The organism is Streptomyces sp. NBC_00683 (genome assembly GCF_036226745.1).
Classification (GTDB): Bacteria; Actinomycetota; Actinomycetes; order Streptomycetales; family Streptomycetaceae; genus Streptomyces.
The window spans coordinates 3443691-3559033 of record NZ_CP109013.1 but is presented as its reverse complement, the minus strand read 5'-3'; the positions used below and the strand labels follow the sequence as shown (position 1 = coordinate 3559033).

100 protein-coding genes, 1 pseudogene and 1 riboswitch (1 of these 102 only partly in view) are annotated in these 115343 nt (G+C 71.2%); of the genes and pseudogenes, 61 read left to right on the top strand and 40 right to left on the bottom strand.

The window, feature by feature from the left end; genetic code table 11:
• Positions 1-22 precede the first annotated feature (22 nt).
• The 4 genes from alr to OG257_RS15595 all read left to right on the top strand — a co-directional run bounded on the left by alr (position 23) and on the right by OG257_RS15595 (position 3308).
• Positions 23-1189 (top strand): alanine racemase, encoded by a 1167-nt coding sequence (gene alr / locus OG257_RS15610; protein WP_329208257.1) that lies wholly within the window; start codon positions 23-25, stop codon positions 1187-1189.
• Entirely contained in the window at positions 1186-2463 is a 1278-nt protein-coding gene (locus tag OG257_RS15605; RefSeq protein ID WP_329208256.1) for an alpha/beta fold hydrolase, read from the top strand. Before alr ends, OG257_RS15605 begins: the two co-directional genes overlap by 4 nt.
• Positions 2432-2965: a tRNA (adenosine(37)-N6)-threonylcarbamoyltransferase complex ATPase subunit type 1 TsaE gene (gene tsaE / locus OG257_RS15600; protein ID WP_329208255.1), complete on the top strand. Its 534-nt coding sequence runs from the start codon at positions 2432-2434 to the stop codon at positions 2963-2965. Before OG257_RS15605 ends, tsaE begins: the two co-directional genes overlap by 32 nt.
• Before the next feature lie 154 nt (positions 2966-3119).
• Positions 3120-3308 carry a hypothetical protein gene (locus OG257_RS15595; RefSeq protein ID WP_329208253.1) on the top strand — a complete coding sequence of 63 codons (189 nt, stop codon included), beginning with the start codon at positions 3120-3122 and terminating at the stop codon, positions 3306-3308.
• Positions 3309-3372: 64 nt separating this feature from the next.
• Here the strand turns inward: OG257_RS15595 and OG257_RS15590 are convergent, their stop codons facing one another.
• Positions 3373-3933 carry a hypothetical protein gene (locus OG257_RS15590; protein ID WP_329208251.1) on the bottom strand — a complete coding sequence of 187 codons (561 nt, stop codon included), beginning with the start codon at positions 3931-3933 and terminating at the stop codon, positions 3373-3375.
• A 155-nt stretch (positions 3934-4088) separates the two neighbouring features.
• Here OG257_RS15590 and tsaB point away from each other — a divergent pair, with 155 nt between their 5' ends.
• The 8 genes and pseudogenes from tsaB to OG257_RS15550 all read left to right on the top strand — a co-directional run bounded on the left by tsaB (position 4089) and on the right by OG257_RS15550 (position 9333).
• Positions 4089-4751, top strand: coding sequence for a tRNA (adenosine(37)-N6)-threonylcarbamoyltransferase complex dimerization subunit type 1 TsaB (gene tsaB / locus OG257_RS15585; RefSeq protein WP_329208250.1), 663 nt, complete (start codon positions 4089-4091; stop codon positions 4749-4751).
• Positions 4748-5239, top strand: coding sequence for a ribosomal protein S18-alanine N-acetyltransferase (rimI, locus tag OG257_RS15580; protein ID WP_329208249.1), 492 nt, complete (start codon positions 4748-4750; stop codon positions 5237-5239). The genes tsaB and rimI overlap by 4 nt, the downstream gene beginning before the upstream one ends.
• The gene (gene tsaD / locus OG257_RS15575) at positions 5239-6345 is read left to right on the top strand and encodes a tRNA (adenosine(37)-N6)-threonylcarbamoyltransferase complex transferase subunit TsaD (RefSeq protein ID WP_329208247.1); all 1107 of its coding nucleotides are present in this window, start codon (positions 5239-5241) and stop codon (positions 6343-6345) included. Before rimI ends, tsaD begins: the two co-directional genes overlap by 1 nt.
• Positions 6342-6611 carry a hypothetical protein gene (locus OG257_RS15570; RefSeq protein ID WP_329208245.1) on the top strand — a complete coding sequence of 90 codons (270 nt, stop codon included), beginning with the start codon at positions 6342-6344 and terminating at the stop codon, positions 6609-6611. Before tsaD ends, OG257_RS15570 begins: the two co-directional genes overlap by 4 nt.
• Positions 6612-6753: 142 nt before the next feature.
• A complete protein-coding gene (locus OG257_RS15565) occupies positions 6754-7110 on the top strand; it encodes a YciI family protein (protein ID WP_329208244.1) in 357 nt (118 codons plus the stop codon).
• Between the two features lie 82 nt (positions 7111-7192).
• Positions 7193-8439: pseudogene (locus OG257_RS15560) on the top strand (RNA polymerase sigma factor).
• A 69-nt stretch (positions 8440-8508) separates the two neighbouring features.
• Positions 8509-8973, top strand: coding sequence for a VOC family protein (locus tag OG257_RS15555; protein WP_329208242.1), 465 nt, complete (start codon positions 8509-8511; stop codon positions 8971-8973).
• Positions 8974-9060: 87 nt separating this feature from the next.
• Positions 9061-9333 carry a DUF1876 domain-containing protein gene (locus OG257_RS15550; RefSeq protein ID WP_329208240.1) on the top strand — a complete coding sequence of 91 codons (273 nt, stop codon included), beginning with the start codon at positions 9061-9063 and terminating at the stop codon, positions 9331-9333.
• 25 nt (positions 9334-9358) lie between these two features.
• Here OG257_RS15550 and OG257_RS15545 read toward each other — a convergent pair whose 3' ends face one another.
• On the bottom strand, positions 9359-11215 hold the full coding sequence (locus OG257_RS15545; protein ID WP_329208238.1) for a serine/threonine-protein kinase: 1857 nt from the start codon (positions 11213-11215) through the stop codon (positions 9359-9361).
• A gap of 180 nt (positions 11216-11395) precedes the next feature.
• Here OG257_RS15545 and OG257_RS15540 point away from each other — a divergent pair, with 180 nt between their 5' ends.
• A complete protein-coding gene (locus OG257_RS15540) occupies positions 11396-12058 on the top strand; it encodes a hypothetical protein (protein WP_329208236.1) in 663 nt (220 codons plus the stop codon).
• Here the strand turns inward: OG257_RS15540 and OG257_RS15535 are convergent, their stop codons facing one another.
• The gene (locus OG257_RS15535; protein ID WP_329215117.1) at positions 12059-13222 is read right to left on the bottom strand and encodes a THUMP-like domain-containing protein; all 1164 of its coding nucleotides are present in this window, start codon (positions 13220-13222) and stop codon (positions 12059-12061) included.
• Between the two features lie 192 nt (positions 13223-13414).
• Here OG257_RS15535 and OG257_RS15530 point away from each other — a divergent pair, with 192 nt between their 5' ends.
• From OG257_RS15530 to groL, 3 genes are all read left to right on the top strand, one after another.
• Positions 13415-14344 (top strand): polysaccharide deacetylase family protein, encoded by a 930-nt coding sequence (locus tag OG257_RS15530; protein WP_329215115.1) that lies wholly within the window; start codon positions 13415-13417, stop codon positions 14342-14344.
• Between the two features lie 374 nt (positions 14345-14718).
• A complete protein-coding gene (groES, locus tag OG257_RS15525; RefSeq protein WP_028439209.1) occupies positions 14719-15027 on the top strand; it encodes a co-chaperone GroES in 309 nt (102 codons plus the stop codon).
• Positions 15028-15130: 103 nt separating this feature from the next.
• Positions 15131-16753, top strand: a complete 1623-nt coding sequence (gene groL, locus OG257_RS15520; protein WP_329208234.1) for a chaperonin GroEL — start codon at positions 15131-15133, stop codon at positions 16751-16753.
• 104 nt (positions 16754-16857) lie between these two features.
• Here the strand turns inward: groL and OG257_RS15515 are convergent, their stop codons facing one another.
• Positions 16858-17631, bottom strand: a complete 774-nt coding sequence (locus OG257_RS15515) for an SDR family NAD(P)-dependent oxidoreductase (protein ID WP_329208232.1) — start codon at positions 17629-17631, stop codon at positions 16858-16860.
• A gap of 54 nt (positions 17632-17685) precedes the next feature.
• Entirely contained in the window at positions 17686-18354 is a 669-nt protein-coding gene (locus tag OG257_RS15510; protein WP_329208230.1) for an MOSC domain-containing protein, read from the bottom strand.
• 80 nt (positions 18355-18434) lie between these two features.
• Between OG257_RS15510 and OG257_RS15505 the strand changes: the two genes are divergently transcribed.
• Complete coding sequence (locus OG257_RS15505) at positions 18435-19325, top strand: LysR family transcriptional regulator (protein ID WP_329208228.1); 891 nt, start codon at positions 18435-18437, stop codon at positions 19323-19325.
• A gap of 113 nt (positions 19326-19438) precedes the next feature.
• On the opposite strand, the gene OG257_RS15500 is transcribed toward OG257_RS15505, so the two are convergent.
• Positions 19439-19768 (bottom strand): WhiB family transcriptional regulator, encoded by a 330-nt coding sequence (locus OG257_RS15500; protein WP_329208227.1) that lies wholly within the window; start codon positions 19766-19768, stop codon positions 19439-19441.
• Positions 19769-20191: 423 nt separating this feature from the next.
• Between OG257_RS15500 and OG257_RS15495 the strand changes: the two genes are divergently transcribed.
• The 4 genes from OG257_RS15495 (at position 20192) to OG257_RS15480 (ending at position 24531) form a co-directional block, all read left to right on the top strand.
• The gene (locus tag OG257_RS15495; protein ID WP_003948568.1) at positions 20192-20803 is read left to right on the top strand and encodes a response regulator transcription factor; all 612 of its coding nucleotides are present in this window, start codon (positions 20192-20194) and stop codon (positions 20801-20803) included.
• Between the two features lie 278 nt (positions 20804-21081).
• On the top strand, positions 21082-21657 hold the full coding sequence (locus OG257_RS15490; protein ID WP_056796454.1) for a sigma-70 family RNA polymerase sigma factor: 576 nt from the start codon (positions 21082-21084) through the stop codon (positions 21655-21657).
• 139 nt (positions 21658-21796) lie between these two features.
• A complete protein-coding gene (gene guaB / locus OG257_RS15485) occupies positions 21797-23302 on the top strand; it encodes an IMP dehydrogenase (protein WP_329208225.1) in 1506 nt (501 codons plus the stop codon).
• 104 nt (positions 23303-23406) lie between these two features.
• Complete coding sequence (locus OG257_RS15480; RefSeq protein ID WP_329208224.1) at positions 23407-24531, top strand: GuaB3 family IMP dehydrogenase-related protein; 1125 nt, start codon at positions 23407-23409, stop codon at positions 24529-24531.
• A 76-nt stretch (positions 24532-24607) separates the two neighbouring features.
• On the opposite strand, the gene OG257_RS15475 is transcribed toward OG257_RS15480, so the two are convergent.
• Positions 24608-25183 carry a hypothetical protein gene (locus tag OG257_RS15475; protein WP_329208222.1) on the bottom strand — a complete coding sequence of 192 codons (576 nt, stop codon included), beginning with the start codon at positions 25181-25183 and terminating at the stop codon, positions 24608-24610.
• Between the two features lie 120 nt (positions 25184-25303).
• Complete coding sequence (locus OG257_RS15470) at positions 25304-26566, bottom strand: nucleotide sugar dehydrogenase (protein ID WP_329208220.1); 1263 nt, start codon at positions 26564-26566, stop codon at positions 25304-25306.
• A 248-nt stretch (positions 26567-26814) separates the two neighbouring features.
• On the opposite strand from OG257_RS15470, the gene OG257_RS15465 reads away from it, so the two are divergent.
• Positions 26815-28521: a glycerol-3-phosphate dehydrogenase/oxidase gene (locus tag OG257_RS15465; RefSeq protein ID WP_329208219.1), complete on the top strand. Its 1707-nt coding sequence runs from the start codon at positions 26815-26817 to the stop codon at positions 28519-28521.
• A 17-nt stretch (positions 28522-28538) separates the two neighbouring features.
• Here OG257_RS15465 and OG257_RS15460 read toward each other — a convergent pair whose 3' ends face one another.
• Positions 28539-29660, bottom strand: coding sequence for a serine hydrolase domain-containing protein (locus OG257_RS15460; RefSeq protein ID WP_329208217.1), 1122 nt, complete (start codon positions 29658-29660; stop codon positions 28539-28541).
• 119 nt (positions 29661-29779) lie between these two features.
• On the opposite strand from OG257_RS15460, the gene OG257_RS15455 reads away from it, so the two are divergent.
• The 6 genes from OG257_RS15455 (at position 29780) to OG257_RS15430 (ending at position 42026) form a co-directional block, all read left to right on the top strand.
• Positions 29780-31807 carry a serine/threonine-protein kinase gene (locus OG257_RS15455; RefSeq protein ID WP_329208215.1) on the top strand — a complete coding sequence of 676 codons (2028 nt, stop codon included), beginning with the start codon at positions 29780-29782 and terminating at the stop codon, positions 31805-31807.
• A 187-nt stretch (positions 31808-31994) separates the two neighbouring features.
• Positions 31995-34772: a protein kinase gene (locus OG257_RS15450; RefSeq protein ID WP_329208214.1), complete on the top strand. Its 2778-nt coding sequence runs from the start codon at positions 31995-31997 to the stop codon at positions 34770-34772.
• Between the two features lie 115 nt (positions 34773-34887).
• Entirely contained in the window at positions 34888-36570 is a 1683-nt protein-coding gene (locus OG257_RS15445; protein ID WP_329208212.1) for a serine/threonine-protein kinase, read from the top strand.
• A gap of 91 nt (positions 36571-36661) precedes the next feature.
• Complete coding sequence (locus OG257_RS15440) at positions 36662-38347, top strand: serine/threonine-protein kinase (RefSeq protein ID WP_329208209.1); 1686 nt, start codon at positions 36662-36664, stop codon at positions 38345-38347.
• A 152-nt stretch (positions 38348-38499) separates the two neighbouring features.
• Positions 38500-40137, top strand: coding sequence for a succinic semialdehyde dehydrogenase (locus OG257_RS15435; RefSeq protein ID WP_329208208.1), 1638 nt, complete (start codon positions 38500-38502; stop codon positions 40135-40137).
• A gap of 50 nt (positions 40138-40187) precedes the next feature.
• Positions 40188-42026, top strand: a complete 1839-nt coding sequence (locus OG257_RS15430) for a GMC family oxidoreductase (RefSeq protein WP_329208207.1) — start codon at positions 40188-40190, stop codon at positions 42024-42026.
• Between the two features lie 100 nt (positions 42027-42126).
• On the opposite strand, the gene OG257_RS15425 is transcribed toward OG257_RS15430, so the two are convergent.
• Positions 42127-43116 carry an LAETG motif-containing sortase-dependent surface protein gene (locus OG257_RS15425; RefSeq protein WP_329208205.1) on the bottom strand — a complete coding sequence of 330 codons (990 nt, stop codon included), beginning with the start codon at positions 43114-43116 and terminating at the stop codon, positions 42127-42129.
• Between the two features lie 299 nt (positions 43117-43415).
• On the opposite strand from OG257_RS15425, the gene OG257_RS15420 reads away from it, so the two are divergent.
• Entirely contained in the window at positions 43416-45149 is a 1734-nt protein-coding gene (locus OG257_RS15420; protein ID WP_329208203.1) for a peptidase, read from the top strand.
• Positions 45150-45457: 308 nt separating this feature from the next.
• Here the strand turns inward: OG257_RS15420 and OG257_RS15415 are convergent, their stop codons facing one another.
• On the bottom strand, positions 45458-45760 hold the full coding sequence (locus OG257_RS15415; RefSeq protein ID WP_329208201.1) for a chorismate mutase: 303 nt from the start codon (positions 45758-45760) through the stop codon (positions 45458-45460).
• A 315-nt stretch (positions 45761-46075) separates the two neighbouring features.
• Here OG257_RS15415 and guaA point away from each other — a divergent pair, with 315 nt between their 5' ends.
• From guaA to OG257_RS15395, 4 genes are all read left to right on the top strand, one after another.
• Complete coding sequence (gene guaA, locus OG257_RS15410; protein WP_329208199.1) at positions 46076-47662, top strand: glutamine-hydrolyzing GMP synthase; 1587 nt, start codon at positions 46076-46078, stop codon at positions 47660-47662.
• 121 nt (positions 47663-47783) lie between these two features.
• Positions 47784-48539 carry an SAM-dependent methyltransferase gene (locus OG257_RS15405; RefSeq protein ID WP_329208198.1) on the top strand — a complete coding sequence of 252 codons (756 nt, stop codon included), beginning with the start codon at positions 47784-47786 and terminating at the stop codon, positions 48537-48539.
• A 129-nt stretch (positions 48540-48668) separates the two neighbouring features.
• On the top strand, positions 48669-49937 hold the full coding sequence (locus tag OG257_RS15400; protein WP_329208196.1) for a hypothetical protein: 1269 nt from the start codon (positions 48669-48671) through the stop codon (positions 49935-49937).
• 76 nt (positions 49938-50013) lie between these two features.
• Positions 50014-50523, top strand: coding sequence for a DoxX family protein (locus tag OG257_RS15395; protein ID WP_329208194.1), 510 nt, complete (start codon positions 50014-50016; stop codon positions 50521-50523).
• Between the two features lie 156 nt (positions 50524-50679).
• Here the strand turns inward: OG257_RS15395 and OG257_RS15385 are convergent, their stop codons facing one another.
• Positions 50680-52017 carry a PspC domain-containing protein gene (locus OG257_RS15385; RefSeq protein WP_329208191.1) on the bottom strand — a complete coding sequence of 446 codons (1338 nt, stop codon included), beginning with the start codon at positions 52015-52017 and terminating at the stop codon, positions 50680-50682.
• Between the two features lie 181 nt (positions 52018-52198).
• On the opposite strand from OG257_RS15385, the gene OG257_RS15380 reads away from it, so the two are divergent.
• Together OG257_RS15380 and OG257_RS15375 are read left to right on the top strand one after the other, a co-directional pair.
• The gene (locus tag OG257_RS15380; protein WP_329208189.1) at positions 52199-53485 is read left to right on the top strand and encodes a PspC domain-containing protein; all 1287 of its coding nucleotides are present in this window, start codon (positions 52199-52201) and stop codon (positions 53483-53485) included.
• Positions 53482-54177 carry a LuxR C-terminal-related transcriptional regulator gene (locus tag OG257_RS15375; RefSeq protein WP_073744370.1) on the top strand — a complete coding sequence of 232 codons (696 nt, stop codon included), beginning with the start codon at positions 53482-53484 and terminating at the stop codon, positions 54175-54177. Before OG257_RS15380 ends, OG257_RS15375 begins: the two co-directional genes overlap by 4 nt.
• A gap of 15 nt (positions 54178-54192) precedes the next feature.
• Here OG257_RS15375 and OG257_RS15370 read toward each other — a convergent pair whose 3' ends face one another.
• Both OG257_RS15370 and OG257_RS15365 read right to left on the bottom strand, forming a co-directional pair.
• The gene (locus tag OG257_RS15370) at positions 54193-54954 is read right to left on the bottom strand and encodes a GNAT family N-acetyltransferase (RefSeq protein ID WP_329215113.1); all 762 of its coding nucleotides are present in this window, start codon (positions 54952-54954) and stop codon (positions 54193-54195) included.
• Between the two features lie 47 nt (positions 54955-55001).
• The gene (locus OG257_RS15365) at positions 55002-56072 is read right to left on the bottom strand and encodes a C40 family peptidase (protein ID WP_329208187.1); all 1071 of its coding nucleotides are present in this window, start codon (positions 56070-56072) and stop codon (positions 55002-55004) included.
• 355 nt (positions 56073-56427) lie between these two features.
• Between OG257_RS15365 and OG257_RS15360 the strand changes: the two genes are divergently transcribed.
• Complete coding sequence (locus OG257_RS15360) at positions 56428-56781, top strand: hypothetical protein (protein ID WP_329208186.1); 354 nt, start codon at positions 56428-56430, stop codon at positions 56779-56781.
• Between the two features lie 64 nt (positions 56782-56845).
• On the opposite strand, the gene OG257_RS15355 is transcribed toward OG257_RS15360, so the two are convergent.
• On the bottom strand, positions 56846-58000 hold the full coding sequence (locus tag OG257_RS15355; RefSeq protein ID WP_329208184.1) for a C40 family peptidase: 1155 nt from the start codon (positions 57998-58000) through the stop codon (positions 56846-56848).
• Positions 57999-58159, bottom strand: a riboswitch (cyclic di-AMP (ydaO/yuaA leader). Its footprint overlaps the gene before it by 2 nt.
• Before the next feature lie 257 nt (positions 58160-58416).
• Between OG257_RS15355 and pcrA the strand changes: the two genes are divergently transcribed.
• Positions 58417-60855 (top strand): DNA helicase PcrA, encoded by a 2439-nt coding sequence (gene pcrA, locus OG257_RS15350; protein ID WP_329208182.1) that lies wholly within the window; start codon positions 58417-58419, stop codon positions 60853-60855.
• On the opposite strand, the gene OG257_RS15345 is transcribed toward pcrA, so the two are convergent.
• Positions 60856-62592, bottom strand: a complete 1737-nt coding sequence (locus OG257_RS15345; protein WP_329208180.1) for a M23 family metallopeptidase — start codon at positions 62590-62592, stop codon at positions 60856-60858.
• 206 nt (positions 62593-62798) lie between these two features.
• The gene (locus tag OG257_RS15340) at positions 62799-63758 is read right to left on the bottom strand and encodes an esterase/lipase family protein (RefSeq protein WP_329208179.1); all 960 of its coding nucleotides are present in this window, start codon (positions 63756-63758) and stop codon (positions 62799-62801) included.
• A gap of 346 nt (positions 63759-64104) precedes the next feature.
• On the opposite strand from OG257_RS15340, the gene OG257_RS15335 reads away from it, so the two are divergent.
• Positions 64105-64518 carry a cobalamin B12-binding domain-containing protein gene (locus tag OG257_RS15335; RefSeq protein ID WP_329208178.1) on the top strand — a complete coding sequence of 138 codons (414 nt, stop codon included), beginning with the start codon at positions 64105-64107 and terminating at the stop codon, positions 64516-64518.
• 222 nt (positions 64519-64740) lie between these two features.
• On the opposite strand, the gene OG257_RS15330 is transcribed toward OG257_RS15335, so the two are convergent.
• Together OG257_RS15330 and OG257_RS15325 are read right to left on the bottom strand one after the other, a co-directional pair.
• Complete coding sequence (locus OG257_RS15330) at positions 64741-66360, bottom strand: DUF5691 domain-containing protein (RefSeq protein ID WP_329208176.1); 1620 nt, start codon at positions 66358-66360, stop codon at positions 64741-64743.
• A 42-nt stretch (positions 66361-66402) separates the two neighbouring features.
• Positions 66403-67803 (bottom strand): SWIM zinc finger family protein, encoded by a 1401-nt coding sequence (locus OG257_RS15325; protein ID WP_329208175.1) that lies wholly within the window; start codon positions 67801-67803, stop codon positions 66403-66405.
• 198 nt (positions 67804-68001) lie between these two features.
• Between OG257_RS15325 and OG257_RS15320 the strand changes: the two genes are divergently transcribed.
• From OG257_RS15320 to sucD, 5 genes are all read left to right on the top strand, one after another.
• Complete coding sequence (locus tag OG257_RS15320; protein ID WP_329208173.1) at positions 68002-69126, top strand: ATP-binding protein; 1125 nt, start codon at positions 68002-68004, stop codon at positions 69124-69126.
• Entirely contained in the window at positions 69123-71519 is a 2397-nt protein-coding gene (locus tag OG257_RS15315) for a DUF5682 family protein (RefSeq protein ID WP_329208171.1), read from the top strand. The genes OG257_RS15320 and OG257_RS15315 overlap by 4 nt, the downstream gene beginning before the upstream one ends.
• Before the next feature lie 38 nt (positions 71520-71557).
• Positions 71558-72733 carry a VWA domain-containing protein gene (locus tag OG257_RS15310; protein ID WP_329208170.1) on the top strand — a complete coding sequence of 392 codons (1176 nt, stop codon included), beginning with the start codon at positions 71558-71560 and terminating at the stop codon, positions 72731-72733.
• Positions 72734-73104: 371 nt separating this feature from the next.
• A complete protein-coding gene (gene sucC / locus OG257_RS15305; protein WP_329208169.1) occupies positions 73105-74286 on the top strand; it encodes an ADP-forming succinate--CoA ligase subunit beta in 1182 nt (393 codons plus the stop codon).
• A 21-nt stretch (positions 74287-74307) separates the two neighbouring features.
• Positions 74308-75192, top strand: a complete 885-nt coding sequence (gene sucD / locus OG257_RS15300) for a succinate--CoA ligase subunit alpha (protein ID WP_329208168.1) — start codon at positions 74308-74310, stop codon at positions 75190-75192.
• Positions 75193-75300: 108 nt separating this feature from the next.
• On the opposite strand, the gene OG257_RS15295 is transcribed toward sucD, so the two are convergent.
• Positions 75301-76494, bottom strand: a complete 1194-nt coding sequence (locus OG257_RS15295; protein WP_329208166.1) for an RNA polymerase sigma factor — start codon at positions 76492-76494, stop codon at positions 75301-75303.
• 143 nt (positions 76495-76637) lie between these two features.
• On the opposite strand from OG257_RS15295, the gene OG257_RS15290 reads away from it, so the two are divergent.
• Positions 76638-78233, top strand: coding sequence for a cell division protein PerM (locus tag OG257_RS15290; protein WP_443054563.1), 1596 nt, complete (start codon positions 76638-76640; stop codon positions 78231-78233).
• A gap of 19 nt (positions 78234-78252) precedes the next feature.
• Here OG257_RS15290 and OG257_RS15285 read toward each other — a convergent pair whose 3' ends face one another.
• Positions 78253-79182 (bottom strand): hypothetical protein, encoded by a 930-nt coding sequence (locus tag OG257_RS15285; protein WP_329208162.1) that lies wholly within the window; start codon positions 79180-79182, stop codon positions 78253-78255.
• Positions 79183-79420: 238 nt separating this feature from the next.
• Between OG257_RS15285 and purN the strand changes: the two genes are divergently transcribed.
• From purN to OG257_RS15270, 3 genes are all read left to right on the top strand, one after another.
• Positions 79421-80077, top strand: coding sequence for a phosphoribosylglycinamide formyltransferase (gene purN / locus OG257_RS15280; RefSeq protein WP_329208160.1), 657 nt, complete (start codon positions 79421-79423; stop codon positions 80075-80077).
• The gene (gene purH, locus OG257_RS15275; RefSeq protein ID WP_329208159.1) at positions 80064-81617 is read left to right on the top strand and encodes a bifunctional phosphoribosylaminoimidazolecarboxamide formyltransferase/IMP cyclohydrolase; all 1554 of its coding nucleotides are present in this window, start codon (positions 80064-80066) and stop codon (positions 81615-81617) included. Before purN ends, purH begins: the two co-directional genes overlap by 14 nt.
• A 173-nt stretch (positions 81618-81790) precedes the next feature.
• Entirely contained in the window at positions 81791-83272 is a 1482-nt protein-coding gene (locus OG257_RS15270; RefSeq protein WP_329208157.1) for a DUF2079 domain-containing protein, read from the top strand.
• 97 nt (positions 83273-83369) lie between these two features.
• Here the strand turns inward: OG257_RS15270 and OG257_RS15265 are convergent, their stop codons facing one another.
• Entirely contained in the window at positions 83370-83978 is a 609-nt protein-coding gene (locus OG257_RS15265) for a hypothetical protein (protein ID WP_329208155.1), read from the bottom strand.
• 237 nt (positions 83979-84215) lie between these two features.
• Here OG257_RS15265 and OG257_RS15260 point away from each other — a divergent pair, with 237 nt between their 5' ends.
• From OG257_RS15260 to OG257_RS15245, 4 genes are all read left to right on the top strand, one after another.
• Positions 84216-85094 carry a bifunctional methylenetetrahydrofolate dehydrogenase/methenyltetrahydrofolate cyclohydrolase gene (locus OG257_RS15260; protein ID WP_329208154.1) on the top strand — a complete coding sequence of 293 codons (879 nt, stop codon included), beginning with the start codon at positions 84216-84218 and terminating at the stop codon, positions 85092-85094.
• Positions 85095-85114: 20 nt separating this feature from the next.
• Positions 85115-85843 carry a DUF3017 domain-containing protein gene (locus OG257_RS15255; RefSeq protein WP_329208152.1) on the top strand — a complete coding sequence of 243 codons (729 nt, stop codon included), beginning with the start codon at positions 85115-85117 and terminating at the stop codon, positions 85841-85843.
• 432 nt (positions 85844-86275) lie between these two features.
• Positions 86276-87406: an XRE family transcriptional regulator gene (locus tag OG257_RS15250; protein ID WP_329208150.1), complete on the top strand. Its 1131-nt coding sequence runs from the start codon at positions 86276-86278 to the stop codon at positions 87404-87406.
• A 184-nt stretch (positions 87407-87590) separates the two neighbouring features.
• Entirely contained in the window at positions 87591-88580 is a 990-nt protein-coding gene (locus OG257_RS15245; RefSeq protein ID WP_329208148.1) for a malate dehydrogenase, read from the top strand.
• Positions 88581-88689: 109 nt separating this feature from the next.
• Here the strand turns inward: OG257_RS15245 and OG257_RS15240 are convergent, their stop codons facing one another.
• Both OG257_RS15240 and OG257_RS15235 read right to left on the bottom strand, forming a co-directional pair.
• Positions 88690-89427 carry an isocitrate lyase/PEP mutase family protein gene (locus OG257_RS15240; RefSeq protein ID WP_329208147.1) on the bottom strand — a complete coding sequence of 246 codons (738 nt, stop codon included), beginning with the start codon at positions 89425-89427 and terminating at the stop codon, positions 88690-88692.
• A gap of 16 nt (positions 89428-89443) precedes the next feature.
• Positions 89444-89941, bottom strand: a complete 498-nt coding sequence (locus OG257_RS15235; protein ID WP_329208145.1) for a carboxymuconolactone decarboxylase family protein — start codon at positions 89939-89941, stop codon at positions 89444-89446.
• 47 nt (positions 89942-89988) lie between these two features.
• On the opposite strand from OG257_RS15235, the gene pdxR reads away from it, so the two are divergent.
• The 3 genes from pdxR to OG257_RS15220 all read left to right on the top strand — a co-directional run bounded on the left by pdxR (position 89989) and on the right by OG257_RS15220 (position 92973).
• Positions 89989-91389: a MocR-like pyridoxine biosynthesis transcription factor PdxR gene (gene pdxR, locus OG257_RS15230; RefSeq protein ID WP_329208144.1), complete on the top strand. Its 1401-nt coding sequence runs from the start codon at positions 89989-89991 to the stop codon at positions 91387-91389.
• 114 nt (positions 91390-91503) lie between these two features.
• Positions 91504-91779 (top strand): hypothetical protein, encoded by a 276-nt coding sequence (locus OG257_RS15225; RefSeq protein ID WP_329208143.1) that lies wholly within the window; start codon positions 91504-91506, stop codon positions 91777-91779.
• Between the two features lie 6 nt (positions 91780-91785).
• Positions 91786-92973: a glutathionylspermidine synthase family protein gene (locus OG257_RS15220; RefSeq protein ID WP_329208142.1), complete on the top strand. Its 1188-nt coding sequence runs from the start codon at positions 91786-91788 to the stop codon at positions 92971-92973.
• Positions 92974-93269: 296 nt separating this feature from the next.
• Here OG257_RS15220 and rocD read toward each other — a convergent pair whose 3' ends face one another.
• The 4 genes from rocD to OG257_RS15200 all read right to left on the bottom strand — a co-directional run bounded on the left by rocD (position 93270) and on the right by OG257_RS15200 (position 97198).
• Positions 93270-94475, bottom strand: coding sequence for an ornithine--oxo-acid transaminase (gene rocD, locus OG257_RS15215; protein WP_329208140.1), 1206 nt, complete (start codon positions 94473-94475; stop codon positions 93270-93272).
• 138 nt (positions 94476-94613) lie between these two features.
• Positions 94614-95369 carry a hypothetical protein gene (locus tag OG257_RS15210; protein WP_329208138.1) on the bottom strand — a complete coding sequence of 252 codons (756 nt, stop codon included), beginning with the start codon at positions 95367-95369 and terminating at the stop codon, positions 94614-94616.
• Between the two features lie 313 nt (positions 95370-95682).
• The gene (locus OG257_RS15205) at positions 95683-96603 is read right to left on the bottom strand and encodes a hypothetical protein (protein ID WP_329208136.1); all 921 of its coding nucleotides are present in this window, start codon (positions 96601-96603) and stop codon (positions 95683-95685) included.
• A complete protein-coding gene (locus OG257_RS15200) occupies positions 96596-97198 on the bottom strand; it encodes an RNA polymerase sigma factor (protein WP_329208134.1) in 603 nt (200 codons plus the stop codon). Before OG257_RS15200 ends, OG257_RS15205 begins: the two co-directional genes overlap by 8 nt.
• Before the next feature lie 165 nt (positions 97199-97363).
• On the opposite strand from OG257_RS15200, the gene trpS reads away from it, so the two are divergent.
• Both trpS and OG257_RS15190 read left to right on the top strand, forming a co-directional pair.
• A complete protein-coding gene (gene trpS, locus OG257_RS15195) occupies positions 97364-98377 on the top strand; it encodes a tryptophan--tRNA ligase (protein WP_329208132.1) in 1014 nt (337 codons plus the stop codon).
• A gap of 90 nt (positions 98378-98467) precedes the next feature.
• The gene (locus OG257_RS15190) at positions 98468-99058 is read left to right on the top strand and encodes a 2'-5' RNA ligase family protein (protein ID WP_329208130.1); all 591 of its coding nucleotides are present in this window, start codon (positions 98468-98470) and stop codon (positions 99056-99058) included.
• A gap of 163 nt (positions 99059-99221) precedes the next feature.
• On the opposite strand, the gene OG257_RS15185 is transcribed toward OG257_RS15190, so the two are convergent.
• Positions 99222-99977: a decaprenylphospho-beta-D-erythro-pentofuranosid-2-ulose 2-reductase gene (locus OG257_RS15185; protein WP_329208128.1), complete on the bottom strand. Its 756-nt coding sequence runs from the start codon at positions 99975-99977 to the stop codon at positions 99222-99224.
• A 139-nt stretch (positions 99978-100116) separates the two neighbouring features.
• A complete protein-coding gene (locus tag OG257_RS15180) occupies positions 100117-101469 on the bottom strand; it encodes an FAD-binding oxidoreductase (protein WP_329208127.1) in 1353 nt (450 codons plus the stop codon).
• Positions 101470-101597: 128 nt separating this feature from the next.
• Here OG257_RS15180 and OG257_RS15175 point away from each other — a divergent pair, with 128 nt between their 5' ends.
• Positions 101598-102521 (top strand): YihY/virulence factor BrkB family protein, encoded by a 924-nt coding sequence (locus tag OG257_RS15175; protein WP_329208125.1) that lies wholly within the window; start codon positions 101598-101600, stop codon positions 102519-102521.
• Here the strand turns inward: OG257_RS15175 and OG257_RS15170 are convergent.
• Positions 102469-103740, bottom strand: a complete 1272-nt coding sequence (locus tag OG257_RS15170; RefSeq protein ID WP_329208123.1) for a D-alanyl-D-alanine carboxypeptidase family protein — start codon at positions 103738-103740, stop codon at positions 102469-102471. The two genes, OG257_RS15175 and OG257_RS15170, sit on opposite strands and share 53 nt — an antisense overlap.
• Before the next feature lie 121 nt (positions 103741-103861).
• Between OG257_RS15170 and OG257_RS15165 the strand changes: the two genes are divergently transcribed.
• From OG257_RS15165 to OG257_RS15155, 3 genes are all read left to right on the top strand, one after another.
• Positions 103862-104107: an SCO4848 family membrane protein gene (locus OG257_RS15165; RefSeq protein ID WP_329208122.1), complete on the top strand. Its 246-nt coding sequence runs from the start codon at positions 103862-103864 to the stop codon at positions 104105-104107.
• 74 nt (positions 104108-104181) lie between these two features.
• Positions 104182-105534, top strand: coding sequence for a metallophosphoesterase (locus OG257_RS15160; RefSeq protein WP_329215111.1), 1353 nt, complete (start codon positions 104182-104184; stop codon positions 105532-105534).
• Between the two features lie 396 nt (positions 105535-105930).
• Positions 105931-107484, top strand: a complete 1554-nt coding sequence (locus OG257_RS15155; RefSeq protein WP_329208121.1) for an ABC transporter substrate-binding protein — start codon at positions 105931-105933, stop codon at positions 107482-107484.
• On the opposite strand, the gene OG257_RS15150 is transcribed toward OG257_RS15155, so the two are convergent.
• From OG257_RS15150 to OG257_RS15110, 9 genes are all read right to left on the bottom strand, one after another.
• A complete protein-coding gene (locus OG257_RS15150; protein ID WP_383809526.1) occupies positions 107471-108244 on the bottom strand; it encodes a TetR family transcriptional regulator in 774 nt (257 codons plus the stop codon). The two genes, OG257_RS15155 and OG257_RS15150, sit on opposite strands and share 14 nt — an antisense overlap.
• A gap of 10 nt (positions 108245-108254) precedes the next feature.
• Entirely contained in the window at positions 108255-108674 is a 420-nt protein-coding gene (locus OG257_RS15145) for a thiol-disulfide oxidoreductase DCC family protein (RefSeq protein WP_329215106.1), read from the bottom strand.
• Positions 108675-108744: 70 nt separating this feature from the next.
• On the bottom strand, positions 108745-109179 hold the full coding sequence (locus OG257_RS15140) for a hypothetical protein (protein ID WP_329208119.1): 435 nt from the start codon (positions 109177-109179) through the stop codon (positions 108745-108747).
• Positions 109180-109693: 514 nt separating this feature from the next.
• The gene (locus OG257_RS15135) at positions 109694-110299 is read right to left on the bottom strand and encodes a hypothetical protein (RefSeq protein WP_329208117.1); all 606 of its coding nucleotides are present in this window, start codon (positions 110297-110299) and stop codon (positions 109694-109696) included.
• 193 nt (positions 110300-110492) lie between these two features.
• The gene (locus OG257_RS15130; RefSeq protein WP_329208115.1) at positions 110493-111269 is read right to left on the bottom strand and encodes a succinate dehydrogenase iron-sulfur subunit; all 777 of its coding nucleotides are present in this window, start codon (positions 111267-111269) and stop codon (positions 110493-110495) included.
• The gene (sdhA, locus tag OG257_RS15125; RefSeq protein ID WP_329208114.1) at positions 111269-113023 is read right to left on the bottom strand and encodes a succinate dehydrogenase flavoprotein subunit; all 1755 of its coding nucleotides are present in this window, start codon (positions 113021-113023) and stop codon (positions 111269-111271) included. The genes OG257_RS15130 and sdhA overlap by 1 nt, the downstream gene beginning before the upstream one ends.
• Positions 113024-113052: 29 nt before the next feature.
• Entirely contained in the window at positions 113053-113532 is a 480-nt protein-coding gene (locus OG257_RS15120) for a succinate dehydrogenase hydrophobic membrane anchor subunit (protein WP_329208113.1), read from the bottom strand.
• A 5-nt stretch (positions 113533-113537) separates the two neighbouring features.
• Positions 113538-113918, bottom strand: coding sequence for a succinate dehydrogenase, cytochrome b556 subunit (sdhC, locus tag OG257_RS15115; RefSeq protein WP_329208111.1), 381 nt, complete (start codon positions 113916-113918; stop codon positions 113538-113540).
• Positions 113919-114108: 190 nt separating this feature from the next.
• The gene (locus OG257_RS15110; RefSeq protein WP_329215104.1) at positions 114109-114675 is read right to left on the bottom strand and encodes a 2-oxo-4-hydroxy-4-carboxy-5-ureidoimidazoline decarboxylase; all 567 of its coding nucleotides are present in this window, start codon (positions 114673-114675) and stop codon (positions 114109-114111) included.
• Between the two features lie 325 nt (positions 114676-115000).
• Here OG257_RS15110 and OG257_RS15105 point away from each other — a divergent pair, with 325 nt between their 5' ends.
• A protein-coding gene (locus OG257_RS15105; RefSeq protein ID WP_329208109.1) for a beta-N-acetylhexosaminidase crosses the window boundary here: on the top strand, positions 115001-115343 show its start. 1253 nt of this gene lie beyond the right edge of the window; 343 of the gene's 1596 nt are visible here — the first part of the coding sequence; it begins with the start codon at positions 115001-115003; the stop codon falls past the right edge of the window.

The window sequence follows — 115343 nt, the reverse complement described above, 5'->3', positions numbered from 1 at the left end:
CGGCTCTGAGAGACTGGGCGCGATGAACGAGACAGCGTCCCCGAGAGCCCGTGCCGAGATCGACCTCGCCGCGGTGCGCGCCAATGTGCGCGCCCTGCGTGCGCGGGCGTCCGGGGCGCAGCTCATGGCCGTCGTGAAGTCCGATGCGTACGGGCACGGCGCGGTGCCCTGTGCCCGGGCCGCGATCGAGGCCGGCGCGACCTGGCTGGGCACCGCGACCCCGCAGGAGGCTCTGGCCCTGCGGGCGGCCGGGATCGGCGGCCGGGTGATGTGCTGGCTGTGGACGCCCGGCGGCCCCTGGCGCGAGGCGATCGAGGCCGACATCGACGTCTCGGTGAGCGGCCTGTGGGCCCTCACCGAAGTCGTCGCCGCGGCCACGGAGGCCGGCATTCCGGCCCGGGTCCAGCTCAAGGCCGACACGGGCCTCGGCCGCAACGGCTGCCAGCCCGCCGACTGGCCGGAACTGATCTCCGCCGCCCGCGCCGCCGAGGCCGCGGGCACGCTGCGCATCACCGGCCTGTGGTCGCACTTCGCCTGCGCCGACGAGCCGGGACACCCGTCGATCGCCGCCCAGCTGAACGTGTTCCGCGACATGGTGGCGTACGCGGAGAAGGCGGGCGCCGAGCCCGAGGTGCGGCACATCGCCAACTCGCCGGCGACCCTCACGGTGCCCGAGTCACACTTCGATCTCGTACGCACCGGAATCGCCGTGTACGGCATCTCGCCGAGCCCGGAGCTGGGCACACCGGCCGACTTCGGCCTGCGTCCCGTGATGACGCTCGCCGCGTCGATCGCGCTGGTCAAGCAGGTGCCCCCGGGGCACGGCGTCAGCTACGGCCACCACTACACGACCTCCGCAGAGACGACGCTGGCCCTGATCCCCGTCGGTTACGCGGACGGCATCCCGCGCCACGCCTCCGGGCGGGGCCCCGTCCTCGTCGACGGCCGGATCCGGACCGTGGCGGGCCGGGTCGCGATGGACCAGTTCGTGGTCGACCTCGGGGGCGACACCCCGGAACCGGGCGCGGAGGCGGTGCTGTTCGGGCCGGGCGACCGGGGCGAGCCGAGCGCCGAGGACTGGGCGGTCGCGGCCGACACGATCGCGTACGAGATCGTCACACGCATCGGTGCACGCGTACCCCGCGTCTATCGAGACGCGGATACAACGACGAGGAGCACGGCACGGTGAGCGACACCAGCGCGGGGGACGTGGTGGCGACGGCGGCCGTTGCCGCGGCCGGCTGGCGCCGGGCGGGCATCGCCGGGGCGGCGATAGGCGTCATCGCTGCGGGTGCGGCGGCCGGTGTCGCGGTCGAGCGGCTGACGGTGGGCCGCGGCATGCGCAAGAAGGCACGGCTCGCGCTGGACGCGTCGGGACCGTACGGCTCGCTGCGCGGGGTGTCCGGCCGGGCCGTCGCCGACGACGGCACCGAGCTGTACTACGAGGTCGACGAGGTCGAACCGGACGGGACCACGGCCCGCGCGGGCACGAAGGCGGGCGCCGGATCCGGCACGGCCCCCGGCCCGCGACGGCGCAGGCTCTTCGGCCGCAAGGCCCCCGTGCCCGTCACCGTCGTCTTCAGCCACGGCTACTGCCTCAGCCAGGACTCGTGGCACTTCCAGCGGGCGGCCCTGCGCGGCCTGGTGCGCACGGTCCACTGGGACCAGCGCAGTCACGGCCGCTCCGAGCGCGGCCGCGCCCAGGCCGAGGGGGTGGCCGTCGGCATCGACCAGCTCGGCCGCGACCTGAAGGCGGTCATCGACGCCGCGGCCCCCGAGGGCCTGCTGGTGCTGGTCGGGCACTCGATGGGCGGCATGACGATGATGGCGCTCGCCGACCAGTACCCGGCACTGATCCGTGACCGGGTCGCCGCGGTCGCGTTCGTCGGTACGTCGAGCGGGAAGCTCGGCGAGGTGAACTTCGGGCTGCCGGTGGCGGGCGTGAACGCGGTGCGCCGGGTGCTGCCCGGGGTGCTCAAGGCGCTCGGTTCGCAGACGGAGCTCGTGGAGCGCGGACGCCGGGCGACCGCCGACCTCTTCGCGGGGCTGATCAAGCGGTACTCGTTCGGTTCGCGGGACGTGGACCCGGCGGTCGCGCGGTTCGCGGAGCGGCTCATCGAGTCCACCCCGATCGACGTGGTCGCCGAGTTCTATCCGGCGTTCACCGAGCACGACAAGAGCGGGGCGCTGCCGGCCTTCCTCGATCTTCCGGTGCTGATCCTGGCCGGCGACAAGGACCTGGTCACACCCAGTTCGCACAGCGAGGCCATCGCGGACGAGCTGCCGGACGCGGAGCTGGTCATCGTGCCGGACGCCGGTCACCTGGTGATGCTCGAGCACCCGGAGACGGTCACCGACCGGCTCGCGGACCTGCTGGTGCGGATCGGAGCGGTTCCGGGCGAGGCGCCCGGATCCTCTAACGTTGGCGAGCATGGAAGCAGCGCACAACGGCCCGGTGGCTGACACCGCCGTACCGGGCACCGTCACCGTCGACCTCGCCGTCGAGTCCCCCGAACAGATGCGGGACCTGGGCCGCCGTATCGCCGGTGTGCTGGCCCCCGGCGACCTGGTGATGCTCACCGGCGAGCTCGGCGCGGGCAAGACGACGCTCACCCGGGGGCTCGGCGAGGGCCTCGGGGTGCGCGGTGCCGTCACCTCGCCCACCTTCGTGATCGCCCGGGTGCACCCGTCCCTGGGCGACGGGCCCGCCCTGGTCCACGTCGACGCGTACCGCCTGGGCGGCGGGCTCGACGAGATGGAGGACCTGGACCTCGACGTGTCGCTGCCGGAGTCCGTGGTCGTCGTGGAATGGGGCGACGGCAAGGTCGAGGAGCTGTCGGACGACCGGCTGCAGGTGCTGATCCACCGTGCCGTCGGGGACACGGACGACGAGCGGCGCACGGTCACGCTGGTCGGCATCGGGGCGCGCTGGGTGGGTCTGGGGACGGATCTGGCGGGGGCGTGACCGGTCGGCGCCCCAACGGCCGACGTTCCCGACGGTGCTTTCCGACAAGCCGTCGGTAAAATGTTGCGCAGGGGGCTGCGGCCGTGGTCACATGGTTGCGAGATTGGTTAGGTCTACCTAACCAGATCTTTCACCGAAGCCCGAGGAGGCATGCATGCCGACACCCGAGCGTGAAGTGCAGCCGCAGTCGCCGCAGGCGGAGCCACCGTCGGCGTCCGCGGTGTCGATGAAGGACCTGCTGGCCTCCTGTGCGGCTGCGACGGCGGTCTCGACGCCGCCCCGCGAGGAGCACGAGGACGACGACGGGCAGGAACAGCTGTCGGCCGGACGCGACGCGGCCTGAGAGCCCCGGACCGCGTACTGCGTCACGGGCGGCAGCGCGGCACTGCGTTACGGGCGGTGCGGCTCTACGGGACGACGACGATCTTGACGCCGACCGTCGCGAACGTCCACATCGCGTTGCCGTCGGCGCGCTTCATCCGGACCCCGCCGGTCTTGATCGTGGGATCCGGGCTGTGCATCGAGTCGTCCTGCGCGGCGCTGAAGCCCACGGAGACGTCGTCGACGTTCGCGAAGCGCACCACGTGTTCGATGGGCACACCGTCCGAGCCCTTGATGCTGCCGGAGCGCGAGGTCACCCGGTAGACGCCGGGCAGCGGGTTGATGGAGCTCGGCATGACGGTGAACGTCCGGAGCGACTTCTCCTCGGCGTCCACGAGCCACACCCGCCGGTCCTTCAGCGCGTACACGACGCGCGCCCCGGTGTCGGAGTCCGCGGGGACCGCGAGCGGTTCCCGCGGCGCCTCGGGCTTCTCGGTGGGAGCGGCCGTAGAGCTGCCGGAGGACTGCGCCGTGGGGGCGGCGACGGAGTCGGGTGCGTTCGCCGATGCCTGGTAGGCGAGGAAACAGACCGCGGCCACTGCCGCCGCCGTGAGCCCGGCCACGATTCCCGAGCTGCCCCTAGCCACCGTGAGCTCCCCTTTCGCATGCCGTCCGTCGCATGTCGTACAAGCATTTACGTCGTACACACGTATACCCGGCGACGGTACCAGCAGCGGCAGGGCCGACCGGTACGACGTACGGGCGGGCCGTACCCGAGTCGGCGGAGCCGTAGGCTGTTTGTGTGCTCCTGCTCGCCGTTGATACCGCCACTCCCGCCGTCACCGTCGCCCTCCACGACGGGACCTCCGTCGTAGCCGAGACCGGCCAGGTCGACGCCCGAAGGCACGGGGAGCTCCTGCTCCCCGCCGTCGACAGGGTCCTCGCCGAGGCGGGGGTGAAACTCGACGCCGTGACGGACGTGGTCGTCGGGGTCGGCCCCGGCCCGTACACCGGGCTGCGCGTCGGCCTGGTGACCGCGGCGACGTTCGGCTCCGCCCTCTCCGTACCGGTGCACGGACTGTGCACGCTCGACGGCCTCGCGTACGCCGCCGGGCAGGCCGGCCTCGAAGGCCCGTTCGCCGTCGCGACGGACGCGCGGCGCAAGGAGGTCTACTGGGCGCGGTACGAGGACTCCCGCACCCGGTCCGGTGACCCCGCCGTCGACCGGCCGGCCGACCTCGCCGAGCAGCTCGCCGGGCTGCCCGTCGTCGGCGCGGGCGCCCTGCTCTACCCCGAGGCCTTCCCGGACGCGCGCAGTCCCGAACACGTCTCCGCCGGAGCGCTCGCCGCCCTCGCCGCCGAGCGCCTCGCCGCCGGGGCGGAACTGCTGCCCCCGCAGCCGCTCTACCTGCGCAGGCCCGACGCGCAGGTCCCGAAGAACTACAAGGTGGTCACCCCGAAGTGACGACCGTGACCGCAGTGCTCCGCGAGATGCGCTGGTGGGACATCGATCCGGTGCTGGACCTGGAGCACGAGCTGTTCCCCGAGGACGCCTGGTCGGCCGGGATGTTCTGGTCCGAGCTGGCCCACGCGCGCGGCCCGCAGGCCACCCGGCGCTACGTCGTCGCCGAGGACCCCGTCGACGGCCGGATCGTCGGCTACGCGGGTCTCGCCGCGGTCGGTGAGCTCGCCGACGTCCAGACGATCGGCGTCAGCCGCGGCCAGTGGGGCGGCGGCCTCGGCTCCGAGCTCCTGACCGACCTCCTCAGACACGCCACCGCCTTCGAGTGCACCGCGGTGCTCCTGGAGGTCCGTGTCGACAACACCCGCGCGCAGAAGCTGTACGAACGCTTCGGCTTCGAACCGATCGGTTTCCGCCGGGGTTACTACCAGCCCGGGAACATCGACGCACTCGTCATGCGCCTGACCGTACAAGGAACAGAGACTGACTGATGGCTGACGAACCGCTCGTACTCGGTATCGAGACCTCCTGCGACGAGACCGGCGTGGGCATCGTGCGCGGTACGACACTGCTGGCCGACGCCGTCGCCTCCAGCGTCGACACACACGCCCGCTTCGGCGGTGTCGTCCCGGAGATCGCCTCCCGCGCCCACCTGGAGTCGATGGTTCCCACCATCGAACGCGCGCTGAAGGAGGCCGGGATCAGCGCCCGCGACCTCGACGGCATCGCGGTCACCGCAGGTCCCGGACTCGCCGGCGCGCTCCTCGTCGGGGTGTCGGCGGCGAAGGCGTACGCGTACGCGCTGAACAAGCCGCTGTACGGGGTCAACCACCTCGCCTCGCACATCTGCGTGGACCAGCTAGAGCACGGCCCGCTGCCCGAGCCGACGATGGCACTGCTGGTCAGCGGCGGGCACTCCTCGCTGCTGCTGGCCCCCGACATCACCAACGACGTGCGGCCGCTGGGCGCGACGATCGACGACGCGGCGGGCGAGGCCTTCGACAAGATCGCCCGGGTGCTGCACCTCGGCTTCCCCGGCGGACCTGTCATCGACCGGCTGGCGAGGGAGGGCGACCCGAAGGCGATCGCGTTCCCGCGCGGGCTGAGCGGCTCGCGCGACCCCGCGTACGACTTCTCCTTCTCCGGCCTCAAGACGTCGGTCGCGCGCTGGATCGAGGCGAAGCGGGCGGCGGGCGAGGACGTTCCCGTACGGGACGTGGCGGCGTCCTTCCAGGAGGCCGTGGTGGACGTGCTCACCCGCAAGGCCGTGCGGGCCTGCAAGGACGAGGGCGTCGACCACCTCATGATCGGCGGCGGTGTCGCGGCCAACTCGCGGCTGCGGGCCCTGGCCGAGGAGCGGTGCGAGCGGGCCGGGATCCGGCTGCGGGTGCCCAGGCCCGGACTGTGCACGGACAACGGGGCCATGGTCGCCGCGCTGGGCGCGGAGATGGTGGCCCGCAACCGCCCCGCCTCGGACTGGGAGCTGTCGGCGGACTCCTCGCTGCCGGTCACCGAGACCCATGTGCCCGGTGCGCACAGCCACGACCACGACCACGACCACGTGCACGAGATCAGCAAGGACAACCTCTACTCATGACCGTCGCCCTGATGTGGGAGGCGCGCGCCACCGAGGGCCGGGGCGCGGAGCTGCTGGAGTGGGCACGGTCCAGGGCGGGCGAGCTGGCCCGGGAGCCGCTGCGCAGCGAGCTGCTGCGCGCCCCGCAGGACCGGGTGCTCGTCCTCACCTGGTGGGAGGCCGAGTACGACGACGAGCTGCCGGAGCTTCCCGAGCCGGAAGCCGCGCTGATCACCCGCCCGGTGCACCGCTGGCGCTTCGAGTCGCTGGGGCCGGCGGACGCCTGAGGCCGCCCGCCCCGGTGCTTCCGGTGGCCGTCGCGGAAAAATCTCAGAAGAATTCTGCCGGACGTGTCGATCCGGGTCCCTCCCGTTCGACGCAGGGGTGAGAGGCGGGGACGAGCCCCGCCGCCCGATCCGAGGAGTCACCATGCCGCGCTATCTGACGATGGTCCGCATCGACGAGAACAACGCTCCGGCCGAAGGCCCCAGCGAGGGGCTGATGGAGCGCATGGGCGCGCTCATCGAGGAGATGACCAAGGCCGGTGTCCTGCTCGACACGGCCGGGCTCACCCCGACCTCCGAGGGCACCCGGGTGACCTGGTCCGACGGGGAGTTCACCGTCACGGACGGGCCGTTCACCGAGACCAAGGAAGTCATCGGCGGCTACGCCATCATCCAGGCCAAGGACAAGGCCGAGATCCTGGAGTGGACCAAGCGCTTCCTCGCGGTCCACGAGACCTACTGGACCGTGACCTCCGAGATCCGCGAGATCGCCGAGGGCTGAGGACTGACGGCCGGCAGCGGTCTGCCGGAGCGGGGCGGGTGCGGCGGGTCCTTGCCGCACCCGCCCCCGGCTGCTCTGATGGGTGGCCGTGACAGAAGCGAGCAGTGCCGTCGAGGCCGTGTACCGGATCGAGTCGGCGCGGATCATCGCCGGAACCGTACGGATCGTGCGGGACGTGGGCATCGCCGAGGAGCTCGCGCAGGACGCGCTGGTCGCCGCGCTGGAGCAGTGGCCGCGGACAGGTGTCCCCGACCGGCCCGGCGCCTGGCTCATGGCCACCGCGAAGCACCGGGCGATCGACCTCGTACGCCGCAAGGAGACCTACGCGCGCAAGCTCGCGGAGGCCGGGCGGGCCCTGGAGGACGTACCGGCGCCCGACACCGCCGACCCGGACGGCATCGACGACGACCTGCTCCGGCTGATCTTCACGTCCTGCCACCCGGTCCTGTCCACCGAGGCCCGCATCGCCCTCACCCTGAGGCTGCTCGGCGGCCTGAGCACCGAGGAGATCGCCCGCGCCTTCCTGGCCACCGAGTCGGCCGTCGCCCAGCGCATCGTCCGCGCGAAACGGACCCTGGGCCGGGCGGGCGTCCCCTTCGAGGTGCCCTACGGCCCCGAGCGCGCCGCTCGTCTCGGCTCGGTGCTGGACGTCATCTACCTGATCTTCAACGAGGGGTACGCGGCGACCACGGGCGACGACTGGCTGCGCCCCGCACTGTGCGAGGACGCGCTGCGCCTGGCCCGCCTGCTGGCCGGGCTGATGGACCGGGAGCCCGAGGTCCACGGGCTGGCGGCGCTGCTCGAGCTCCAGGCCTCGCGGACCAGGGCCAGGACGGGTGCGGACGGCGAGCCCGTCCTGCTCGCCGACCAGAACCGCTCCCGCTGGGACCAGCTACTGATCCGGCGCGGATTCGCGTCCCTGGAGCGGGCCCACGCCGCGGGCGGCGCCCCGGGCCGTACGCCCTGCAGGGTGCGATCGCCGCCTGTCACGCCCGCGCGGTGCGGTACGCGGACACGGACTGGGCGACCATCGCCACCCTGTACGGCCATCTCGTGAAGGTCGCCCCGTCCCCGGTGGTGGAGCTGAACCGCGCGGTCGCCGTCTCCATGGCCGAGGGCCCGGCGGCCGGACTCGCCCTGGCCGACGCGCTCGCGCAGGACCCGGCGCTCGCCTCGTACCACCTGCTGCCCAGCGTGCGCGGCGACCTGCTGCGGCGGCTGGGGCGTACGGAGGAGGCGAGGGCCGCTTTCCTGCGGGCTGCCGGGCTGACCCGCAACGCCCGGGAGCGGGCGATGCTGCTGGCACGGGCGGAGGGCGTGTCCCGATGAGTTTCCGGACCCGCCACGGTCTACCTTGCACAGCGTTCCCGAGCAGCTCGACGCGGCAAGGAGAAGACCATGCAGAAGATCAGGCCCTGTCTGTGGTTCGACGACCAGGCGGAGGAGGCGGCGAACTTCTACGTCTCGGTCTTCGGCGGTGACTCCGCCGTCGTGGACATCACCCACTACACCGAGGCGTCACCGGGGGAGGCGGGCAAGGTCCTGACCGTCGACTTCCGGCTCGCGGGCCAGGAGTACATCGGCCTCAACGGAGGCCCGATGTTCCACTTCAGCGAGGCCGTCTCGCTCTCCGTCGACTGCGAGACGCAGGAGGAGGTGGACAGGTTCTGGGACAGGCTCACCGAGGGCGGCGAGGAGAGCATGTGCGGGTGGCTCAAGGACAGGTACGGGCTGTCCTGGCAGATCGTTCCCCGAGCCCTGCCCGAGTTGCTCGCCGACCCGGACAAGGACAGGGCGGAGCGGGTGATGAAGGCGATGCTCGGCATGCGCAAGCTGGACGTCCAGGCGCTGCGGGACGCCTGAGCTCTCTCCGCCTGACGTGCCGCACGCCGTGCGCGGCCGGGGAAACGGGCGCACCCTGGAAGCAGGGACTTCGGGAGGTGACCCGCCATGATGGAGACCACTGTCGGGTGGCATATCGAGCTGGAATTCGAAGAGGACACCCACCGCACCCGCGCCGCCGCTCTCGTACGTCTCAGCGACGGCACCGAGGTGCGGGCCCACGGCTACGCCAGCCGCCATCCCTCCGATGCGGAGCAGCCGAGAGTCGGCGAGGAGATCGCGGGTGCCCGTGCGCTCAACGAACTGGCGATGAAGCTGCTCACCAAGGCACACGACGAGATCGACGAGGCGTCCGGCAGGACGTCGTACCCGCTGACCTGATCCCCTCACCTGCTCCGGGCGGGGGTCAGGACTCGTCGACCTTCAGGGCGTTGCGCCACACCGTGACGTCCAGCGTCATGTAGTTGCTGGCCGCCGTCTCCGAGGGGAGGGCGCGGACGACGACGAGTCCGAGGTGGCCGGTGTCGGTGCGGACACAGATCTGGGTGCCCCGCACGAGCCGGGCCACGTCGAGCTCGGTGGAGTAACGGGTCTCCGACCGGCAGGTGTCGAGGCTGCCCTGCTGGCCGGGGTTCAACAGGATCATGGAATCGCTGGTGCGGACCACGCTGCTGATGGAGCTGTAGGCGAAGTCGCCCTCGGACCCGTCGAGAGGACTGTCCGTGGCATCGGCGAAGTTGATGTGGTAGCCGCCGGTGAGGTCGATGCCCTTGTAGACGACCGGCTCGGGGTCGGGCAGCGGCGCGGAGTCGTCCCCGCCGTCGTCCGCCGGTTCCCCGGAGCCCTCGGACGGGGCGTCCGACGAGGTGTTCGCTGCGGGGGCCTTCTCCTTGCCGTCCGCCTGGGTCTGCTTCCCCTTGTCCTCACTGCCGTTGCCGTCGAGCAGGTTGTAGGCGGCGAGGCCACCGCCGAGGCCGACGAGCAGCGCGACGGCCAGCCCGATCGCGACGAGCTTCCCGGTGCGCTTCTTGGGACGGGCGGGTCCGGCGGTCGTCACCTGCGCCGTCGGATATGTGTGGGGCCCGGTCGGGTAGCCGTACCCGCCGGGCTGCTGCGCGTGCTGCTGCTGGGTGGGGACGGGGTAGCCGTATCCCGGTACCGGCTGCTGCTGGTGCCCTGCGGACGGCGGGGGCGTCGGGTAGCCGTACGCGCCGGGCGCCGGTGCCGCCGTGACGGTCGGGGGCTGCGGCGTCACGTGGGCGGCCGGGGCGGTCGGCGGGTGCGTCGCGGGAGCCGTTGCCGGGGCGGTGGGCGCCACGGTCGGGGGCGGCGGGGTCCGGTCGGGTGCGGGCGCGGCGGTCCGGCCGCTGATGTCGGCGGCGACCGCGCGCGGCAGCCAGTCCTCCGGACGGCGCAGTTGCGTCTCACTGTTGGCGGTACGGCACAGCTCGATCACCTCGGTGACCGACGGCCTGTCCTCGGGCGCCTTGGCCAGGCACCGGGTCACGAGCTCCTTCAACTGCTCGGGGACCGCGGTCAGTTCCGGCTCCTCGTGCACGATCCGGTACAGCACGCCGTGTGAGGCGCCCTCACCGAAGGCGGGGGAGCCCGTGGCCGCGTAGGCCGCGACCAGTCCGAGCGCGAAGAGGTCGGTCGCCGCGGTCACCTGACGGCCCGAGGCCTGCTCGGGCGACATGAAGGCCGGGGTCCCGATCGTGACACCGCTGCCGGTCAGCGAGGTGGCGTCGGCGGCACGGGCGATGCCGAAGTCGATGACGCGCGGCCCGTCCGCGGCGAGCAGCACATTGGACGGCTTCAGGTCCCGGTGGACGATGCCCGCCCCGTGGATGACATGGAGCGCCTCGGCGATCCCGGCGACCAGCAGCAGCACGGCAGGCACGGGCAGCGGCCCGTGCTCGCCGACGGCCGCCGCGAGGGAGGGGCCGGGCACGTACGCGGTGGCGAGCCAGGGCTGTCCACCGTCGGTGTCACTGTCGATGACCGGCGCGGTGTACAGGCCCTGCACGCGCTGGGCGGCCTGCACCTCCTGCTGGAACCGCCGGCGGAACTCCGCGTCCTCGCTGAAGTCCGGCCGGATCACCTTGATCGCGACGGGCCGTCCGCCCGGCGTGTACGAAAGGTAGACCTTGCCCATCCCGCCGGAACCGAGCTTCGCGGTGAGCCGGTACCCGGCCACGGTCCGCGGATCGCTGTCCTCCAGCGGCTGGAAGACCCCGTCGCTTTCCTGGTGTTGCTGACTCATCGTGCTGCTGCCCCCGGCCGGCCTGGTTGGACTCGAAACGAGCCGTACTGTATCCGGAACCTGGGACGGCCGGGCGGGTGTGGCCGGTTGCGCGTCGGCTGTCGCGATTCCGTTTCCCGCCGCGGGAGTCGGTGCGGAGCGGGTCACGGGTCCGTTCACCGTCTGGGTAGTGTCTTGTCCATGCCACCCCGTTCCCCGCTGCCGCCTCCTCCGCCGCCCGTGGAGATGCGTTCCTGGCCCGACCGCGACGCCCTGCTGCGGGACAGGGCGCTGGTCCTCGGCGAGCTCGTCAGGATGCACATCGGGCCCGGCCGGCTCGGAATGCTGTTGCTGTGGGCGGGACTTGCCGCGCTCGGCTGGTCGTTCGTCGGCACCGCGATGCTCACCTTCGAGGAGTCCTACGACGTCATCAGCGCGTTCCTGGGCCTTGTCTGCATCATCGTCGGCGCCTGCCTGCTGGTTCCCTCGGCCGTCTTCGTCGCTCTCGGTGTGCGCAGGGACCGTCGGGTGCGCGGGCTCCTGGCGGAATGGGGCGGGCTCGACCGGGACCCGGTGGGGGACGTGCCGTTGCGCAGGCCCGCGGCCGGGCTCGTCTGGATGCTGACGTCGTACCTGCTGTGCGCGGTCGGCCTGTACACCTGTGTGATCGTCCCGGCCACGGCCAGGGCGGGCCAGGAGACGTACGGCATGGTGGCGTTCCTGATGGGGCTCGGGCTCGTCGCCTGGCTGACCGGGCTGATCGGCATCGTCAAGGCGTTCGCCCACCGCCGTTGGGTGGTGCGGGTGCTGATCGGGGCGCCGGCCGAGCCGCTGGTCCGGGTGGACGGCGGCGCCCGCCACTGATCAGGGCCGCTTCACCGGGTGTCCGATCAGCATCGTCGGGGCGCCGGCCACCCGGGTGAGGAACACGGTGGCCGAATGCGGCCCCTGGAGCTTCATCTTCCGGCGCAGCTCCTCGGGTTCGACCGCCGATCCGCGCTTCTTGACGGTCAGGACGCCGACCTTCCGCTCCCGCAGCAGTGCCTTCAGCTTCTTCATGTTGAAGGGCAGCTCATCGGTGATCTCGTACGCGGCCGTGTAGTCGGAGGCGTACGGCTGATCGCTCGTGACGTACGCGATCGTCTCGTCGACCAGCCTGCCACCGCACCGTTCCACGATGTCGGCGACCAGATGGGCGCGGATGACGGCGCCGTCGGGCTCGTACAGGAAGCGTCCGACGGGGCCGACGGGCGGTGCGGGGAGCGGGGCTGCGGCCACCAGGGTCGCGCGGGAGGGCAGCAGGGTGGCCCGGAAGGCACCCGGGGTGAAGCCCTCGCCGAACCACAGCACGGCCTCCTTCACATCACCGCCGTCCGAGATCCACTCGGCTTCCGCCTGCGGTCCGATCGCCTCGTGCGGGACACCGGGGGCGATCTTCAGCGCCGCGCGCGGGGCCTTCAGCGCCGCCGCGGTCGCCCAGGAGAGCGGCGGTGAGTACGCCTCGGGGTCGAAGATCCTGCCGCGCCCGCCGCGCCGGGCCGGGTCGACGAAGACCGCGTCGTAGGGAGAGGTGTCGATCTCCGTGACGTCGGCGCACCGCACCTCGATGAGGCCGTCGAGGCCGAGCGCCTCGGCGTTGGCGCGGGCGACCTCGGCGGTCAGCGGGTCGCGGTCCACGGCCAGGACGGAGATGCCCGCCCGGGCGAGGGCGATCGCGTCGCCGCCGATCCCGCAGCACAGGTCGGCGACGCTCCGCACGCCGCCGAGGCCCGCGAACCGTGCGGCGCGGTAGGTGGCGACGGAGGTCCGGGTGGCCTGTTCCACTCCGTTCGGGGTGAAGAACATCCGGTACGCGTCCTCGGCACCGAACTTCGCCGCGGCCCGCTGCCGCAGCCGCGCCTGGCCCAGCGCGGCCGACACCAGGCCGGCCGGGTGGGAGCGGCGCAGCCGGGTGGCTGTGGCCAGCTCCCCGGCGGGGTCGTAGTCGCGCAGTTCGTCCAGGAGCACCGTGCCCTCGGGGCTGCGCAGAGCGGCGAAGACAGCGAGCGGATCCGCGGGACCGGCGGGATCTGCGGGATCGGTGGGGCCTGCGGGATCGGCGGGACCGTCGGGGGAGAGGGCGGCGTTCACGAGTCCATTGTGAGCCAGGTGGGGGACGCGGCGGCTCCGGTGGAGGTGTCGCGGGAGGACGCCGGTGACCGGCTGGCAGGATGCGGCGCCATGCAGCTAGTACGACAAAACGAAAAACACATCACAAAGCGGCACAGGACGGTCTGTGCTGCTCTGGTCGCCCTGCTGGCCGCAGCCGTCGCCTCCGGGTGCGCGGCGGAGTCCGGCGGCGGGGCCGCGCAGGGGAAACCGGTCGCGGGGCAGCCCGGCGCGGCCGCCCAGGCGCCCGCGGCCGACACCCGTGCCGAGCGGCTGAAGCGGGAGCAGGCCGCCCGCGCGGCCGCCGCGAAGAAGTGGGGGCTGGCCAAGGTCCCGCTGGCCGCTCCGGCCCCGCCCGCCGTGAAGCCGCGCATCACCACCCGTGAGGGTTTCGAGGTCGAGGGCGGGGAAGAGCTGCCGCCGGTCTTCACCACCGTTCCGACCAAGGAACGGATCGTCTTCCTGACGATGGACGACGGTGCGGAGAAGGACCCCGAACTGCTGCGCATGATGACGGAGCTGAAGATCCCGTACAGCGCCTTCCTCAGCGACTACGTGGTGAGCGACAACTACGGCTACTTCAAGGAGATGCAGGCGCGCGGCGTCACCCTCAGCAACCACACGCTGAACCACCGCTATCTGCCGGGGCTCTCGAAGGCCGACCAGCGGCGGGAGATCTGCGGCGAACAGGACAAGATCGAGAAGTACTTCGGGACGCGGCCGACCCTCTTCCGGCCGCCGTACGGCAACTACAACCGCGACACCCTGCGCATCGCCAAGTCCTGCGGAGTCGAGGCCGTGCCCCTGTGGAACGCGGAGGCCTTCCCCGACCGCATGGAGTGGCGGCAGTGGGACCGGGACCTGCACCCCGGCGACATCATCCTCACCCACTTCCGCGGCCGCGTGGACTGGAAGGGGTCCATGGCGGACATGGTCCGCCAGGTCATGAAGACGGTCACCGACAAGGGGTACGCCGTGGCCAGGCTGGAGGACTACGTCTGAGAGGTTCGGGTCCCGCGCGTGCCTTCGGAGCGGCGTGCGCGTAGCCGCGGCTCCCCGCGCAAGCCGTCCAGGAGGTACGGAACGCCGCGGCGCGCCCCCGCGTTGTCCGTACGGTGCCCGTGCGGAATCCCGGTCGGCACCGGCCCCCGTACGGTCCGGGGGCCCGGTCGGCCCGCCACGCGCGGGTGGTGAATTGGCACTCCGCTTGACCGAGTGCTAATCGCGGTCATAGTCTCAGGTCTGGCACTCCCCACTGGAGAGTGCCAGCACCACTGCGCGACAGGGCAGGTCCGGCACCCGCGACGACGGATCGACCTGGTCGCCACCCACAGACTGTTAAACCCCGTGAGATCTCCGAAGGGGGAGACCGGATCGTGTCGACCACCAGCTCCAAGGTTGCGATCAAGCCGCTCGAGGACCGCATTGTGGTCCAGCCGCTCGACGCCGAGCAGACCACGGCTTCTGGCCTGGTCATTCCGGACACCGCCAAGGAGAAGCCCCAGGAGGGCGTCGTCCTGGCCGTGGGCCCGGGCCGCTTCGAGAACGGCGAGCGCCTTCCGCTCGACGTCAAGACCGGCGACGTCGTTCTGTACAGCAAGTACGGCGGCACCGAGGTGAAGTACAACGGCGAGGAGTACCTCGTCCTCTCGGCTCGCGACGTGCTCGCGATCATCGAGAAGTAATTCACCCACGTTTGTTTGCTTGTGTTCTGCGCCCCTGGCCCCCTGCGAAATACCTAGCCGGGCGGCGAGGGGCGCAGTTCGTTCGAGAGGGAAGTAACAGCCCATGGCGAAGATTCTGAAGTTCGACGAGGACGCCCGTCGCGCCCTTGAGCGCGGCGTCAACAAGCTTGCCGACACGGTCAAGGTGACGATCGGCCCCAAGGGCCGCAACGTCGTCATCGACAAGAAGTTCGGCGCTCCCACCATCACCAACGACGGTGTCACCATCGCGCGCGAGGTCGAGCTCGACGACCCGTACGAGAACCTCGGTGCCCAGCTGGTGAAGGAGGTGGCGACCAAGACCAACGACGTGGCCGGTGACGGCACCACCACCGCCACCGTGCTGGCCCAGGCACTCGTCCGCGAGGGTCTGCGCAACGTAGCCGCGGGCGCGTCCCCGGCAGCCCTGAAGAAGGGCATCGACGCCGCGGTCAAGGCCGTGTCCGAGGAGCTCCTCGCGACCGCCCGCCCGATCGACGACAAGTCCGACATCGCCGCCGTCGCCGCGCTCTCCGCGCAGGACACGCAGGTCGGCGAGCTCATCGCGGACGCGATGGACAAGGTCGGCAAGGACGGTGTCATCACCGTCGAGGAGTCCAACACCTTCGGTCTGGACCTCGAGTTCACCGAGGGCATGGCCTTCGACAAGGGCTACCTGTCCCCGTACATGGTGACCGACCAGGAGCGTATGGAGGCCGTCCTCGACGACCCGTACATCCTGATCCACCAGGGCAAGATCGGCTCCATCCAGGACCTGCTCCCCCTGCTGGAGAAGGTCATCCAGGCGGGTGGCTCCAAGCCGCTGCTGATCATCGCCGAGGACGTCGAGGGCGAGGCGCTCTCCACCCTCGTCGTCAACAAGATCCGTGGCACGTTCAACGCCGTCGCGGTGAAGGCCCCGGGCTTCGGTGACCGCCGCAAGGCCATGCTCGGCGACATCGCCACCCTCACCGGTGCGACCGTCATCGCCGAGGAGGTCGGCCTCAAGCTCGACCAGGCCGGTCTGGACGTGCTGGGCACCGCCCGCCGCGTCACCGTCTCCAAGGACGACACGACCATCGTCGACGGCGGCGGCGAGTCCGCCGACGTCAAGGGCCGCGTCAACCAGATCAAGGCCGAGATCGAGTCCACGGACTCCGACTGGGACCGCGAGAAGCTCCAGGAGCGCCTCGCGAAGCTGGCCGGCGGCGTGTGCGTGATCCGTGTCGGTGCTGCCACCGAGGTGGAGCTCAAGGAGAAGAAGCACCGTCTGGAGGACGCCATCTCCGCGACCCGCGCCGCGGTCGAGGAGGGCATCGTCTCCGGTGGTGGCTCCGCTCTGGTCCACGCCGTCAAGGTCCTCGAGGGCAACCTCGGCAAGACCGGCGACGAGGCCACGGGTGTCGCGGTCGTGCGCCGTGCCGCCGTCGAGCCGCTTCGCTGGATCGCGGAGAACGCGGGCCTCGAGGGCTACGTCATCACCGCGAAGGTCGCCGAGCTCGACAAGGGCCAGGGCTTCAACGCCTCGACCGGTGAGTACGGCGACCTGGTGAAGGCCGGCGTCATCGACCCGGTCAAGGTCACCCGCTCCGCCCTGGAGAACGCCGCGTCCATCGCGTCGCTGCTGCTCACGACCGAGACCCTGGTCGTCGAGAAGCCGGCCGAGGAAGAGTCCGACGCCGGTCACGGCCACGGACACTCCCACTAGTACGACCCGGTACGCAGCCGAGGCCCGGTACCCCCGTCGCGGGGGCACCGGGCCCCGGTCGTTCCCGCGCGGTCGCCGGGCCGGGAACTGCCCCGGGCCGCGCGCTACTTGGGGCCGTACGTGCGGCCCGCGCGGGACGTCACCCCGCCCAGCAGGCCCCGGGGTGCCACCTTCACCAGGCCCATCAGCGCCTTGTACCGCGGGTCGGGAATCGACACCGACTTGCCGCGGGCCAGATCGGCCAGGGCCGCCGCGACCAGCTTGTCCGCGTCGAGCCACATCCAGTCCGGGATGTTGCCCGTCCCCATGCCGGCCCGCTCGTGGAACTCCGTCCGTACGAAGCCGGGGCACAGGGCCATCAGCCGGACCCCCGACCCCGCGAGGTCCTTGGCCGCGCCCTGGGTGAACTGCACGACCCATGCCTTCGACGCCCCGTACGTCCCACGGGGCAGGAAGGCCGCCACGGAGGCCACGTTGACCACCCCGCCGCGCCCGCGCTCCTGCATCCCGGCGGCCGCTGCCGAGGTCAGCCGCAGCACGGCCTCGCAGTGCACCTTCAGCATGGTCAGCTCGTCCGCCATGGGAACGTCCAGATAGCGCCCCTTGTTGCCGAACCCGGCGTTGTTGACCAGCAGGTCCACGGAGTTCTGGCGGTCTCCCAGGCGCGCCTCGACCGCCTCGATCCCCGAGTCCGTGGACAGATCGGCCCTCAGGACCTCCGCCTCGATGCCGTGCCGGTCGTGCAGCTCCGTGGCCTGGACCCGCAGCCGTTCGGTGTCCCGCGCCACCAGCACCAGATTGTGCCCGTCACTCGCGAGCCGCCGTGCGAAGGCGGCCCCGATCCCCGCCGTCGCGCCCGTAATCAGTGCAGTCGTCATACGCGGCACGTTAGTGCCCGGTGAGCGCGGGCCGTTCATCCGCCCGGGGGATGGTCACGACCCGTGCTTCGCCGCGTACTCCCGCGCCTGGCGCAGCGCCTCCGGGTGCAGTGCGTCCCCGGCGGCCAACAGCTGCGGCAGCAGCCCCCGTTCGGTCGTGACCGCCCGGAACTGCAGGGCGGCGGTGACCTCGTGGTCCGGGCGGTGCACGATCGCGACCGGGTCCCCGGCACGGATCGTCCCCGGTTCGATCACACGCAGGTACGCGCCGGTGGCCGCCTCACGCGTGAACCGGCCGATCCAGCCCTTCTCGCCCAGGTGACCCGCGAACGTACGGCACGGAATGCGGCCCGAGGTCACCTCCAGCAGCAGCTCGCCGCCGACCCGCCAGCGCTCCCCGATCCTGGCGGTGCTCACCGGCAGGCCGACGGTCGTCAGGTTCTCGCCGAACGTGCCGTTGGGCAGGGTGCGGCCCAGCTCCTTCTCCCAGGTGTCCAGCTCCTCGCGGGCGAAGGCGTACACCGCCTGGTCGGAGCCGCCGTGGAACCGCAGATCGCAGACCGTGTCACCGGCCAGACCACTGCCGCCGGTCCCCCTGGGGCCCGGGTCGCAGACCCGTACGGGGCCGTCGGCCGGGCGCTTGTCGATTCCCGTGAGCCCGTCGGGGCCCTGGGTGTGCTCGGAGGCCGTGGGGCGTCCCAGATTCACAGTCAGCAGCTTCATGCGTACACGCTAACCACTCGACCCTCAAAGATGTTCATGATAAATCGGCTCATCCCTCAAGACTCGCTTATGGTTGAGGGGTGATCGAAGCCCGTCATCTCCGTGTCCTGCGCGCCGTGGCCACCACCGGTTCGTTCTCCGCCGCCGCGCGCGACCTGGGCTGCACCCAGCCCGCCGTCAGCCAGCAGATGAAGGCCCTGGAGTCCTCGGCGGGCACTCCGCTGCTGATCCGTACGGGGCGCGAGATGAGGCTCACCCAGGCCGGCGAGGCGCTGGTGCGCCACGCGTCCGGCATCCTCGCGGGCCTGACCGCGGCGGAGGAGGAGGTGGCCGCGATCGCCGGCCTGCGGGCCGGCCGGGTCCGGCTCGTCTCGTTCCCGAGCGGGAGCTCCACGCTCGTACCGGGCGCCCTCGCGGCCCTGCGCGCCGCGCACCCCGGCACCCGCGTCTCGCTCGTCGAGGCCGAGCCGCCGAGGTCGGTGGAGATGCTGCGCGACGGGGACTGCGACATCGCGCTGGCGTTCCGCTACGGGGTGCCCGGCGGTGAGTGGGACGACCTGGTGGTGCGCCCGCTGCTCGCGGACCGGCTGATCGGCCTGGTGCCCGAGGGGCACCGGCTGGCGGGGGCCGATTCGGTGGGCATCGGCGAGCTGGCCGACGAGCCGTGGATCGCGGGCTGCCCGCGCTGCCGGCGTCAGCTGGTGGAGGTCTGCGAGGCGTCCGGATTCACCCCCCGGATCGATTTCGCGACGGACGACTACCCGGCGGTGATCGGCCTGGTCGGGGCGGGGCTGGGTGTCGCGGTCCTGCCGGAGCTCGCGATCGAGTCGGTACGCCCCAAGGGGGCCCGCACCGTCATGGTGGAGCCCGCCGTGGAGCGGGAGATCGTCGCGCTGACCCTGCCCGACCTGGCCCGGGTCCCGGCGGTGGCGGCCACCCTGGATCAGCTGTCCCTGGCGGCCGCGCGCTGAGCGGGTCGGCGCCCCTGAGCTGCGGTCGGCGCGCGCGGCACCCGGTGCGCCGCGTCAGGCGGGTGCACCAGATGTGAAGAAACGTTTCTGCGCCGACCGGTCCGTAGAGGTGGTCAGGTGTGCCCGGGGCCCTGGGTGGCGACCGAGTGGGCCGAGATCAGACGGTTGCGGGCGCGGCCCATGAGCTCCTCGCGCTCGTCCTCGGTCAGGCCGCCCCATACGCCGTAGGGCTCCCGTACCGCCAGGGCGTGTGCCGCGCACTCGGCGCGCACCGGGCAGCGCATGCAGACCTCCTTCGCCGAGGTCTCGCGGGCGCTCCGTGCCGCCCCGCGTTCTCCTTCGGGGTGGAAGAACAGTGAGCTGTCGACCCCACGGCAGGCGGCCAGCAGCTGCCAGTCCCACAGATCCGCGTTGGGTCCGGGAAGGCGGGAGAAATCTGCCATTGCGTGTCCCCTCGAAACCTTGCTGAGTCGGAAACGGCATCCTCGACCGTCATGGATCGTCGGTGACCGGAGTCCCGACCGTACATCTACGGTGTTAGTAGATGTAAATATGACTGATTGCGAATCTAGCCACAGACGCCAGCAAAAGGGAAGAAAACCCGCTAAATGGGGCATGCCGAGGGGTGAGAGATCGGTTGACGGGTGAATGATTCCGCGCCGTTCTCCTCCGTACGCGGCCCCTCACTTAGAGTGCCGAACCGGTTCCCTCGACCCGTAACTCTTTCGAGTGACCATCGTTGGGAAGGCAGAGGCGGTTGACGGACAACGAGCTCGGGCAGATGTCCGAGGGGGTCAACCGCACAGGTGACGACTTGTATCAGCCTGGAGGCTCAAGGTGACGCGCATCAGCTGCGGAGGACGGTCATGACATCCGTCCTCGTCTGCGACGACTCCCCGCTTGCCCGAGAAGCGCTCCGTCGCGCGGTTGCGACCGTGCCCGGCGTCGAGCGTGTGACGACGGCGGCCAACGGCGAGGAAGTCCTCCGCCGCTGGGGAGCCGACCGTTCGGATTTGATTCTGATGGACGTACGCATGCCCGGTCTGGGGGGTGTGGAGACGGTCCGGCGGCTGCTCTCGGCGGACCCCGGGGCCAGGATCATCATGCTGACCGTCGCCGAGGACCTGGACGGGGTGGCTCTCGCGGTCGCCGCCGGGGCCCGCGGCTATCTGCACAAGGACGCCTCGCGCGCCGAGCTGCGGGCGACCGTGACCCAGGCGCTGGCCGATCCGACGTGGCGGCTCGCCCCGCGCCGGCTGCGGTCCGCCGAGATGGGTGCGGCGCCCACGCTCACCGCGCGGGAGATCCAGGTGCTCGAAGGCATGAGCCACGGCCGCTCCAACGCGGAGATCGGCCGTGAGCTGTTCCTCTCCGAGGACACCGTGAAGACCCACGCCAGGCGGCTGTTCAAGAAGCTCGGCGCCTCGGACCGTGCCCACGCCGTGGCGCTCGGCTTCCGCTGGGGTCTGGTCCGCTGATGCCGCGGCGCGGCCGGTAGCCGTGACGATCCCGTCCGCGTACCCGCGGACGGGACGACGGTGGCGGCGGACCTGCGGCCGGGCCCTCCCCACCAGCGGTGCGTGACGCTTCCCGGCCGATGACGCATCCTTGAGATGTGGAGTTCCTCGGGAACGATTCGGTCGAGCGGAAGGGGAGGGCGCAGGACATGACATCCGGCGCACCCGCTCATAACGCTTCGGTGCACAACTCAGGACGCGATGCCGCGGATCGGAAGGCGTCAGGGCACCATGGTCCGATGCGCGACGACGAGACGACGGTGATCGGTGCTCTGGTGCACCGTGCCGTCGACGGCGACGCACAGGCCACTCACGATCTGCTGGCCCATGTCCACCCCCTTGCCCTGCGGTACTGCAGGTCTCGGCTGAACCGGCTTCCCGGTGATGCTCGCCACTTCGTGGAGGACCTGGCGCAGGAGGTATGTGTCGCGGTGCTGATGGCGCTGCCGCGGTACAAGGACACCGGCAGACCCTTCGAAGCCTTCGTCTTCGCCATCGCGGGCCACAAGGTCGCCGACCTCCAGCGTGCCGCGATGCGGCACCCCGGATCGACGGCCGTGCCCTCCGACGAGATGCCGGAGCGGCCCGACGACTCGCTCGGCCCGGAGGAGCGTGCGCTGCTCAGCAGCGATGCCGCCTGGGCCAAGAAGCTTCTCGCCAACCTCCCGGAGAACCAGCGCGAGCTGCTGGTCCTGCGGGTCGCGGTCGGACTGACCGCGGAGGAGACCGGACAGATGCTCGGGATGTCCCCGGGTGCGGTGCGGGTCGCCCAGCACCGTGCGCTGAGCAGACTGAGGGCTCTCGCGGGGCAGTAGTCGAGGCGGGGCGGGACGGCACCTGCCGTTCTGTACGAAGCCACGAAACCGCCAGGTGATCTTGATCGTGGAATGAGACACCCTGCGAGCCCGTTAGCATGGACATCCGCACCGATCAAGGCCATTTGGGGAAGGTGTCATGACTGCAAACGTCGACGGAGTGCCCGAGAAATTCGCGACGCTCGGGCTGACATACGACGACGTGCTGCTGCTGCCCGGCGCGTCCGACATGGCGCCCGATCAGATCGATACCTCCTCGCACATCTCGAAGAACGTGCGGGTGAACATCCCGCTGCTCTCCGCCGCGATGGACAAGGTCACCGAGGCACGCATGGCGATCGCCATGGCCCGGCAGGGCGGCGCGGGTGTTCTGCACCGCAATCTCTCCATCGCCGACCAGGCCAACCAGGTCGACCTGGTGAAGCGCTCCGAGTCCGGCATGGTCACCGACCCGATCACGGTGCACCCGGACGCGACGCTGCGCGAGGCGGACCAGCTCTGCGCCAAGTTCCGCATCAGCGGTGTCCCGGTCACCGACGCGTCGGGCAAGCTGCTCGGCATCGTCACCAACCGCGACATGGCCTTCGAGTCCGACCGCGGACGCCAGGTGCGCGAGGTCATGACGCCGATGCCGCTGGTCACGGGCAAGGTGGGCATCTCCGGCGTGGACGCCATGGAGCTGCTCCGCCGCCACAAGATCGAGAAGCTTCCGCTGGTCGACGACGCCGGGGTCCTCAAGGGCCTCATCACCGTCAAGGACTTCGTCAAGGCCGAGAAGTACCCGAACGCCGCGAAGGACAAGGAGGGCCGGCTGCTCGTCGGCGCCGCCGTCGGTGTCGCGGGCGACGCCTTCGAGCGGGCGCAGGCGCTCGCCGAGGCCGGTGTCGACTTCATCGTCGTGGACACCGCGCACGGCCACTCCCGGCTCGTCGGCGACATGGTCGCCAAGATCAAGTCGAACGCGGCCGGTGTCGACGTCATCGGCGGCAACATCGCCACCCGCGACGGCGCCCAGGCGCTGATCGACGCGGGAGTCGACGGCATCAAGGTCGGCGTCGGACCCGGCTCCATCTGCACCACGCGTGTGGTCGCCGGTATCGGCGTCCCGCAGGTCACCGCGATCTACGAGGCCTCGCTCGCCGCCAAGGCGGCCGGCGTCCCGGTCATCGGCGACGGCGGCCTGCAGTACTCCGGCGACATCGCCAAGGCCCTGGTGGCCGGCGCGGACACCGTGATGCTGGGCTCGCTGCTCGCGGGCTGCGAGGAGTCCCCGGGCGAGCTGATGTTCATCAACGGCAAGCAGTTCAAGTCGTACCGCGGCATGGGTTCGCTCGCCGCGATGCAGACGCGGGGCGACCAGCGCTCGTACTCCAAGGACCGCTACTTCCAGGAGGGCGTCGCCTCCGACGAGAAGCTGGTCCCCGAGGGCATCGAGGGCCAGGTCCCGTACCGCGGCCCGCTGTCCGCGGTCGTCCACCAGCTCACCGGCGGTCTGCGCCAGTCGATGTTCTACGTCGGCGGCCGGACGGTCCCGGAGCTCCAGGCGAACGGCCGATTCGTACGGATCACCTCGGCGGGTCTCAAGGAGAGCCACCCGCACGACATCCAGATGACGGTCGAAGCGCCGAACTACAGCAGGAAGTAACGCATCAGCGCAGGTGAGGGGCGGTCCGGGGTTCCCGGAACCGCCCCTCATGTGTGTGTCGGGGATACTGGTCAGCGCAGACGTAGAGGAAAGGCCACACCATCGTGACTGAGATCGAGATCGGGCGCGGCAAGCGCGGTCGGCGGGCATACGCGTTCGACGACATCGCTGTCGTACCGAGCCGTCGTACCCGTGACCCGAAGGAGGTCTCGATCGCCTGGCAGATCGACGCCTACCGCTTCGAGCTGCCCTTCCTGGCCGCTCCCATGGACTCGGTGGTCTCCCCGCAGACCGCCATCCGCATCGGTGAGCTGGGCGGCCTCGGCGTCCTCAACCTCGAGGGGCTGTGGACCCGGCACGCCGACCCGCAGCCGCTCCTCGACGAGATCGCCGAGATGCCCGTCGAGACCGCCACCCCGCGGCTCCAGGAGATCTACTCCGCCCCCATCCAGGAGGAGCTGATCGGGCAGCGCATCAAGGAGGTGCGCGACTCCGGTGTCGTCACCGCCGCGGCGCTCTCGCCGCAGCGCACCGCGCAGTTCTCCAAGGCCGTGGTCGACGCGGGCGTGGACATCTTCGTCATCCGCGGTACGACGGTCTCCGCCGAGCACGTCTCCGGCGCGGCCGAGCCGCTCAACCTGAAGCAGTTCATCTACGAGCTGGACGTCCCGGTGATCGTCGGCGGCTGCGCCACGTACACCGCGGCCCTGCACCTGATGCGCACCGGCGCGGCCGGTGTCCTCGTCGGCTTCGGCGGCGGCGCCGCGCACACCACGCGCAACGTCTTCGGCATCCAGGTCCCGATGGCGACCGCGGTCGCCGACGTGGCCGGGGCCCGCCGCGACTACATGGACGAGTCCGGCGGCCGGTACGTGCACGTGATCGCGGACGGCGGTGTCGGCTGGTCCGGCGACCTGCCCAAGGCGATCGCCTGCGGTGCGGACGCCGTGATGATGGGCTCCCCGCTGGCCCGTGCGACGGACGCGCCCGGCCGCGGCCGGCACTGGGGCATGGAGGCCGTCCACGAGGACGTGCCGCGCGGCAAGCTGGTCGACCTGGGCTCCGTCGGCACGACGGAGGAGGTCCTGACCGGGCCCTCGCACAACCCCGACGGCTCGATGAACATCTTCGGCGCGCTGCGCCGGGCGATGGCCACCACGGGCTACAGCGACCTCAAGGAGTTCCAGCGCGTCGAGGTGACGGTGGCGGACTCGCAGCACCGCCGCTGACGCCCCTTCGGGTACACATACGGGAGGGCCCGGACCACCTCGGTGGTCCGGGCCCTCCCGTATGCCGTGCCGCTGGTCAGCCGGCCTTCCTGGCGCCACCGAAGGCGGCGACCGGACCCAGGGCGAGGAAGAGGTACGTCATGAAGTCGGCCTCCTCCTTCCAGATGTCCAGCACATCGCTGAAGTGCTCGAAGAAGACCTCGGAGAAGCCCACGCCGAGAGCGTCCGCCAGGACCACGGACATCCCGATGAGCTGGCCGAGGAACACGCCGCCGAGGGAGAAGACGGCACTGGAGACGAGGACGCCGGGGTTGGACCCGCCGACCTTGCTCGCCGCGAAGCCGACGATGAAGCCGACACCGACAGCCGCGTAACCGACCTCGCGCTCGATGGCACCGGCGATCACGCCGTAGAGGATCGCGGCGACGATCGCGGTGCCGAGGGCGGCCAGCACGCCGAGGCCGACGTTGTTGCGGAGCGGCGGGACGGGGGCGAACGGGGCGCCGCCGCCGAACTGGCCGGGCTGCTGGCCCCCGAACGGGTTGCCGGTCGGGGCGCCGGGCTGCTGGCCCGCGTACGGGTTGCCGTCGGCAGGCTGGCCGCCGCCGTAGGGCTGCTGCGGCGGGTTCGGCGGCTGCACGGGCTGGCTCATGATGGTTGTTCCCCCTGGGACGGATGCGCACGACTGTGCGAGATGTGACGCCGCAGGCTAGCAGTCCGCACCGACATGGCCCACCGGAATCCTTGCGGGGACTGGCCGGTGGACCATTTCCTAGAGCCGGTGTGCGGCTCCGGCCGGGGTGGCTCCCCGGGTGTCCAGGAGGAGTTGGGCCTTCACGGCGAGGCCCTGGAGGTCGTAGGTGCGGTGGTGCTGGAGCAGCACCGTCAGGTCGGCGCCCGCGGCTGCCTCGTACAGCGAGTCGGCGCGCGGAACAGGCAGTTCGCGCACGCGCCAGTCCAGGACGTGCGGGTCGTGGTAGCCGATCTGGGCGCCCATGTCCATCAGCCTGGTCGCGATCTCCCGGGCGGGGGAGGCCTCCTGGTCGGCGAGGTCCGGCTTGTACGTGACGCCGAGCAGCAGCACCCGCGCGCCCCGGACGGACTTGCCGTGCTCGTTCAGCAGGGTCGCGCAGCGCTGGATCACGTAACTCGGCATCCGGTCGTTGATCTCCTGGGCGAGCGAGACCATGCGCAGCGGGTGGCCCGGGGTGCGGCTGTTGTACGGGAGGTAGCCGGGGTCCACGGGGGCGCCGTGGCCGCCGACGCCGGGGCCGGGGCGGAACGGCTGGAAGCCGAAGGGCTTCGTCTCGGCGCACCGGATGACGTCCCAGAGGTCGACGCCGAGATCGTGGCAGAGCACCGCCATCTCGTTGACCAGGGCGATGTTGACGTGCCGGAAGTTGGTTTCGAGGACCTTCGTCATCTCGGCCTCGCGCGGCCCGCGGGCCCGGACGACCTTGTCGGTGAGCCGTCCGTAGAAGGCGGCGGCGGACTCCGTGCAGGCGGGGGTGAGGCCGCCGATGACCTTGGGGGTGTTGGCGAAGACATGGGTGCGGTTGCCGGGATCGAGACGGCCGGGGGAGTGCGCGAGGTGAAAATCGCGTCCGGCGCGCAGCCCCGATCCCTCCTCCAGGAGCGGCCGCACGACGTTCTCGGTGGTTCCGGGGGGCACGGCCGATTCCAGCAGCACGGTGGTGTGCGGGCGCAGCCGGGCGGCGAGGGCGCGGGCCGCGTCGGTCACGGCGCCGAGGTCGAGGGTGCGGTCGGGACCCAGCGGGGTGGGGGCGCAGATCGCGGCGGTACGGACCCGGCCCAGCTCGGCCGGGTCGGCGGTGGGCCGGAATCCCCCCGAGAGCATCCGCCGGATGTCGGAGGCGCTGAGGGATCCCTCGACCGGTGTACGGCCTGCGGAGAGTTCGGCGTAGGGGCGGGGGTCGGTGTCGTAGCCGACGGTGTGGATTCCGGCGGCGACGGCTGCTTGGGCGAGGGGCAGGCCTAGGTGACCGAGTCCGATGACAGCGAGGTCGGCGGGCATGTCGGGGGCCGTCCTTCCCTAAGACCAAGAAGACAGAAAGTGCAACTGCTGGGGACAGCGCAATGTCAGACTAGGCGTAAATATGACCTATATGTCGCATTCTGTGACTCTCGTCGACCGGGTGTTGTCCACAGGCGGTGGCTGAAGTCGTGGACCGCGGACAGAATCGAGTGGTGGGCACGGGTGCCCGGCCGCGCGGCCGGTCCCCGCTCCCGTGCCGGACCACCCCGATCTACCGGGAGGCAGCAGTGAGGACAGCGACACTGGGACCCGCGGAGCGCACCGCCGCGCTCGCCGCGATGGCCGAGCGCGAACTGGACGTACTGGTCGTGGGAGCGGGCGTGGTCGGCGCCGGGACCGTGCTGGACGCGGCCACCAGAGGACTTTCGACCGGGCTCGTCGAAGCGCGTGACTGGGCGTCCGGGACCTCCAGCAGGTCGAGCAAGCTGATCCACGGCGGGCTGCGTTATCTGGAGATGCTGGACTTCGCGCTCGTACGGGAGGCGCTGAAGGAGCGAGGGCTGCTCCTGGAGCGGCTGGCCCCTCACCTGGTGAAGCCCGTTCCGTTCCTCTATCCGTTGCAGCACAAGGGGTGGGAGCGGCTGTACGCCGGCTCGGGCGTCGCGCTCTACGACGCGATGTCGGTGTCCTCCGGACACGGCAGGGGCCTGCCCGTGCACCGGCATCTCTCGCGCCGCCGTGCCCTGCGGGTCGCGCCCGCGCTGAAGAAGGACGCCCTCGTCGGCGCCCTGCAGTACTACGACGCCCAGATGGACGACGCCCGCTTCGTGGCCACCCTGGTGCGCACGGCCGCGGGCTACGGGTCGCACGTGGCGAACAGGGCGCGGGTGATCGGCTTCCTCCGCGAGGGCGAGCGGGTGGTCGGCGCGCGGGTGCAGGACGTCGAGGGCGGCGGGGAGTACGAGGTCAGGGCCAAACAGGTGGTCAACGCGACCGGTGTGTGGACGGACGACACCCAGGCGCTCATCGGTGAGCGCGGACAGTTCCACGTCCGGGCGTCGAAGGGCATCCATCTGGTCGTACCCAAGGACCGCATCCACTCCTCGACCGGGCTGATCCTGCGGACCGAGAAGTCCGTGCTGTTCGTGATCCCGTGGGGGCGGCACTGGATCATCGGCACGACGGACACCGACTGGGACCTGGACAAGGCGCACCCGGCCGCGTCCAGCGCCGACATCGACTATCTGCTCGAACACGTCAACTCCGTCCTGAACACCCCTCTGACCAGGGACGACGTCCAGGGCGTCTATGCGGGGCTGCGGCCCCTGCTGGCCGGTGAGTCCGACGCGACGAGCAAGCTGTCGCGCGAGCACACGGTGGCGCACCCCGTGCCGGGGCTCGTCGTCGTCGCGGGAGGCAAGTACACGACCTACCGGGTGATGGCGAAGGACGCGGTGGACGAGGCGGTGCACGGACTGGACCAGCGGGTCGCCGACTGCGTCACGGAGGACATCCCGCTGCTGGGAGCCGAGGGCTACCGGGCCCTGTGGAACGCGCGGGCGAGGATCGCCGCCCGGACCGGGCTCCACGTCGCCCGGGTGGAGCACCTGCTCAACCGCTACGGCGCGATGACCGAGGAGCTGCTCGACCTGGTCGCGGACGACGCGTCGCTGGGCGAACCGCTGGCCGGCGCCGAGGACTACCTGCGGGCCGAGGTCGTCTACGCCGCCTCGCACGAGGGTGCCCGCCACCTCGACGACGTACTGACGAGGCGCACCCGGATCTCCATCGAGACGTTCGACCGGGGCACCCGCTGTGCGCGCGAGTGCGCGGACCTGATGGCGCCGGTCCTGGGCTGGGACACGGACCAGGTCGAGCGGGAGGTGGAGCACTACCGCAAGCGGGTGGAGGCGGAGCGGGAGTCGCAGCGCCAGCCGGACGACCTGACCGCGGACGCGGCTCGGCTGGGGGCGCCGGACATCGTCCCGATCTAGGGCCTCCTTGTCGGGGGTTACGCGGGGCCGCCGGTCCGGACCCGGCAGAACTCGGCCTCCAGCAGGGCCGCTTCGAGGTCCGGATCGGACAGCATGTCCGTGTTCGCCCGGAAGATGAAGACGTGCCGGCCGTCGCGCGTCGCGGCGGCCCGTACGTAGCTTCCGGTGATGTGCCCGTTGTGTCCCCAGACGGTGGTCCCGCACGAGAGCTTCTGCGGATAGATGCCCATGGCGTACATGCCGTGTGCCGTACGGGTGTTGAGCAGCGTGGCCAGCTGGGCGGGCGGCAGCAGGCGGCCGCCCAGCAGGGCCGCGTAGAAGCGGGTCAGGTCGGCGAGCGTGGAGACCATCTCCCCGGCCGCGCCCGCCGTGCGCGGGCCGGCCCCGGTGACATCGCGCAGCGTGCCGTCACCGGGGGAGCGGTGGTAGCCGCGGGAGTGCGGGGAGGGGAGGGTGCTCCGGGCCCCGGGGAACGAGGTGCCGGTCAGTCGCAGGGGGGTGAGGACGCGGCGCTGTATCTCGGTGGAGTACGGATGTCCGGTCACGCGCTGAACGACCAGGCCGAGCAGCACGTAATTGGTGTTGGAGTACGCGTACGTGCCGGGCGCCGAGACCGGGGGGCGGTTCAGGGCGGTGCGGACCGCGGTGCCCGGTGTGAGGGGCTGCGCGGACGGACCGGCCGCGCCCGTGGCGGCGGGGTCCGTGGGGGGCAGCGCCTCGGTGTAGTCGTAGAGACCGCTGGTGTGGGTCAGCAGGGCGCGCAGGGTGATGCGGCGTCCGTCGTTGCCGTGCCCGCGTATCAGGCCCGGGAGATGCGTGTCCACGGTGTCCGACAGCTGCAGCGCGCCTTCCCCGGCGAGTTGGAGGACCACCGTCGCGACGAATGTCTTCGTGACGCTGCCCGCCCGGAAGCGGTCGCCGGGCCGGATTCCGGGTCCGGCGGAGCGGTAGGTCTCCCGTGGTGCGGGGGAGTCGTGACGGGACAGAAAGGCCGCCGCGGGGGCGTCGCCCTCGACGACGAGCCGGGGAAGGTAGGAGGATGCGGGCGTGAGGTGTGGTTCGCTGGGCAGGCTCGCCGTTCCCAGGGCGAGCAGGGTCAGCACCACCGGGGCGGCGAGCATCGCCCTGAGTGTCGGCATGGCAGGGGGCTCCTTCCTCCGGCCACATCATGGCTGACCAAGGACCCGGCACCACGGCCGGTCCCGGGGTGAGGGACAATGAACGCTCTGCCAGGGCGGGTTGATCGCAGAGGGGACGCATGTCGGAGGCGGAGCAGTCACGGGAGCCCCAAGGGGACAAGGACGGACGTCTTCTCGCGGGGCGGTACCGGCTCGGGGCGGTGCTCGGCCGGGGCGGCATGGGCACGGTCTGGCGTGCTGCCGACGAGACGCTGGGCCGCACGGTCGCGGTCAAGGAACTGCGGTTCCCCTCAGCCATCGACGACGACGAGAAGCGCCGTCTGATCACGCGCACCCTGCGTGAGGCGAAGGCGATCGCGAGGATCCGCAACAACAGCGCCGTGACCGTCTACGACGTGGTCGACGAGGACGACCGGCCGTGGATCGTCATGGAGCTCATCGAGGGCAAGTCGCTCGCCGAGGCCATCCGTGAGGACGGGACGCTGACGCCGAGGCGCGCCGCGGAGGTCGGTCTGGCCATCCTCGACGTGCTGCGATCGGCGCATCGCGAGGGCATCCTGCACCGCGATGTGAAGCCGTCCAACGTGCTGATCTCCGACGACGGCCGGGTCGTGCTCACCGACTTCGGCATCGCCCAGGTCGAGGGCGACCCTTCCGTCACCTCGACGGGCATGCTCGTCGGCGCTCCCTCGTACATCTCGCCGGAGCGTGCCCGCGGGCACAAGCCCGGCCCGCCCGCGGACCTGTGGTCGCTCGGCGGACTGCTGTACGCGAGCGTCGAGGGCTGCCCTCCGTACGACAAGGGCTCGGCCATCGCCACGCTGACAGCGGTGATGACGGAACCGCTTGACCCGCCGAAGAACGCGGGTCCGCTGGAGGAGGTCATCTACGGCCTGCTGGCCAGGGACCCCGAGCAGCGGCTCGACGACGCCGGGGCACGAGCGCTGCTCACCGGTGTGATCAATGCTCCGGAGCAGCCGGAGCGTCCGGTGCCCCCGCCCGCCGATTCCACGCAGGTCATGGCGCTGCCCGGAATCATCGGCACGAAGAGCGGAAACAAGAAGGCGGCGGGCGCGGCAGCAGCGTCCGCGGCGGCAGCGGGTGCGGCAGCGGGCGGTTCCACCGGATCGGCGCCCCCGGCCGGTGACGGGGCCACGACCGCGAGCGGTCCGGGAGAGAGCGCGCGGGACCGGCTGCGCGGTGCGCTGCGGTCCGTACGGAACGCGAAGTCTCCGGCAGCGGCCGCGGGCACGGCCGTTCCCCCGGCGCCCACGCAGGCGCCGGCCGTTCCGCCTGCCGCGGGTACCGCCACGGCATCGGCCTCCGGGCCCGCAGTGCCGCCGCACCGCCCCGGAGGCCCGTCCACCGTACCGGCCCGTGCCTCGATCACGGACGTCGTGCCGCGCCGCACCCTGGCGGTCATCGCCGGTGTCGTCGTGCTCGCCGTCCTCGGCACGGTCCTCGCGCTCACCCTGGGCGACGGCGACAAGGACAACAAGGGCAGTGGCACGGGCGGCGGGGGTGACAAGGCCGCGTCGGCCGGTGCCGCCGCCGGTGGCGACAGCGCCACCGACTCGGGCAAGGGCAAGGACAGCGGTAAGGACGACGAGGGCCAGAAGGAGGGGCAGGGCGAGGCGACGAACAAACCGTCTCCCGATCCGGAGACCGGCGCACCGGCCCCCGACGCCGTGCCCGCCGGGTTCAAGCAGGTCACCGACAGGCAGTTCCACTTCAGCATGGCGATGCCCGAGGGCTTCAAGCGCGACGTCATAGCGGGAAGGAACTCCGGCCGCATCTACAACGCCGACGGCGGCTTCCCGCGTGTCCAGGTCGACTACAACGCCTCCCCGAAGGACGACGCGGCGGCTGCCTGGACGGCGGCCGTAGCCGGCACCAAGGCCCTCAGCAACGGCTACAAGCACATCGGCATAAAGAAGGTCGAGTTCAACGGCTACCCGACCGTCGCCGACTGGGAGTTCGTGCGCACCCAGCAGGGCATGCGGGTCCGGGTGCTGAACCGCGGGTTCAAGGCCGACGCCACCCACGGCTACTCGATCATGATCAGCTGCAAGGAGAGCGAGTGGGACGGCGCGGAGTGCACCGCGCTGCGGGAGACGGCGTTCGCCACGTTCAAGCCCACCGACTGACGGTCCGCCGCCGAACGGAACGGCCGGGTTGCCCCGACCCGGCCGCACCGCCGCGCGTTGCCACGTATCGTGAGAGACCGTGGACCGTACGCAGCCGGGATCATGGGTCAATTGCACAGCAAGTGACCGCAATTGACGGATTATGCGGTCTCCGTGACCGGGGGACAGTGCGCTCTGGGGAGGCGTCGTGGACGACTATGCGGGTCGGGTACTTGCCGACCGCTACCGCCTTCCGCTGCCCCCGTCCGATGCGTACGAACTGGTCGAGACCCGGGCGTTCGACACGTACAGCGGGCAGGAAGTCCTGGTCCGGCAGGTGCCGTTGCCGGAGGTCGTGGACGCGGAAGTGCTCGACGCCGACGGGCTGCCCTCGGCCGCCAGGCGTGCCACCGGGCGTACGGTGCGGCGCTCCACGGACCCCGCGGTCCGCAGGGCGATCGAGGCCGCCCAGGCGGCGGCCCAGGTGCCCGACCATCCGCGCCTGGACCAGGTCTTCGACGTGTTCGCCGAGGCGGGTTCGCTCTGGATAGTGAGTGAACTGGTCGCCGCCCGCCCGCTCGCGGCCCTTCTCGCGGAGCGTCCCCTCAATCCGTACCGGGCCGCCGAGATCGGCTCCGACGTACTGACCGCGCTGCGGGTGCTGCACGCCCACGGCTGGACCCACCGCAACATCACCGTCCGCACGGTGCTGGTCTGCGACGACGGCCGTGTCGTGCTGACGGGGCTGGCCGCCGGTGCGGCCGAGGAGGCGCTGTGCGGGTACGTCCCCGCACCGCAGCCCGACGACGAGAACACCTACGGGGCCCCGGCGGTGGAGACGGGCCCCACCGGCCCGTACGAGCCGCCCTCCGAGTTCGCCCCGCCCCAGCAGTTCGCCCAGCCTTCCGAGTTCGCCCCGCCCTCGCCGTTCGCCCCGCCCTCTCCGGAGGGGCCGTCCGCCGCCGGGGTGCCGGCCTCGCGCGGTCCCGCGGAGATCGAGGCGGCGGCTCCGCCGGCCGGGGACGCGGACCAGGGCGCGGACCGGCACGGGCAGGAGCTCGTCCCGCGGCCGGCCCGTCCGGCCGTGCCCGCGGCGGAGCCCGGAGCCGGAAGCGCCGCGCAGCTGCGCGCCGCCCGTGCCGGGGCCATCGCCGCCTACCGGGCGGGTGCCCGCGCCGCGGCCCGGGTCAACGAGGAGCAGCAGCGCGACCGCGACGAGGCGAGCGCCGGCGCAGGGGAGCGCGGGGAGACTGCTGGTCCTCCCGCCATCGGCCCCTCGCAGCCGGCCGGCACCTGGGGCCGGGCGGCCGACGACACCTACGACCCTTACGACGACGAGGACGAGGAGGACGACGAGGGTCCCGGCGGTTACGCCGGCGGTCCCCGGCGGGTCCACCTCGCCGGCACCTGGGGCGACGGCCCCGGCGCAGGCCGCCCGGTTCCCGCGGGCGGTTCGGGCGGCTCCGGGGAGGACGCGCTGCGCGCCGACTCACGGCGCCTGGGAACCGGCCCCGCCGTTCCCGCGGCCCGGCAGGACCGTCTGCCGCAGCCGGTGGCCGCGCAGGCGTCCTCCGGCGGGTGGGACGAGGTCGTCGCGGGCAGCGGCAGCACTCCCGCCTACCGCGGCCCCGCCACCCCCCTCGCCGCCGAACGCGCCCGGCAGGCCCGTATCGCCGTCGTCGGCGCCGTCACCGAGCGATGGGCGCCGGAGCAGGCGGGCCCCGTCCACGACAACTGGCAGCTGGCCCCGCCCATCGGCCCGTCCACCGACCTGTGGGCTCTGGGCGCCCTGCTCTACCGGGCCGTACAGGGCCACGCCCCGTACCCCGAGGAGAACGCGGCCGAGCTCGTCCAGATGGTCTGCGGTGAGCCGCCCGCCTTCGCGGAGGAGTGCGGCCCGCTCCGCCCCGTCGTCGAGTCGCTGCTGCGTCAGGACCCCACGGAGCGGCCCGACTTCGAGGAGCTGCGCGGCTGGCTGCGCTCCCTCGTGCGGTCGGCGCCCGAGCCCGAGGCGGGCAACGACGTCGTGCCGCTGCCGCCGCCGGACGCCACCCGCCTCCCCGTCGTCCGCCGACGGGGCGAGCTGGTGCGCAGGCGCCGGGGCCGCGGGTCGGCGCACGGCCGCCACCGCCAGGGCAAGCCGCAGCGGTACGAGAAGCAGCCCGTCCACGAGCCGGAGTACGCGAAGAAGCCGCCGCGCGCACCGCGCGAGCCCAAGGGCCCCAGGGTGCTGCGCGAGCCGCAGCCCGGCCGGCGGCCCGGTGGCCGGCCGCCGAGGCGGCTGGGACGGCTGCTGCTGGTGCTCATCCTGCTGGCGATGGCCGCCGCGGTGGCCTACGCCGTGATGTTCATGCCCAAGGCCGGGTCCGACGGCGGTACGGAGACGGGGTCGCAGGGACAGCCCTCCGGCTCCGCCGCGCCCGCGGAGCCGGAACCCGAACCGAGTGCGTCGGCAGGGGAGCCGGCCCCTTCGGGTTCCTCCGGTTCCTCCGGCTCGGAGAAGCCGCAGAGCAGCCGTTCGGCCGTCGCGCTCGCTCCGGGCTATGCGCTGCGCAAGGACGCCGAAGGCTTCGAGATCGGTGTGCCCAAGGACTGGCAGCGCAGCCCGGCCAACGCCGACCGGCAGATCCGGTACGGCAGCGACGGGTTCAGCGTGCTGATCGTGCCCGGCCGCGACACCGTCAAGGCCAACGGCAGCGATCCGCTGGACTACCAGCGCAGCAAGGAACCGGAGCTGCAGCCCTTCCGGGAGTCCAGCTGGGCGACGTCCACGGGCATGCGCCGGGTCGATGTCGGCCGGCAGGCCATGGCCGAGGGGCAGTTCACGTGGCAGGAGAGCGGTGGCCGCGAGGTCTACGTCCGTAACCTCGTCATGATCGTGAGCGGCAGGTACCACATCATCCAGGTCATCGGCCCGTCGAACGAGCGCGACAAGGTCTCCGACGTCTACGCGCAGGCCATCTCCTCCTACCGCGTGGGTTCCTGACCCCGCGGCAGTGCGCGACAAGCATCACAGTGCGGTCTCGTGCCGCGGTGCGAGGTTCCATGGCGCTGCCTCCCCTCCGTAACCTGTCATTCGAAGGAATGGGGCGGGGACACACGTGGAACATGCGCAGGGCACGGACTCGGGAATCGTACTGGCGGGACGGTACCGGCTCGGCGACGTCCTGGGCCGCGGCGGTATGGGCAAGGTGTGGCGCGCCCACGACGAGGTGCTCCACCGGACCGTCGCCGTCAAGGAGTTGACCGCCGGGCTGTACGCCGCCGAGGCGGACCGGGCCGTGCTGCACGCCCGCACGCAGAAGGAGGCGCGCGCGGCCGCCCGCATCACCCATCCCGGGGTCGTCACGGTCCACGACGTCATCGAGTACGACAACCGCCCCTGGATCGTCATGCAGTACGTCGACGGGCCCTCGCTCGCCGACGCCACGAAGGAGACCGGTGAGGTCGAGCCGCGCGAGGCGGCCAGGATCGGTCTCCACGTACTGAGCGCGCTGCGGGCCGCACACAGCGCCGGGGTGCTGCACCGGGACGTCAAGCCGGGCAACGTCCTGCTGGCCCGGGACGGACAGGTGCTGCTGACCGACTTCGGGATCGCCGCGATCGAGGGCGACTCCACCATCACCAGGACCGGTGAACTGGTGGGCTCCATCGACTACCTGGCACCCGAACGGGTACGCGGCGGCGACCCCGGCCCGGCCTCCGACCTCTGGTCACTGGGCGCCACGCTCTACACGGCTGTGGAAGGGCGCTCACCGTTCCGCCGTACGTCCCCGATCTCCACGATGCAGGCCGTGGTCACGGAGGAACCGCCCCCGCCGGAGCGCGGCGGGGCGCTGGCACCCGTGATCACGGCGCTGCTGCGCAAGGACCCCGCGGACCGGCCGACGGCCCCCGAGACGGAACGGATGCTGCTGGAGGCGATGGAGGGACGCAAGCCCCTCACGGCGCAGGCGTACGTACCGACCCAGCGGGTGTCCGAGGACGACCTGCGTGCCTTCGCCGTACCTGACGGGTCGACGGCCCGCCTCACGCAGTCCGCACAGCCCCCGGCCGGGCCGGAGGCCGCACAGCCGCACGTCCTCGCGCAGCCGTACACCCCCGCGCCCGCGGTCCGCCGCAGCCGGGGCAGGTGGCGTACGGCGCTGCTGGTCATCGCCGCCGCCGCGCTGCTCGGCGGGGCGGCGGGCCTGGTGGCCATGAAGTACGCGGGAGACGAGGGGAGTACGGGGAATCGCGGCTCCGGCACCGGGACCACCGCCGGTCCGTCCTCGGACACCCCGTCGACGCCGTCCACGGATCCGAAGGCCGGCTCGAAGGAGATACCCGACGGCTGGACACGGGTCCACGACCCCGAGGGCTTCAGCCTCGCCGTGCCCGAGGGCTGGACGCGGCAGACGGACGGCAACCAGATCGACTACACCCCGGACAACGGGGCGCACCGCATCCGGATCAGCCTCGATCCGAAGCCCGACTTCGACAACTCGTACATGCACATGCTGCACATCGAGAAGGACCTCTCCAAGCGGCTGCCGGGCTACGACCGGCTGACGCTGCACTCGAACACCTTCCGGGACCGGCCGGGCTCCCTCTGGGAGTTCACCTGGCTCGAGTCCAAGGACCATCCGGGGCCGCGTCACGGAATCGACCAGATGTACTTCGGTGAGACGGGCGGACCCGAGTACGCGATCTACATGACGGGGCCCGAGGCGGACTGGGCCGAGAGCCGGGACCGCTTCGAGACGATGCTGCGCAGCTGGAAGCCTCCGGAGTCCACGGACTGACGACCGGTCACCACCGTGCCGACTGTCACGGCTCTGCACCCTCTGTTCCGTCCTGGTGGTCACACCCTGTGCGCTCCGACAGGATGAGGACATGACCAACGATGGGGGACGGGCGAACGAGCCCACGAGCTACGGACTCCGGCCGCCGCACGCACCGCAGGAGCCGCCGGGTCCCGTACACGGACAGCCGGGTCTCCCGGAACAGCCCGCCTTCCCGGCTCATCCCGGCGCGCCCGCGCCCACCCCGACCGTCACCGAGCGGACCCCCGAGGGTGCGCCGAACCGGCTCGTCGGGGGCCGCTACCGGCTCGTGGGGCGGCTCGGGCACGGCGGCATGGGCACGGTCTGGCGGGCCCACGACGACATCGTGGACCGTGACGTGGCCGTCAAGGAACCGCGGGTGCCGGACCACCTCGGGGAACGCGAGCGGGCCGTCGTCTATCTGCGCATGCAGCGCGAGGCGCGTGCCGCCGCCCGCATCGAGCACCCGAGCGTCGTGACGGTGCACGATGTGGTCGTCGAGGACGGCAAGCCGTGGATCGTCATGGAACTGGTCAGCGGCCAGTCGCTCGGCGACCGCCTCCAGGAGGGGACGCTCGACCCGCGCGAGGCCGCCAGGATCGGCCTCGCCGTCCTCGGCGCGCTGAACGCCGCCCACGGTGCGGGTGTGCTCCACCGCGACGTCAAGCCGGACAACGTCCTGCTCGGGCGGGACGACCGGGTCGTCCTCACCGACTTCGGTATCGCGCAGGTCGAGGGCGAGCAGCGGCTCACCGAGACCGGCGCCTTCGTCGGGTCGCCCGAGTACATCTCCCCGGAGCGGGTGCTGGGACAGCTGCCCGGTCCGGAGTCCGACCTCTGGTCGCTGGGTGTCGTGCTGTACGCGGCGGTGGAGGGCATGTCCCCGTACCGCCGCTCCCACACCCCGGCCACCCTGCAGGCCATCCTCTCGGCGGAGCCGCAGATGCCGGCCCGGGGCAAGGGGGCCTTCGGCACAGTCGTCATGCAGCTGCTCCGCAAGGACCCGGCGGCACGGCCGGGACCCGCGGAGATCCGTTCCGCCCTGGAGTCGGTGGCGTCGGTCCCGCCGGTCTCCCGGGCGCTCACCCAGCCGTACGGGAACGGCGCGTCCGGCGGCGGCCGGTGGGTGCCTCCGGTGCTGCACCGCAACCGGAAGGCGCAGACCGGGCTCGGCGCCGTGGTGCTGGCGGCGGCTCTCGCGCTCGTCCTCGTGCTCGCCGACCCGTTCGGCGGCGACGAGCTGCCGGGCGGCTGGCAGGTCAGGCCGGAGAACGAGGTGCTCTCGGCGGACGTGGCCGTGCCCGAGGACTACAAGCGCATCCAGGAGGACACCGGGGACGTCGTCTGGTACGCGGACCCGAGCGGGGTCTTCGAGATCGACTTCTGGCACAAGGCGGTCAAGGAGGACGACACGGCGGCGGAGAAGTCCGCGGGCGCCGACCCGGAGGCGCGCAAGACGTACTACGAGAAGGGCGGGGCGAACACCCTGGAGATGAAGGACGCCACCGTCTCCTTCAAGAAGACCGAACACCAGGGCCGCACGGCGTACGACATGGTCACCGAGTACACGCCGTACTCCTCGACCGAGGACGACGCGCTGCGCTTCCGCTACCACGAGCTCCTGATCCCGGGGCGGACGGCGGACGACCCGTACTGGCACGTCCGGGTCAAGATGCCCGCGGCCGGTCAGGCGGCGACGGACGGCGAAAAGATTTACACCGAGGTCGCCGAGCGGCTGAAGATTCACGATTCCTGAGCCTGACAGGGAAGATAGCCCCTGATCAGCGGTTATTTCGCCAGTGATCACTGGCTGGTTCGCCGGGGGCGGCCGCAGCGGTGTTGTGGGGTCTGTGAAAACCTGTTACCGACGGGTACCCAAAGTGGGCGGGTGGACATACTCTCGCCCTCATGACGGACTCGCAGGCCTCCACGACCACCTCCGCCGCCCCCGGCACCCGTGTCGGCACCAACCCGGTGGCAGCGGCCCCCGCAGGCGTTCGCACCGCCGCCGACGTGGTCACACCCGAGGTGATCGCCCAGCTGACGCGCGGCGTCGTCGGCTCCGGCCGCACGGCCAACCACAGCCCCTTCACCGGGGAGAAGCTGGCCGACCTGCCCGAGTCCACCCCCGAGGACGTCGCCACCGCCTTCGAGCGGGCCCGCGCCGCCCAGCCGGCCTGGGCGGCGATGCCCGTACGTGCCAGGGCGGCGGTACTGCTCCGCTTCCACGACCTCGTCCTCCAGCGCCAGGCCGAGGTCCTCGACCTCATCCAGCTGGAGACCGGCAAGGCCCGGCTGCACGCCCACGAAGAGGTGCTGGCCGTCGCCGTCTCGGCCCGCCACTACGGGCGCATGGCCACCTCCTACCTGAAGCCGAAGCGGCACACCGGCGTCGTCCCGACCCTCACCAAGGTCACCGAGCTGCGCCAGCCGCGCGGGGTCATCGGCCAGATCGCTCCCTGGAACTACCCGCTCGAACTCTCCGTCGGCGACGCGCTGCCGGCCTTCGTCGCCGGCAACGCCGTCGTGATGAAGCCCGACACGGAGACCGCGCTGACCGCCCTGTGGGCCCGTGACCTGCTGATCGAGGCCGGACTGCCCGCCGAGGTGTTCCAGGTCGTGCTCGGGGAGGGCCCCGTCGTCGGCCCCGAGGTCGTCAGCCGCGCCGACTACGTCTCCTTCACCGGCTCGACCCGCACCGGTCGCGAGGTCGCCCAGGGCGCCGCGGCCCGGCTCGTCGGGGTCTCGCTGGAGCTCGGCGGCAAGAACCCCATGCTGGTCCTCGAGGACGCCGATGTGGAGAAGGCCGCCGCGGGCGCCGTCCGTGCCTGCTTCTCCTCCGCGGGGCAGCTGTGCATCTCCATCGAGCGGCTGTACGTCCACGAGTCCGTCGCGGACGCCTTCCTGGAGCGCTTCGCCGCCCGTACGAAGGCGATGCGGCTCGGCAACTCCCTCGCCTACGGTGCCGAGATGGGCTCCCTGGTCGGCGAGCGGCAGCTGGAGACCGTCAGCCGGCACGTCGCCGAAGCCGTCGAGAAGGGCGCCACGCTCGTCGCGGGCGGCGTCGCCCGACCCGACATCGGCCCGCTCTTCTACGAGCCGACCATCCTCGCCGACGTCCAGGAACCGATGGCCGTCTGCGCCCAGGAGACCTTCGGCCCCGTCGTCTCCGTCTACCGCTTCACCGACGAGGACGACGCGGTCTCCCTCGCCAACGCCACGTCGTACGGCCTCAACGCCAGCGTCTGGACCAAGGACGGCCGGCGCGGCCACCGGATCGCCGCCCGGCTGAGGGCCGGCACGGTCAACATCAACGAGGGGTACGCACCCGCCTACGGCAGTGCCCAGTCCCCGATGGGCGGCATGAAGGACTCCGGCCTCGGACGACGGCACGGCTCGGAGGGGATCCTCAAGTACACCGAGGCCCAGACCGTCGCCCAGCAGCGGCTGATGCCGCTCGCGCCGTCCTTCGGCATGGACGACGAGAAGTACGCCGCCCTCATGAGCTTCGGCCTCAAGGCGATGAAGGCCTTCCGGCTGCGCTGACGCGGGCGCCCCACTCCAGCCTTTCCCTCCCTTCCGCACCGAGGAGAGCCATGTCCCAGGACAGCGCTGCCCAGAATCAGACCCCGCGCTCCGACGGGCCGGACGACGACGCCGCGTACGACTACGACGTGGTCGTCGTCGGATCGGGCTTCGGCGGCGCGGTCTCGGCCCTGCGGCTGAGCGAGAAGGGCTACCGGGTCGGCATCCTGGAGGCGGGGCGCCGCTTCACACCGGCCACCCTCCCCAAGAACTCCTGGGACATAAAGAACTACCTGTGGGCCCCGGCCCTCGGGCTGTTCGGCATCCAGCGCGTGCACCTGCTCGGCAAGGTGATGGTGCTGGCCGGTGCGGGCGTCGGCGGCGGTTCCCTCAATTACGCCAACACGCTGTACGTACCGCCCGCGCCGTTCTTCGAGGACCGTCAGTGGGCCGGCATCACCGACTGGCAGGACGAGCTGGCGCCGTACTACGACCAGGCGAAGCGGATGCTGGGGGTCAGGCTCAATCCGACCATGACCCCGGCCGATGTCCACCTCAAGGCGGCCGCCGAGGCCATGGGCGTCGGCGACAGCTTCCACTTCGCCCCCGTCGGGGTCTTCTTCGGCGACGGCGTGGACGCCGACGGTACGTCGAAGGCGAAGCCCGGCGTGGAGGTCGCCGACCCCTACTTCGGCGGCGCGGGTCCCGCCCGCAAGGCCTGTTCCGAGTGCGGCGAGTGCATGACCGGCTGCCGCCACGGTGCGAAGAACACCCTCAACGAGAACTACCTGTACCTCGCCGAGAAGGCCGGTGCCGTCATCCACCCCATGACGTCCGTCGTGGCGGTCACGGACGATCCGGACGGCGGTTACCGGGTGTCGACCGTCCCCACGAACCGTCGCAGGAAGGCGGAGCCTGCCGTGCTGCGGGCCCGGAAGGTCGTCGTCGCCGCCGGCACGTACGGGACGCAGACACTGCTGCACACCATGAAGGACCAGGGGCTGCTGCCGCGGCTCTCGTCGAAGCTCGGCGAGCTGACCCGGACCAACTCCGAGGGGCTGGTGGGCGCGCAGACCAGCGACCGCCGCTACCGCAAGAAGCACGGCATCGCGAAGGCCGACTTCAGCAAGGGTGTCGCCATCACCTCGTCGATCCACCCCGACGAGAACACCCACATCGAGCCCGTCCGCTACGGCAAGGGCTCCAACGCGATGGGCGCGCTGACCATCCTCCAGGTCCCCTACAGCACCCACCGGGTGCTGGGCTGGCTCGGCAACATGGTCAAGCACCCGACGCTGGCGGCGCGTTCGCTCTCCAACCGGCGCTGGTCGGAACGGACCATCATCGGTCTCGTCATGCAGTCGCTGGACAACTCGCTGACCGCGTACCGCAAGCCCAGCGGCATCGGAAAGGGCCTGCTCACCGCCCGGCAGGGACACGGCGCGCCCAACCCGACGCAGATCGCCGAGGCGACGCAGGGCGCCACGCTGCTGGCCGAGGAGATCAACGGCTTCCCCGGATCGAACATCGGGGAGCTGATGGGCACTCCGCTCACCGCGCACTTCCTGGGCGGCTGCGCGATCGGGGCGAGCGCCGAGGAGGGCGTCATCGACCCGTACCACCGGGTGTACGGACACCCCGGCATCTCGGTCGTCGACGGTTCGGCGGTCTCCGCCAACCTGGGCGTCAACCCGTCGCTGACCATCACCGCGCAGGCCGAGCGCGCCATGTCCTTCTGGCCCAACAAGGGCGAGACGGACCCACGGCCGGCACAGGGCGAGGCGTACACGCGGCTGTCCGCGGTCGAGCCGAAGGCGCCCGCGGTGCCCGAGGAGGCGTTCGGCGCGCTGAAACTCCCGTTCCTGGGGATTCCCGTGGTGCCGCCGAAGGCGACCGCGTCCGAAGCCTGAGCGCCTGAGCGCCTGAGCGCCTGCGAAGCGTCGGTCCGGGAACGCCAAGGGGCTGCACCCCCCTCCGAGTGCAGCCCCTCACGTTCGACCGGTGACGCGCTTACGCGGCGGCGTCACCGTTCTTACGGCGCCGCACGATGAACATCGCGCCCGCACCGAGCACTACGGCCGCGCCGCCCGCGAGGGCGAACATCGGCGTGGAGGACGAGGAACCGGTCTCGGCGAGGCTGCCCGTGACCTTGCCGGCGTCCGCGTCGGCAGGCTTCTCGGCCGGGGCCGGAACCTTGCCGCCCTCCTGGGGCTTCGTGCCGTCCTCGTCACCGGCCTTCACGATCTGGAACTTGTACGCGACGTCCGTGAAGCAGGGCAGGTCCTCTTCCTCGCCGAAGACGAGTCCGCCGCCGAGGCTGAAGCCGGCGCCGACCGGGGCAGTCGCCTGCACCTTGATGCGCAGGGATATGTCGACCTCGTACCCGGGCTTGATCTCGTCGGTCTCGCCGACGTAGCCGGTCGAGACGCCCTCCTCGTTCAGGTCCTCCCAGGTGCCCGTGTCCTCGTTGAGGGCCTGGAGGTGGACCTGCTTGGTGGTGAAGAGGTGGTCGCCGGCCTTGTCGGACGACGCGCCCGCGAAGAACCACACGTTCTTCACGGTCTTCTTCGAGTTGTTGTAGACGTTGAACTTGAAGGTGTCCCAGCCGCTGCCCCGGGCGATCTTGCCGGCGAGACCGTTGATGGAGAGCTTCAGCGGGCGCGGGTTGCAGTACCCGTCCTCGTCCGGCTCCTCCGTGTCCTCGGTCTTCGAGGCGGTCGGGGTCGGGGTGGCCGACGGGGTCGCCGAGGTCGTCTCCGACACGGAGGGGCTCGGGGAGGTGGTGGCCGTCTCGGTGGCGTCGGGAGACGTCGTCGCGGACGGGGAAGCGGACTCGGTGGTCCCGGCCGACGCGGTCTCGGACGGCGCGGTGGTCACCGACTCGGTCGCGCTCGGGGTCGGCGTCGTGTCCGTGGCGAAAGCGGCCGGTGCGGAGAGCACGACGACCGGCGCGATGACGGCGGTGGCAGCAGCGAGTGCCATGGTGCGGCGAAGCTTCATGAAGGCCTCAGCAAGTCCGTTGTACCGCGCGGGCTGCGGTACGGCGAAAGAAGAATGGAGAACGGGCCTGCCGTTGTGGGGCACGGAAATAGCCTGTGTGTTCGCCATCCATGACCTGCGATGCGGCCCGATGGTTGTCCCCCGTTTCACAGAATCTTTATGTGTCGCTCGCCACATGCGCCCCTCGTGCCCAATCCGTGATCTTGTCCAGCGCAACTCTTCGTACGGCTGCGCGGTCGAACTCGTGCTGCCCCACAGCAGTTGCACAGCACCTGTCGATCCCATCCCAGAGGTCCGCGATGACACGCCTTTCCCCGAGAACTGCGCTGCGCCGAACCGCAGGCGGCCTTGCCGCCGCCGGGCTGCTCGCAGCCGGATCGCTCGCCGTCGGCGCACCGGCGCAGGCCGCCGACCCCGCGTTCACGCTCGGCGGTCCGGCCGAAACGGCCCTGCACCCGTACCCGGCGACCGGGTCCCCGCAGAAGACCTCGCTCGGCTTCACCGTCAGCAACCCGGTCCAGGACGAGGACGGCTACCAGGGAGAGGTGACCTACACCCTCGACCTCAGCGGGATCGCGGGCATCGCCGACATCGACATCGCCGAGGACACCGGTGCGGACTGCGAGATCACCGGTGCCACGGCCGTCTGCCACGACTACGGCGTGTACGCCGGGCTCAGCACCATCGCCGACTTCGACCTCACCGCGGCCGAGGGCGGCAAGGACGGTGCGTCGGGCACCATCGAGGTGACCGGCTCGGCGGACGGGGTCACCTTCGTCCCGTTCTCCACGAAGGTGACGATCGGCGGTCCCGACCTCGTCATGAAGCAGCTCCCCTTCAAGCAGCAGCTCGAGCCGGGTGACGTACAGCCTGCCCCGATCACGTTCGCCAACCGGGGCACGACGGCCGCCGACGGCGTCCTGCTGACCCTGATGTACTCGCGCGGCCTGGAGATCCCCGAGCGCTACGCCAACTGCGAGTACAACGGGGAGGCCGGGGAGGAGCCGCAGGACGGTTTCGCCTGGTCCACCGCCCTGTGCTCGGTCGAGGGCTCCTACGAGCCGGGCGCCACGTACACGCTGGCGGTCCCGCTGTCCGTCAAGGCGACCGAGCGCGCGTACTACGACACCTTCATCTACCGCATCAACGAGGACAGCGCCGCACAGCGCTCCGCGCAGCGCGCGGGCGCGCCCTTCACCCGGGGCACCGGCCCGCAGCTGGCACTGAAGAAGGTCACGTCCTCCGCCCGCAGCGGCGACCTCAACCCCTGGGACAACCAGCAGGAAGCCGACTTCCGTACGGAGAACACCGCCGACTTCGTGGCGACCGGCGGCAAGGGCGCGGGCTCGGTGGGCGAGACCGTCACGGCCAGGATCGGCTTCCGTAACGACGGACCTGCCTGGATCGGCAACATCCGTTCCGGTGAGCCCGTCGCCACGGTCGACCTCACCGTCCCCCGGGGCGCCGAGGTCACCGGGAAGCCGGACTCCTGCCAGGGGGTGACGGCTGCGGGCAAGTACCGCGAGGAGCAGCTCGGAGCGCCGCGCTACGTCTGCGACTCCGCGATGACCGTCCGCGACGGGGCCGAGATCTCACTGCCCTTCGACCTGAAGATCACTGAGGTGATCCCTGGCTCCGCCGGCAAGGTCGACGTCCGCAACACGTGGCTGAGCGACCCCGACCTGCCGTTCGACCCGGCCCCGGGCAACAACACCGCGCAGATGGTCCTGAACGGCGAGGACCCGGGCTCCGAGGACACCGGCGGCACGACGGGCGGCACCAACACGACGGGCGGCTCCACGGAGGGCACGACCGGCGGAACGACCGGCTCCACGTCCGGGACGACGGGTGGCTCGTCCACCTCGTCGGCCTCGGGTTCCACCGGAACGTCCGGCGCCGCGTCGGCGGACAACGACGGCGGTCTCGCCTCCACCGGTTCCGTCGCGCTGATGGCTTCGGGAGCGGCAGCCGTCGCCCTGGCCGCCGGCGGAGTGCTGTACGCGACGTCCCGGCGCCGCGCCGAGCGGGGCTAGGGCCTTTTCTCCGGACCGGCACCGCTGCCGGTCCGAGGGCGGCCGGTCCCGGGCGTCCCCGGGGCCGGCCGCAATTGGGGTGACCGGGCTGCTGTCCCCTGCCGACCGGTCACGCGCGCCGGGGTGTGGTCCCACGACGTACCTGCAGTACGTCACACATCCCGGCGGAGCCACGCGTGGTTTCCTACCGCTGCCGAGCCTGGCTGGCACGGACACACGGACCAACGAAGCGGCACGGGGCCCGGTCACGCGCCGTACGGGTGAGACCGGGCCCGAACGCAGATACGGCCGTACAGCCTTCCCGGGCCTCACACCCGGCCGCGGCACAGCTCCAGCAGCGTCATGGCGAGCGCCGTCCCCGGCCTGCCCAGCGCGTCGCTGTAGTGGCTGAGGACGTCCATCTCGCGGGAGAGGTTCACCCGGCGGCCCCCGGAGGTGATCCGGGCCTCCTGGATGACCGCGGAGACGGCCATCCGTTCCTGGACGAGACCGATGATCCGGTCGTCCAGGGCGTCGATGCGGGTCCGGGCGCCACCGATCAGGGAGGCGGCCTCGTCGGTGTGCGCGCCGGTCCGCTCGGCGGCCGTCTTCGTGGGTGCGGTGCTGTTCATCCGTGACTCCTGGTGGGGTGCGGCCCCCCGGAGCGACAGGCCCGGAACGCCAGAACGCCCCGGGCCTGTCGGCCCGGGGCGCCTGGAACGTTGCTTGTCAGTTGCTCAAGCAGCACGACCATGGCAGCCGGCGGGCCGGGTGCCATAGGTAAAGACGAAGGTCGTGTGCTGACGCATGGGGGCAAGTATGGACCCCGTCCGCGGGCCGGGTCCACGCCGGGCCCGGATGGTGAGACGGGAGCCCGGCAGGGCGTGGTCCCACGGCCGGTAGAATTGGGAGGACCGACCCCCTCTCCACCGCCGGAAGGCCGCCCCGTGCCAGCAGCGCCCCCCGCCGCCCCCGACACCACCACCGACGTGGTTCTGGTTGTCGACTTCGGCGCCCAGTACGCCCAGCTCATCGCCCGCCGCGTCCGTGAGGCCCGGGTCTACAGCGAGATCGTCCCGTCCACGATGCCGGTGGCCGAGATGCTGGCCAGGAACCCCCGCGCGATCATCCTGTCCGGCGGTCCGTCCTCGGTGTACGCGGAGGGCGCGCCCAGCCTCGACCGTTCGCTGTTCGAGGCCGGGGTCCCGGTCTTCGGCATGTGCTACGGCTTCCAGCTGATGGCCACCACGCTCGGCGGCACGGTCGACGACAACGGCGCCCGCGAGTACGGCCGTACCCAGCTCGCCGTCTCCAAGGCCGGCTCCACCCTCTTCGAGGGCACGCCCACGGAGCAGTCGGTGTGGATGTCGCACGGCGACGCCTGCTCCGCCGCCCCCGAGGGCTTCACCGTCACCGCGTCCACGGACGTCGTACCGGTCGCCGCCTTCGAGAACGACGAGAAGAAGCTGTACGGCGTCCAGTACCACCCGGAGGTCATGCACTCGACCTTCGGCCAGCAGGTCCTGGAGCACTTCCTCTACCGGGGTGCGGGCATCGAGCCGACCTGGACGACCACCAACGTCGTCGAGGAGCAGATCGCCCTGATCCGCGAGCAGGTCGGCGACAAGCGTGCCATCTGCGGCCTCTCCGGCGGCGTGGACTCCGCGGTCGCCGCGGCCCTCGTGCAGAAGGCCATCGGCTCCCAGCTCACCTGCGTGTACGTCGACCACGGCCTGATGCGCAAGGGCGAGACCGAGCAGGTCGAGAAGGACTTCGTCGCCGCGACCGGCGCGAAGCTGAAGGTCGTCGACGCGGAGAAGCGCTTCCTCGACGCCCTGGCCGGTGTGTCCGACCCGGAGCAGAAGCGGAAGATCATCGGCCGCGAGTTCATCCGCGTCTTCGAGCAGGCCCAGCTGGAGATCCTCCAGGAGGACGGCCCCGAGGTCGCCTTCCTCGTCCAGGGCACCCTCTACCCGGACGTCGTCGAGTCCGGCGGCGGCACCGGCACCGCCAACATCAAGTCCCACCACAATGTGGGCGGCCTCCCCGACGACATCGAGTTCCAGCTCGTCGAGCCGCTGCGCCAGCTGTTCAAGGACGAGGTCCGGATGGTGGGCCAGGAGCTCGGGCTGCCGGAGGAGATCGTCCAGCGGCAGCCGTTCCCGGGCCCCGGCCTCGGGATCCGTATCGTCGGCGACGTCACCAAGGAGCGGCTCGACCTGCTGCGCGAGGCCGACGCCATCGCCCGCGAGGAGCTGACCGCGGCCGGCCTGGACCGCGACATCTGGCAGTGCCCGGTGGTCCTCCTCGCGGACGTCCGCAGTGTCGGCGTCCAGGGTGACGGCCGCACCTACGGCCACCCGATCGTGCTGCGCCCGGTGTCCTCCGAGGACGCCATGACGGCCGACTGGTCGCGTCTGCCGTACGAGACGCTGGCGAAGATCTCCACCCGCATCACCAACGAGGTCGCCGACGTGAACCGTGTCGTCCTCGATGTGACGAGCAAGCCCCCGGGGACGATCGAGTGGGAGTAGTCCCACCCGGACCCCGTGCCGACGCCGCTGCCCCTCGGGGTGGCGGCGTCGCCACTTTCCCGGACTTCCCGGCCGGAAACCGGTGGCAGGGCCCGCCGCAGCCGTGGCAGGATCCGCGCCTATGTCTGCCGACGAAGTCCGCGCCCTCATGTCCGCCCCGGGAAACGACCGGCTCACCTGGAACACCCCGCTGTCCGAGGAGCACGCCGCCCGGCTGATCGCCGTCTGCGATCCCGTCCCGGGGGCGCGGATCGCGGACTTCGGCAGTGGCTGGGGCGAGTTGCTGATGCGTCTCGTGGCGGCTGCGCCCGGCTCCACCGGGGACGGTGTCGAGACCGACCCGGACGCCGTGGCGCGCGGACAGCGCCTGGCGGGGGAGCGGGGGCTCACCGGCCGGGTGCGGTTCCACGAGGTGTCCGCGGCCGAGTTTCCGGGGGACGGTTACGATCTGGCCGTCTGCATCGGCTCCTCGCACGCCTGGCCCGGCGGCACCCCCGAGGCGCTCAAGGCGCTGCGGGCCGCCGTGCGGCCGGGTGGGCGGGTGCTGTTCGGGGACGGGTTCTGGGAGCGGGAGCCCTCGGCGGCCGCGCTGGAGGGGCTGGGCGCCGAGCCGGGCGACTTCGGCTCGCTCCTCGGCCTGGTCCGGCAGGCGGAGGCCGCCGGTCTGCGGCCGCTGCAGGTCACCGTCGCCGATCAGCGTGAATGGGACCTCTTCGAGTCGACCGCCAATATCGGACGGGGCGAGCGGTGGGCGCTGGCCAACCCCGGGCATCCCCTGCACGGGGAGGTGACCGCGGCCGTCGACGCCCGCCGCACCGATTACTACGGCGGATACCGCGGAACGCTGGGCCTTGCGTACCTTGTACTCAGCACCTGACATTCGTACATGTGGACGACATGTACGCGCAGCCCGCCCCGATGCGGGACGGGCCCGCCCTGTACGGCACAATTCGCAGAAATCACAGGCGAGTTGGTTGTACCGGTGCAGGAAAGGGCGGCGTTCCCCGTGGCGTTGGACGAGGCGAGGACGAGCAGCACGCACGGCGGTGGCTGTACGTGCGGCGACTGCCCGCACGGAGCACGCGAAGGACACCGGCGCGCGGTGGCGGCCTTCCTCGCCAAACGCGATGAGCTGGCGGCCGGCAAGGGCCTGCCCGCAGGGGTCGCGCAGTCCGCGTCGGCATCCCGGCAGTGGGTGTCGGACGAGCTGACCGAGTCCGCGCGCACGGTCGCCGAACGCAGCCGCGAGGCCGGTGACGCCTGGCTCCACGTCGTCTGGCAGCGCACCCTGGTCGCCGTCTGGGGCGGTGTCGCGCTGCTGGTCATCGGTGAGGCCGTCACCGCCATCGGCGCCGGCTGGTCCACCGCCCGCACCGCAGGTCTGGTCGCCGGACTGGTCACCGCGGGCCTGCTGACCGCCGCCGCCCGGCTCCACCGGCCCCGCGGCGGCCTCCTCGCCCCGCTGATCGGCGAGGACAACCGGCTCTCCACCTCGCGCACGGTCGCCGCGTCCTGGGTGCTGCTCGCCGTCTTCGCCGTGCTCGTCCTGGCCCTCCAACTGGCCGGCGCATCCGACCACGGCGACCGCGACGAACTGATCGAGGGCCTGGACCTGGTGCGCTCGGCCGGAGTGCTGACCGTGCTCGCGCTGGTGTGCGCCGTCGCCGTCCTCGTACGCCGGGTGGTGACCGTACGCGTCCTGGGACAGCGGCTGCAGAAGCTGCGCGCCGACCGGCCGCGGGCCGCCGATCTGCTCACCGACGACTCCGGCCGCGGCAGCTTCACCGATGTGCAGTACGTGCTCGTCAGCGCCGTCGCCGTGCTCTTCGCCGCGGTCCGCCTCGCCCGCCGCCCGGAGCAACTGCCCGACCTCCCGTGGGGCCTGGCGATCCTGGTGGCCGTCTCCGCGGCGACGTACTTCTCCGGGAAGTACGCCGAGGGCGGCCGACCGGTCATCCTGTCGGTCGTGAGGGCCCGGGAAGCCGGAGACCTGGACGCCCCGATCCGTACCGGCGACGACATCGAGATCCGCGGAGCGGGCTTCGTACCGCCCGGGGCGGGGAGCCCGGACCGGCTCGCGCGCGTGGTCGTCAGGATCGGCCGGGTGCACGTACACGTGCCGCTGATCCCGGTCGCCGGAGGCTTCGCCAACCCGTCCGACACGGTGCTCACCGTGCCGGTGCCGGTGGAGGTCGAACCGGGCATCGTGGACGTCCAGGTCGTCACCGCGGCGGGTGTGGAGACCAACCCCTGCCCGATCGACGTCACGGACTGAGTCGCAACCCTGGTGAGCAGCCCGTTCACGGCGTACGTATGGTCTGGTTGACGGGCCAACGGAAGGCGGAGCGGTCATGCATGGCTACGGCGGCGGTTCATACGGTCTGAACGAGCCGAGGAGCCTCCGGGAGCGGGCGAGACAGTACGCGCTGCTGCCCCTGCGGATCTTTCTCGGGGTCACCTTCATCTACGCGGGGCTCGACAAGCTGACCGACAGCGCCTTCATGTCGGCGAGCGGCGACGGTTCCATCGGGCAGCTGATGGAGGGGGTGCGCGACACCTCCGCGATCCCGGCCCTCGTCGACCTGGCGCTGAAGAGCCCCGAAGGCTTCGGCTACGCCATCGCGATCGGCGAGCTCGCCGTCGGCCTCGGCACCCTCGTGGGGCTGTGGGCCCGACTCGCGGCCCTCGGCGGTGCGCTGATCTCGCTGAGCCTGTGGCTCACCGTGAGCTGGCAGACCGAGCCGTACTACTACGGCAACGACCTGATCTACCTCATGGCCTGGCTGCCGCTGCTGCTCGCGGGCGCGGCCGAGTTCTCCGCCGACGCCTTCCTCACGTCCCGGCGGCGACGCAGCCGGTAGCTCACCCACGTCACGGTCGCGGCAAGCCACAGGCCCCCGAAGAACACCGGGAAGAAGAACACCCACGGGACCGCCCACGCCCCCGCCGCGTCCGCCGTGTAGGCGCCGGCCAGGGCGAGCATGACGACGCCCGCCACCGCGCGGCCGGGCCGGATCTCATGACGCAGCACGGGTGACCTCCAGCTGTCCGATGCCGACTTCCATGCTCAGTTCGAGGGTCCCGGCCGGCTTGCTGCCCCTGACCGGCCCGAGGGTCTGCCTCGTCTGCCTGCTCGGGGCGACGTCCACGTCCTCGCGGGATTCGGAGGGCAGCTGGATGTCCCCGAGGCCGGCCTCGGCGTGCAGTTTCACCGTCATCCCCTTCGGTACGACGACGAGCGCACGGCCCGCCCCGACCCCGATGCCGGTGCGCAGGACATCGCCCTCGGGGACGACGATCCGCGAGAGGTCGAGCCGTGCGACCCCGGTGCCCAGCTCGTACCGGGGCTGGACCGCCGCGACCGAGGCCGGACGCCACTGCTGGCGGACCCATTCGGTGCTGATGTCCTTCGGGAGGGCCGCCGCACCCGCCAGGAGCCCCGCCGTCACCATCGCCAGCATGATCGTGCCGAACCCGGTCCGGCCGAGGACCGAGGCGACCAGCAGTCCGAGACCGAACACCGCGAGCGCGGCGGCGAGCCCGAACTGCAGGCTCGTCCCCAGCGGCTGGGTCTCCCAGCTCAGCCCCGTTCCCAGACCGCCCGCGACCAGCGCCAGCAGGAAGACGAGACCGCCGATCGACCGCGGGCCCCGGGTCCCCGGCGGACGGTAGGGGGCGCGGTAGGGCGCGTCCGCGGTCGCCCTGCGCCTGCCGCGGTCGGCCGGGCCGAGCACCGCGTCCGCCGGACCCCACAGATAGCCGGGACCGACCGGCCCCGAAGTGCCGTCCTTGACGATCGGATCCCGCCACCACGACGGGGACCCCGGTGTCGGCGGCGCCTTCACCTCGGGCGGTGCCCCGTGCCCGGCGGCGTGAGCCGCGCCTCCCGGCGTCTGCGCCGCGGCCGAGCCCGGCGGATCCTCCGGCGCCGCCGTCCTGCGGTGCTGTGTCCATACGGAGAAGCCGATGACGGCCAGCGACAGCATCGCGGCGAACGCCAGCATCCCGCCGTTGTGCAGCATCGACAGGAGCAGCCCGCAGCCCACCAGCGCGAGCAGCAGCGCTATCAGCGACGCACCCTCGACCCGGCCCGACAGCAGCCTGCGCGCCTCGTTCTCCTCCTCGCCCTCCACGGGGAGCAGGAGCCAGGCGAAGCCGTAGAAGATGAGCCCGATGCCCCCGGTCACCGCGAGGACACCGAGCACGATCCGGAAGATCACCGGGTCCACGTCGCAGTACCGGCCGAGCCCGCCGCACACCCCGGCCACCACTTTCTGCCGCGGGCTGCGCCGCAGCTGCGGTTTCGGCTCGGGTGGCGGCGCGACGCCGGGGGCGGCGTCCTGGGGAACGGTCATGGCTCCATGGTGACGGTCCGTACGCCCTTGTGGGACCCGCGACGACCCTGGCCGATCCCTGATATTGCTCCCGGGCACCCCTCAGGGAGCTTCGCGGAGGGATCCGGAGGCGCGGGCATCAGGGTCGCCTCCGGGGTCGACCCTGATGCCACGACCCGCCCGGCCGTGTGACCATCGGTCCATGCCAGCCGCCACGACCCGAGCCGCAAGCTCCCACACCCCGGCCCCGGAGGAGCCGCCGGTGCGCAAGCTGTACCGCAGCGCCGACGGGCGCCTGCTCGGCGGCGTCGCGCGCGGGCTCGCCGGTCATCTGGGGCTGCCCGTCGCCTGGGTCAGGTTCGTCTTCCTCGGACTGTTCTTCGCGAACGGCCTCGGCGCCCTGCTCTACGCCGTGTTCTGGATCGTCGTCCCGCTCGGCATCGGCGGGGTCGAGGCGACGCGTTCCGTGTTCGAGACGGCCCCGGACGGTCGGCGCAGACTCCGCAAGCCCGACAAGGGCCAGGTCTTCGCCCTGGTCGCGCTGCTCATCGGCGCCATGATCTTCGTCGGCAACGTCGACATGGGCAGCAAGGCCGACCGCTACATCTGGCCGACGCTCCTCATCGGCGCGGGCTCCGTCCTGGTGTGGCGCCAGGCCGACAACGCGCGCCGGGCCCGCTGGATCGAGGTGGGCCGCCGCCGCCGTGTGCTGCACCTGGCCCGTGGCCTGGCGGGCGTCGCCCTCGTCGGGCTCGGTCTTGCCGTGTTCATGGTGGTCCGCGGCTCGGCGGCCCAGCTCGGCAACGTGCTGACCGCCGCCATAGCCGTACTGACCGGCATCGCGCTGCTCGCGGGCCCCTACCTGGCGCGGATGACGCAGGACCTCTCCGAGGAACGCCTGATGCGCATCCGGGCCCAGGAACGCGCCGAGGTCGCGGCCCATGTCCACGACTCCGTCCTGCACACCCTCACCCTGATCCAGCGCAACGCGGACGACGGCGGCGAGGTCCGCAGGCTCGCCCGCGCGCAGGAGCGCGAGCTGCGCAACTGGCTGTACAACCCGGAGGGCACCGGCAAGGACGAGGACGACGAGCCCGAGACGCTCGCCGAGGCGGTCAAGCGTGCCGCCGCCGAGGTGGAGGACAAGCACGGGGTCCCGCTGGAGGTCGTCGTCGTCGGCGACTGCCCGCTCGACGAGAAGCTGGCGGCCCAGATGCAGGCCGCACGCGAGGCAATGGTCAACGCCGCCAAGTACGGTGGCGAGGGCGGCGCCGTCCAGGTCTTCGCGGAGGTCGAGGGCCGCACGGTCTTCGTCTCCGTACGGGACCGGGGACCGGGATTCGACCTGGATTCCGTCCCGGGCGACAGGATGGGCGTACGAGAATCAATCATCGGCCGGATGCAGCGCAACGGCGGTACTGCGCGACTGCGTTCGGTGCCCGGCGGGGGCACGGAAGTCGAGCTGGAGATGGAAAGGGCGAGCCAATGACCGAGAACACCGAAGCTGCCGGGGGCCCGGAGCGCCGGGTACGGGTCGTGCTCGTCGACGACCACCGGATGTTCCGCACCGGGGTCCAGGCCGAGATCGGCCGCACCGAGGAGACCGGGGTCGAGGTCGTCGGCGAGGCCGCGGACGTCGACCAGGCAGTCACCGTGATCACCGCGACCCGCCCCGAGGTCGTCCTCCTGGACGTCCACCTCCCGGGCGGCGGCGGGGTCGAGGTCCTGCGGCGCTGCGCACCGATGATGGGTGCCGTGGAGAACCCGGTGCGTTTCCTGGCGCTGTCGGTCTCGGACGCCGCGGAGGACGTCATCGGTGTCATCCGCGGCGGAGCGCGCGGCTATGTCACCAAGACCATCACCGGCGCCGACCTGGTCGACTCGGTCTTCCGGGTGCAGGACGGCGACGCGGTGTTCTCGCCGCGGCTGGCCGGTTTCGTCCTCGACGCCTTCGCCTCGACGGACGCGCCGCCGGTGGACGAGGACCTGGACCGGCTGACGCAGCGCGAGCGCGAGGTGCTCCGGCTGATCGCACGCGGTTACGCGTACAAGGAGATCGCCAAGCAGCTGTTCATCTCGGTGAAGACCGTCGAGTCGCATGTCTCGGCGGTGCTGCGGAAGCTCCAGCTGTCCAACCGGCACGAGTTGACGCGGTGGGCGACGGCACGGCGGCTGGTCTGAGGCGACCGGTCCGGGTCAGCGGGCTTCCGCCGCGAGCGAGATGTTGGTCTTCTCGCCGATCCTGCGATAGCCGATGCCCGCGTAGATCCGCTCGACCTCGGGGCTCCCCGGCTCCAGCCAGACGGTGGAGCAGCCGCGTTCGAAGGCCGTCGTGGTCAGCCAGGCCGAGAGCGCGGCGCCGATGCCCCGGCGACGGAAGGCGTCGGACACTGCGAGGCCGGCCAGTTCGCTGATGCCGTCGACGGGGACCGAGCAGCCGCCCGCTCCGGCGGGCTCGTCGCCGAGCAGGGCCAGCGCCGCGACGCCGTTGCCGGCCACCGCGGCGCGCAGCCAGGCGATCTCGCCCTCGTCGGGGCCGCCTTCGCCACCGAAGCCCGTGTGCTGGACCGCGGCGGCCGCGGTGAACTCCGCGTCGGTGACGGGTTCGGCCATGCGGAGCCCGTCCACCGGCTTCGGCGGCAGGAGACCGGCCGGCGTGCAGGCCAGTACGGGGGCGTGGTTCTCCACGGTGAAGCCGGCGGCCAGCAGGGCCGGTTCGACGGCAGGGGCCCAGGAGGGCAGGTATTCCAGGCGCGGCAGCCGGTTCCGCTCGCGGAATGCCGCGACGAGGTCGTCGATGTCCCCGGCGGTGGGCTCGGCGCCCTGGTCGGGGATGGCGTAGTTGGCGTACTTCAGTTCCCAGCCCGGGTTGTGGCGCACCGTGAAGGGGCCCACCCGGTAGTGGTCGGGGGAGCGGAGGGTGAGCGTTCGCGCGTAGTTCTGGACGTCGGTGTCCATCGGCACGGGGAGCCTTCTCTCTCTCGCTGGGCCGGTCGGCGCGGAGCCTATGCCACCCGGGTCGCTCCCGCGAAAGGCATTTCGCTGATCGGTGCGATGCGGACCGGCGCGCCGGGGCGCGGGGCGTGGATCATCTGTCCGCCGCCGATGTACAGCCCGACGTGTGTGACGCCCGAGTAGAAGAAGACCAGGTCACCCGGGGCCAGTTCGGAGCGGGAGACGCGGCTGCCGGCGTTGATCTGCGTGTAGGTGGTGCGGGGCAGCGAGACACCTGCGGCGCGCCAGGCGGCCTGGGTGAGGCCGGAGCAGTCGAAGGAGGACGGGCCGGTGGCGCCCCAGACGTAGGGCTTGCCGAGTGCCCCGTACGCGAAGTCGACGGCCTGCGCGGCACGGGCGTTGGGGGCGCTGACGGAGCCGCGCGGGGTGCTGCGGTCGGCCCGGACGCCGGTGCCGCCGTGCTGGGCGTCGGCGGAGCGCTCGTAGTCGGCGCGCTGGGCGGCCGTGAGGGTGGCCAGGAGCTTGCGGGCGTCGGCCAGTTTGGTGCGGACCGCGGTCCGGTGCTTCTTCAGCTCGGCCTGGCGGTCCGCGAGTGCGGCGAGCTCCTCGTCGGCCCGGGCGCGCAGCTGGGCGATCTCGGTGAGCTGCCTGCGGACTCCGTTGACCGCGCCGGCCTGCCGGTCCCCGGCCCGGTCCAGGTAGGAGGCGCGCTCCAGGTACTGGTCGGGGTCGGAGGAGAGGGCCAGCTGGACGGCGGGGTCGAGGCCGCCGCTGCGGTACTGCGCGGCGGCGAACGAGCCGAGGGCGTTGCGCGCGGTGTTGAGGCGCTCCGTCCTGCGGGCGGCCTCGTCGCGCAGGGCGTCCAGGGACTCGGCGGTGGCGGTCGCCTTCTCCTTCGCGCCGTTGTACTTCTCGGTGGCGACCTCGGCGTCGTGGTACAGCCGGTCGACCTTGGACTTCACCTGGGCCGGGGTGAGCTGGGGCTCGGCCTGGGCGGCGCCCTCGAAGGCGGTCGCGGTAGCCGCCCCGGCGAGGGCCAGGGTGGCTGCGGTGCGGGCAGCAGGCCCGGTGAACGGACGCTGCTTGGGCTTGCGGTGAGCGGCTTTGCGTGGGACGGCCACGGGGGCGCGGGTCCTTCCGTTCGACTGCCCGTCGGGGGGTATCCGGCGGGCCCGCCGGATACCGGTGCCGGGCCACCACAGGGGGAGTGGCCCGCCACCGGAACCCGGCGGGGTGACCGGGGTGCCGCCCGGTACGGGGACGGCGGTGAAGAATCGGTCACCTGGGAGGGACGCTAAACCCGAGGCACGAGGAAGAGTCGTAATGACAGCTATTGCCCCAATGTGACGTTTCGATCAACGCAAATGACCGGAAAAACCAGCTGTTGTCGGGCAATTCGCACGGGTCGAGAGCGAACTCATAAGGAATTAGTACCTAGCTGAAGACTGGTGATATGGCCGCCGCTACGCTGCGGCCATGGACGTACTCATCAATGTCTTCGTCGCCCTGCACATCATCGGAATCGCCTCCCTGCTGGGTGGGTTCCTCACTCAGATGACGGCCATGGGGAAGGGTGCCGCGCGGTTCGGACCCGCCATGCTGCACGGTGCGCTGATGATGCTCGTCACGGGTTTCGCCCTGGTCGGGTTCAACCAGCTCGACGACCAGCCGGTGAACAACATCAAGATCGGCATCAAGCTGCTGCTCCTGGTCGTGATCCTGGCGCTCGTCTATGTGAAGCGCGACGAGGAGAAGGTCGACAAGGGCGTCTTCATGGCGGTCGGCGGGCTGACGGTCGCCAACATCTTCATCGCCACACTCTGGACCTGACCGGGCAGCCCTACGGGCCCGGTGCGTGCCGGGCCCGTAGGCAGTTCCGTCCGTGCGCTCCGTGCTACGCCGGGCGCACGCTGCCGTAGATCGGCATGTAGTAGATCGACTCCTCGCGGACGTTCGCGCCCGGCTTCGGCGCGTGGATCATCATCCCGTCGCCCTTGTAGATGCCGACGTGGCTGATGTCGTCGTAGAAGAAGACCAGGTCACCGGGCTTCAGATCGGCGGTGGCCACCCGGGTGCCCACCTCGACCTGGTCCCAGGTGGTGCGGGGCAGGTCGACGCCCGCCGCCTTCCACGCGGCCTGCGTCAGCCCGGAGCAGTCGTACGAGGACGGGCCCGTCGCCCCCCAGACGTACGGCTTGCCGATCTGGTCCCGTGCGAAGGCCAGGACCTTGTCCGCCTTCGACGCGTAGCTGCTGTCGGAGCCCGTGCCGGTGCCGGTTCCGGTGCCCGCCTCCTCCTTCGAGGCCTCGTCCGCCGCCCGGTCCGCCTCCGCCTTCGCGGCGGCGGCCTGCTGGCGCGCGAGCTCCTCCGCCTTGCGCCTGGCCTCCGCCTCCTTCTTGCGCTCCAGCTCCGCGAGCCGTGCCTTCTCCTCGGCGGTCAGCTCCGACAGCAGGGTGCGCGCCTCGGCCAGCTTGTTCTGCACCTGCTGCTTGCTGGTGCGCAGCGTGGTCTGCGACTCGGTGAGCGTCTGCAGGCTCTTCGTCGCCTCGACCCGCTTGGTCGCCGCCTCGCTCTGCTGCGTACGGAAGTCGGCGACCGCCTTCTGCTGCTGGCTGGTCATCCGGGCCATCAGCTGGTCCTGGTCGAAGTACGACTGCGGGTCGTCCGCGAGGAAGAACGTGGCCGTGGGGGCTATCGCTCCGCTGCGGTACTGCGCGGCCGCGTAGTTGCCCAGTTCCCGGCGCGTCTCGTTCAGCTTGTCGGCACGCTTGGCCGCGGCCTCGAGGAGCGCGTCGACCTTGGAGCGCTGCTGGGTGGAGGCCGCCTTCGCCTTGTTGTACTGCTGGGTCGCCGTTCCCGCCTGGCGGTAGAGGTCGTCTACCTTCTTCTGCACTTCCTCGATGCTGGGCTTGGGCTCCGCAGGGGCGGCCGTCGCGCTCTGCGTGGAGAGCAGGGTGACGGACGCGAGCGCCGCCGTCGTGAGACCGACGGCGGGGGAGCTGGTGCGCACACGGGTGCGCGGTTTGCGATGCGACGCCAAGGCCGGCATCTCCTTCCGTGGACCGCCTACCGGGTTAGCTGTCGGGTTCGGGCGGAACGGAAGGCTGCCCTACGGTCCAGCGGGACGGACCGATTCACCCCGGTGCTGCGTGTGGGTCCCCGGTTCCGGACTCCCGTGCGGGAGCGACGGATTCAGCGAGGGTGCCCGCGCGGCGTGGTTCGCCTCAAGGGGGTAACGGTCACCCGTCGGAGCACGCTAGCCAACCCGTGGTGCCCCTGTGAAGGTTGATGGCCGATATGCCCGATACATTTCCGTGACCTTTCTGGATTGACCGGTCCTATTGCGGGAAGTGCCTCCGAATCCCTACGCACTGTGGGCGATCCGTCTCGGTGCGCGCACGGATCTGGCCCTCGTGCGGAATGCGGCCCCGGGGTGTCGGTGCGGCCGCCTAGACTCGTCAGGCGATGAGCAGCCTCTTTGACGACAGTTTCCTGACCGGCCTCCAGCAAGCGGACGAGGGCCCCCCGCCACCCCCCGAGGACCACGCACCCGAAGCGGTGCCGGAGGACCTCTTCGGGGGCGTCTTCGACGGTCCCCCACCGCCGCGCGAGGCCTACTACCGCGACGGCGCCCCGCGCCCCGTCGTCGACTCCGCCGCGCTGCTCGACGGGCTGAACACCGAGCAGCGCGCCGCCGTCGTGCACGCGGGCTCCCCGCTGCTCATCGTCGCCGGGGCGGGCTCGGGCAAGACCCGGGTGCTGACGCACCGGATCGCCCACCTGCTGGCCGAGCGCGGGGTGCACCCGGGGCAGATCCTCGCGATCACCTTCACCAACAAGGCCGCGGGCGAGATGAAGGAGCGCGTCGAGCAGCTCGTCGGACCGCGCGCCAACGCCATGTGGGTCATGACCTTCCACAGCGCGTGCGTGCGGATCCTGCGCCGCGAGTCGAAGCGCCTCGGCTTCACCTCGTCGTTCTCGATCTACGACGCCGCCGACTCCAAGCGGCTGATGGCGCTGGTCTGCCGCGACCTGGACCTCGACCCGAAGCGCTATCCGCCGAAGTCGTTCACGGCGAAGGTCTCGAACCTGAAGAACGAACTGATCGACGAGGAGACCTTCGCGGGTCAGGCCGCTGACGGCTTCGAGAAGACGCTGGCGCAGGCCTACGCGCTCTACCAGGCGCGGCTGCGCGAGGCCAACGCGCTGGACTTCGACGACATCATCATGACGACGGTGCACCTGCTCCAGGCGTTCCCCGATGTCGCCGAGCACTACCGCCGCCGCTTCCGGCACGTGATGGTCGACGAGTACCAGGACACCAACCACGCGCAGTACACCCTCGTACGCGAGCTGGTGGGCCCGGCGGGCGAGGCCGACGCCCCGGGCGAGCTGTGCGTCGTCGGTGACGCGGACCAGTCGATCTACGCCTTCCGCGGCGCGACCATCCGCAACATCCTCCAGTTCGAGGAGGACTACCCGGACGCGAAGACGATCATGCTGGAGCAGAACTACCGCTCCACGCAGACGATCCTGTCCGCGGCCAACGCCGTCATCGAGCGCAACGAGAGCCGCCGCCCCAAGAACCTCTGGACGAACGCGGGCGCCGGCACCCGGATCACCGGCTACGTCGCCGACACCGAGCACGACGAGGCGCAGTTCGTCGCCGACGAGATCGACCGGCTGACGGACGCCGGGGACGCGAAGGCGGGCGACGTCGCCGTCTTCTACCGTACGAACGCCCAGTCCCGTGTCTTCGAAGAGATCTTCATCCGCGTCGGGCTGCCCTACAAGGTCGTCGGCGGAGTGCGCTTCTACGAGCGCAAGGAGGTCAGGGACGTCCTGGCCTACCTCCGGGTCCTCTCCAACCCCGAGGACACCGTCCCGCTGCGCCGCATCCTCAACGTGCCGAAGCGGGGCATCGGCGACCGTGCCGAGGCGATGATCGACGCCCTGTCGATGCGCGAGAAGATCTCCTTCCCGCAGGCACTGCGCCGCGTCGACGAGGCGTACGGCATGGCGGCCCGCTCGTCCAACGCGGTGAAGCGGTTCAACACGCTGATGGAGGAGCTCCGCACGATCGTGGAGTCCGGCGCCGGACCGGCGGTCGTGCTGGAGGCCGTCATGGAGCGGACCGGCTATCTCGCCGAACTCCAGGCGTCCACCGATCCGCAGGACGAGACCCGCATCGAGAACCTCCAGGAGCTCGCCGCCGTCGCCCTCGAGTTCGAGCAGGAGCGGGCGGAGGAGGAGGGCGCGGGCACCCTCGCCGAGTTCCTGGAGAAGGTCGCGCTCGTCGCCGACGCCGACCAGATCCCCGACGAGGACGAGGACGGCTCCGGTGTCGTCACCCTGATGACGCTGCACACCGCCAAGGGCCTCGAGTTCCCGGTCGTGTTCCTGACCGGCATGGAGGACGGCGTCTTCCCGCACATGCGCGCGCTGGGACAGGTGAAGGAGCTCGAGGAGGAGCGCCGGCTCGCCTATGTGGGCATCACGCGTGCCCGTGAGCGGCTGTACCTGACCCGGGCCGCGATGCGCAGTGCGTGGGGTCAGCCCTCGTACAACCCGCCGTCGCGGTTCCTGGAGGAGATCCCGGACCAGCACCTGGACTGGAAGCGCAAGGGGCCGATGGCGGCTCCGGCGGGACCGACGTCGGGGATCACGTCGTCGCTGTCCTCGTCGCGCTCCAAGTCGGGGCCCTCGGGCTTCGCGACCCGGCGCACCTCGGACAAGCCGGTGGTCACCCTGGTGGTCGGGGACCGCGTCACGCACGACCAGTTCGGACTGGGCACGGTGACGGCGGTCGAGGGGTTCGGCGACCAGGCGAAGGCGACGGTCGACTTCGGGGACGAGCGGCCGAAGAAGCTCCTCCTGCGGTACGCGCCGGTCGAGAAGCTCTGATCAGTTGGGGTTGATGCCGTGGCTGCGGAGCCACGGCATCGGGTCGATAGCCGAGCCGCCGCCGGGCCGTACCTCGAAGTGCAGGTGCGGGCCGGTGGAGTTCCCGGAGTTCCCGGAGAACGCGATGACGTCGCCGGCCTTGACCGAGCCCGAACGGATCTTCGTGGTGCTGAGGTGGCAGTACCAGGTCTCGGTGCCGTCGGCCGCGGTGACGATGGCCATGTTCCCGTAGGCGCTGTTCCACTGGGTGCGCACGGTGCCGTCGGTCGCCGCCATCACGGGGGTGCCGTACGCGACGGGGAAGTCGATGCCCGTGTGGACGGACATCCAGTTCACTCCGGCCTGGCCGTAGTACGCGCTGAGGCCGTGCTGCTTGACCGGGAGGACGAACTTGGGGCGCGCTGCCTCGCGGCGGGCGGCCTCTTCCTCGCGCTTCTTCTTCTCGGCGGCCTGCCGCTCCTTCAGGTCGATGCGCTCCTGGGTGCGGCTGGCACGGTCCGCGAAGTTCTCCGCGTCGGCGCTGAGGTTGGCGAGCTGGGTGTCCAGCTTGTTGTTGGCCGCGACGGGCTTGACGGTGCCCGGGTCGGCGGCAGCCACGGTCGTGGTGTCGTCCTTCTGCTCGTCGGCGCCACCGACACCGCTCACGGAGGCGGCGGCGATGCCGGCGACGCTCATGACGCAGGCGGAGGGGACGGCGACGGTGAGGAGGGCGGAACGCTTGGCGGGGGTGCGGCGCCGGCCTCGGCTGCCGCCACCGCCGCGCGGGGCCGAACGGCCCACGGGGCGCTGGGCGGTGGAGGTGCGGGCCGCGGGGATGTCGGTGTCGCCGTCGGCGTGTGCGTCGGCGGAGTGCGCGGTGCCGGTGGCCTCGGCGGCCGGGTCGGGCTCGTCGGCTTCCAGGGCCCCGTCGGTGCCGGTGCCCGTGTAGTCGGCGGTCTCCGCGAACTCGGCGGTCTCGGCGTAGTCCGCGGTCCCGGTGTACCCGTTGGTGTCCGCGTAGTCCGCGGACTCGGCGTACTCCGTGGCCTCGGTCCCGGCGCCGTGGGCGCTGAACTCGGCCGTCTCGTAGGACTCGTAGGGCGCCGACTGGTGTTCGTACGAGGGGTACGACGTCTGTTCGGGTGCGTACGCCGTGTTCTCGGGCGTGGCGCCGGTGTTCCAGGCGGTGGCGTCGTACGCGCCGGTGTCGACGGTTTCGTAGGCGCCGGTCCCGTAGCCGGGAGTCTCGAAGGCCGGGGCCGTGTAGGTGCCCGTGGCGTAGGACGTGTCGCTGAACGTGGTGGTGGGGAAGGCGCCGGTGTCGCTCGTCGCCCACTGGTCGGCCTGGCCCGTGTGGTCCCAGCCGGTGGTGTCCCACTGGCCCGTCGCCTCCGGCGCGCCGGCCTGCGGGGGAATCCCGCCGTCGGGCAGCCAGGTGGCGGTGGTCTCGTACGTCTGCTGCGCCGGATGGGCCTGGGCGCCGTACGCGTCGTACGGGGCCTGCTGAGCCTGCTGGTGTCCGCCGGTGTCCCACTGGGTGGGGTCGTACGGGACGCTGTGGCTCTGCGGCTCTGCCGGATACGCGTTTCCGTAGCCGCCGTAGGTGCTGTCGTACGCAGCCGTGTAACTGCTGTCGTACGTCTCGTGACTGCCGTCGTGATGACCGGGAAGAGTCCCGAAGAGCGGGTCGGTGTCGAAGCTGCCGGTGGAGTGGCTGTCGTATCCGACGTACCCGGCGTGGGGGTGCTGGTCGTTCACCAACTTCTCTCTCGCCTCGGCAGCAGGACCTGTTCCGGGGTCCGGTGGGGGGAACCCAGGGTGAGCAGTGGCCGCGACTGTACCCGGCGGTACGCGACGACGACAATCTTCGGCAGGTTCTGTCCGCTCAGGAAACGGGCAATCGGCCGCCTTTCGGTGGACTGGAGAAGCAGCCTTGGCCCTATGTTCGAAGTTTGTTCTATTCGTCAGGCGACTGAAGAGGCCCCTTGGGTGCCGATGACCGTGTCGTCGGACTCGAGTGCCTGACGGATCGCGGCCGCGACGGCGGGATGCACCGGCAGTGCGAGATGTCCGATACCGGTCACGCGCACGTTCTGCGCGTCGAGGTCGGGGTGGTCGACGCAGGCTGTCTCGACGGGGAGCATGACCCGGTCCAGTTCGCTCCAGAAACTGATGAACCGTGTCCGGCAGCCCGGGGCCGGCCGGCGCAGCTCCTCGATCAGGGGGGAGCCGCTGCGCATCTGGCGCACGATCGGGTGCGCACCGGCCAGCGGGGCGGCGGCCGTGCCGCCGTGCGGCGTGCCGAGGGTGACCAGGGTGCGCACCCGCCGGTCACCTCCCAGTCGCTGTACGTAGTAGCGCGCTATCAGGCCGCCCAGGCTGTGCCCGACGATGTCGACCTCGGTGTGTCCGGTGCGGGCGCAGATCTCCTCGACGTGCCGGTCCAGCAGCTCTGCCGCCGTGCGGATGTCGCAGGTCAGGGGCGAGTAGTTCAGCGACTCGAGATGGCGCCAGCCGTGCCGGGCCAGGGAGCGGCGGAGCAGGACGAAGACCGAGCGGTTGTCGATGAAGCCGTGCAGGAGGACGACGGGCGGCCGGTCGAGGGACCGGGCCGGGAGGGCGGTGGTTCCGGTCGCCGAAAGAGTGGCGTGGGGGGTGTCCGGGTGACCAGGGCTGTCCGGGTGACCGGGGCTCTGCCGGTCACCCGCGGTTTCGGGACCGTTCTCGGGACCGGCTTCGTGTCCGGGGCCGGGAGGGGCGGTGGGGAGCCGGCGCTCGGGGGTCATGCCGGTGGGGTAGATGAGGAGGTGTCCCGCGAGGATCACCAGCTCCAGTGCGGTGGCTCTGACCAGCGCCGATGTCAGCCGGCTCGGATACAGACACGACTGGCGCATCAGTAGGGGAAGGAAGGACAGGACCTTCATGGCCGACCTCCTGCACTGGCATGCGGGGGAGGCGGCTCCCTGCCCCGTACGCCCTCGCGGGGTGTCGCTGCGGAGGTGGCGACGGCCCTGGTCGGCCGGGGGTCGTACCACCGTGCCGTGCGGCTGGCGGCGCGGTGGTACGACGACCTCGTTGCGGCTCCCCTGTGCGACAGTCCCTGCGCGGCGGTGGGCCGTGTGATGCGGGGAGCGACGCTTGGCGAACATGTCCCAATGTGTGATTTCCCCCTCCCCGTCCACCGCGAAACGACGCCGTGCGGGATGCTGTGGATAACGTTCGTTCACATCCCCGGCCCTTCAGGCACGGGAGACGCATGTGGAGGCAGTGATGGGTGTGACCGGTCCGATCCGAGTGGTGGTGGCGAAGCCGGGCCTCGACGGCCACGACCGCGGGGCCAAGGTGATCGCGCGGGCGCTGCGGGATGCGGGTATGGAGGTCATCTATACCGGGCTCCACCAGACCCCCGAGCAGATCGTGGACACGGCGATCCAGGAGGATGCCGACGCGATCGGGCTGTCGATTCTCTCCGGTGCGCACAACACGCTCTTCGCGAAGGTCATCGTGCTGTTGAAGGAGCGCGAGGCGGAGGACATCAAGGTGTTCGGCGGCGGCATCATTCCCGAGGCGGACATCGCGCCGCTGAAGGAGCAGGGCGTGGCGGAGATCTTCACGCCGGGTGCGACGACCGCTTCGATCGTCGCCTGGGTGAACGCAAACGTCCGCCAGCCCGCTGGAGCCTGAGCAGGCCGACTTTTCCCGGTGCCGGCTCGCGGAGGCCTGAGTACGCCTTCCTCCGGAGCCGGGAGGCCGGGAGCCGGCGCGGGGCCGCCCGGAGCCGCAGCGGGGCGCCGCGCGGCTGCCGGTACGCCCTGCTGTGCCCCGGCCCGGCGTCCGGCGCTCGGTTCGTCATGCGTTGCCCCGATGCGTTGCCCCGATGCGCTGCGCTGCCCTGCGCTCGGTCCGTCAGGCTGCCTGCGCCAGTTCCGCGTCCATGGCCGCGCGCAGACGCAGGGTGGAGACCAGCCTCCGGAACGCCTCCGACCAGTAGCCACCCGCACCGGGCGAGGCACCTTCCGGCTCGTCCGGCGTGGTGGTGAGCACCTCGAGACGGTCCGCCTCCGCAGGGTCGAGACAGCGCTCGGCCAGCCCCATGACCCCGCTGAAGCTCCATGGGTAGCTGCCGGCGTCCCGGGCGATGTCCAGTGCGTCGACCACCGAGCGGCCGAGCGGCTCGGCCCAGGGGACCGCGCAGACGCCCAGCAGCTGGAACGCCTCCGACAAGCCGTGCGCCGCGATGAAGCCGGCTACCCAGTCGGCCCGTTCGGCCGTGGGCAGTATGGCGAGCAGCTTCGAACGCTCGGCCAGGGAAGCCGTTCCTGGACCGCTCGCCGGAGGTGTCGAGGGGGCGCCCAGCAGGGCGCGCGCCCACTCCGGATCCCGCTGGCGTACGGCAGCGCGGCACCAGGCCGCGTGCAGTTCCGCGCCCCAGTCGTCGGCGACGGGCAGGGCGACGACCTTTTGGGCGGCACGTCCGCCGAACCTCTCCCGCCAGACAGTCAGTGGGGTCGCCTCCACCAACTGCCCTAGCCACCATGATCGTTCGCCCCGGCCCGACGGGGGCACCGGGGCCACGCCGTCGCGCTGCATGGCCGCGTCGCACTCGTGCGGGGCCTCCACGGCGATGGCCTCCTCGCCGCCCGTACGGTCCGGGTTCACACAGGAGGTGGCCCGGGCCGCCATCCGCCGGGCGAGCGCCGAATCCGGCAGAGCCGACAGCAGCTCGGCGGCGGTGGAGCGGACGTTGCGGCTGCGGTCGGACAGGGCCTCCTCCAGGAACGTCTCGTCGTCGGACGAGAGACCGGTGCGCAGGGAGTCGAGGAACATCAGCCGGTCCTCGGCACGCTCCGTGGACCAGGTGGTGGCGAGCAGGGCACGGGCCGCGGCGGGATCCTGCGCCCGTACTGCACCGAGCAGCGCGACCCGCTCCGCGAACAGGCCTTCCTCCCAGAGCCGGACCACTGCCTCCTGGTCCTCGGTGGAAGGCAGGCGGGAGCGGTTCGTGGAAGCGCGGAGCGCGAATTTCCACTCCGGATTCAGGGTCGCCAGCCAGAGCCCGCGAGGCCCGGCGAACGCCAGCGCGTGCGGCCGCAGATCCGTACGCGCCCGGGCTGCGTCCAGCAGTGCGGGCAGCAGGTCCGCGGGAGCGCGGAATCCGCGGGCACCCGCGGAGGCCAGCCACTGGGGGATGAGCTCCGTGAGGTCGGGGGCCGTCCCCCGGCGCCCGCTGCCGGAGGGCGCGGAACGGTCGGCGAGCAGCTGGGCGAGCCGGCGTCTGGCCGCCGCCGGAAGCGGCGGCCGGGGGTCGGGGGGCGCCGCTTCCGGCACGGCGGCCCCGGTGGCCGGCAGCAGAGCGGCCCGGCGCCGCACGGTGTGGAGCGCCGCGGCGTCCAGCAGTGCGGCAGGGCCGTCCGCCGGTCCGCTTCCCGTGGGTGGCGGGCGCCGGTCGGTGCCGAGCAGCGCAGAGGTGACGAGCTCCTCCCAGGGGGCGTTCACCGGCGCGCCGGTCGTTGTCGTCGTGGACATTCGGTCTCCTCCGGTTATCGGGTGAGCAGGGCTTCCAGTGCGTCAGACGAGTGCCACGGTCGCGCCCGCGCTGTCGTCGGAGGCTTCCGCGCACCAGGCGGCCAGTGGGTCGAACCCGCGGTGGCCGCACTCCCCGAACACCGTCACGGGGCCGCCTCCGGAGAGCGCGACGAGCTTCCACAGGCCCGGTCGGGACAGCCCGGACGGGGCGATCGGCAGCGCGGATCCGTCCGCTGCGCCGACCAGTTGCCAGCCGTCCCCGGACGGCACGGGTATGACGTCGCGCAGGGTGGCCGGCCACGAATCCAGCCAGGGGTCGTCCAGCAGGGCACGCCCGTACGCGGTCACCGCATCTCCCGTGGTGCCGCCGGGTGGCGGGGATGCCGAGGCGATGGGCGCGCCGAACTGTTGGCCCAGCTCGCCCCGTAGCCGCCCGCCGCCCGCGTACGGCGTGACTTCGGCGTCGATCGTCACACCCACCGGCAGCGCCTGGCCGGGGGAGCGGCCCGCCGCCCCGAAGGAGAGCAGCAGAGCGGTGCGCCCCGACTCCTCCCCGTGCAGCCAGATGCGACGGGTGACGATCTTGCCGTCCTGGGTGTCGTACTGGGCGAGGACCAGCCACCGGTCGCGGACCGCCGGTCCCTCGGCCGGGGAGGTCAGCCCCACCCTCGTACGGACCGTCGCGGCCAGTGGTTCGGGCAGCCGGTCCAGCCCGAGCCACGCAGAGTCCAGCAGATGCAGCAGCGCGCACTCCTCGAGCAGCCGCACCGGCCAGCCGGGGCCCGATGCCGGGATCGCGCCCAACTCCCTTACGCGCCCGGCGAGTCCAGGGGCCTGTGCGTCGACCATGCGGGCCGCGGTCTCCTCCCACAGCGCGTACCCCGACCGGTCGGCCGCCGCGAGGCCACCGCGCAGCAGGTCGGTGAGACGCTGCTCGAGCTCCTGAGCACCCCCTGTGATCCGCTCGGCCCGACGGTCGGCGCGCCGTCTGGCGGCCTCCGGATCAGCCAGGCCTGCGGCCGGACCCTCGCCCGCGGCCGGTGCCGCGGCCCGCTCGGCGGCACGCCTGCGCCGTCCCTCCAGCCACTCCCCGGCCCACTCGGGCGCCTCGCCCTCCCGCAGCGCCGAGCCGTCGGAAGCCCAGAGCAGCAGCAGCCCCAGCGCGTGCTTGCACGGGAACTTCCGGCTCGGACAACTGCACTTGTACGCAGGGCCCGTGGTGTCCACCACCGTGCGGTACGGCTTGCTGCCGCTGCCCTTGCACAGCCCCCACACCGTTCCCGTACCGCCGTGGCCCGCCTCGGACCACGGACCGGCCGCGCCGAGCCTGCTCCCCGCCTTGCGTGATGCGTCGTCAGGAGCCAGGGCCAGTACCTGCTCCACCGTCCAGCGCGCCACCGGATCGGCGGCGCCTGAGGGTTCTCCCCCGTGAGATAGCAGCATGGGAACGACGGTAGGCCGCCCCACTGACAATCGGCCCTGACCTGCGATTCCTGCTGTTCGGAAGCCACTTGACCCCATGCGCTCCGGTCACCGGCTGACCCTCCCCGGTCCCTCCCCGGCTCTCTCCGCGGGGCCGATTGTCAGTGGCGTGGTGCACGGTGGAAACCACATCGGGTCGAACGATCTGGAGGGGGATCCATGACCGTGTCCGTAAGCACCGCTGTCGCCGCCGCGGAGGCCGGCGGCGAGGCCCTGAGGCCGCACGCCGAGGACGCCTTCGCGGACGAGCTCAAGGCTCTCGCCGCTGCCGACGACCGCCCCAGGCCGGTCCGTTGGCGTCTGTCGCCGTGGGCCGTCGCCACCTATCTGCTCGGCGGGACACTCCCGGACGGGACACTGATCACGCCGAAGTACGTGGGCCCACGGCGCCTCGTCGAAGTCGCCGTGACCACGCTCGCCACCGACCGGGCCCTGCTCCTCCTGGGGGTGCCGGGCACCGCCAAGACATGGGTGTCCGAGCATCTCGCCGCGGCGGTCAGCGGAGACTCGACGCTGCTCGTCCAGGGCACGGCGGGGACACCGGAGGAAGCCGTTCGCTACGGCTGGAACTACGCGCAGTTGCTCGCCCACGGTCCCAGCCGCGACGCGCTGGTGCCGAGCCCGGTCATGCGGGCCATGTCCGACGGGATGACCGCCCGGGTCGAGGAGCTGACCCGCATCCCCGCCGATGTGCAGGACGCGCTGATCACGATCCTGTCGGAGAAGACACTCCCCGTTCCCGAGCTGGGACAGGAGGTCCAGGCCGTCCGCGGGTTCAACCTCATCGCCACGGCCAACGACCGCGACCGCGGAGTCAACGAGCTCTCCAGCGCCCTGCGACGCCGGTTCAACACCGTCGTGCTGCCCCTGCCCGCGACACCCGATGCCGAAGTGGACATCGTCTCCCGGCGCGTCGACCAGATCGGGCGCTCGCTCGACCTGCCCGCCGCTCCCGAGGGCATGGCCGAGATCAGGCGCGTCGTCACGGTCTTCCGGGAGCTGCGCGACGGCGTCACCACGGACGGCCGCACCAAGCTCAAGTCCCCGTCGGGGACTCTGTCCACGGCCGAGGCCATCTCCGTCGTCACCAACGGGCTCGCGCTCGCCGCCCACTTCGGCGACGGTGTGCTGCGGCCCGGCGACGTCGCGGCCGGCATCCTCGGCGCGGTCGTCAGGGACCCGGCAGCGGACCGTGTGGTCTGGCAGGAGTACCTGGAGACCGTGGTCCGGGAGCGGGACGGCTGGAAGGACTTCTACCGCGCCTGCCGCGAGGTCTCCGTATGACGGCCGCCCTCCGCCCGGCCGCGCGGGAACGCGCGGGCGGCCCGCTGCTGCTGGGGGTCCGTCATCACGGGCCCGGATCCGCGAGAGCGGTCCGGGCCGCCCTGGACTGCGCACAGCCGCGTGCCGTGCTCATAGAAGGGCCGCCGGAGGGTGACGCGCTGCTGGCGCTCGCCGCCGACGAGCAGATGCGGCCGCCCGTCGCACTGCTCGCCCATGCCGTGGACGATCCGGGGCGCGCCGCGTTCTGGCCGCTGGCCGAGTTCTCCCCCGAGTGGGTCGCGATCCGGTGGGCGCTCGCGCACGAGGTCCCGGTGCGCTTCATGGACCTGCCCGCCGCGCATTCCCTGGCCATGACGGAGCAGAACGAACGGACGGAACAGGGCGAGCGGACGGATCAGGGCGGGCAGCCCGAGAGCCGGCCGGGCGATGCGCAGGTCATCGATCCGATCGGTGTCCTCGCCAGGACCGCCGGCTACGACGACCCGGAGCGCTGGTGGGAGGACGTCGTCGAGCACCGTGGCACCGGCGACGCTCCGGAAGACCCGCGGGCACCCTTCGAGGCGCTCGCCGAGGCGATGACGGCGCTGCGCGAGGCGTACGGGGACGGAGGGCACCCCCGGGACGCCGTACGGGAGGCGTACATGCGCATTCAGCTGCGCACCGCCCGCAAGGAGTTCGGTGACGACATCGCCGTTGTCTGCGGTGCCTGGCATGTTCCCGCGCTGGCCGCGAGGACGACAGTCTCCGCCGACAGGGCACTCCTGAAGGGGATTCCCAAGGTCAGGACCGAGCTGACCTGGGTGCCGTGGACCCACCGCAGACTTGCCCGGCACAGCGGATACGGCGCGGGGATCGACTCCCCCGGCTGGTACGGGCATCTGTTCGGTGCTCCCGACCGGCCCATCGAGCGATGGATGACGAAGGTCGCCGGACTCCTGCGCGACGAGGACAGGTTCGTCTCCTCCGCCCATGTCATCGAGGCCGTCCGGCTGGCCGGGGCGCTGGCCGCCATGAGGGGCCGCCCGCTCCCCGGACTGGCCGAGGCCACCGACGCGGTCCGGGCTGTGATGTGCGAGGGGTCCGACGTGCCACTCGCCCTCGTGCACGACCGGCTGGTCGTCGGGGAGACGCTCGGCGAGGTACCCGACAGCGCGCCCGCCGTGCCCCTGCAGCGAGACCTGACGCGCCTGCAGCGCACCCTCCGGCTCAAGCCGGAGGCGCAGGAGCGGGATGTGGACCTCGACCTGCGCAAGGAGACCGACGCGGCCCGCAGCAGACTGCTGCACCGGCTGGGGCTCCTCGGAGTCGGCTGGGGCGATCCCGCCGCGGGCCGGGGGAGTACGGGGACGTTCCGGGAGAGCTGGCGGCTGCGCTGGGAGCCCGAGCTGTTCGTACGGATCGCGGAAGCCGGGGTGTGGGGCACCACGGTGCTCTCCGCCGCGACCGCCCGCACCGAATCGGACGCCGTCTCGGCGACCGCCCTCGCCGAGGTGACCGCGCTCGCCGAGCGGTGCCTGCTCGCGGACCTCCCCGACGCGCTGCCCGTTGTGATGAAGGCCCTCGCCGACCGTGCCGCCCTCGACGCGGACGTGGGCCACCTCGCCGACGCGCTGCCGGCCCTGGCCCGCTCCCTGCGGTACGGGGATGTGCGGTCCACGGACACGGCCGCACTGGGAGAGGTCGCCGTCGGTCTCGCCGAGCGGATCTGCGTGGGTCTGCCGCCCGCGTGCACCGGTCTCGACGCGGACGGCGCTGCACAGCTGCACCGCCAGGTCGACGGTGTGCACACGGCGATCGGCCTGCTCGCCACAGGAGCCGCATCCGCCCAGGGGCTGCGGGAGCGCTGGGCCGGGGTTCTGCACAGGCTGTCCGCCAGGGACACGGTCGCGGGCGTGATCCGGGGGCGTGCCACGCGCCTGCTGCTCGACGACGGGCGTCTCGCCGAGGACGACGCGGCCCGGCTGATGGGGCTGGCCCTCTCGCCCGGCACACCACCGGCCGACGCCGCCGCCTGGATCGAGGGCTTCGTGGGCGGGGCGGCGGGCGGCGGGATGCTGCTCGTCCACGACGAACGGCTCCTCGGACTCGTGGACGCCTGGCTGACGGGCGTACCGGCGGAGATGTTCACGGACGTACTGCCGCTGCTGCGCCGTACGTTCTCGGCCTACGACCCCGGTGTACGCCGCACCCTGGGGGAGCTCGTCCGCCGGGGCCCGGACCCCGGGAGGGCGCACGGTGGTGCGGAGGCGGCCGCACCGGGCTTCGGCGCCGGACTCGATGCGGAGCGCGCGGACGCGGTCGTCCCGGTGCTATGGCTGCTGCTCGGAACCGGAACCGGCCCCGGAACCGGAACCGGAACCGGCCCCGGAGCGGAACGGGCGGCGGCCGGATGACCACGGACACAGCGAGGACCGGAGAAGGGGAGAGGGCGATGACTGCAGCTCCGGAGGACGGGGAAGAGCGGCTGCGCCGCTGGCGCATGGTCCTCGGCGCGGACAGCGCCGAGAGCACGGGCTGCACGCTCGCCGGCCGCGATGTCGCGATGGACGGTGCGCTGACCGCGCTGTACGGCGGTGGGAAGAAGCCGGGCGGTCGGGGCGGCAACGAGCGCTCCGCGGGACTCGGGGCATCCGCGCCCTCCGTGGCCCGCTGGCTCGGCGACATCCGCACCTACTTCCCGAGCTCCGTCGTCCAGATCATGCAGCGCGACGCGATCGACCGCCTCGGACTGTCCGCCCTGCTCATGGAGCCGGAGATGCTGGAGGCCGTCGAGCCGGACGTCCACCTCGTCGGCACGCTGCTCTCGCTCAGCAAGGCCATGCCCGAGACGACGAAGGAGACGGCACGCGCGGTCGTCCGCAAGGTCGTCGAGGATCTGGAGAAGCGGCTGGCCACGCGTACGAGAGCGACGCTCACCGGGGCGCTCGACCGCTCGGCGCGGATCAGCCGGCCACGGCACCGGGACATCGACTGGGACCGCACCATCCGGGCCAACCTCAAGAACTACCTGCCGGAACACCGCACGATCGTTCCCGAGCGCCTCATCGGATACGGGCGGGCGGCGCAGTCGGTGAAGAAGGACGTCATCCTCTGCATCGACCAGTCGGGGTCCATGGCGGCATCCGTCGTCCACGCCTCGGTATTCGGAGCGGTGCTCGCTTCCATGCGCACGCTGGCGACCCGGCTCGTCGTGTTCGACACGGCCGTCGTCGACCTCACCGACCAGCTCGACGACCCGGTCGACGTCCTGTTCGGCGTGCAGCTCGGCGGAGGTACGGACATCAACCGGGCGCTCGCCTACTGCCAGTCGAAGATCACCCGGCCCGCCGACACCGTCGTCGTGCTCATCAGTGATCTCTACGAGGGCGGCATCCGTGACGAGATGATCAAGCGGGTCGCCGCCATGAAGGCCTCCGGCGTGCAGTTCGTGACGCTCCTCGCGCTCTCGGACGAGGGCGCACCCGCCTACGACCGGGAGCACGCGGCCGCGCTGGGGGCGCTCGGCGCACCGGCCTTCGCCTGCACACCGGATCTGTTTCCGGAGGTGATGGCCGCGGCCATCGAGAAACGTCCTCTGCCGATACCGGACAGCGAGGTCCCGGCCTGAGGGCTGCCGGGCGGAGCGCGGGGCTCCGGAGCGATCCGTCACCGCTCGGGAGCGATCCGTCACTGCTCCGGAGTACCCGCCTCACCGGATCCGGAGCCCCGCTCACCGGTCGGGAGTTGCTCCCGCACACGGGCGGACATGCCGTTTTGTCCCTCACACCCCGGCTACCAGCGCGATCTGTGACCGTAATCACCGCTCAGGTGTGATCTGCAATTTAGGGTCCTGAGGAGCGCGGGGATAACCTGCCGGATGGACATGCCGCGTACCCGGACACCGTGTACGCCTCCCTAGTGACCGCGCAGTCACGTTGCCCCTCGCGGCACGCCCACGCAGAAAACCAACCGCGAGACCACTAAAAGGGACGGACGCGCGTGGACCTGTTCGAGTACCAGGCGAGGGACCTCTTCGCCAAGCACGGTGTACCGGTGCTGGCCGGTGAAGTCATCGACACGCCTGAGGCAGCCCGCGAGGCGACCGAGCGGCTGGGCGGCAAGTCAGTCGTCAAGGCGCAGGTGAAGGTCGGCGGCCGCGGCAAGGCCGGTGGCGTCAAGCTGGCCGCCAACCCCGACGAGGCGGTCGCCCGTGCGACCGACATCCTCGGCATGGACATCAAGGGCCACACGGTCCACAAGGTGATGATCGCCGAGCTGTCCCCGGAGATCGAGGCGGAGTACTACGTCTCGTACCTCCTCGACCGCACCAACCGCACCTTCCTGGCCATGGCCTCGGTGCAGGGCGGCATGGACATCGAGGAGGTCGCGGAGAAGACCCCCGAGGCCCTCGCGAAGGTCCCGGTCAACGCCGTGGACGGCGTCGACATCGTGAAGGCCCGCGAGATCGTGGCCCAGGCGAAGTTCCCGGCCGACGTGGCCGAGGGTGTCGCCGAGGCCCTGGTGACCCTGTGGGACACCTTCGTCGCCGAGGACGCCCTCCTCGTCGAGGTCAACCCGCTGGTGAAGACCAAGGACGGCCGGATCCTGGCCCTGGACGGAAAGGTGTCTCTCGACGAGAACGCCGACTTCCGTCAGCCCGGCCACGAGGCCCTCGAGGACAAGGCCGCGGCCAACCCGCTCGAGGCCGCCGCCAAGGCCAAGAACCTCAACTACGTCAAGCTCGAGGGCGAGGTCGGCATCATCGGTAACGGTGCCGGTCTGGTCATGTCGACGCTGGACGTCGTCGCGTACGCCGGTGAGAACCACGGCAACGTGAAGCCCGCCAACTTCCTCGACATCGGTGGCGGCGCCTCCGCAGAGGTCATGGCGAACGGCCTGGAGATCATCCTCGGCGACCCGGACGTCAAGTCCGTCTTCGTCAACGTCTTCGGTGGCATCACCGCGTGCGACGAGGTCGCCAACGGCATCGTCCAGGCGCTTGAGCTGCTCAAGTCCAAGGGCGAAGCGGTCACCAAGCCGCTCGTCGTGCGCCTCGACGGCAACAACGCGGAGCTGGGTCGCAAGATCCTCTCCGACGCCAACCACCCGCTCGTGCAGCGCGTGGACACCATGGACGGCGCGGCCGACAAGGCCGCCGAGCTCGCCGCGGCTGCGAAGTAAGGGACGAGGGACTCCAACACCATGGCTATCTTCCTCACCAAGGACAGCAAGGTCATCGTCCAGGGGATGACCGGCGCCACGGGCATGAAGCACACCAAGCTCATGCTGGCCGACGGCACCAACATCGTCGGTGGCGTGAACCCGCGCAAGGCCGGTACCTCCGTCGACTTCGACGGCACCGAGGTACCCGTCTTCGGGTCCGTCGCCGAGGCGATCGAGAAGACCGGCGCCGACGTGTCGGTTCTCTTCGTGCCGCCGGCCTTCGCGAAGGCCGCTGTCGTCGAGGCGATCGACGCCGAGATCCCGCTGGCCGTCGTCATCACCGAGGGCATCGCTGTCCACGACTCGGCCGCCTTCTGGGCGTACGCCGGCTCGAAGGGCAACAAGACCCGGATCATCGGCCCGAACTGCCCCGGCCTGATCACCCCCGGTCAGTCCAACGCCGGCATCATCCCGGGCGACATCACCAAGCCCGGCCGCATCGGTCTCGTGTCCAAGTCGGGCACGCTGACCTACCAGATGATGTACGAGCTCCGTGACATCGGCTTCTCGTCCGCCGTCGGTATCGGTGGCGACCCGGTCATCGGTACGACGCACATCGACGCCCTCGCGGCGTTCGAGGCGGACCCCGAGACCGACCTCATCGTGATGATCGGCGAGATCGGCGGCGACGCCGAGGAGCGTGCTGCCGACTACATCGCGAAGAACGTCACGAAGCCGGTCGTCGGTTACGTCGCGGGCTTCACCGCCCCCGAGGGCAAGACCATGGGCCACGCAGGCGCCATCGTCTCCGGCTCCTCCGGCACCGCCGCCGCCAAGAAGGAGGCCCTCGAGGCCGCCGGCGTGAAGGTCGGCAAGACGCCGACCGAGACCGCCAAGCTGGCGCGCGAGATCCTCGGCGGCTGATTGCGCGTCGCGGCGGCCTGTCCGCCGCGGCACCGCGTCACCGCAGCAACGGCTCGGGCCCGCACTCCTCGCAGGAGGAGTGCGGGCCCGAGCCGTTGCCGTACCCGGTCAGGGGATCCGCGGCACCAGGCGTTCCGGGCCGTGCGCGAGCTCGCCGCGCAGCGCCTTCTGCAGCTCCAGATCCTGCGGGGTCAGCTTTTCCGGGCCGCCGCGAGGAGGCACGCCGCCGACCCGCTCGGCCGGTGCGATCGGCTGCTCGTACTGCGTGGGAGCGGTCTTCAGGGTGAACGCCGTCGTGCCGATGAGCAGCACGGCGAAGCAGATCGCCGCCCGGGTCCAGAGTTCGGCCTTGCGTTCGCTGCCCCGGCGGACGGTCCGGGCCGGTGGCGGTGCGGGCACCTGTTCGGTCAGGGCGAGCGAGCCGAGCCGCTCCTGGAGCAGCGCGGACTGCTCACCGGGGGACACGGGGTCCGCCAGTTCGGGCAGCCGCTCGGCGATGGCGGCCCGCGCGTTCAGCAGCCGGCTCGCCGCCGCCGGGGTGCTCGCCTCGGTCTCGGCAGCCGTCTCCGGCAGATCCAGGCCCACACCGTCGTAGAGCAGCAGGGTGCGCCGGTGCGCCGGCGGCATGGTGAGCAGCGCGTCGAGCAGTGCGCGCTGCCCCGGATCCTCGGGCAGCGCGTCGGGGTGGCGATGGGCGCGGCGCAGCCGGTGCCAGGGTGACATCGCGTACTCGTACGCCGCCGCGCGCACCCAGCCGCCCGGGTCGCGGTCCCTGGCGACCTCGGGCCAGCGCTGCCAGGCGAGCTGGAAGGCGTGCTCCACGGCCTCCTGGGACAGATTCCGGCGACCGGTCAGCAGGTAGGCCTGGTGGACGAGGCTCGGAGCGACGCGTGTGTACAGGGCGTCGAACGCTTCTTCGGCGGCCGTGAGCCCCGCCGGGGCCGGTGCCGCGGGTGGGGAGGAGGGGGCCGGAGCTGCCTCGGTGCCTGTGGCAGTCCCGGTTCCGGTGCCGGGCTCGGTCGGGGACATGGTGGTGCTCCCGGTGGCTTCGACGGTGGGGGGCGGCGATTCCCGCGGCCCCGTGCGGGTGTCTGCGGAGCCGATCAGCCTGGAGTACGCGGTGCGCTTGCGGCCCCGTGGGCTGGTGCGCCCCGACTCCCAGGCACGGACGGTGGCCGCTGTGACGCCCACGGCCGCTGCGACCTGCTCCTCACTCAGTGCCCTTGCCTCACGCAGCCGTCGGCGCTCCTTGGGGGAGGGCAACGGCGCGGCGGTGACCGGACCGGTGGTGCTCCGTGTCATGTCCGGCCCCCGTAGACACTGCACTGGGTGAAAAAGTACATAAACGTATATTGAGCGACACAGCGGCCGTTCGCCCGTTACACGAAATAAGCGCGTGTCGTTGGGAGCATGGCCGGGTGACCCAAGTGACCGAGCGCAGCCCGATGTTGCCTGCCGAGCGGAGCAGGTCGGCCGCTATGGCCTCCGCCTTTGTACGCGGGGCGATCGCGGCGGGGCTCGGGCTCGGCTCGCTGTCCGTCCTGGTCATGGTGCTGTGGATCAGCTCCCCGTACCCCGACAGCGGTCCGGGTGAGGCCCTCCACGCGGCGACCGGGATGTGGCTCCTCGCGCACGGCGCCGAGCTCGTCAGGACCGACACCCTGAGCGGCAACCCGGCCCCCGTGGCGACCGTCCCGCTGCTCCTCGTCGTGCTGCCGGTGTGGCTGGTCCACCGGGCCGCACGGGATTCCGCGGAACCGGAGGAGGGTTCCGCGGCGAGGCATTCGGCCATCGGTGCGTTCTTCGCGGTGACCGCCGGATATCTGCTGGTGGCGCTGGCCGCGGCGGCGTACGCACGGGGTGGCGGGCTGCCTGCCGAGCGGACCTCGCTCGCCTTTCCGCTCACCGTGGTGGTGGCCGGCGCGGCAGCGGCCGGAGCCTGGACGGCGTGCGGGCGCCCGGTGGCTCCGCTGATGGTCTGGGCGCCGCTGAGACTGCAGGAGGCTGTCGCCAGGTCCCGGTTCCGGGCGGGAACGCAGGCGGTCCTCCGGTCGGTGGCGGCCGGTGTGACGGTGCTGCTCTGCGGGGGCGCCCTGGTGGTCGCCGTGGCGCTGGTGTGGCACGGGGGAGCGGCTCGGGAGTCCTACCTCGCACTGTCCGGCCACTGGGCGGACCGGGTCGCCGTCCTGCTCCTGGCGCTCGCCCTCGTACCGAATGCGGCGATGTGGGGTGCGGCGTACGGCCTCGGGCCGGGTTTCGCCCTCGGTACGGCGTCCACGGCCACCCCGCTCGCCTTCGCCGGGCACCCGGCGCTGCCCGACTTCCCGCTGCTTGCCGCTGTGCCGTCCCCGGGGCCGGGAACGGCCGCGAACTGGGCGGCGGTGGCGGTGCCGGTGGCCGCCGGGTTCGCGGTCGCCCGCTTCACGGCGCGGGGGGCGGCTCCCGACGACGGGGTGCGCGAGGAGGCCTGGAGCCCACGGGACACGGCGCTGGCGGCAGCGCTGGGGGCCGTCGGATGCGGAGCGGGTGCGGCGGTACTGGCCGCGGCCTCGGGCGGGCCGATGGGCACCGGGGCGCTCGCGGAGTTCGGCCCCGTCTGGTGGCTGGTGGGGCCGGCCGCGCTGGCGTGGACAGCCGTGGTCGGCGTACCGGTGGCGCTGCTGCTCAGGTTCTGGCGGTTGCGGGAACACCCGTGGGGGTGGCGGAGGGATCCGGTGGAGCGTGCGGAGGAGGAGCCGAAGGGGCGGGCCGGCGGGAAGGGGGACGACAGAGCGACGGGGAAGAGCGGCGGTGAGGACAGGGCGGAGGTACGGCTCCCGGACCCGGAGCCGTACGAATTCCTGCCGGCCGACCCGTGGCACGAGGACGGTGCCAGGAAGGCGCGCTGGGCCTCGCTCCGCAAGAGCTCCGGCGGGCTGATGGCGGACTTCCCCGCGGTTCCCGGTGCTGACAGCGCCTCGGCGAAGGGTGACGGAACGCCGGCCGGCCGGGTTCCGGATGCCCAGGGGCACCCGGAACCCGGCCGGGGGACTGCTTCGTAGCGGGCGGCTTCCCCGGGCGCTACTTCTTCACGCCGAAGAAGGGTTCCAGCGGCTCGGGCAGCAGATCGTTGCAGGCCAGGGCGCCGGACTTGGTGAGCGCGTCGTTCACGCAGGTGTAGTAGTCGCGGTAGACCAGCTGGACCGTGAACGACGTGGCGACGATCAGCAGGGCGAGCAGCGCGGTGACCAGACCGCTGACCGCTGCCGTGGTCTGCTGCCTGCCGCTGTTCTGCGGCGCACCCACGGGCGGGGCCACAGGAGGTGCACCGGGCGGGGTGGGTGCAGGGGTACGGCCCTGGGCCGCATCACTTGTCGCGCCGGTCGCGCCGCCGGTGGCGCTCTGTGCCGGGGTCTTCCGCGGTCCTGCGCGCAAGGCGCTGACCGACCAGTACACAGCGAGTGCGCCGAGGAGCAGCGCGATCTCGGGGAAGTCGAAGAGGGCGAAGAAGAACGCCCACATGCCGCCCAGCACCGCGTAGCGGGCTCGGCGCTGCGCGGGGTCGGTCGGGTCCCAGCGCAGTCCGCCGGGGTTGCCCTCGGGGCCGCCGCCCGGGCCGCCCTGCCCGCCGGTGCCGCCGGGGCGGCTGCCGAAGCCGCCGTTCTGCCGGCCCGGCTGCTGGTCGCTCCACTGGCTGCCCCAGACGGGGCGGTCGTCGGACGGACCCTCGCCGTTGCCGCCGTTGCCTTCGTTGCCTCCCGCGCCGTGGGACGGGTGGCGCGGCTGCCAGGGCTGGTCGGGCCGGTCCTCGGGCGGGGCGGCGAACGGGTTGTCGTCGGAAGGGGAGGAGGATCCCGGTGCCGACGAGGAGTCCGGTGCGCCGGAGGAGCCTGTCGCGGAGGGGTCCGGCGATGAGGAGGAGTCCGGCGATGAGGACTGGCGTTCCCGCATCAGCGTGAAGGTCCGCTCGGGCAGCGGGTGGCCAAAGGAGGTGCGGAGGCGGTCCGGCATGTGGTGAACGTCTTCCCCATCTCGTCATTTCCGCCCTGAGGACGGTTCGCTGTCCCCTGACGCTACCTCCCGGCCACGCCCCCGTCCCGTGGGGGCCGCTGGGTGTGCCGGTATCGTTGCTGACGGTCGGCCCGTTCGTAGAGTTCCCCGTATCGAGGGGCGAGATTCTTTCGTACGACCATACAAATGCAACTCCAGTACATCGCACCTGCCTTACCACGCGAGAAAGGGCCCTGCTGTGGCCTCCCCGCCCCCCTCCGCCGCTCCGGCCCGTCTGGTTGTCCTGGTCTCCGGATCGGGCACGAACCTCCAAGCCCTGCTCGACGCCATCGGTGACGACCCCGAGGGCTACGGCGCCCGGATCGTCGCGGTCGGCGCGGACCGCTACGGCACCCTCGGCCTCGAGCGCGCCGAGCGTGCCGGGGTCCCCACCTTCGTGTGCAAGGTCGGCGAGTACGCGACCCGCGAGGAGTGGGACGTCGCGCTGACCGACGCCGTGGCGGAGCACCGCCCGGACCTCGTCGTGTCCGCGGGGTTCATGAAGATCGTGGGCAAGGGCTTCCTCGCCGGGTTCGGCGGCCGGTTCATCAACACCCACCCCGCCCTGCTCCCCAGCTTTCCCGGTGCCCACGGGGTGCGCGACGCGCTCGCGTACGGCGTGAAGGTCACCGGGTGCACCGTCCACTTCGTCGACGACGGCGTCGACACCGGTCCGATCATCGCGCAGGGCGTGGTCGAGGTGACCGAAGAGGACACCCCGGAGGGCGAAGCGGCCCTCCACGAACGCATCAAGGAAGTCGAGCGCAAGCTGCTCGTCGAGGCCGTAGGGCGGCTCGCCCGCGACGGCTATCGCATTGAGGGACGAAAGGTTCATCTCGGTCATGTCGGTGAATAAGCCCATCCGCCGCGCTCTGGTCAGTGTCTACGACAAGACGGGGCTCGAGGACCTCGCCCGCGGTCTGCACGAGGCGGGTGTCGAGCTGGTCTCCACCGGCTCCACCGCCGGGAAGATCGCTGCAGCCGGGGTGCCGGTCACCAAGGTCGAGGAGCTCACCGGCTTCCCCGAGTGCCTCGACGGCCGCGTCAAGACGCTGCACCCCCGGGTGCACGCCGGCATCCTCGCGGACCTGCGTCTGGACGCCCACCGTGAGCAGCTCGCCGAGCTCGGCGTGGAGCCGTTCGACCTCGTGGTCGTCAACCTGTACCCGTTCAAGGAGACCGTCGCCTCCGGCGCGTCCGACGACGAGTGCGTGGAGCAGATCGACATCGGCGGTCCCTCGATGGTCCGCGCCGCCGCCAAGAACCACCCGTCCGTGGCGGTCGTGACGAGCCCGGAGCGTTACGCCGACGTCCTGGCCGCGGTCAAGGCCGGCGGCTTCGACCTGACCGCCCGCAAGCGGCTCGCCGCCGAGGCCTTCCGGCACACCGCCGCGTACGACGTGGCCGTCGCCTCCTGGTTCGCGGACGACTACGCGGCCTCGGACGACTCGGGCCTCCCCGAGTTCCTCGGCGACACGTTCGTACGCAAGAACGTCCTGCGCTACGGCGAGAACCCGCACCAGCCCGCCGCGCTCTACACCTCCGGCGAGGGCGGCCTCGCCGAGGCCGAGCAGCTGCACGGCAAGGAGATGTCCTACAACAACTACACGGACACCGACGCCGCGCGCCGGGCCGCGTACGACCACGCCGAGCCGTGCGTCGCGATCATCAAGCACGCCAACCCGTGCGGCATCGCGATCGCGGACGACGTGGCCGAGGCGCACCGCAACGCCCACGCCTGCGACCCGCTGTCGGCCTTCGGCGGTGTCATCGCCGTCAACCGTCCGGTGACCGTGGCGCTGGCCGAACAGGTCGCGGAGATCTTCACCGAGGTCATCGTCGCCCCGGCGTACGAGGACGGCGCGGTCGAGATCCTCGCCCGCAAGAAGAACATCCGGGTGCTGCGCTGTCCCGACGCCCTGACCACCGCGTTCGAGGTGAAGCCCATCGACGGCGGCGCGCTGCTCCAGGTCACCGACCGGCTCCAGGCCGACGGCGACGACCCGGCCAACTGGACCCTCGCGACCGGCGAGGCACTCTCCGCGGACGAGCTCAGGGAGCTCGCCTTCGCGTGGAAGGCCTGCCGTGCGGTCAAGTCCAACGCGATCCTGCTCGCCAAGGACGGCGCCTCGGTCGGCGTCGGCATGGGCCAGGTCAACCGCGTCGACTCCGCCAAGCTCGCCGTCGAGCGGGCAGGCGAGGAGCGGGCGCGCGGTGCGTACGCCGCGTCGGACGCCTTCTTCCCCTTCCCCGACGGTCTGGAGATTCTCACCGCCGCCGGGATCAGGGCCGTGGCCCAGCCGGGCGGCTCGGTCCGCGACGAACTGGTGATCGAGGCAGCGAAGAAGGCGGGCGTGACCATGTACTTCACGGGCACGCGCCACTTCTTCCACTGATAACTGGGCAGTGATCCGGCGCAGGCCGCACCCGCTCCGGGTGCGGCCTGCGCCGCGTCCCGGCGTACGGAGATCAGTCGTCCCTCTGTTCTAATGAATGGCCTTGTCGGGCCGTAGTGGCTGGACCGGTACGACCGGCAGAGACCAGCGAGGGAATCCGTTGCGGGGGCATCGTGCTTGACCTGAACCAGAGCGACACGGACGTTCCCGGAGGCCGGGAACAGCCGGAAACGGCCCCCGAGCGGGCCGACGGTCCGTCGGGCCCCGGGCCGTTGCGCCCCTATCTGATCGTGGCCGCACTCCTGTGCGCGCTCTACTTCCTTTACGCGTACCTGCGGTACAGCCACTTCCAGTCGCCCTCCTGGGACCTGGGCATCTTCGAGCAGGAGGTGCGCGCGTACGCCGGGCTGAACGCCCCGGTCGTCAACATCAAGGGCCCCGGCTACCTGATACTCGGCGACCACTTCAGCCCCGTGGTGGCGCTCCTCGTCCCCCTCTACTGGATCTGGCCGTCCGCCCTCGCGCTGCTGTTCGCCCAGGCCGCCCTGTTCGCAGCCTCCGCGGTCATCGTCGGGCGCACCGTCCAGCAGCTCCTGGGCGGCCGTTCCGGCCTCTGCGCCACCGTCGCCTACGGGCTCTCCTGGGGCCTCCAGGAGGCGGTGAAGGCCGACTTCCACGAAATAGCGTTCGCCGTCCCGATGATCGCCCTCGTCTGCCGCGCGCTTCTCCTGCAGCGCTGGACGGCCGCCGTCCTCTGGGCGCTGCCCCTGGTCCTGATCAAGGAGGACCTCGGGATCACCGTCGCGGTCGTCGGCGCCCTCCTCGCCCTCTACGGGCGCCGGCTCCAGGGCATGCTGCTGGCGGCCTTCGGGGTGTTCGCGTTCGCGCTGACCGTGCTCGTCCTCATACCGGCGGCCAGCAGCGCGGGGACGTACGACTACTGGAAGAAGATCGACAAGAACGGTGAGCAGGAGGTCTCCCTGCTCGACTCCGTCCTCGGCGTCCTCGACTCCTCCGTCAAGGTGGAGATGCTGATCTTCCTGGTCGGCATCACCGCCTTCATGGCGCTGCGCTCGCCCCTGATGCTGCTCGTGCTGCCCACGCTCGGCTGGCGGCTGCTGTCCCAGGACTCCAACCACTGGGGCATGGTCTGGCACTACAGCGCGATCCTCATGCCGGTCGTCTTCCTGGCGATGGCCGACGGCATCCGCCGCAGCCGCGCCTCGGAACGGCCCTGGCTCCTCGCGTACGCGAACGTCGCCGTGCCCGTGGCCGCGGCGATCGCCGTGACCCTCACCCAGCACCTTCCCCTGCGCGACCTGCTGCGCCCGGAGTTCTACCGCTCCGAAGCGCGCGTCGAGGCGGCCGAGGAAGCTCTGGACGCCATCCCCAAGGGTGCGCGCGTGGAGACGGACATCACTTTGATGGCGCACCTGACCGGTGACCGCACGGTCTACTGGGTCGGCGGCGCCCCGGGCACCGCTCCCGACGTCGTGGCGATCAACCTGGACTTCGGCTGGTCGACGCCGATCGACGATCCGGTGAAGTACGCCCAGCAGCTCCATCCCGAGGCGCGCTACCGGATCAAGCACCGGTCGGGGTCCTTCGTCGTGATGGAGCGGACGACTCCGGCCCCGTCCGGTTTCCGCTCCTGAGCGCAGCCCCCGGCGCCCCGGGAACACCGAAGGCCGCAGGCCCCGCGGAACGCGGGAGCTGCGGCCTTGTCGGTGGGACTGCACCCCACCCGGTGGATCAGTACTGCGGCTGCTGCTGGCGGTTGAACCAGCTGCCACCGTCGGACTTCGCCACGAAGACGACGACGAGGATGGCCAGAACGGTGTGGACGAGGCCGACCACGATGAACGGGTAGATGCCGAGGATCGCGGTGATCACACCGAAGACCATCGCGGTGATGCGGATGCCGTTGCCACCGCTGCCGAACTTGACGGCGAGGAACACGGCGAGGACACCCCACAGCACCGCGAAGGCGACGATGCCCCACAGGGCGTTGCCCGAGTAGTCCGCGAGCTCCTGGAACTGGACGTCCTCCTGCAGCGAGGCGTCGTTCTTGGCAGCGTTCACCGCCGCGGCGGCGATCGCGAAGATGATCGCACCGATCAGCTGCAGGCCCGCGATCACGTAGAGCATGACCCGCGCGGACTTCACGCCACCGGGCATCTCCGTGGGAACGCCGGGGAAGCCGCCGTAGCCGGCCTGGACGGGGGGCGCCTGCGGGTAGCCGTAGCCCTGCTGCGGCACGCCCTGGGGGGCCTGCTGCGGGTAGCCGTAGCCCGGCTGCTGCCCGCCCGGCTGCTGGCCCTGCTGCTGGCCGTAGGGGTTGTTGGGGTCGCCGAAGCTCATGGCGGAATTCCTCCGTTGCAAATGTGCGGGGACGACGCGGTCCGGGCGGAGGAACGATGCGCAATCCGAAACGGTTGGTCCCCCCGACACTGTCCGCGATACTGCGCGCCTCATCGTCGTCCTGACATCGGCTTTCTGTCCAGTCAACCGGCAAATGTGTTGTGCAAGTGCAACCTCGTGTCCACGGTGCAACCCAGAATTGGTATGCGGGTGGGGTCATCCGCGAGGATGGGTGCCATGACTGCCCAGATTCTCGATGGCAAGGCCACCGCAGCTGCGATCAAATCCGATCTGACCGTCCGCGTGGCGGCCCTCAAGGCGCAGGGCATCACCCCCGGCCTGGGAACCCTGCTCGTCGGGGACGACCCGGGCAGCCGGTGGTACGTCAACGGCAAGCACCGTGACTGCGCACAGGTCGGCATCGGCTCCATCCAGCGCGAACTCCCCGACACCGCCACCCAGGAGGACATCGAGGAGGTCGTACGGGAGCTCAACGCCAACCCCGAATGCACCGGCTACATCGTGCAGCTCCCCCTCCCCAAGGGCATCGACACCAACCGTGTCCTCGAGCTGATGGACCCGGCGAAGGACGCCGACGGGCTGCACCCCATGAGCCTCGGCAAGCTCGTGCTGAACGAGACCGGCCCGCTGCCCTGCACCCCGCAGGGTGTCGTCACGCTGCTCCGCAAGCACGGTGTGGAGATCAACGGTGCCCACGTGGTGGTCGTCGGACGCGGTGTCACCATCGGCCGCTCGATCCCGCTGCTGCTGACCCGTAAGTCCGAGAACGCGACCGTCACCCAGTGCCACACCGGCACGCGTGATCTCTCGGCCCACCTCAGGCAGGCCGACATCATCGTCGCCGCCGCCGGTGTGCCGCACCTCATCAAGCCCGAGGACGTGAAGCCGGGCGCGGCCGTGCTCGACGTCGGCGTCAGCAGGGACGAGAACGGCAAGATCGTCGGCGATGTGCACCCCGGTGTCGCCGAGGTCGCCGCGTGGGTCGCCCCGAACCCGGGCGGCGTCGGACCCATGACCCGTGCCCAGCTGCTGGTCAACGTGGTCGAGGCGGCCGAGCGTGCGGCGGCCGATGCCTCTGCCGTCTCCGCCGGCTGATCCGGGCCGGTAGGAGCGTCATGGGTGCTGGTACGAGTCCGGCGGACGGTGCGCACGCCGGCGAGGCTGTTGAAACGGACGAGGCGGTTGTGCCCAGCGGTTCGGGCGATGCGGTTGTGACCGAAGGTCCGGACGAGACGGCTGTTACGGACCTTCCGGCTGGGTCGCCATCGACGGATGGGTCCCACGAGGCACCGGCGGCCGCATCGGCCGGTGAGTCCGAGTCCGACGAGGCACCGGCAGTCGGCGAGTCCGACGAGGAGCCCTCGGCGGGTGAGTCCCACGAGGCGTCCCCGGCCGGTGAGTCCGACGAGGCGTCCCCGGAGGGTGCCGGCGGTGGCGGCTCCACCCGGGCGCCCTCGCGGCGCTTCTCGCTGACCCGTGACACCGCCCGTCCCGAGGGCGGCGGCCGCGCCGCGCCGGGGGACGCTCCCGCGCCCGCCCGGCAGTGGCCGCTGCTCACCGTGCTCTGCACCGCCGGTGTCGGGCTGCTGATCGTGGGGGCCGACCCCTTCGCTGAAGCCTTCAGGATCGGCGCGATGCTGATGGGCATCGCCCTCCTGGCGGGGGCGGTGCTGCGCTGGGTGGTTCCTTCGGTCGGCATGCTGGCCGTACGGTCCCGGTTCACCGATCTCGTCACGTACGGCCTGATGGGCACCCTGATCGTCCTGCTCGCGCTGATGGCGCAGCCCGAGCCGTGGCTGGACGTCCCCATCCTGGAGGACGTCGTCCACTTCACCATCCGCTAGAAGCCTGTGGTGTCCGTCCCCTCCCCCGAGAAGGGACGGACACCGGACGGGACGTCCCGGAGCAAGAAACGCCGGAATGCGGTGACTTGAGCGGCCTTGCCCCGTCCTGCCTCCAGGGTCATGGACATGAGGTGTCCGGTTCAAGGGATGGCAGTGGCCTGTGGCACGGAAGTGACCATTCCGCCACGGTGTGATCGCCGCGCAACGGTGGCAGACTGACCCGGCATACGCCACAGGCGTACGACGGAGCGTGCGGTGACGCCGAATGCACCCATGCGCCCCCCTATGAGGAACTGACACCTTGGCTTTGTGCATCCTCGTGGGTAGTTCAGAAGCGGGAGACCGCCGGTTCTGAGTGGGGCGTCAGGGCTCGGTGTCACGGAGCGGGGGCGCGTCGGGCACGTTCGGGGGAAAAAGGATGAGGGGGGAGTAATGCCTCGTTGGAAGGCACTGCCGGAGGAACTCGACCCGCAGGTCAAGGAGTTCGCCAACCAGCTGCGCAGGCTGGTCGACCGGAGCGGGCTGAGCATCGCCGCGGTGGCTGACCGCACGGGCTACAGCAAGACGTCCTGGGAGCGATATCTCAACGGCAGGCTGCTCGCGCCCAAGGGGGCGATCGTTGCGCTCGCCGAGGTGACAGGCACCAATCAGAACCACCTGACGACCATGTGGGAGCTGGCGGAGCGTGCCTGGAGCCGCTCCGAGATGCGCCACGACATGACGATGGAGGCCATACGGATCTCGCAGGCGCGTGCGGCGCTCGGCGAGTTCGGGCCGACCTCCGCCCCCGCGGCCGGCCGGAGCAGCCGGTCCGGTGGACGGGCGGGCGGGGGCGCGGGGGTCTCCACCGCGCCCGAGCCCGGGGAGGACGTGCGCGACGCGGGCCGTCCGCCGTCCGTGCCGGTCCAGCGCGGAGCCGTTCCGCGGATCCCGCAGCAGCCGAGGCACGGGGCGGCACCGGATGCCGGTGCCCCGGGCGGCCTCGGCCCCGCGGACGGATTCCACTCCGCCGGTGCGGGGGCGCAGCGGCCGGACCGGCGTGCGGGCCGGGGCGGACAGCCCGGCAGCCGTCGCAAGCTGACGATGTTCCTCGTGGGTGTGGTGGGCGCTCTGCTGGTGATAGCCGGCGCGGTGCTGCTCACCGACCTGGGTGCGGACGACGGTGGGAGGAAGACCGCGACCCCGTCCGCCGAGCCGAGCACCACCGCACCGGAGCTGCCGGCCGGGGTCGAGTGCACCGGCGCGGACTGCACCGGACAGGACCCGGAAGCCATGGGCTGCGGAGGCCAGTTCGCGAGCACGGTCTCCAGGGCAACGGTGGGCACCAGCCTCGTCGAGGTCCGCTACAGCAAGACCTGTGCGGCCGCGTGGGCCCGTATAACGAAGGCCGCTCCCGGAGACACCGTTCGGATCAGCGCGGGCGCGGGCGGGCAGGACGGCACGGTGGACGCGGACGCGGATGCGGATGCGTACACCCCGATGGTCGCGGTGAAGAAGGCATCGGACGCGAAGGCGTGCGCGACCCTCGCCTCCGGCACGGAGGGCTGCACCACACCTGAGTAGGGCATCACGGCGAACGGACAGCTGCGGTACGTGACCGGCTGTGTGCGGTCCCACAGGGGGGTGGGCGGCCGGGGCGACCGGGGTCGGATAGCCTGACCGCTGGATATCTCTTCACATCAAGATTCAGAGATATCCAGCACCAGGGGCAGGGACCCCCACCGCCAGCTGTCTAACGGAGATCGCCATGACCCGCACTCCCGTGAATGTCACCGTGACCGGCGCAGCCGGCCAGATCGGCTACGCGCTGCTCTTCCGCATCGCCTCCGGCCACCTGCTCGGCCCGGACGTGCCGGTCAACCTGCGACTCCTCGAGATCCCGCAGGGTCTGAAGGCCGCCGAGGGCACCGCGATGGAGCTCGACGACTGCGCCTTCCCGCTGCTGCGCAACATCGAGATCACGGACGACGCCAACGTCGGCTTCGCCGGCGCGAACGTCGCCCTCCTGGTCGGCGCCCGCCCGCGCACGAAGGGCATGGAGCGCGGCGACCTGCTCTCCGCCAACGGCGGCATCTTCAAGCCGCAGGGCAAGGCCATCAACGACAACGCCGCGGACGACATCAAGGTCCTCGTCGTCGGCAACCCGGCCAACACCAACGCGCTCATCGCGCAGGCCGCCGCCCCGGACGTACCGGCCGAGCGCTTCACCGCGATGACCCGTCTGGACCACAACCGCGCGATCTCGCAGCTGGCCGCCCGGACCGGTGCCGCCGTCTCCGACATCAAGCGCCTGACGATCTGGGGCAACCACTCGGCGACCCAGTACCCGGACATCTTCCACGCGGAGATCGCCGGCAAGAACGCCGCCGAGGTCGTCAACGACGAGGCATGGCTGGCCGACACCTTCATCCCGACCGTCGCCAAGCGCGGCGCGGCGATCATCGAGGCGCGTGGCGCGTCCTCGGCCGCCTCGGCCGCCAACGCCGCCATCGACCACGTGCACACGTGGGTCAACGGCACCGCCGAGGGCGACTGGACCTCGATGGGCATCCCGTCGGACGGCTCCTACGGCGTCCCCGAGGGCATCATCTCCTCCTTCCCCGTCACCACGAAGGACGGCAGGTACGAGATCGTCCAGGGCCTGGACATCAACGAGTTCTCCCGTGCGCGCATCGACGCCTCGGTGCAGGAGCTCACCGAGGAGCGCGACGCGGTCCGCGAGCTCGGCCTGATCTGACCGGACTCCGGCCACGGCCGGACCGGATCCGTACGAAGAGGCGCCCCCGGCAGCACATGCTGCCGGGGGCGCCTTCTCATGTCCGGGTTTGCCTTCTCGTGTCTGGGTTTCAGCGGCCGCGCAGCCGTTCCGCGAGGTCGCGCACCGCGGCGGCGGCCCGTCGCTGCAGCAGGGGACCGAAGGTGATCCGTGCGGCGCCGAGCTCGCCCAGCCGGCGGGCGTCGGACGGCCCGTCGGGTGTGCCGTTGGCGTTGAGCGGAACCGGGACGGCGGCGGCAAGACGGGGAAGGTCGTCGGCCGGGGCAGTGATCGGGTAGACGCAGTCCGCACCGGCGGCCGCGTAGAGACGGGCGCGGGCGATCGTCTCGGCGACCACGTCCGTTCCGGCCGGGACACCCCTGATGTACGTGTCGACGCGGGCGTTGACGAAGAGACGGCCGCCTGCGGCGGAGCGCACCTCCGCGAGCCGGTCCGCGTGCCGCTGCGGGTCGAGGAGGATCCCGTCGGCCGAGTCCTCCAGGTTGCAGCCGACCGCGCCGGTCTCCAGCAGGCGTTCCACGAGTTCCGCCGGGGTCAGGCCGTAACCGGATTCGATGTCCGCAGACACGGGAACGGACACGGCGCGCACGATCCGGGCCACCGCCGCGAACATCTCGGCGGCGGGCGTGTGCCCGTCCTCGTGGCCGAGCGAGGCCGCGACCCCGGCGCTCGGTGTCGCCAGTGCCGGAAAGCCGGCGTCGGCGAAGGCACGGGCGCTCGCGGCGTCCCACGGACCGGGCAGGAGCAGGGGGTCGCCCGGAGGGCGGTTGTGGTGCAGGGCGCGGAAGACGGACACCGGCTCGTTCATGTGGCTCACCGCCGCCTCAGTGCTTGATGTCGCCGGGCGTGTAGTGGCCGGGTACCTGACGGGTGGCCACCCCGAACCGGTTCCAGGCGTTGATCACCGTGATGGCTGCGATCAGCTGGCTGAGCTCGGCCTCCTCGAACTGCTTGGCGGCCTTCGCGTACACCTCGTCCGGTACGAACCCGTCGGTCAGGACCGTCACGGCCTCCGTCAGCTCGATCGCCGCCAGTTCCTTCTCCGTGTAGAAGTGCTGCGACTCCTCCCAGGCGCTGAGCTGGACGATCCGCTCGACGGACTCACCCGCGGCGAGGGCGTCCTTCGAGTGCATGTCCAGGCAGAGGGCGCAGCGGTTGAGCTGCGAGGCCCGGATCTTCACCAGTTCGAGCAGCGCCGGGTCGAGCCCCTTACGCGATGCGGCGTCCAGCCGGACCATGGCCTTGTAGACATCGGGAGAGAGCGTGGCCCACTGCAGTCGGGCGGGGTGCTCGGGGGCGTGGCTGTGTTCGTTCGTCGTCATGCCTACGACGCTACGGCTCCGGTGGCGCACCGGTATGGTCCATTTCCATGACGGATTCCTGGGCCGCTTTCGGGGCCGACCTGCACATCGAACCGGTCGGCGCGGGGGTGCGGAGCGGGCTGATCAACGCATTGCGGGAGGCTGTCCGCACGGGGCGGCTGGCCCCGGGCACGCGGCTGCCCTCGTCCCGTACGCTCGCCGTCGATCTCGGGGTCGCCCGCAACACCGTCGCCGACGCCTATGCCGAACTCGTCGCCGAGGGCTGGCTCACCGCGAAGCAGGGTTCGGGGACGAGGGTCGCGCAGCGGGCCGCTCCGCGCCGGCCGGCCGCGCGGACGGCGAGATCCCGGCAGGTACGGCGCCGGCCCGCCTACAACCTCATGCCCGGATCCCCCGATCTGTCGGCGTTCCCGCGCGCCGAGTGGCTCAAGGCGTCCCGGCGCGCCCTGACCGCCGCGCCCAACGAGGCCTTCGGGTACGGGGATGCACAGGGGCGCATCGAACTGCGCACCGTGCTTGCGGACTACCTGGCGCGGGTGCGCGGTGTGGACGCGGACCCGGAACGCATCGTGATCTGCTCCGGGTTCGTCCACGGGTTGATGCTGATGGGGAAGGTGCTGCGGAAGCGGCGGGTCAAGGAGGCCGCGGTCGAGTCGTACGGTCTCGACATCCACTGGAACCTCCTGTCCGAAGCGGGACTGCGCACCCCGTGTCTGCCGGTGGACGGGCTCGGGGCCAGGACCGGCGAGCTCGGTGGGATGCGAGGCGTGGGCGCGGTGCTGATGACGCCCGCGCACCAGTTCCCGACGGGTACGCCCCTCCACCCCGACCGGCGGGCCGCTGCGGTCGACTGGGCGCGCTCCGCGTCGGGCCTGATCCTGGAGGACGACTACGACGGGGAGTTCCGCTACGACCGCCAGCCGGTGGGCGCCCTCCAGGGGCTGGACCCGGAACGGGTCGTCTATCTGGGGACGTCCAGCAAGTCGCTGGCGCCGGGGCTGAGGCTGGCCTGGATGGTCCTGCCGGAGGGACTCGTGGGAGAGGTGTGCGAGGCGAAGGGGGGCTTCGACTGGATGTCCGGGACGCTGGACCAGCTGACACTCGCCCAGTTCATGGAGTCGGGGGCCTACGACCGCCATGTGCGCGCGATGCGGCTGCGCTACCGGCGCCGCCGCGACCAGCTCGTCGAGGCGCTCGCCGAGCGTGCCCCGGACATCCGGGTGAGCGGCATCGCCGCCGGGCTGCACGCGGTGCTCGAACTCCCCGAAGGCACCGAGCGGTCGGTGGTCCAGGCGGCGGCCTGGCAGGGACTCGCGATCGAGGGGCTGTCGCGCTTCCGGCACCGGGAGGCGGCGGCGGGCCGGGACGGACTGGTGATCGGCTACGGATCTCCGCCGGAGAGCGCCTGGGCGGGCTCGCTGGACGCGCTCTGCCGGGTGCTGCCGTAGGCGTGGATGTCCGGACAAACGGGAGAGCGTCGGCACGTGATTTCGGTCGAGCCGGTCGGGCATCTAATCTGACTGCGTCCAGTGGCTCGTGGGTACGACGGGGGAGAACCGAAAATGGTCAGGCGCAGGCTCAGGTCGGGCACCGTGGTGCTCGGCGGCATGGGGGTGCTCGCGGCGACGCTCACCTCCTGCAGTTCGGAACCGGACCGGCGATGCGTCGACCGGGTGACCCAGGAAATACTGCCGAGTTACGAGTGCAGCGACAGTAACGGCAGCGGTACGTACTACTACGGCGGCAGCAGCTCCAACAACAAAGTCTCCGGCGGCAGTTTCAACAAGTCCGCGGTCGAGCGGGACGGATTCGGATCTTCCGGCTCCGGCGGCGGCTGAGCCGGCATGGAGCGCCGCACCATCGAGCCGCGTCCCGGCTGGCAGGAGACCGTGGAGGAGCAGGGGCTGATCTACCCCCTGACCCGCTACCCGGACGGATCCCTGCGCCCGTACTGGGACGAGAGCGCCTACTACGTCTTCTCGCTGCCCGAGGTCGAGGCGCTCGAAGAGGTCGTGGAGGAGCTGCACACGATGTGCCTGGCCGCCGCCGGGCACATCGTCGAACAGAACCGCTTCGCCGATCTGGGCATCACCGACCCCCGGCTGGCGGGCCTGATCGCCGAGTCCTGGCGCCGCCGCGCCGAACTCCCCTCCCTGTACGGCCGGTTCGACCTGCGGTACGACGGGACCGGTCCGGCGAAGATGCTGGAGTACAACGCCGACACCCCGACCTCGTTGGTGGAGGCCGCCAGCCCTCAGTGGTTCTGGATGGAGGACCGCTTCCCGGGGGCCGACCAGTGGAACTCCCTTCATGAGCGCCTCGTCGACGCGTGGAAGCGGCAGGCCCCGCTGCTTCCGCCCGGGCCGCTGTACTTCGCCCACTCCGACGGCGACGAACTGGGCGAGGACCTGATGACGGTCGCCTATCTCCGGGAGACCGCCGCGCAGGCCGGAGTGGAGACCGAGGCACTCTCCGTCGAACAGATCGGCTGGGACCGGCTGGCCGGCCGGTTCGTGGACGAGCGGCTCCGCTTCATCCGCAGCTGCTTCAAGCTCTACCCGTGGGAGTGGCTGGCGACCGACCGGTTCGGGCCGCATGTGCTGGACACCCTCGACAACGGGGGCGGAACCGGCACCACCTGCTGGATCGAGCCCGCCTGGAAGATGCTCCTCTCCAACAAGGCGCTGCTGGCCGTCCTGTGGGAGCTGTATCCCGGTCACCCCAATCTGCTGCCCTCCTATCTCGACGGACCCCGCGAGCTGGCCGGGCCCGGCGGAGCGGGCTATGTCGCCAAGCCGCTGCTCGGCCGGGAGGGTGCCGGAGTCACCATCCACGAGCCGGGCAGCGAGCAGGTGCTGCGCGACGAACCGTGCTGCTACCAGGAACTGGCGCCGCTGGCCGACTTCGCGGGCAACCGTGTCGTCCTCGGAGCCTGGGTGGTCGAAGACGAGGCGGCCGGGCTCGGCATCCGGGAATCGGCGGGGCTGGTCACGGACGAATACGCCCGCTTCCTGCCCCACGTCATCCTCTGAGAGCCCACGAGCAGCCGACCGGTCCCCGCTGACCGACGCCCTCCCCGGGCGGCCGGGCACTCCGGGAGGCCGGTCCCCGGGCGGCCGGCCCGGAAGGCCGGCCCCGCATGACCGCTTCCCGGGCGGCCGGGCACTCCGGGCACTCCGGGCGGCCGGGCCCCGGCTTGCCGCCCTGGGAGGCCGGGCCCGTATGACCGCTTCCCGGGCGGTCGGGCCCCGGCCGACTCGGTCGGGCGCTCCGACACCGCGGACGCGGACGCGGACCACAGGCGCTCAGCACACCGCGGACGCGGACCTCAGGCGCTCAGTACGGCGCGGAGCTGGTCCAGGCCCCAGTTCAGATCCTCCTTGCTGATCACCAGGGGAGGGGCGATCCGGATCGTCGAACCGTGGGTGTCCTTGACCAGTACCCCGCGATCCATCAGCTTCTCCGAGATCTCCCTGCCCGTCCCGAGCCCCGGGGAGATATCGACCCCCGCCCACAGACCGCGGCCCCGGACGGCTTCCACCGCCCCCTCGCCGGCCAGCAGCCCCAGCTCGTGGTGGAGGTGGTCACCCAGCTCCGCCGCCCGCTGCTGGAACTCACCGGTGCGCAGCATCGCGACCACCTCCAGCGCGACCGCGCAGGCCAGAGGGTTCCCGCCGAACGTCGAGCCGTGCTCACCCGGGCGGTAGACACCGAGCACCGCCGCCGACGAGACCACGGCCGACACCGGCACGACACCACCGCCCAGCGCCTTGCCCAGCACATACATGTCGGGAACCACGCCCTCGTGCTCACACGCGAAGGTCTTGCCGGTGCGGCCGAGCCCCGACTGGATCTCGTCCGCGATGAACAGGACGTTCCGCTCCCGGGTCAGCTCCCGGACCCCGGGCAGATAGCCCGGCGGCGGTACCAGCACCCCGGCCTCGCCCTGGATCGGCTCGATCAGCACCGCCACGGTGTTCTCGGTCATCGCCTCACTGAGCGCGGTCAGGTCCCCGTACGGCACGATCTCGAACCCCGGTGTGTACGGGCCGAAGTCCGCCCGCGCCTCCTGGTCCGTGGAGAAGCTGACGATCGTCGTCGTCCTGCCGTGGAAGTTGCCGGCGACGACGATGATCTTCGCCATGCCGTCCGGGACACCCTTGACGCGGTACCCCCACTTGCGCGCGGTCTTCACCGCCGTCTCCACCGCCTCCGCTCCGGTGTTCATGGGCAGCACCATCTCCATGCCGCACAGCTCGGCGAGCTGCGTACAGAAGTCGGCGAACCGGTCGTGGTGGAAGGCGCGCGAGGTCAGCGTCACGCGCTCCAGCTGGGCCTTGGCCGCGTCGATGAGGCGCCTGTTGCCGTGTCCGAAGTTGAGGGCGGAGTAACCGGCGAGCATGTCGAGGTAGCGGCGGCCCTCGACATCGGTCATCCAGGCTCCGTCCGCGGAGGCGACGACGACCGGCAACGGGTGGTAGTTGTGCGCGCTGTGCGCCTCGGCGGAGGCGATGGCAGTTTCCGTGGTCGACACGGGATCTCCGTTCGTCGTGCGGCGTGGGCGGGGTGTGCCCACTTTGTATCGTCGGTCGGATCCGGGACGAGGAAACCTTTACTGTGCGGCGCGCCTCCGAACCCCCGGTGCACCGCTTCCTGTCGCTCTCCCTGCCGCTCAGCGGTCGAGCAGCTCCTGACGCCGCCCCGGCTCCCGTCGACCACCCCTCGAACGCAGGGCCAGGGCGAGCACCGCGCCCATCGCGAGCCCGGGTATCGCCCACCACCAATGGTCGAGGCGCTCGTAAGGCCCCGCATCCTCTGCCGCGACAGCGGCCGCGAGAGCCCTCCGGCCGGGGGAGGCCACGCCATCCGGTGATGGCGCCCCGCCGGCCGGGGTCCCTGCGGCGGGCGCCTGGGCACTCTCGCTCTCCCAGGGACGGGGATGCAGCGCGGGCCCCGCCTTCTCGGGGCTCGTCCTGCCCATCAGCCCGAGTGAGTCCAGGAGGGCGACCAGCTTCCTCGGCTCGGCGGCGCGGTGCCAGAGACCCCGATAGGTGGCCGGCACCTGCGCGGCCGTGTGTATCCATACGGTGTCGGGGTCGGCTCCGGGGAACACCCGGTCCGTCCGGGTCGGCTGCAGGTCGAGGGCCATCCATGTCACGTTGATCTGCCGGGTCGCCACCGAGCCGTCCAGCGACGGAGGGCGGGGACGGTCGCCTTTGTCCGGCGGGCCCAGCAGGCGGGACAGCCCGCCGAATCTCGGATCCGATACGTAGAGGGCGGAGGCCTCGCCGCTCGACGGTGAGGTGACCAGCACGCTCGTCTGCCCGCCCGCCACCGCGCTCGGCGCGAGCAGCACGCCCAGCCCGAGGACCGTCACCAGAACGGCGAGACGCCGCACCCACCCCCGGCGCTCCTGTCGCTTTCGCATGTGTCGTCCCCCTGCCTGTGTCCGGTGCGGACCCTCCGGACCGGACACTTCTGATACACCGCCGGGCCCTTCGAGGTTCCGTCCGGAACCGGTTGTTTTCCGGTCCGTCCAGAGGCCCAGAGGCCCGGAGGCCCGGAGGCCCGGAGGCCCGGAGGCCCGGAGGCCCGGAGGCCCGGAGGCCCGGAGGCCCGGAGGCCCGGAGGCCCGGAGGCCCGGAGGCCCGGAGGCCCGGAGGCCCGGAGGCCCGGAGGCCCGGAGGCCCGGAGGCCCGGAGGCCCGGAGGTCCAGAGGTCGTCCAGAGGTCGTCCAGAGTTCAGAGAGTGGACTCGGCGACCGAGCGCGCCCGCTCCTGCGAGTCCACGCCTTCCAGCCGCAGCGTCATCCGACCGTCCCGCACCCACAACAGCGTCGGTCCTGCGGTCCGTTCGGACCGGACCCACCGCAGACCGTCCTTCCCGACCATCCCGAAGTCCAGCTGATGGGGCTGCGCGAACCACAGCGCTTTCGTCCGGGGACCGGTGTCGTCCGTGCCCAGCTCCAGCCACTGCGGCTGTATGCGGACCTGCTTGGTGAAGTACGGATCGAGCCCGGACGCGAACTCGTCGAGCCGAATGGTCCGCCCCCGCTCGTGCCAGCACAGGGTGACCATCCACCGGCGCTCCGGCAGGCCTGTCACGGCCACCGCGTCCGGTGGACCGAGCTCGCCGGGGACGACCGGCCGGAAACCCGCTCGCCGGGCCGCCTCGGCGATCGGCACCGACTCGGCGCAGTCCGGGGCACCCGGCTCCCCGGCCGCCCCCGGCGCGCCGGTGCTTCCGGCGCCCGGTGCCCGCGACGCGTCGGCCGGGCCGGGGGGCTCCGCCGACGGTGCGTACCGCACCTGGACCCCGCCGAAGTCGAGCCACTCCACGACCGCCGCCCTGACGGGGGGCGTGAGCACCAGCACGACGAGCAGGCCCGAGAGGGCGGCGGTCAACATCCGTGCGTGCCTGCGGGCCCACGCGCCGGTCCGCTCCCGCAGACCCGGTGGTTCGCGCACCGGTGTGGGCGCCGCTTCGGCGACGATCTGCGCCAGCACGCGCTCGGCCATCGTGCGGCCGTCGGTCGCCGGCACGTCCAGGCCGCGGCCCAGGGCAAGCAGCTCCGCCCGCAGCCGCGCCCGGTCTCCGTCGCGCTCCGGGCCCGGGCGATTGTGTGCCGATCCCGGGGGCGTCGGGTCGTCCATCTCAGCCATTCCTCTCACCTCCTTCCGGTCCCGGACCCGGGCCCAACTGCCCGCCGAGCCGCTGTTCCAGCTTCTTCAGTCCACGGTTCAGACGGGACTTCACCGTCCCGCGCGGCCAGCCCAGCGCCTGCGCCGTCTCCGCCTCGTCCATTTCGAGGAGATAGCGGCAGGTCACCACCTGCCGCTGCTCCTCGGTGAGCTCTTCCAACGCGGCAGACAGCAGGGTCCGCCGCTCTTCAGCCAGCGCCGCCACCGCGGGATCCGCCGTATCGGGTATCAGCGGGTCGGCACCCTGAAATCTGGCCTCACGCCCGGCCACCGCCCGTGCGCGCCCCGCCGACCGGACTGTGTTTCTCGTCTCATTCACCACGATCCGCAGCAGCCACGGACGGAAGGACGCGCCGTCCCGGAAGCGCCCCAGCGCTTGGTACGCCTTGAAGAACGCGGACTGCACCACGTCCTCCGCGTCGGCCCCCGCGCCGAAGGCCACGGCCGCCCGCAGTGCGACACCTGTGTGGGCGCGCACGAGCTGCGCGTATGCCTCCGCCTCGCCGGCGCGCACACGAGCGATCACCGCAGCCTCACCGTCGGCCGTGTCCCCCATCGGCCCACCGGACTGTCCTCCGGCACGCCCGACGACACCGCTCCCGGTCCTGTCGTCGACGGTGCGGCCCCCCTCCGGCCCTGGCTGCAGGGCCCCCTCCCGCGTCCTCACACCTTTCATACACCGGCTGCCGGAGATCGGTTCCATACCTGAGACAATGAGTTCATGGCCTCTGATCGACCCCGTGTGCTCTCCGGAATCCAGCCCACCGCAGGCTCGTTCCACCTCGGCAACTACCTCGGCGCGGTCCGCCAGTGGGTGGCGCTGCAGGAGTCCCACGACGCCTTCTACATGGTCGTGGACCTGCACGCGATCACCGTCCCGCAGGACCCCGCGGAGCTGCGTGCCAACACCCGGCTCGCCGCCGCCCAGCTGCTGGCGGCGGGGCTCGACCCGGAGCGGTGCACGCTCTTCGTCCAGAGCCATGTTCCCGAACACGCCCAGCTCGGCTGGATCATGAACTGCCTCACCGGCTTCGGCGAGGCGTCCCGCATGACGCAGTTCAAGGACAAGTCCGCCAAGCAGGGCGCCGACAGGGCGACCGTGGGGCTCTTCACCTACCCGGTGCTGCAGGTGGCCGACATCCTGCTCTACCAGGCCAACCAGGTCCCGGTCGGCGAGGACCAGCGCCAGCACATCGAGCTCACGCGCGACCTCGCCGAGCGCTTCAACGGCCGCTACGGACAGACGTTCACCATCCCGGCGCCGTACATCCTCAAGGAGACGGCGAAGATCTTCGACCTCCAGGACCCGGCGGTCAAGATGAGCAAGTCGGCGTCCACGCCGAAGGGCCTGATCAACCTGCTGGACGAGCCGAAGGTCACCGCCAAGAAGGTCAGGAGCGCGGTCACCGACACGGACACCGTCATCCGCTTCGACGCGGAGAAGAAGCCCGGCGTCAGCAACCTCCTGACCATCTACTCCACCCTCACCGGAACTGCCGTCGCAGATCTCGAACAGAAGTACGAGGGCAAGGGCTACGGCGCGCTGAAGACGGACCTCGCGGACGTCATGGTGGAGTTCGTCACCCCGTTCCGGACCCGCACCCAGGAATATCTGGACGACCCGGAGACGCTGGACTCCATCCTGGCCAAGGGAGCGGAGAAGGCCAGGGCCGTCGCCGCCGAGACGCTGGCGCAGACGTACGACCGTATGGGCCTTCTGCCGGCGAAGCACTGAGTCCAAGGACCCTGGCGAGATCACGGCCCGAGGGTTCACACTGGCGTCGGCACGACCGAAAACCGACCATCGACGATTGAGGAGAACGATGTGGGGACCGTAACGCTTGGCGTTTCGATCGCGGTCCCGGAGCCCTACGGCAGCCTGCTCCAGGAGCGGCGCGCGAGCTTCGGGGACCCTGCCGCGTACGGCATTCCCACCCACGTCACCCTTCTCCCGCCGACGGAGGCCGAGGCGGCGGACCTGCCGGCGATCGAGGCGCACCTCGCCCAGATCGCCACGGCCGGCCGCGCCTTCCCGATGAGGCTGTCCGGTACGGGCACCTTCCGCCCGCTGTCACCGGTCGTCTTCGTCCAGGTCGTCGAAGGCGCCTCGGCCTGTTCCTGGCTCCAGAAGCGGATCCGGGAGGCCTCGGGGCCGCTGGTGCGCGAGCTCCAGTTCCCGTACCACCCGCATGTGACCGTGGCGCACGGCATCGCGGAGGACGCGATGGACCGCGCGTACGAGGAGCTCTCCTCGTACGAGGCGGCGTGGACCTGCGGTTCCTTCGCGCTGTACGAGCAGGGCGCGGACAGCGTCTGGCGCAAGATCAACGAGTTCCCGTTCGGGGCCGGCGGCGGCGCACCCGCCGTACCGGCCCAGGGCGGCTGCTCCGTGGACCAGCCGTCCCTGCAGCCCTGAGCAGCCTGCCGGGGCCACGGCCCCCGCAGCCCTGACGCTGCGCCGGTCCCAGCCCAGCCGGTTCCAGCCCAGCCGGTTCCAGCTCACCCGGTCCCAGCTCACCCGGTTCGCAGCGGACCGGGTGCCCCGGTCCGCTGCCGTGCTCCGCCGACCGGACCGCCGTCTAGACCGGCAGCCGCCGGAACAGCGGGCGCGGGACGTGCCGCAGCGCCGACATCACCACCCGCAGGGCGCCGGGCACCCACACCGTCTCCGAGCGCCGCCTCAGGCCCGTCACGATCGCGTCGGCGACCGCGCCCGGAGTCGTCGCGAGCGGAGCCTCCTGACGGCCCGCGGTCATCTTCGACCGTACGAAGCCGGGGCGTACGACCATCACATGCACCCCCGTACCGTGCAGCGCGTCCCCGAGCCCCTGCGCGAAGGCGTCCAGGCCCGCCTTGCTCGACCCGTAGATGAAGTCGGCGCGCCGGGCGCGCTCGCCCGACACCGAGGAGAGCACCACCAGCGATCCGTGGCCCTGCGCCTGGAGTGCGCCGGCGCACACCAGGCCGGCGGAAACCGCCCCCGTGTAGTTGGTCTGGGCGACCCGGACCGCGGACAGCGGATCCTCCTCGTCGCGCGCCTGGTCGCCGAGGATGCCGAAGGCCAGCAGCACCGTGTCGATGTCACCCTCGGTGAAGAGCTTTCCCAGCACCTCCTCGTGCGACTCGGTGTCGAGCGCGTCGAAGGCGACGGTACGCACGTCCGCCCCCAGCTCACGCAGCTCGGCGGCGGCCCTCTCCAGGGCGGGGGAAGGCCGGCCGGCCAGCCGGACCGTGCGGGTACGGCGGGAGATCAGGCGGCGCGCGGTGGCCAGGCCGATCTCCGAGGTGCCGCCGAGGACGAGCAGGGACTGCGGGGCACCGAAGGCGTCCTTCACGAGAAATCTCCTAGCAGCGGCAGAGCGGACGGCAGGGGGCGGACGGCAGAGCGAGCGGCGGAAGAGGATGCGGCAGACGCGCAAGGCGGCAGACGCGCAGGTCGGCAGGCAGGCAGAGCGGCAGGCGGACAGGCAGCGGTCAGAGCGCGAGACGGCGGGACAGGTCCGACCGGAAGGCCCCCCGCGGGTCCAGTTCCGCCCGCAGGGCGCGGAATTCGGGCAGCCGCGGGTACATCGCGGCCAGTGTTTCCGGCCGCATCCGTGCGTCCTTCGCCAGGCAGACCCGGCCGCCGGCCGCCGCCACCTCGTCGTCGAGGCCGTCCAGGAGGCGCGCCACGCCGGGAAGCCCGGCGGGCAGGCCGAAGGAGAGCGTCCAGCCGGGTGAGGGGAACGACAGCCAGCCCGGACCGCCTTCGCCGAACCGCCCGAGCACGGCGTGGAACGCGGGACACCGGAGCGCCGAGATCCGCCCGACGATGCGGTGCAGGGTCTCCTCCTGGCCGTACCCGACGGTGAACTGGTACTGCACGAAGCCGTTGCGGCCGTAGAGGCGGTTCCACTGAGGGACGGCGTCCATGGGGTGGAAGAAGGCGGAGAGCTTCTGCAGCTCCCCGGAGCGGAACACGGGTGCGCTGCGGTAGCGGAGCTCGTTGAAGAGGGTTGCGGAGGTCCGGCCGAGCAGCCCTTCCGGTACGAGGGCGGGCGGCGAGGTGGACAGCTGTCCCGGGCGGAACACCAGCGGTGTGCGCCGGGCGCGCGCCCGGAGCGCACTGAGTGGTGCGTGCTCCCCCCGGGTGAGGACGGAGCGCCCCCTCGCCTTCCCGCGCGCCAGAAGATCGATCCAGGCCGTCGCATACGGCGCGCTGTGTCCGGAGGACGCGAGGCGGGCCAGTGTCTCGTCCAGATCGGCGGCCCGCTCGGTGTCGACCTTCATGAGCGACGTCGCGACGGGACGGAACCTGAGCGTCGCGGAGAGGACGACCCCGGTCAGGCCCAGGCCACCCGCGGTCGCGTCGAACAGCTCGGTGCCGGGCAGCACCGTGTGCACCTCGCCGTCGGCGGTCAGGAGTTCCAGCGAGCTCACATGCCGCGTGAAGGAGCCGGCGGCCGGGTGGTTGCTGCCGTGGACGTCGGAGCCGATCGCCCCGCCGACGGTGACATAGCGGGTCCGGGGGGTGACCGGCACGAACCAGCCGAGCGGCAGCAGAACGGTCATCAGCCGGTGCAGGCTCACCCCGGCGTCGCAGACCACCGTGCCGGTGTCGGCGTCGAACGTGCGGATCCGGTCCAACGCGGTCATGTCGACGACCGAGCCGCCCGCATTCTGGGCCGCGTCGCCGTGGGCGCGGCCCAGCCCGCGGGCGACGACACCGCGGGGCCCGCAGCCGCGCACGGCGGCGACGGCCTCTTCGTAGGTACGGGGGCGAAACCGCAGGGCGGTCGTCGGGGCGGTGCGGCCCCAGCCGGTCATGGACACCGTGTCGACGGACATGAGGGTGACCGTATCGCCCGAGAAAACCCATTTGAGGGATTTGTTACAGCACTCACCGAAATGGGTGATTGGTGGCTCCGGAGGACCCGGACACCGGTTTTCTCCGCCCAGAGGGGTACGCGTACGTCATGGACTGGCTGAAAAAACTCCCCGTCATCGGGCCGCTCGTCGCACGGCTCATGGAGACGCACGCCTGGCGCTCCTACGAGACGCTGGACCGGGTCCACTGGACGAGGCTCGCCGCGGCCATCACCTTCATCAGCTTCCTCGCGCTCTTCCCGCTCATCGCGGTCGGCGCGGCGATCGGTGCCGCGCTGCTCTCCGACGAGCAGCTGGAAAAGATCAAGGACAAGGTGGCCGAGCAGGTGCCGGGTATCTCGGACCAGCTCGGCATCGACAATCTGGTGGCCAACGCGGGCACGGTCGGACTCGTCGCCGGTGTGCTGCTGCTCATCACCGGTATCGGCTGGGTCGGCGCGATGCGGGACTGCCTGCGCGCCGTCTGGGAGAAGGACGACGTGGACGAGGGCAATCCGGTCGTCCGCAAGCTCAAGGACGCCGGTCTGCTGTTCGGCCTCGGCGGTGCGGCGCTCGTGACACTGGCCGCTTCGACCGTCGGCTCGACAGCCATCGGCTGGACGGCCGATCTGCTGGGCATCCCCGAGGGCGGCGCCGGCGGCGTGCTGCTCCAGGTGGCCGCCATGGCGGTCGCGGTGTTCGCCGACTTCCTGCTGCTGATCTACCTGCTGACCCTGCTGCCCGGCGTGGAGCCGCCGCGCCGCAGGCTGATCGTCGCGGGGCTCGTCGGCGCAGTCGGCTTCGAGCTGCTCAAGCTGCTGCTGGGCAGCTACATGAAGGACGTCGCGGCGAAGAGCATGTACGGCGCCTTCGGCGTGCCGGTCGCGCTGCTCCTCTGGATCAACTTCACAGCGAAGCTGCTGCTCCTCTGCGCCGCCTGGACGGCGACGCCGAGCAAGGAGGAGGGCGCGACCGGTTCCGTCAGCGACGGGGGAGACGACGCACCAGATCGGGCAGCGGCCAGCGCCGGTTGACCAGGAACACGCCCGCCCCGAGGACCACCAGCAGCCCGCCGACGATCGACAGTGCCGTCCACACCCCGCTGGTTCCGGTGGCAGCGGTGGTCGCCGCGTGCTTCTTCCCGGCCCCGGCCGTGGTCCCCGACCCGGCCTTGGCGGCGTCCGTGGCGCCTTCCTGCTGGGCGCCCTTGCCGGTCCCGGTGGCGGCGGACTTCGGAGGGACCAGTTCGCCGACCGGGGTCACCTTGCCGCTCGAAGCGAAGCCCCAGTCGAGCAGGCTTGCGGCCTCCTTGTAGACGGCGTGGCTCTCGTCGGACGACGGGTTCATGACGGTGACGAGCAGGACCTTGCCGTTGCGCTCGGCGACTCCGGTGAAGGTGTTGCCCGCGTGCGTGGTGTAGCCGTTCTTGACGCCCGCGATGCCCTTGTACGGCTCCACGCCGATGTCACCGGTGATCAGCCGGTTGGTGTTCTGGATCTCGAAGGACTTCCGCTTCTTGCCCTTCTTCTGCTCCCCCGGGAACTCGGCTGTCGCCGTCGCGCTGTACTCCCGGAAGTCGGCCTTCTGGAGACCGCTGCGGGCGAACAGCGTCAGGTCGTACGCGCTGGAGACCTGGTTCGGGGCGTCGTAGCCGTCCGGCGAGACGACCGTCGTGTCGAGCGCCTGCAGTTCCTCGGCGTGCCGCTGCATGGCCGCGACCGTCGCGGGCACGCCGCCGTACATCGAGGACAGCACGTGCACCGCGTCGTTGCCGGAGCGCAGGAACACGCCGAGCCACAGGTCGTGGACCGTGTAGGCGTGGTCCTCCTTGATGCCCACCAGGCTGCTGCCCTGACCGACACCCGCGAGCTCCTCCTCCGTCACCATGTGCGTCATGGTCCTGGGCTGGAGCGCGGGCAGGACCGTGTCGGCGAAGAGCATCTTCAGGGTGGAGGCGGGCGGCAGCCGCCAGTGGGAGTTGTGGGCCGCGAGCACCTGGCCGTTCTCCGCGTCCGCGACGATCCACGAGCGTGCGGTGAGGTCCTTCGGCAGGACCGGTGCGCCGCCGCCCAGGTTGACCTGGGTGCCGACCTCCCCGAGCTGCTTGCCGCCGACCGTCGACATCGGCCCGGTCGGCTTCGGCTGTTTGTCGTCGGTCTTGTCCTTGTCGGCCGCGACCGCAGGACTGACGACACATACGGACAGCAACGCGGCGGAGAGGACCGTCAATACGGTCTTTTTCAGAGCAGGCACGGTCGGAAACGTACATGGCGAAGCTGAGGATGGGGACCCGGATGCTCTGACCCGCCGTGCATACCGCCGAGACAGCCCACCCCGGGCGACCGTGCCGGAGGGCGGCGGCGATACTGAATCCATGAAGCTCAGCCGCCCCGTCTCCTGGTTCCTGCTCGCGTTCGGGGTGTGGAGCTGGTTCATCTGGATCACTTTCGCCAAGAACTTGTGGAAGGACGGCAGCGGACTGGCGTTCGATGACGCGGGTGACCCGACTGCGTACTTCTGGGTCCATCTCCTGCTCACCATCACGTCGTTTCTTCTGGGGACGGCCGTCGGAGTCATCGGGTTCCGTGGTGTCAGGGCTTTGCGCCGCGAACGCACATGACAAGCCGGACAAAGGTGAAGGTCCGGGCGCGGGCGGGAGCAGGCACACAGGTGGGCGGGGGAGCGTAAGTGGTTGTGGTCTTCGCAGGGGTGGCCGTCGCGGTCATCGCGCTGCTCGTCGGCGTGCACCGTTATGTGTGGCGCCGGTTCGTCGGTGACACGACGGCGAAGGGCGGTGTGGCGCGCCGTGTCGGCACGGTCGCGCTGTTCGTGCTGCCGGTGCTGAGCGTGGGCGCCCTGGTCTCGAGCCGCGCGGGTGTTCCTTTCCGGGTGCAGCAGGTGCTGGCCTGGCCGGGCTATCTGTGGCTGGCCGCGCTGCTGTATCTGACGCTGGCTCTGCTGGTGGGCGAGGCCGTACGTCCTGTCCTGCGCCGGGTACTCGCTCGCAGGGACGCCAGGAGCGCGGCTGCGGGGACCCGCACGGCTGCGGCCACGACGACAGCCACGACGCTCACGGACGCTGCGAGTGCCGAGCCGGGCGCGGCCGCCGGTACCGAAGCCGCCTCCGCCCCCGCTTCCGCCTCCGGAACCCGTACGGAAGCCGAGCCCCGCACCGAGACCCGCACCGACACCGAGGCTCCAGCCGTCCCGCCCGTCGCCGACCCCTCGCGGCGGCTGTTCGTCGCCCGCGCCGTCGGTGGCGCCGCCGCACTCGCCGGGCTGGGCACCGTCGGGTACGGCACCTACGGCGTGCTGCGCGGCCCCCGGGTCAAGCGCATCACCGTGCCCCTGGCCAAGCTGCCGCGCTCCGCCCACGGCTTCCGGATCGCCGTCGTCAGCGACATCCATCTCGGTCCCGTCCTGGGCCGGGCGCACACCCAGCGCATCGTCGACTCGATCAACGCGACCCGGCCCGATCTGGTCGCTGTCGTCGGCGACCTCGTCGACGGATCGGTCGCCGACCTGGGCCGCGCGGCCGAGCCGTTGGCCGGTCTCGAGGCACGGCACGGCAGCTACTTCGTCACCGGCAACCACGAGTACTTCTCCGGTGCTGCCGAGTGGGTCGACCACGTCCGTGAGCTGGGCCTGCACCCGCTCGAGAACGCCCGGGTCGAGATCGGCGGCTTCGACCTCGCCGGCGTCAACGACGTCGCGGGCGAAAGCGAGGGCCAGGGCCCCGACTTCGCCGCAGCGCTCGGTGACCGTGACCGCGGCCGCGCCTCCGTCCTGCTCGCACACCAGCCCGTCGTCATCCACGACGCCGTCGAGCACGGCGTCGACCTCCAGCTCTCCGGCCACACGCACGGTGGTCAGCTCTGGCCCGGCAATTTCCTTGCCGAACTGGCCAATCCCACCGTTGCGGGGCTGGAGCGCTACGGCGACACCCAGCTCTACGTCTCGCGCGGTGCGGGCGCCTGGGGCCCGCCGGTACGCGTCGGCGCCCCCTCCGACATCACCGTGGTGGAGCTCGCTTCCAAGCAGGCCTGAGCGGCGCACAGGCCGACGCACGGCCCGACGTGCAGGCCGACGTACAGAACTACGCACAGACGGACACGTACAGAGCCGTGCCTCCGGGCAACGGCCCCCGAGCCGCGCCTTCGAGCGACGCCCCTGACCGACTTCCGGGGCGACGCCCGGGCAACTGCCGTGCCCGCACACGGAAATCACCCACCACCCTCACGCGCAGCAACGAAAGTGCCTGATGGGAGGCCGTGGCGCGCCCTTTTCGGCCCGTATCTCGGCGTATGTCGAGCAAGAGCCTGTGAGTGCACGATTTGCTCTTCCAGATGTGAAAATCGTGTGATTGGGTAGGTGCGAACATGCGGCAATGTGTACATCTATGCACATGGGCCGTGGCAGGGCTGTTAAGGGAGAGCACGGCACATGCGGTTGGTCCGTATACGGATACTCGCGATTCTCGCGGTATTGGTCATCGCAGGCTTCGGCGCCTGGCAACTGCTCCCCTCGGACGAGGTGAGCGACGCCCCGATCGTGGTCGGCACGTCGGACGAAGTCACCTCCCTCGACCCGGCCGGTGCGTACGACGCCGGCTCCTGGGCGATCTACAGCAACCTCTACCAGTCCCTGATGACCTTCAAGTCCGGGGCGATCGTGCCGGAGCCCGACGCCGCCGAGAGCTGCGCCTTCATCGGCCAGAAGCTCCAGACCTACCAGTGCAAGCTGCGGGGGGACCTGACCTTCTCCGGCGGCCGCAAGGTCACCGCCGCCGACGTCAAGTACTCCTTCGAGCGCATGCTCAAGATCGAGTCGGACGTCGGCCCCGCGGTGCTCTTCCCCAGCCTCGACACCATCGTGACCGAGGGCCGCACCATCACCTTCAACCTGTCGTCCCGGGACGCGACCTTCCCGCAGAAGCTCGCCACGGGCGCCGGATCCATCGTCGACCCCACCCGGTACCCGAAGGACAAGCTCCGCTCCGGGAACGAGGTCGACGGCTCGGGACCGTACGTCCTGAAGTCGTACGAGCCCGGTGTCCGCGCCGAGTTGGTGCCCAACCCCACGTACAGGGGGGCGCTGAAGAAGACCGGTGCCCCGGTCGACATCCGTTACTTCAAGGGATCCGACGAGCTCCAGTCGGCCTGGACGGCCGGGGACGTCGACGTCACGCACCGTCAGCTGCCCGCGGACCGGCTCTCCGAGCTCGACCCCGGTGACCCCGAGCAGCGCGTCACCGAGGCCGAGAGCGCCGAGATCCGCAACCTCGTCTTCAACGTCCGGGCCGGCGCCCCGCTCGCCGACAAGAGGGTCCGCCAGGCCATCGCGTGGATCATCGACCGCGGGCCGCTGGTGTCCGACGTCTACAAGAGCACCGTGGATCCGCTCTACTCGCTGATTCCCCAGGGCTACATCGGGCACAGCACCCCCTTCTTCGACGCCTACCCGCAGCCCGATCCGGTCAGGGCGAGGAAGCTGATGGAGCAAGCCGGCGTGGAGATCCCGCTGCGCATCACTTTCGCCCACCGCGACGACGACGCGAACAAGGAGGAGACCGCCGAGCTGGTCCGCCAGCTGGAGAAGGACGGACTGTTCAAGGTCACGGAGAAGGCGGTGGAGTGGCAGGCGTTCCAGAAGGGGTACGCGGCCGGTGCGTACGACGCGTACACCGTCGGCTGGCTCCCCGACTATCCGGACCCGGACACGTTCAGCCAGCCCCTGGTCGGCCGCGACAGCAGCCTCCACAACGGCTACGTCAGCACGAAGATGGACGCGCTGATCGCCTCCACCCAGCAGTTCGGCGACCGCAGCCGCACCTCTGCCGACTTCAAGGAGCTGCAGGAACTGGTCGGCGAGGACGTGCCGCTGGTCCCGCTGTGGCAGAAGAAGGACTACGTCGTCAGCAAGTCGACCGTGTCCGGCTCCCAGTACCTTTCGGACGGTACGGGGATCTGGCGACTGTGGGAGCTCACCCGGATTTGACGTCCGGTGCCGGGCGCGCCGCAGCGCCCGGCATGAACTCCACCAGTACGTCATGGAGTTGCCGCACGAGAGGCCGCAGCACCCGGAAGCGGGAGAGTGCGATCGCCCGTGCGGCGATCGGCGCGGTGCGCTCCACGAGCCGGCGGCTGCGCTCGGTGCCCTCGGTCCGGTCGTAGACCCAGAACAGCACCAGCCCCATCTGCATCAGCCACATCAGCTGCGGAAGCAGTTCGGCGAGTTCCGGGTCGTGCTTGGTGCTGGACCCGGCCAGGCACCGCCTGTGCACGGAGATGGCCGCCTCGCGCGCGGAGACGGACTCCTCGGAGAACGGGGACAGCGGACTGTCCGGGTCGGCGGCGTTCTTGAAGAACTGGGCGGCGAAGCGGTGGTACTGCTCCGCCACGTCCAGCCAGCAGAGCAGGACCCCCCTGATGCGTACGGCGAGATCGGGGTCCCCCGCGAGGACCGGCCGGACCGCCGCCTCGTGCTCGGCGGCGATCCGGTCGTAGAAACCCTGGACCAGGTGTTCCTTGGAGGAGAAGTAGTAATAGGCGTTCCCGACGGAGACGCCGGCCTCCTGGGCGATGGCCCGCATCGTCGTCTTGTCGTAACCGCGCTCCTCGAAGAGTCTGAGTGCGGTCTCGAGAATCAGAGTGCGGGTCTGCTCACTCTTCTGGGCCTTGACCGCCTTGGCGGCCTTGCCCTCTCCGGCCGGCTTCGCCGCGTTCGCGTCAGCCACGTTCTTCTCTTCCTTCACCACGGTCCCAAGGCTAACCGGGAGATCCGTCCGCCGGATCCGGCACTGCGCAGCGCCCGTCCCCCTCGCCGCACGGCTGTGCCGTCACGGACCGGTACTTCGCCGCGGCGAGCACGGTCGCACGGGCGAACGGGCGGCCCATGGGCGTGGCCAGCCAGTGGGCCTTCGGGCGGTGTTCGGCCAGGGCCCAGAGGCAGACGATCCAGGCGTCGGTGGAGCGGTAGATCTGTCCCCGGTCGCCGACCACGGTGATCTCGTCGAGCGTGCCCGCGTGGTCGAGCCCCGGGAAGCGGCGCTGCGCCTCCTGCGATCCCGCCGGGACGAGATCGAGCGGAACGAGCTGACGCCGGCTCTGCAGCCAGTGCCGCAGATGGAGGCAGAGCGAGCACCGGTCGTCGTAGAGCACCGTGAGCCGGGTCACCGGGACGGACATGGCCGGGTTCTCCGCGGACCGGGTCCGTTCGGCCGGGCTGGGCGTGCCCGGGATGTGCGGCACGGCCCGCTCACTTCCCGGCGGCGGGTGCGGCCCAGGGCCCCTGGCCGCCCGGGCCCGCCCAGCCCTGCGGCGGCACGGGCGGGGTCTGCTCCCGCTCCATCAGGCCGCGGCGGCGGATCTTGTTCAGTACGTAGACGTTCCCAAGGTGCATCACGCCCAGGACCAGCAGGACGACGCCGACCTTCACCGACAGTGCCTCGAAGAGCTGGCGGGCGTCGGTGACCCCGTCGGCGTTCTTCAGGTAGAGGGTCACGAAGCCCAGGTTGACGAGGTAGAAGCCGACGACCAGCAGGTGGTTCACGGCCTCGGCGAGCTTCTCGTTCCCCTGGAGCACATCGGCGAGGAAGACCTTGCCGTTGCGGCTGAGCGTGCGGGCGACCCAGATGGTGAGCGCCACGCTGATGAGTAGGTAGATGACGTACGCGAGCACAGTGAGGTCCATGCCCCACCCTCCCTTGAACGCGTTCAAAAAGCTGATGTCGATGACTGTAGACCTGTCTTTGAACATGTTCAAGTGGCGCCCTGAGGGCATGCCGGAGCTCGGTGTGCCCGACAGTCCGGGAAGGGTGAGAGGGAATCAGGAACTCAGGGCCTCGGCCATGGCGTGCCACCCGCCGTCGGCGGGCGCCGCGTTGCGAGGTGGGACGTGCGCGCGCACCCGGGCATGTGCCTGGCCCGGGCCGCCACCGGAACCCGTTCGGCTGCCTGGGGGCAGCCGGGCAGGCCGCCGCAACAGCGCACCGGGCAGGGGGATCGGCGCTCACGCCGCCCTGGGTGCGCTGCAGGGGCCTACGGTGGGCCTGCGCAGGGGGGGCGGGGGGCGCTCTATGCCCAACGGCCGCCCGGGGCCGCGCAGCGACGCCGACGGCCGGCCCGCAGGCCGGCCGGATACCGGGAACCGGCCGCCCGTCGTCAGTACGAGGCAGCCGTCCCGCGTCTGTTGGCCTTGACCTGGGTCAGGCGCTCATCGAACGGGCGGTGTTGATCTGGGCCATCACCATCTGGAAGGTCTGGGGACCCGTCGCCGGAATCATCGTCGAGTGGTGCCGGCCCCCGCTGGTGACCGTGACCTGGACGAAGCCGGTCGTCTTCTTCTCCTTCATCAGGAGGAAGAGCAGACCGATCAGGCACAGCAGCGCGAAGATGATCGCCAGCACGATCGCCACGGTCGGAATCTTCTCCTCCGTGCGCGACATGTCGGTCGCCGTCCACACCGCGCCCTTGAGGGGCATCGTGCCGGACGGCGTCACGATCGAGTCGTTCATGACGGTGATGTCACCGAACGACAGCATCGGGACCCCGCCGCCCCCGGGCTGCATCCCGTGCTGCACCGGCAGGTTGAAGCCGGGCTGGGTGGGCTGTCCGGCGGCCGGATAGCCGTACCCCGGGCCGGGCTGCGCCGCCGAATCGGGCAGCGGCTGCGGATAGCCGTACGCCGGAGTGGCGCCCGGCGCCGCCGGGTAGCCGTAGCCCTGTCCGTCCGGCATCGTGGGCGGGTTGCCCGGTTGCTGGGGCGGGCCCCACTTGTATGAGTCGTCCGCGTACGGATTCGGATCGCTCACAACGTTCCCCGTTCTCCATCAAGACTTCTTCTCCCGTGCTGTGCTGCGCCGGGAGTGGCGAGCCGGTCACCGACTCCGCATGACCGTACCGTCCATGCACCTGTGACGCAGCAAGAGGCCCCGCTTCCCGCACAGTCCGTGCGCAGAACGGGGCCTCTCGGTGACAACCTTCGGAGCCGGAGCGGCTCTTGGGTCAGAAGCGACGCGTGATCAGCGCGCGCTTCACTTCCTGGATCGCCTTGGTGACCTCGATGCCACGCGGGCAGGCGTCCGTGCAGTTGAACGTCGTGCGGCAACGCCACACACCGTCACGGTCGTTGAGGATCTCCAGGCGCTGCTCGCCGCCCTCGTCACGCGAGTCGAAGATGAAGCGGTGCGCGTTGACGATGGCCGCCGGGCCGAAGTACTGGCCGTCGTTCCAGAACACCGGGCACGAGGACGTGCACGCGGCGCACAGGATGCACTTGGTGGTGTCGTCGAAGCGCTCGCGGTCCTCGGAGGACTGCAGACGCTCACGGGTCGGCTCGTTCCCCTTGGTGATGAGGAAGGGCATGACATCGCGGTAGGCCTGGAAGAACGGGTCCATGTCGACCACGAGGTCCTTGAGGACCGTGAGGCCCTTGATGGCCTCGACCGTGATCGGCTTGTCCGGGTTGATGTCCTTGATCAGCGTCTTGCAGGCGAGCCTGTTCTTGCCGTTGATCCGCATCGCGTCGGAGCCGCAGATACCGTGCGCGCAGGAGCGCCGGAAGGTCAGCGTGCCGTCCAGCTCCCACTTGATCTTGTGAAGGGCGTCGAGGACACGCTCCTTCGGGTCGATCAGGATCTGGAAGTCCTGCCACTGCGCCTCGTCGGAGACCTCCGGGTTGAAGCGGCGGATCCGGAAGGTGGCGGTGATGTACGGGGTGTCGGCGAAGCCGGCCTCGGGCTCGGGAGCCTTGTCCGACTTCTCCAGGGTGGGGGTAGCCATCAGTACTTACGCTCCATCGGCTGGTAGCGGGTCGTGACGACCGGCTTGTAGTCGAGCCTGATCGACTCGGTGCCGTCGGCGGTGACCTCGCGGTACGCCATGGTGTGGCGCATGAAGTTGACGTCGTCGCGGTTCGGGTAGTCCTCGCGGTAGTGACCGCCGCGGGACTCCTTGCGGGCCAGCGCGGAGGTCGCCATGACCTCGGCCAGGTCGAGCAGGTTGCCCAGCTCGACGGCTTCCAGCAGGTCGGTGTTGAACCGCTTGCCCTTGTCCTGGATGGACACGCTGAGGTAGCGCTTGCGCAGCTCGGCGATCTTGTCGACCGCCGTCTTGATCGTCTGCTCGGTGCGGAACACCATCACGTTGGCGTCCATGCACTCCTGCAGCTCGAGGCGGAGCGCGGCGACGCGCTCGGTGCCCGTCGAGTTGCGCAGCCGCTCGACCTGGTCGATGACCTGCTGCGCCGGGTTCTCGGGAAGCTCGACGTAGTCGTTCTTCGCGGAGTACTCGGCGGCGGCGATGCCCGACCGGCGTCCGAAGACGTTGATGTCGAGGAGCGAGTTGGTGCCGAGGCGGTTGGCGCCGTGCACGGAGACACAGGCGACCTCGCCGGCGGCGTACAGGCCCGGTACGACGGTCGTGTTGTCGGCGAGCACCTCGCCCTCGACGTTGGTCGGGATGCCGCCCATGGCGTAGTGCGCGGTCGGCTGGATCGGGATCGGGTCCGTGTAGGGCTCGATGCCGAGGTAGGTGCGCGCGAACTCGGTGATGTCCGGGAGCTTGGCGTCCAGCTGCTCCGGCGGGAGGTGCGTGAGGTCGAGGTAGACGTGGTCGCCCTCGGGTCCGCAGCCGCGGCCCTCGCGGATCTCCGTGTAGATGGAGCGGGACACGACGTCACGGGACGCGAGGTCCTTCATGACGGGCGCGTACTTCTCCATGAAGCGCTCGCCGTCCTTGTTGCGGAGGATGCCGCCCTCACCACGGGCGCCCTCCGTCAGCAGGATGCCCATGCGCCAGATGCCCGTCGGGTGGAACTGGAAGAACTCCATGTCCTCCAGCGGCAGACCGCGGCGGTACGCGGCGGCCTGGCCGTCACCCGTCAGGGTGTGGGCGTTGGAGGTCACCTTGAAGAACTTGCCGGTGCCGCCCGAGGCGAAGATGACCGACTTCGCCTGGAAGACGTGGATCTCGCCGGTGGCCAGCTCGTACGCGACGACGCCGGCGGACTTCTTGACGCCGTCGACCTCCTGGAGCAGGAGGTCCAGGACGTAGAACTCGTTGAAGAACTCCACACCCTCCTTGACGCAGTTCTGGTACAGCGTCTGGAGGATCATGTGGCCGGTGCGGTCCGAGGCGTAGCAGGACCGGCGGACGGGGGCCTCGCCGTGGTTACGGCTGTGGCCGCCGAAGCGTCGCTGGTCGATCTTGCCCTCGGGCGTGCGGTTGAACGGCAGGCCCATCTTCTCCAGGTCGAGAACGGAGTCGATGGCCTCCTTCGCCAGGATCTCGGCGGCGTCCTGGTCGACCAGGTAGTCGCCGCCCTTGATCGTGTCGAAGGTGTGCCACTCCCAGTTGTCCTCTTCCACGTTGGCGAGCGCGGCGGCCATGCCGCCCTGCGCCGCGCCCGTGTGGGAGCGGGTGGGGTAGAGCTTCGTCAGCACGGCGGTACGGCTGCGCTTGGTCGACTCGATGGCCGCGCGCATGCCGGCGCCGCCGGCGCCGACGATGACGGTGTCGTACTTGTGGATCTGCATGGTTTCCTCTGGTCCCTCTGTCCCGGCGCCTAGCGGATGTTCGGGTCGAAGGTGAAGATCACCAGCGTGCCCAGCAGGACGGTGAACACCGTGGCGGTGTACAGGAGCATCTTCAGCCAGAAGCGGGTGTTGTCCCGTTCGGCGTAGTCGTTGATGACCGTACGGAGGCCGTTGGCGCCGTGGAGCATGGCGAGCCACAGCATCGCGAGGTCCCAGACCTGCCAGAACGGCGAGGCCCAGCGGCCCGCCACGAAGGCGAAGCCGATCTTGGAGACGCCGCCGTCCAGCACCAGCTGGATCAGCAGGTGGCCGATGACCAGAACGACCAGCACGATGCCCGACAGGCGCATGAAGAGCCAGGCGTACATCTCGAAGTTGGTGCGCGAACCCTTGGGGGTCTTGCCCGTGCGCTTGCGCGGGGGCTCGATCACCGGAGCGGGGTTGTCGACGTCGTACAGGCTTACCGCCTCGACGTCACCGATCGCGGAGGAAGAGGTCTCGATGGACATTGGCCTCAGCTCCCGAAGACTTCGCGTACGGCGTGACCGAGGACGGGGTACAGGGCCCCGACCATCAGCACGACCCAGATACCCAGGACGGCCCAGAGCATCTGCTTCTGAACGCGCGGGCCCTTGGACCAGAAGTCCACGGCGACGATACGAAGACCGTTCAGCGCGTGGAAGAGAATCGCGGCCACCAGGCCGTATTCGAGAAGCGCGACGAGCGGTGTCTTGTATGTGGCCACGACGTCGTCGTACGCCTCGGGGGAGACACGCACGAGAGCGGTGTCCAGGACGTGTACGAACAGGAAGAAGAAAATGAGGACACCGGTGACTCGATGAGCCACCCAGGACCACATGCCTTCCCGGCCGCGGTACAGCGTTCCAGCCGGCACGGAAGAACCCTCCGGGAGCGGGGATTGGGGCCGGCCGGCTTGACTGTCGGTCTGACCCGGCCGGGTACGGTCCACCGGCCCTGGCCATCGTAGCGACGCTTTGTCGGTTCCATGGCGGCGGGGCCTCTGGTGTGATCAAAGTGGCAATCAAACAGGCACGGACGGCCTACCGCAGTCCATATGCCACCTTTCAGAACGGGCTCGGTGCCCGGCCCGCTTCCGTCACCAGCTCGATGATGCGACCCCGGGCGAGTCGCCGCATCTCCTCCGCCGTGAGGGACCGCTCCTCGTCGGGGTCGTGCGCCAGCCGGGTACGGATCGCGGCAAGCACCTGGTCAACGTGCTGCGAGGGCCGCAGACCGTCCAGGCAGATCACGAACGCGTGGCCGAAGCGACTCTCGTACGCGGCATGCGCCGCCCGGAGCGCGAGATGGGCGGCGCGGGGCGCGGCGTGGTGCAGGCAGGGCGCGCTCTCGGCCGCGAGCGCTTCCGCGATGTCGGTGGGAGCGAGGTCGTAGCCCGCCTCGTCGGACGCGGCGAGAACCGTGCCGAGGTCCGGATAGGGCCGGTGGGCAGCCATGCGAACGGCCCAACGGCGGCTTCCGCAGCACTCCAGCAGGGCGGCCTCGGCCGCCTCGCGGGGCCATGTGTTGAAGCGGTCGAGCCCGCTCGAGTGGGCACTCTCGCGCGTACTCGCCGAGACTGGATCCGGAACCGGGGCCTCCGCATGGGCGGCACCGCGGCCCTGGGCGGGTATGGCTGACCGCCCGGCCTGCTGCGGCGGTTTCGGCAGGCCGGCGTGGGACTCGCTGGACCTGGACAGCGGGACTCCTCGGTTGAACGACGACTTCGACCCTGGAGAGGGACCGGAGAGCAACGAGGTTGCGTGGGGGGAGAGAGCGAAGAGTGAGACGTATGTGCCGCCACGCTAGCGAGGCAGGGCAACGGGTACCGGAGGCATGCGCGAAGTTCACCCGGACGGGAGAGTTTCGGAACGCCTGATGGACGAATCGCTGAGGAGAATGCCCGACTATCTCCCCATCTTTGATCTGTTTCTCCCCCGATCCGGAGGATTCTGACCAATGTCGCCCTCACGCGGAGCCCTGGTGGCCGGAGCCGCCGTCACGGCGGCAGCCGCCGTCACCCTCACCGTCATCGTCTGGCCCGAGAGCTCCGGCCCCGGGAACCAGGGCGGCGCGCAGGCCTCCTCGCGCACATCCGCCTCCCCCTCGCCGAGCCGGAGCTATCCGCTCTCCGCGGCGCCCGAGACCGTGCCCGCGGTGCGTGCGCACACCGCCGCCCGCGGCCCCGGCTGGAAGCCGGCCGAGAACAGCACGGTCGTCGTCGCCGACGGCGACGAGGAGCTCGCCGACGAGGCGAAGCTGCTCGCCAAGGAGCTGAAGATCCGTTACCGGGGCGAGGTCG

Bases quoted from the DNA above. Each gene is read 5' to 3' on its own strand.
- OG257_RS15550 (WP_329208240.1), top strand. From the start codon at position 9,061: ATGATGGAGACCACTGTCGGGTGGCATATCGAGCTGGAATTCGAAGAG.
- groL (WP_329208234.1), top strand. From the start codon at position 15,131: ATGGCGAAGATTCTGAAGTTCGACGAGGACGCCCGTCGCGCCCTTGAG.
- OG257_RS15330 (WP_329208176.1), bottom strand. From the start codon at position 66,360: ATGTCCACGACGACAACGACCGGCGCGCCGGTGAACGCCCCCTGGGAG.
- OG257_RS15145 (WP_329215106.1), bottom strand. From the start codon at position 108,674: ATGTCCGTCCCGGTGACCCGGCTCACGGTGCTCTACGACGACCGGTGC.
- alr (WP_329208257.1), top strand. From the start codon at position 23: ATGAACGAGACAGCGTCCCCGAGAGCCCGTGCCGAGATCGACCTCGCC.
- OG257_RS15310 (WP_329208170.1), top strand. From the start codon at position 71,558: ATGACTGCAGCTCCGGAGGACGGGGAAGAGCGGCTGCGCCGCTGGCGC.
- OG257_RS15570 (WP_329208245.1), top strand. From the start codon at position 6,342: ATGACCGTCGCCCTGATGTGGGAGGCGCGCGCCACCGAGGGCCGGGGC.
- OG257_RS15245 (WP_329208148.1), top strand. From the start codon at position 87,591: ATGACCCGCACTCCCGTGAATGTCACCGTGACCGGCGCAGCCGGCCAG.
- OG257_RS15475 (WP_329208222.1), bottom strand. From the start codon at position 25,183: ATGAGCCAGCCCGTGCAGCCGCCGAACCCGCCGCAGCAGCCCTACGGC.
- pcrA (WP_329208182.1), top strand. From the start codon at position 58,417: ATGAGCAGCCTCTTTGACGACAGTTTCCTGACCGGCCTCCAGCAAGCG.
- trpS (WP_329208132.1), top strand. From the start codon at position 97,364: ATGGCCTCTGATCGACCCCGTGTGCTCTCCGGAATCCAGCCCACCGCA.
- OG257_RS15470 (WP_329208220.1), bottom strand. From the start codon at position 26,566: ATGCCCGCCGACCTCGCTGTCATCGGACTCGGTCACCTAGGCCTGCCC.
- OG257_RS15180 (WP_329208127.1), bottom strand. From the start codon at position 101,469: ATGTCCGTCGACACGGTGTCCATGACCGGCTGGGGCCGCACCGCCCCG.
- OG257_RS15440 (WP_329208209.1), top strand. From the start codon at position 36,662: ATGACCAACGATGGGGGACGGGCGAACGAGCCCACGAGCTACGGACTC.
- OG257_RS15545 (WP_329208238.1), bottom strand. From the start codon at position 11,215: ATGAGTCAGCAACACCAGGAAAGCGACGGGGTCTTCCAGCCGCTGGAG.
- OG257_RS15595 (WP_329208253.1), top strand. From the start codon at position 3,120: ATGCCGACACCCGAGCGTGAAGTGCAGCCGCAGTCGCCGCAGGCGGAG.
- OG257_RS15490 (WP_056796454.1), top strand. From the start codon at position 21,082: ATGCGCGACGACGAGACGACGGTGATCGGTGCTCTGGTGCACCGTGCC.
- OG257_RS15290 (WP_443054563.1), top strand. From the start codon at position 76,638: ATGTTGCCTGCCGAGCGGAGCAGGTCGGCCGCTATGGCCTCCGCCTTT.
- OG257_RS15495 (WP_003948568.1), top strand. From the start codon at position 20,192: ATGACATCCGTCCTCGTCTGCGACGACTCCCCGCTTGCCCGAGAAGCG.
- OG257_RS15340 (WP_329208179.1), bottom strand. From the start codon at position 63,758: ATGAAGGTCCTGTCCTTCCTTCCCCTACTGATGCGCCAGTCGTGTCTG.
- OG257_RS15515 (WP_329208232.1), bottom strand. From the start codon at position 17,631: ATGACGACTGCACTGATTACGGGCGCGACGGCGGGGATCGGGGCCGCC.
- OG257_RS15405 (WP_329208198.1), top strand. From the start codon at position 47,784: ATGTCTGCCGACGAAGTCCGCGCCCTCATGTCCGCCCCGGGAAACGAC.
- OG257_RS15355 (WP_329208184.1), bottom strand. From the start codon at position 58,000: ATGCCGGCCTTGGCGTCGCATCGCAAACCGCGCACCCGTGTGCGCACC.
- tsaE (WP_329208255.1), top strand. From the start codon at position 2,432: ATGGAAGCAGCGCACAACGGCCCGGTGGCTGACACCGCCGTACCGGGC.
- OG257_RS15265 (WP_329208155.1), bottom strand. From the start codon at position 83,978: ATGAGCTTCGGCGACCCCAACAACCCCTACGGCCAGCAGCAGGGCCAG.
- OG257_RS15210 (WP_329208138.1), bottom strand. From the start codon at position 95,369: ATGCGAAAGCGACAGGAGCGCCGGGGGTGGGTGCGGCGTCTCGCCGTT.
- OG257_RS15460 (WP_329208217.1), bottom strand. From the start codon at position 29,660: ATGCCGACACTCAGGGCGATGCTCGCCGCCCCGGTGGTGCTGACCCTG.
- OG257_RS15200 (WP_329208134.1), bottom strand. From the start codon at position 97,198: ATGGGGGACACGGCCGACGGTGAGGCTGCGGTGATCGCTCGTGTGCGC.
- OG257_RS15565 (WP_329208244.1), top strand. From the start codon at position 6,754: ATGCCGCGCTATCTGACGATGGTCCGCATCGACGAGAACAACGCTCCG.
- OG257_RS15455 (WP_329208215.1), top strand. From the start codon at position 29,780: ATGTCGGAGGCGGAGCAGTCACGGGAGCCCCAAGGGGACAAGGACGGA.
- OG257_RS15415 (WP_329208201.1), bottom strand. From the start codon at position 45,760: ATGAACAGCACCGCACCCACGAAGACGGCCGCCGAGCGGACCGGCGCG.
- OG257_RS15320 (WP_329208173.1), top strand. From the start codon at position 68,002: ATGACCGTGTCCGTAAGCACCGCTGTCGCCGCCGCGGAGGCCGGCGGC.
- OG257_RS15540 (WP_329208236.1), top strand. From the start codon at position 11,396: ATGCCACCCCGTTCCCCGCTGCCGCCTCCTCCGCCGCCCGTGGAGATG.
- sdhA (WP_329208114.1), bottom strand. From the start codon at position 113,023: ATGCAGATCCACAAGTACGACACCGTCATCGTCGGCGCCGGCGGCGCC.
- OG257_RS15175 (WP_329208125.1), top strand. From the start codon at position 101,598: ATGGACTGGCTGAAAAAACTCCCCGTCATCGGGCCGCTCGTCGCACGG.
- OG257_RS15255 (WP_329208152.1), top strand. From the start codon at position 85,115: ATGGGTGCTGGTACGAGTCCGGCGGACGGTGCGCACGCCGGCGAGGCT.
- OG257_RS15240 (WP_329208147.1), bottom strand. From the start codon at position 89,427: ATGAACGAGCCGGTGTCCGTCTTCCGCGCCCTGCACCACAACCGCCCT.
- OG257_RS15555 (WP_329208242.1), top strand. From the start codon at position 8,509: ATGCAGAAGATCAGGCCCTGTCTGTGGTTCGACGACCAGGCGGAGGAG.
- OG257_RS15130 (WP_329208115.1), bottom strand. From the start codon at position 111,269: ATGGCTACCCCCACCCTGGAGAAGTCGGACAAGGCTCCCGAGCCCGAG.
- OG257_RS15530 (WP_329215115.1), top strand. From the start codon at position 13,415: ATGCAGCTAGTACGACAAAACGAAAAACACATCACAAAGCGGCACAGG.
- purH (WP_329208159.1), top strand. From the start codon at position 80,064: ATGTCGGTGAATAAGCCCATCCGCCGCGCTCTGGTCAGTGTCTACGAC.
- OG257_RS15325 (WP_329208175.1), bottom strand. From the start codon at position 67,803: ATGCTGCTATCTCACGGGGGAGAACCCTCAGGCGCCGCCGATCCGGTG.
- OG257_RS15360 (WP_329208186.1), top strand. From the start codon at position 56,428: ATGGACGTACTCATCAATGTCTTCGTCGCCCTGCACATCATCGGAATC.
- OG257_RS15510 (WP_329208230.1), bottom strand. From the start codon at position 18,354: ATGAAGCTGCTGACTGTGAATCTGGGACGCCCCACGGCCTCCGAGCAC.
- OG257_RS15205 (WP_329208136.1), bottom strand. From the start codon at position 96,603: ATGGCTGAGATGGACGACCCGACGCCCCCGGGATCGGCACACAATCGC.
- OG257_RS15430 (WP_329208207.1), top strand. From the start codon at position 40,188: ATGTCCCAGGACAGCGCTGCCCAGAATCAGACCCCGCGCTCCGACGGG.
- guaB (WP_329208225.1), top strand. From the start codon at position 21,797: ATGACTGCAAACGTCGACGGAGTGCCCGAGAAATTCGCGACGCTCGGG.
- OG257_RS15380 (WP_329208189.1), top strand. From the start codon at position 52,199: ATGCCAGCCGCCACGACCCGAGCCGCAAGCTCCCACACCCCGGCCCCG.
- OG257_RS15500 (WP_329208227.1), bottom strand. From the start codon at position 19,768: ATGGCAGATTTCTCCCGCCTTCCCGGACCCAACGCGGATCTGTGGGAC.
- OG257_RS15120 (WP_329208113.1), bottom strand. From the start codon at position 113,532: ATGTCCATCGAGACCTCTTCCTCCGCGATCGGTGACGTCGAGGCGGTA.
- OG257_RS15335 (WP_329208178.1), top strand. From the start codon at position 64,105: ATGGGTGTGACCGGTCCGATCCGAGTGGTGGTGGCGAAGCCGGGCCTC.
- OG257_RS15420 (WP_329208203.1), top strand. From the start codon at position 43,416: ATGACACGCCTTTCCCCGAGAACTGCGCTGCGCCGAACCGCAGGCGGC.
- OG257_RS15165 (WP_329208122.1), top strand. From the start codon at position 103,862: ATGAAGCTCAGCCGCCCCGTCTCCTGGTTCCTGCTCGCGTTCGGGGTG.
- OG257_RS15375 (WP_073744370.1), top strand. From the start codon at position 53,482: ATGACCGAGAACACCGAAGCTGCCGGGGGCCCGGAGCGCCGGGTACGG.
- OG257_RS15260 (WP_329208154.1), top strand. From the start codon at position 84,216: ATGACTGCCCAGATTCTCGATGGCAAGGCCACCGCAGCTGCGATCAAA.
- OG257_RS15235 (WP_329208145.1), bottom strand. From the start codon at position 89,941: ATGACGACGAACGAACACAGCCACGCCCCCGAGCACCCCGCCCGACTG.
- OG257_RS15395 (WP_329208194.1), top strand. From the start codon at position 50,014: ATGCATGGCTACGGCGGCGGTTCATACGGTCTGAACGAGCCGAGGAGC.
- OG257_RS15250 (WP_329208150.1), top strand. From the start codon at position 86,276: ATGCCTCGTTGGAAGGCACTGCCGGAGGAACTCGACCCGCAGGTCAAG.
- tsaD (WP_329208247.1), top strand. From the start codon at position 5,239: ATGGCTGACGAACCGCTCGTACTCGGTATCGAGACCTCCTGCGACGAG.
- OG257_RS15435 (WP_329208208.1), top strand. From the start codon at position 38,500: ATGACGGACTCGCAGGCCTCCACGACCACCTCCGCCGCCCCCGGCACC.
- OG257_RS15315 (WP_329208171.1), top strand. From the start codon at position 69,123: ATGACGGCCGCCCTCCGCCCGGCCGCGCGGGAACGCGCGGGCGGCCCG.
- OG257_RS15285 (WP_329208162.1), bottom strand. From the start codon at position 79,182: ATGCCGGACCGCCTCCGCACCTCCTTTGGCCACCCGCTGCCCGAGCGG.
- OG257_RS15370 (WP_329215113.1), bottom strand. From the start codon at position 54,954: ATGGACACCGACGTCCAGAACTACGCGCGAACGCTCACCCTCCGCTCC.
- OG257_RS15220 (WP_329208142.1), top strand. From the start codon at position 91,786: ATGGAGCGCCGCACCATCGAGCCGCGTCCCGGCTGGCAGGAGACCGTG.
- OG257_RS15155 (WP_329208121.1), top strand. From the start codon at position 105,931: ATGCGGTTGGTCCGTATACGGATACTCGCGATTCTCGCGGTATTGGTC.
- OG257_RS15140 (WP_329208119.1), bottom strand. From the start codon at position 109,179: ATGGACCTCACTGTGCTCGCGTACGTCATCTACCTACTCATCAGCGTG.
- pdxR (WP_329208144.1), top strand. From the start codon at position 89,989: ATGACGGATTCCTGGGCCGCTTTCGGGGCCGACCTGCACATCGAACCG.
- sucD (WP_329208168.1), top strand. From the start codon at position 74,308: ATGGCTATCTTCCTCACCAAGGACAGCAAGGTCATCGTCCAGGGGATG.
- OG257_RS15425 (WP_329208205.1), bottom strand. From the start codon at position 43,116: ATGAAGCTTCGCCGCACCATGGCACTCGCTGCTGCCACCGCCGTCATC.
- OG257_RS15295 (WP_329208166.1), bottom strand. From the start codon at position 76,494: ATGACACGGAGCACCACCGGTCCGGTCACCGCCGCGCCGTTGCCCTCC.
- OG257_RS15385 (WP_329208191.1), bottom strand. From the start codon at position 52,017: ATGACCGTTCCCCAGGACGCCGCCCCCGGCGTCGCGCCGCCACCCGAG.
- OG257_RS15225 (WP_329208143.1), top strand. From the start codon at position 91,504: ATGGTCAGGCGCAGGCTCAGGTCGGGCACCGTGGTGCTCGGCGGCATG.